The organism is Pseudomonas sp. P8_229, from assembly GCF_034008635.1.
Lineage (GTDB): Bacteria > Pseudomonadota > Gammaproteobacteria > Pseudomonadales > Pseudomonadaceae > Aquipseudomonas.
The window spans coordinates 4,013,186-4,127,007 of sequence record NZ_CP125378.1 but is presented as its reverse complement, the minus strand read 5'-3'; the positions used below and the strand labels follow the sequence as shown (position 1 = coordinate 4,127,007).

The window sequence follows — 113,822 nt, the reverse complement described above, 5'->3', positions numbered from 1 at the left end:
CTACAGGGATAGCGAACTCCTTGATATTGCGTCCACACCGGAGACTTTCATGAGCCAGGCAGATTTCATCATCATCGGCGGCGGGATCGCCGGCGCTTCCACCGGTTTCTGGCTGTCGCCGCACGCCAAAGTGATCGTGCTGGAACGTGAATCCCACCCGGGCTACCACTCCACCGGTCGCTCGGCAGCGCTGTACACCGCCGCTTATGGAACGCCTCAGGTACGGGCGCTGACGCTGGCCAGCCGTGAGTTTTTCGATCACCCGCCAAGCGGCTTCTGCGAGCACCCATTGCTCACGCCGCGCGGCGAAATGACCGTTGATTTCACCGGCGATGCCGCCGAACTGAACAACCAGTACCTCAGCGCCAAAGCCACGGTGCCGCAGATGCAATTGCTCAGTGCTGACGAAGCCTGCGCACGGCTGCCGATTCTGCGTCGGGAAAAGGTTCACGGTGCGATCTACGACCCGACCGCCAGCGACATCGACACCGATGCCCTGCATCAGGGTTACCTGCGCGGCATTCGCCGCAACAACGGCGAAGTGCACACCGATTGCGAGGTGCTGGGCCTGAGTCGCGATGCCGACGGCCAGTGGCAAGTGCAAACCAACGGCCAGAGCTTTACCGCCCCGATCATTATCAACGCCGCCGGCGCCTGGGCCGACAAGGTCGGTGCATTGGCCGGCGCGCAATCGCTGGGCGTGCAACCCAAGCGCCGTGCCGCGTTCATCTTCGCAGGCCCCGAGGGTGTCGACATTCACCACTGGCCGATGTTGGTCAGCCTCGACGAATCGTTCTACATGAAACCCGACGCCGGGATGTTCCTCGGCTCGCCGGCCAATGCCGACCCGGTCGAACCTCACGACGTACAACCGGAAGAGCTGGACATCGCCATGGGCATCTACCAGATCGAAGAAGCCACGACCCTGACCATCCGCCGCCCGACCCGCACCTGGGCCGGTTTGCGCAGCTTTGTCGCGGACGGTGATCTGCTCAGCGGCTTCGATCCACAAGTGCCAGGGCTGTTCTGGGTCGCCGCTCAGGGTGGTTACGGCATTCAGACCTCACCGGCCATGGGCCAGGCCAGCGCGGCATTGCTGCGGGGTCAGCCGCTGCCTGAGCCGCTGCAGCAGTTCGGTCTGAGCAGCGCCATGCTCTCGCCTGCACGGCTTGGCTGAGCACCCTCGCGGATGACGCGCCCAACGGATTGCGGCACACTCGCAGCGCCCCCTGTTCACGGGGGCGTTGACGCCGCCTGGAGCTCCACAATCATGACCGCCCCCGAATTCGATCCGGCACTGGATAACTTCCGTGCCGTCGCCGACGCCATCGCCACGCTGTTCTTTCCGCACGCCGAAGTGGTGCTGCACGACTTGCGCACGCAGAAAGTCGACTACATCGCCAACAACCTGTCCAAACGCGAGATCGGCGACGATTCATCACTTGAAGACATGCTCAGCGAGGATGTCAGCGACCGCAATATCGGCCCGTATGAAAAGCTCAATTGGGACGGCCAGAAGATTCGCAGCCTGAGCACGGTACTGCGCGACGGCGAACAGCGGCCGCTGGCGGTACTGTGCATCAACCTGAATATTTCGCTGTTCGAGAATGCCAAGGCTGCGCTGGACCTGTTCCTGTCACCGAGCAAGCTGATCCCGCAACCGGACTCACTGTTTCGCGATGACTGGCAGGAACGCATCAACACCTTCCTCCACGCCTGGCTGCGCGAGCGCCAACTGAGCCTGAATCTACTGACCCGCGACCACAAGCGTGAGCTGGTACTGGCACTGCACGCCGAAGGCGCATTCAAGGGCAAGAGCGCCTCGAACTATGTGGCCAACGTGCTGAACATGGGGCGGGCGACGGTGTACAAGCATTTGAAGGAATTGAAGGGCTAGGATCCAGCAGGTGTATTACCTGATCTGGCCCCATCGCGAGCAGGCTCGCTCCTACATTTGAAATGCGATCCCATGCAGGAGTGAGCCGGCTCCGGGCGGCGTTCCGACGATAGCGGGCCATCAGTCGCCGTAGATGTCAGACTTGAAATACTTCTCGGAAGTCTCCCACATTGGAATGCGTTCCCCTGTGGGAGGGGGCTTGCTCCCGAAGGCGGGCTATCAGTCGCCGTAGATGTCGGACTTGAAATACTTCTGGGAGATCTTCTGATACTCGCCACTCGCACGGATCCCGTCGATGGCCGTGTTCAACTCGCTGACCAGTTCAGTATTGCCCTTGCGCACCGCAATCCCCGCGCCCTCGCCCACGTACTTTGGATCCTTCAACTCAGGCCCGACAAACGCATAGCCCTTGCCACGCGGCATCGACAGGAAGTCCGTCAGCGGAATGGTGTCGGCGAAAATCGCATCGAGGCGCCCGGCCGCCAGGTCCATGTAGATCTCTTCGTTGTTGCTGTAGCGCTTGACGTTAATGCCCTTCGGCTCAAACACCTCGGTGGCATAACGATCGGTAGTGGTGGCGCGCTGCACGCCGACGTTCTTGCCCTTGAGGCTGGCGTACTGGTCATCCACCGTGGCGCCGTCCTTCATCACCAGTCGCGATGAGGTGAAGTAGTACTTGTGGGTGAAATCCACCGACTTCTTGCGATCCTCGTTGATGGTCATCGACGACAGGGCCATGTCGATTTTCTTCACTTTCAGCGAAGGAATCAGGCCATCGAACTCACCCTCGACCCACACACACTTGGCCTTCATCTGCACGCACAGGGCATTGCCGATGTCGTAGTCGAAACCGACGATTTCACCCTTGTCGGTTTTCGAGGCGAATGGCGGATAGGCGGCCTCGATGCCGATGCGCAGGGTTTTCTCGGCGGCAAACACGCTGGTGCACGCCAACAGGCTCAGGGCCAGACCGGTGATGAGGGGGAGTTTCTTCATGTTCGTTCTCTCGCGGGTTGTTGTTGGTTTGGCAAGACAGAAGAAAAGAGCTGGAACGGCTTTTTTATACTTGTAAATCCATACTGGACTTTTACGTACAAACCGTCAATTGGGCAGAGAGTCAGGATATTGTTGTGTGGCGAATGACGCCATCGCGAGCAGGCTCACTCCTACAGGGGAACGCATTCCAACTGCAGGAGTGAGCCTGATCGCGATGACTGACTTGAGGACGACGCGGGTTTTATTTCTTCCAGCGATCGGCTGCGGCGTGATCACTGTCCCGCCCTTCAACCCAGCGCGGGCCGTCGCTGGTGTTTTCTTTCTTCCAGAACGGCGCGCGGGTTTTCAGGTAGTCCATGACAAAGGCGCAGGCATCGAAAGCGGCCTGACGATGGGCACTGGCTGCACCGACAAACACGATCGGCTCACCCGGCTCCAGCGCGCCGATGCGGTGCAACACTTCCAGCTTCAACAGTGGCCAACGCTGTTCGGCCTCAACGGTGATCTTGCCCAGGGCTTTTTCGGTCATGCCCGGGTAGTGCTCGAGAAACATCCCGGCCACGTCCAGCCCGTCATTGAAGTCGCGCACGTAGCCGACAAAACTCACTACCGCGCCGACGCCGACGTTGGCCGCGTGCATCGCGTTGACTTCAGCACCGGGATCGAACGCCGCGCACTGCACACGAATCGCCATGGCTCAGCCTCCGGTCACGGTGGGAAAAAACGCCACTTCGTCGCCGTCACTCACCGGCTCGTCGAGCTGGCACAGGTCTTCGTTGCGGGCGCACATCAGGTTCTGTTCGCTCAACACCTCGGCACCGCCACGTTGCACGAGCAGTGCGCGCACGTCATCGACGGTGGCGAAATCACCTTCGACCGCCACCGAATCCACGCCCAGCGCTTCACGGTAACGGGCAAAAAACTTCACCGTCAGCTTCATGGCTGCTCCGCCTGGAAATGCCCGCTCTTGCCGCCGACCTTCTCCAGCAGGCGCACGCTTTCGATGGTCATGCCACGATCGACGGCTTTGCACATGTCGTAGAGGGTCAGGGCGGCGACGCTGGCGGCGGTCAGCGCTTCCATTTCGACGCCGGTCTGCCCGGACAGTTTGCAGCGCGCGACGATGCGCACACTGTCATCGCCTTCAGCACTGAGCTCGACTTTGACGCCGGTGAGCATCAGCGGGTGGCACAGGGGAATCAGATCACTGGTTTTCTTCGCTGCCTGAATGCCGGCGATACGCGCCACGGCAAACACATCACCCTTGGGATGGCCGCCACTGACGATCATCTGCAGGGTTTCGGGGAGCATGCGCACCAGCGCCTGGGCCGTCGCTTCACGGAACGTCACGGCTTTTTCGGTGACGTCGACCATGTTGGCGCGACCTTGGGAATCGAGATGAGTCAGCACGGGATTACTCCTGATCAGGAGCGTGGATTGTAAACCTGCGAGTCAAATTTCTGCATCCCTGATTACGAGTTCACCACTATCCCCTGTAGAAGTGAGCCTGCTCGCGATAGCGGTCTGATATTCAACATTGATGTCCACTGATCGACCGCTATCGCGAGCAGGCTCACTCCTGCATTTTGATTTGCGTAGGGCATAAAAAACCGGGCGGCTTTCGGGCCGCCCGGCTTCGGTTGAAGGGTTACAAATGCGATTCGGCGTATTCGGCCAGAATCGAACGTGGCACGCCCTGCAGGGTGATGTGCACCCCGTTCGGGAAATCCTTGAAGCGTTCGGTCAGGTAGGTCAGCCCGGAGCTGGTCGCGGACAGGTAAGGGGTATCGATCTGTGCCAAGTTGCCCAGGCACACCACTTTGGAACCAGCGCCCGCCCGGGTGATGATGGTTTTCATCTGGTGCGGCGTGAGGTTCTGGCATTCGTCGATCAGGATCAGGCTCTGCTGGAAGCTGCGACCGCGAATGTAGTTGAGCGATTTGAACTGCAACGGCACTTTGCTGAGGATGTAATCGACGCTGCCATGGGTGTTTTCGTCATCCATGTGCAAAGCTTCGAGGTTGTCGGTAATGGCGCCCAGCCACGGCTCCATTTTTTCCGCTTCGGTGCCGGGCAGGAAGCCGATTTCCTGGTCCAGGCCCTGCACGCTGCGGGTCGCGATGATTCGGCGATAACGCTTGCTGACCATGGTCTGCTCGATCGCAGCGGCCAGCGCCAGAATGGTTTTACCCGAACCTGCCGCACCCGACAGATTGACCAGATGGATGTCCGGATCCAGCAGCGCGTATAGCGCCAGACTCTGATAAATGTCGCGTGGTTTGAGGCCCCAGGCTTCCTGGTGCAGCAGCGGTTCCTGGTGCAGGTCGAGAATCAGCAGCCGATCTTCCTGAATTTCCTTGATCCAGCCGACAAAGCCCTGTTCATCGATGATGAACTCGTTGATATGCACCGCCGGCAGGTTGTCGATCAGTTGCACCTGATGCCAGGTGCGGCCGTGATCCTGACGGGTATCGACCTTGCTCACGCGGTCCCAGAAAGAGCCAGTCATGTTGTGGTAGCCATTGGGCAGCAGGGACACGTCATCGACCAGTTGGTCGGTGCTGTAATCCTCGGCATCAATGCCGCAGGCGCGCGCCTTGAGGCGCATGTTGATGTCTTTGGTGACCAGCACCACAGGCTTTTTTGGATCGCGGGTGTGCAGGTCGATCAACTGGTTGATGATTTTGTTGTCGTTCAGATGCTCGGGCAGAATCAGGCTCGACTCGGCCTGTTTGCTCATCAGAATTGACAGCAAGCCCTTCGGCCCGCCCTTGCCGCGCTGGATCGGCACGCCCAGTTCGACATCCTCGGGGGAGGCATCGCCCAGGGTCTTGTCAATCAGACGGATAGCCTGACGGCATTCGGCAGCAACGCTGTGATGGCCGCTCTTGAGCTTGTCCAGTTCCTCAAGCACGGTCATCGGGATCGCGACGTGGTGTTCTTCGAAATTCAGCAGGGCATTTGGATCGTGAATCAATACGTTGGTATCGAGTACATAAAGGATTGGCTGGTTGGAAGAAGGGCTACGTCCGTGATCATCCATACTCGGTCACCTTTGTGGGAGCCATTCGACGCAATACCTGAGCGGTGCTGCGCCTCGAAGTGACTGCCGAAACCTCACCTGCGGAGATTCAAGTGACTGCAAACAAACGGGTCTTGGAAGACGCCACCTGTGTTGCAGGTTTCGGCGGTCTGTCTTCGTAATACTCCAAAACCCATGACATAAAAAAGTACTTTGACGGTTTTTTTAAGTTTATTTTGCAGAGTGACGAAAAGCCCTTGGCGGACCGTCCAGACACCGCTAAAGTCGGAAGTCCGCCTGCATCGAATTCTCTATAAAAATCGCCCCAAGCCCAATGTTCCCGGGCTTTTGCCGTTTGTCAGCGAAACCCGTCCTGACAATCCTCCCAGCCGATCCCGCTTTGCGCAGTTTGCGTAATCAGCCACGGCAGCGCGGTCTTCACCGCATCCTGTTTCATGTTGAAATTGATCACCCCATGGCGCCACAACAGCATCTGGGTCAACACCCGCTGCGCACTCGGCGCGCCCTTGAGTTTGCCCGCGCCGTCCTGGGCATCGATGTCCCACAGCGCCACTTGCAGACCCTGATTGCGGAAGAAACTGCCGGCATCACTGCGGCGCTGCCCCTCCGGCGGACGGAACAGCGGTACGTAGTTTTCCGGAAGCTTGCTCTTCACCAGATCGCTGCTGCGGCGCACCGAGTCCTGCCAGTCCTGCCAGTGGCTGTGGGAACGGAACTCCCAGCCCTGCACGCCAACGCACTGTTTGGAGAACTCCGATTGCAGGTTGCTCACCGAGCGATCCGCCAGCCGCGCCTGCACGTCCTTGCCCAGGAGGAAGAAGGTGCCGCTCAGATTGGATTTGCGCAGGTAGTCGGCGATCCAGTCGGTGTTGTCCGGCAGCAGATTGGCGGCGCTGTCGAAACTCAGCAGAAACAGCCGATCGTGCATCTCGTCGCCATTGCGCTCGTAGTCGCCAAAATGATCGACTTCGCTGCTGGTTTGCGGCGACAGCGCGGCCTTGCGCATCAGCTCGTCCAGGTACTGCAAATGAAACAGCCGGCTCGGCTCCGCCCACTTGGTGTAATAACTGTCGTCGCTGACCACGAACTTGGCCGCCTGCTCGCGCAACGACGGCAAATCTTCGACGAGGAAGCAGAAGGAGGCGTCCTGATCGCAGCTCTGCTGGGCGAAGTTGTAGCCGGCCAACAGTCGTTCCCACAACCGCTGACGCAGGCTGTTGATCGCGCCGAGATTGACCGTACGCAGCCCTAGACGCTGGGCCAGCGCGGCCTCGTCCAGCGCTTCGGTGCCGAGCAGGCCACGGGCGAACATGAGGATTTCCGCGCGGGACGCGACGTCGAACAGGGTCGGGTTGCTGAGCTGCTCCGGCCAGGTGCTGCGATCCAGCGTCGCCACGTCACCCGGTGCCGCCATGGCACCGCAGCTCAACAGCCACGCGGTGAATAAAAGAACAATGCGCAAAGGGGTGTCTCCATAACCAAACCCGCGCGGCACTATAGCTGATCTCACACGATTCTTTGCAGCAACACCTAGCCCCTGTGGGAGCGGGCTTGCTCGCGAATGCGGTGGGTCATTCAACACCTATAGCGACTGACACGGCCTCTTCGGGAGCAAGCCCCCTCCCACAAGGGAATTGAGGTGAGCCGTCGATCACCTATGGGCTTGATAGCTGGAGTCAGCACCGCCAACCCCCTAGAATCGCCCCCACGATTAAAGGAGACGACTTCATGCTGATGGTGATTTCCCCCGCCAAGACCCTCGATTATGAAACACCGCCGGCGACCCAGCGCTTCACTCAGCCGCAATACCTCGACCATTCCCAGGAGCTGATCCAGCAACTGCGCGAACTGAGCCCGGCGCAAATCAGCGAACTGATGCACGTGTCCGACAAGATCGGCGGCCTGAATGCCGCGCGTTTCGGCAGCTGGACGCCCGCCTTCACCCCGGCAAACGCCAAGCAGGCCCTGCTCGCGTTCAAGGGTGACGTGTACACCGGTCTCGATGCGCAATCGTTCAGCGAAGACCAGTTCGACTACGCGCAAAAGCACCTGCGGATGCTCTCCGGCCTCTATGGCCTGCTGCGCCCGCTGGATCTGATGCAACCGTATCGTCTGGAAATGGGCACCAAACTGGCCAACGCCCGTGGCAAGGATCTGTACGCATTCTGGGGCACGCGCATCAGCGAATGGCTCAACGAAGCGCTCGCCGAACAAGGCGATGACGTGCTGCTGAACCTGGCCTCCAACGAATACTTCTCGGCGGTCAAGCGCAGCGCGCTGAATGCGCGGATCATCAACACCGAGTTCAAGGACTTCAAAAACGGCCAGTACAAGATCATCAGCTTCTACGCGAAGAAGGCCCGTGGCCTGATGAGCCGTTTCGTGATTCAGGAACGGATCAACGATCCGGCTGCCCTCAAACAGTTCGATGTGCAGGGCTATCGCTTCAGCGCCGAGCAATCGAAACCGGACAACCTGGTGTTTTTGCGCGATCACGCCCCGGAATAAAGCATGCCCATTGCACGACTCTTTCTATAAAGAGTCGTGCAGCTCGCACGACGTCAAAAATCCCTCGCCATATTTCGCCGTTTTATTGGCGCCATAAAATCGTCCTCCCCAATTCTAATTTTAGTTTCACTCGACAGCCGCGATTTTTTTCAGTAGTGGCACCTAAATTTTTTCACGGTAGTGGCACAAAAACATCTAACGCGATTATCCGCCTATTAATAAAGGGCGAAATCGAAAGTGCTATCAAATTGAGACCAGTGCCATCTTTGGCAATATTTCAAAAAATTTCAGATTCGACGATGAACGGGTAGGAACTATGTCCAAATGCATAGCTCATACCACCGGTAACGATTCTCGCCGAGTTTGTACGAGATAACTTACGCAGAGCGGAGAACCATGTAACCAAGTTGTCACAGCAACTTGCCTAGATGGCTCACTCATCTGATCAACTAACGATGGATAGGTGATACGCACCATAAACATCCTCTACAAGGCCAAGGCTGCGCCCCTGTAGACGTGCTCGCCTGAGCACCCAACCGCTTGATTTAAGGGCGTTACGTCCGACATCAGGTGGGCGGAACACATGCACAAGAGTCTTCCAGCAAGAAGATCGGCTGCATAACAGGGCAAGTCATAACAACCAGGCCTAGTTGCGCACATCTTGAGTGCATTTATTTAGACACTCGGAACTTAGTATGCCTGCACACGGCATTGTGGCGCCTGCATGCCGCACTTCCGAGTGCACTATGACCGCTGAACACCATTAACTCCGGCCATCTAATGGCTTGATAAAACACAGAGGTAATTGCGATGCGCATCAGCATATTTGGTTTGGGTTACGTTGGCGCAGTGTGTGCCGGTTGCCTGTCTGCACGGGGCCATGACGTGGTTGGCGTCGATGTTGCCAAAGACAAGATCGACATGATCAACGCCGGCAAGTCGCCGATTGTTGAACCAGGTCTGGGCGAACTTCTGGCTCAGGGTATCGAGACCGGTCGTCTGCGCGGTACAACCAACTTCGCCGAGGCGATTCGTGACACCGACCTGTCGATGATCTGCGTCGGTACACCGAGCAAGAAGAACGGCGATCTGGAACTGAACTACATCGAGGCCGTGTGCCGCGAGATCGGTTTCGTGCTGCGTGAAAAATCCACTCGCCACACCATCGTGGTCCGCAGCACCGTGCTGCCGGGCACCGTCGCCAACGTGGTGATCCCGATTCTCGAGGACTGCTCGGGCAAGAAGGCCGGCGTCGACTTCGGCGTCGCGGTCAACCCGGAATTTCTGCGTGAATCCACCGCCATCGCCGACTACGACCTGCCACCGATGACCGTCATCGGCGAATTCGACAAAGCATCCGGCGACGTTCTGCAATCGCTGTACGAAGAACTCGATGCACCGATCATCCGCAAGGACATCGCCGTTGCCGAGATGATCAAGTACACCTGCAACGTCTGGCACGCGACCAAAGTGACCTTCGCCAACGAGATCGGCAACATCGCCAAAGCGGTTGGCGTCGATGGCCGTGAAGTGATGGAAGTGGTCTGCCAGGACAAGACCCTCAACCTGTCCCAGTACTACATGCGCCCGGGCTTCGCCTTCGGCGGTTCGTGCCTGCCCAAAGACGTGCGCGCCCTGACCTACCGTGCAGGTTCGCTGGACGTCGAAGCGCCGCTGCTCAACTCGCTGATGCGCAGCAACGAATCGCAAGTGCAGAACGCCTTCGACATCGTTGAAAGCCACGACAAACGCAAAGTCGCCCTGCTCGGCCTGAGCTTCAAGGCCGGTACCGATGACCTGCGCGAAAGTCCGCTGGTGGAACTGGCCGAAATGCTGATCGGCAAGGGTTACGACCTGAGCATCTACGACAGCAACGTCGAGTACGCCCGTGTTCACGGCGCGAACAAGGACTACATCGAGTCGAAGATCCCCCACGTGTCGTCCCTGCTCAACGCGGACTTCGATTCGGTGATCGACAACTCCGACGTGATCATCCTCGGCAACCGCGACGAGAAGTTCCGCTCGCTGGCCCAGCAAGCACCGCACGGCAAACAGGTCATCGACCTGGTCGGCTTCATGGCCAAAGCCACTGACGCCGGTACGCGCACCGAAGGCATTTGCTGGTAACTCAGCGCCAAGCGACAAGCTTCGAGCTGCAAGTCAAAGCGATTTGCTTGCAGCTTGACGCTTGCAACTTGAAGCCTCCCTTACCTTCGGATGACGCTGATGAGCAAGCTCAAACATTTTTTTCTGCAATCAGCCGGCTGGTTTTTTTATCTCAGTCTGCTGATGGGCCTGGCCTTGATGCTGCCCACGTCCACGTTCGACTCCGAGTCGAAGGACTTCATTTTCCTGATTGGCGCCGTGGGTATCTGGCGCTACTCGATGGGTGCAACGCACTTTGTGCGCGGCATGATTTTTCTCTACATCGTTTACCCGCACCTGCGTCGCAAAGTACGCAAGCTGGGTAAAGCGGCGGACCCGTCGCATGTGTTTCTGATGGTCACCAGTTTCCGTATCGACGCGCTGACCACGGCGCAGGTCTACAGCTCGGTGATCCGCGAAGCCATCGACTGCGAACTGCCGACCACCGTGGTCTGCTCGATCGTGGAAATGTCCGATGAGTTGCTGGTCAAGGCACTCTGGGCGCGGATGAATCCGCCGGCACGAGTCAAACTCGACTTCGTGCGCATTCCCGGCACCGGCAAGCGCGATGGCCTGGCCTATGGTTTCCGCGCGATCTCCCGTCACCTGCCGGACGACCGCGCCGTGGTCGCCGTGATCGACGGCGACACCGTGCTCGGCGAAGGCTCTGTGCGCAAGACCGTGCCGTGGTTCCAGCTGTTCGGCAACGTCGGCGGCCTGACCACCAACGAGTTCTGCGAAGTGCGCGGCGGCTACATCATGAGCGAATGGCACAAGCTGCGTTTCGCCCAGCGCCACATCAACATGTGCTCGATGGCCCTGTCCAAGCGCGTACTGACCATGACCGGGCGTATGTCGGTATTCCGCGCCACGGTGGTGACCAACCCGGAATTCATCGCCGACGTCGAAAGCGACTCGCTGCAACACTGGCGCCTGGGCCGTTTCAAGTTTCTCACCGGCGACGACAAGTCGAGCTGGTTCAGCCTGATGCGCCTGGGTTACGACACCTTTTATGTGCCGGATGCGGCGATCAACACCGTTGAACACCCGCCGGAAAAGAGCTTCATCAAGGCCAGCCGCAAACTGATGTTCCGCTGGTACGGCAACAACCTGCGCCAGAACTCACGCGCCCTGGGCCTGGGTGTGAAACGCCTCGGCGCGTTCACCTCGGTGGTGCTGTTCGATCAGCGCGTGTCGATGTGGACCTCGCTGCTGGGGCTGACCGTGGCAATCATCGCCAGCTTCAAGTACGGCGGCGCGTTCATCCTCGCCTACCTGCTGTGGATCGGCATCACCCGCCTGATTCTGACCCTGCTGCTGTCGTGCTCCGGTCACCGGATCGGCCCGGCCTACCCGGCGATTCTCTATTACAACCAGATCGTCGGTGCGCTGGTGAAGATCTACGTGTTCTTCCGCCTCGACCAACAATCCTGGACTCGCCAACCCACTTCCCTGACCCGTGATCTCGCCAGCTTTCAACGTTGGTTCAACACCTGGTCGTCTCGGACCATGACCTTCTCCGCCGGCAGCATTTTCGTCGCCGTGCTGCTGATGATGGTCTGACCCGCCCCTATTGAATTAACAAGGAAATCGCCCCTATGAATACCGCCGTCAACGCCAACGTAGTGCATGAATCTGAAGCTCAGCGCCAGCACGCCCGGGTAAAAATCCCGGCCAAACTGCGGTTCTTCGGCCCAGACCGGACGCCAGTCGAAGCGCGGGTCCTCGATCTGTCCGCCGGAGGTCTGGCGTTCAACGCCGGGCAACTGCCGCTCAAGGCCGGCGACGTGTACAAGGCGCGTCTGCAGTTCGTGATCGACAACCTCGGCCTGGCCATGGATGTCGAACTGCAAGTGCGTTCCTACGACCGCCAGACCGGCCGCGCCGGTTGCCAGTTCCAGAACCTGGAGCCACAGGACATCTCGACCCTGCGTCACCTGATCACTTCGCACCTGGCCGGCGATATCGTCAGCATGGGTGAAGTGTTGGCGACCCTGCAGCGCGACAACTTCACCAAGGCGCGCAAGGTCAAGGACGGCGGCCACGGCATGACCCCGTTCGGCCGTCTGAAAGCGGTGACCTTCAGCGCCGGGGTGTTCGCCATCGGTCTGGTCGCGTTCGGTTTCGTCTTCAAGTCGGTGTACGGCATGTACTTCGTCAGCCATGCGCAGGCGGGCCTGGTCAGCGTGCCGGGGATGAACATCACCATGCCGCGCGACGGCACCGTGCAGAGCCTGGTCAAGTCCGACGGTGTTGCGGCCAAAGGCGCACCGCTGGCGACGTTCAGCACCAGCATGCTCGACGTGCTCAAGGGCCATCTGGACGAAGACCAACTGCAACCGGCCAAGGTTGAAGAACTGTTCGGCAAGCAGATGACCGGCACCCTGACCTCCCCTTGCGATTGCACCGTCGCCCAGCAACTGGTGGCTGACGGGCAGTACGCGAGCAAGGGCGACGTGATCTTCACCCTGGTACCGCGCAACACCCAGGCCACCGTCGATGCGCGCTTCTCTTATCGCCAGTTCGGCGACGTGCGTCCGGGCACCCGGGTGAGCTTCCAGATCGCCGGCGAAGACCAGACCCGCACCGGCAAGATCATCAGCAGCACCAGCCTGAAGAGCGCCGACCTGTCCTCCGACATCCGCGTGCAGATCCAGCCGGACGAGCCGCTGGACAGCACCTTCGCCGGTCGCCCGGTGGAAGTGAACAGCGACCGTGGTCCGAACCTGAACTGGCTGATCGACAAAGCCATGGCTGCCGGTCTTTAAGTCGAGGACATGCCTGTGACTACTCCAACTCTCTTGAATACGCCGCAGCCCTTGTGGGAGCGGGCTTGCTCGCGAATGCGGTTCAACATTCAGAATCAGTGTGGGCTGACACACCGCTTTCGCGAGCAAGCCCGCTCCCACATGGGTCCTCTGTGTGCAGTTGCATTAGCAGTCTCTCTGGCCGGTTGCGCCGGCCTGCCTGACCAACGTCTGGCCAACGAAGCACTCAAGCGTGGTGACACCGCCACCGCCGCGCAGAACTACCGTGCGCTGGCGGACCTGGGTTACAGCGAGGCGCAAGTCGGCCTCGCCGATATTCAGGTCGACAGCCGTGATCCCGAGCAGATCAAACAGGCCGAAGCGACCTACCGCGCCGCCGCCGACGTGTCGCCACGGGCCCAGGCCCGTCTCGGTCGCCTGCTGGTGGCCAAACCAGGTTCCACCGAAGCCGAGCACCACGAGGCCGAAAGCCTGCTGAAAAAAGCCGCCGCCCATGGCGAAGGCAACACGTTGATCCCACTGGCGATGCTGTACCTGCAATACCCGCACAGCTTCCCCAACATCAACGCTCAGCAGCAGATCGATCAGTGGCGCAAATCCGGCTATCCGGAAGCGGGTCTGGCCCAGGTGCTGCTGTATCGCACCCAGGGCACTTACGACCAGCATCTGGATGACGTGGAAAAGATCTGCAAAGCCGCACTCAACACCACCGACATCTGCTACGTCGAACTGGCCACGGTCTATCAGAAACGTGCCCAGCCGGAGCAACAGGCCGAGCTGATCAAGCAGCTGCAGGCTGGTTACAGCCGTGGCAGCGTCACCGCGCAGCGGATCGATTCCGTGGCTCGTGTACTGGCTGATTCGACCCTGGGCAAGACCGACGAAAAGACCGCGCAAGCGCTGCTCGAACCGATCGCCCCGGGCTACCCGGCGTCGTGGGTGACCCTCGCGCAACTGCTTTACGATTTCCCGGAACTGGGCGACGTCGACCAGATGATGAAGTACCTCGACAACGGCCGCGCCGCTGACCAGCCGCGCGCCGAACTGTTGCTGGGCAAGCTCTACTACGAAGGCAAAATGGTCCCGGCCGATGCGAAAGTCGCCGAAGCACACTTCCAGAAAGCCGTCGGCCGTGAAGTCGCCGCCGACTACTACCTCGGCCAGATCTATCGCCGTGGATATCTGGGCAAGGTCTATCCGCAGAAGGCTCTCGACCATCTGCTGACCGCTGCGCGCAACGGCCAGAACAGCGCCGATTTCGCCATCGCCCAACTGTTTTCCCAAGGCAAGGGCACCAAGCCCGACCCGCTCAACGCCTACGTGTTCAGCCAGTTGGCCAAGGCACAGAACACACCGCAAGCCGATGAACTGGCGACCACCCTCGCAGCGCAATTGCCGCCCGAGCGTCTGGCCGAAGCCCAGCGCCTGCTGCAACAGGAACAGGCCAGCCGTGGCGCCCTGAACCAGAACACGCTGCAACTGCACGCCCTGCAAGAAGAAGACGGCGAGGAATCCCTATGAAGTTGAATCCCTTTGTGAAGGCCGGTATTGGCCTCACGTTCGCGCTGATCTGGTCTTGCCCGACTCTGGCCGCGATGACCGAAACCAAGAACTTCGGCCTGGAAGTGAAAATCACCGGCCAGTCCGAAGACGACCGCGACCTCGGTACCGCACCCGGTGGCGACGTCAACGGTGTGGGCCTGGACCTGCGTCCGTGGATCTACGGCGAAAGCGGCGCGTGGAGCGCCTACGCCATGGGCCAGGCCGTGACCTCCACCGACATCATCGAGACCGACACCCTGCAGCAATCCGATGGCGCCGCAACCACCGACAGCGGTGACCGCCAGACCAAGAAAAACTACTTGGCGATGCGCGAGTTCTGGGTCGGCTACAGCGGCTTCACGCCGTACCCGGGCGAAATGCTCAAGTTCGGTCGCCAGCGCCTGCGCAATGACGACGGCCAATGGCGCGACACCAACATCGAAGCGCTGAACTGGACGTTCGACACCACCCTGCTGCGCGCCAACGTCGGCGTCGCCGAACGCTTCAGCGAATACCGCACCGACCTGAAAGAACTGGCCCCCAAAGACAAGGATCGCCTGCACGCCTACGCCGATGCCGCCTACCAGTGGGCACCGGGTAACTGGGTCGGCATTCGCGGCCACCACACCCACGATGACGGCAAACTCGATTACGCCGAACCGGGTGTGCCCCGCGACACCCTCGATAAAACCCAGAACGGCGACATCAGCTGGCTCGGCCTGACCGCCGACAGCGACGCCTACAACTGGCGCAACACCAACACCGTCAACTACTGGGGCAGCATCACCGGCATGAGCGGCGACCGCGACACGGTCAACGCGCTGAACGCCGACGGTACGCGCCCGGCACAAGCCAAGCGCAGCGACGACATCAACGGCTGGGCCACCGACCTCGGCGTGCGTCTGCGCCTCGATCCGCAGTGGCAGGTCGGCGCGGCGTATGCCCGTGCCAGCGCCGACTACCAACAGAACGGTCTGGAGAGCAACCGCTCCAACTACACCGGTACGCGCTCACGCGTTCACCGCTTCGGCGAAGCGTTCCGTGGCGAAATGAGCAACATGCAGACCGCCACCCTGTTCGGTTCGTGGATGCTCAACGACCAGTACGACGCCAGCCTGATCTACCACAAGTTCTGGCGCGTGGACGGCAACAAGCCGGTGGGCAGCAACGGCATCAACGCCGTGGAAAACAACACCGACGACGTCACCGGCGCGATCCTCTCCAGCACCTCGCTGCCGCTGCAGGATGGCAACAAGGACCTGGGTCAGGAGATGGACCTGGTGGTCACCAAGTACTTCAAGCAAGGCCTGCTGCCGGCGGCGCTGAGCCAGTCGATCGATGAACCGTCGGCGCTGGTGCGCTTGCGTGGCGGCGTGTTCAAACCGGGCGATGCCTATGGCAAGCAGGTTGATTCGTACATGCACCGCGCGTTCATCGACGTGATCTGGCGCTTCTGATGCAAACCGCCAAGGGAGTGCCCGACATGCACCATGCAAGGAAAGGCTCGCTCAGCCTGTTGGCCGGCGCCATGCTGCTGGCCTCCGCTGGCGCCTTCGCCACGGTGGAACCGGCCAAGCCTGTGACCACCGCCAAAGAGCTGCAACAAGCCAAGACCTACACCGTCAGCAGTGCACCGACCGAGGCGCTGGAACTGGCCAAGCCGAAACTGCCCGACTTGTCCGGCTTCACCGCCGAGGCTGCCGCCGCGAAAATCGTGCGTAGCAAACCGGGCAAGATCAGCGTGCGCCGGATGATGCAGGAAGACGCCTTGAAGGACTTCATCGGCGGCGACAACAAGATGGCTGAATGGGTGGTGCGTCAGCACGGCATCCCGCAGGCGATCTTCGTCGACGACGGCTACCTGAACCTCAAGGACCTGGCGAAGAAACTGCCCAAGCAGTACTTCAGCGAAACCTCGCCGGGCGTGTACCTGGCGAAGTTGCCGATCGTCGTCGGCCGTAAAGGCATTCTCGAAATCGATGGCCAGACCCAGGAATTGCGCCTGTCGCAAGAGGGCGGTTCGTTCCTGGTCAACGACGGTCAGTTGTTCGTGCGTGACACCAAGGTCACCGGCTGGCGCGAGAAGGACAACGGCCCGGCCACCTTCCGTTCGCCGAAGGAGTTCCGTCCGTTCCTGCTGGCCTGGGGCGGTACCGAGACCTACATCGTCAACAGCAAGATGGCCAGCTTCGGCTATGCCAACAGTAAGTCGTACGGGGTGAGTATTTCCCAGTACACGCCGAACATGGCCAAGGTCCTCAAGCGTCCTGAACCGACTGGCTGGATCGTCGGCTCCGAGTTCTCCGACATGTGGTACGGCTTCTACTGCTACGAGACCCGCGACTTCGTGGTCAAGGGCAACACCTACAAAGACAACATCGTTTACGGCATCGACCCGCACGACCGTTCCCACGGCCTGATCATTGCCGAGAACACCGTGCATGGCACCAAGAAGAAACACGGGATCATTATTTCCCGTGAGGTCAACGACAGCTTCATCTTCAACAACAAGAGCTTCGACAACCATCTCTCGGGCCTGGTGATCGACCGTAACAGCGTCAACAACATCATTGCCTACAACGAGATCTACAAGAACCACACCGACGGCATCACCCTCTACGAGTCCGCCGACAACCTGCTGTGGGGCAACAAGGTCATCAGCAACAAGCGCCACGGCATCCGCATTCGTAACAGCGTGAACATCCGCCTCTACGAAAACGTCGCCATGGCCAACGGCCTGACCGGCGTCTACGGCCACATCAAGGACCTGACCGACACCGACCGTGACATCAAGCTCGACCCGTTCGACGCCCAGGTGTCGCTGATCGTGGTTGGCGGTGAACTGGCGGCCAACGGCAGCGGCCCGCTGTCGATCGATTCGCCCTTGAGCGTCGAGCTGTACCGCGTATCGATGCTGGCGCCGACCAAATCCAGCGGCATCAGTTTCAACGGCATCCTCGGCGAGCGCCAGGATGAAATTCTCGACCTGCTGGTGCGCCAGCAGAAAGCCGTGCTGATCGACCCTGTCGAACGCCAGACCGAAATGCGGGACTGAGGATAATTTTATGCACTCACACTTGATCAAATTACTCAGCCTGTCGGCCCTGACCGTGGGCATTCTCGCGGCCAGCAACGGCGCCCGTGCCGATGAAAGCGCCGCTGCCACGCCGCCAAAATTCAGCGCCGAACCGTGCTGCAACCTGTGCCCGGCCGCCCACGACGCGAAGAACTACACCACGCGTTATCAGCAGAACTTCACCACCCTGGTGCAGGCGCAGGGCGACTGGCTGTTCCGCACGCAGGAAGATTTGCGCACCGAGTTCAACACCACCCCGGCCGGCTACAAACGCCTGCAACAGCTGCATGATGCGTTCAAGAGCAAAGGCGTCGAACTGGTGATCGTCTACCAGCCGACCCGTGGTCTGGTGAACCGCAACAAGCTCAACCCGCAGGAAAAAGCCGCATTCGATTACGAAAAAGCGCTGGGCAACTACAAGACCATGCTCGGCCGTTTCGCGCAGATGGGTTACGTGGTGCCGGACCTGTCGCCGCTGACCAACGAATCGCTGCCGGACACTCTGCCCGCTCACGATTTTTACTTCCGCGGCGACCAGCACTGGACGCCATACGGTGCGCAGCGTACGGCGAAAATCGTCGCCGAGAAGGTCAAGCAGATCCCGGCCTTTGCCGACATTCCCAAGCGTGAATTCGAAACCAAGCGCTCCGGGCGCATGGGCAAGACCGGCACCCTGCACAACATGGCCGGGCAACTGTGCGGCACCAGTTACGCGATCCAGTACATGGATCAATTCACCACCGAGCCAAAAGGCGAGGCCGGTGACGGCGACCTGTTCGGTGATTCCGGCAACCCGCAAATCACCCTCGTCGGTACTTCGCACAGTGGCAAGAACTACAACTTCGCCGGCTTCCTCGAAGAGGCCATCGGCGCCGATATTCTCAACGTCGCGTTTCCTGGCGGTGGCCTGGAAGGTTCGATGCTGCAGTACCTGGGCAGCGACGAATTCCAGAAGACTCCGCCGAAGATTCTCATCTGGGAATTCTCGCCGCTGTACCGCCTCGACCAGGAAACCATCTATCGCCAGATGATGTCCCTTCTCGACAACGGCTGCGAAGGCAAAGACGCCCAGATGACCGGCAGCACCACGCTGAAACCGGGCACCAGGCAAGAACTGCTGGTCAACAGCAAAAACCTGAACCTGCAGAACAGCAGCCACCAGGTCGACATCCGCTTCGCCGACACCTCGGTGAAAACCCTGCACGCCACCCTCTGGTACATGAACGGTCGCCACGAGGACATCAAGATCGAGAAACCGGAAACCTCCGACACCGACGGTCGTTTCGCCTTTGAGTTGCGCACCGACGAAGACTGGGCCTCGCAAAACCTGCTGGCGGTCGAAGTCCAGGGTCCGGAAGCGGGCACTGCGCCACAAAAAGTCGAAGCGAAAATCTGCAAACGCAACGTATTCCCGGGCGCTGGGCAACAAACCGCTCAGGTCGGGCAATGAGGTCTGCTATGCGAAATCCGAAATTGAAATCTTTATTGGCCCCCACCCTGCTGAGCCTGGCGATGTTCGCCGGCGCCACACAGGCCGCTGCGCCACTGCGCCCACCGCAGGGCTACTTCGCACCGGTGGATAAATTCAAGACCGGCGACAAAAGCGAAGGCTGCGACGCGATGCCGGCGCCGTACACCGGACCGCTGCAATTTCGCAGCAAATACGAAGGCTCGGACAAGGCCCGCGCGACGCTGAACGTGCAGTCGGAAAAAGCCTTCCGCGACACCACCAAAGACATCACCACGCTGGAACGCGGCACCGCCAAACGGGTGATGCAGTTCATGCGCGACGGTCGCCCGGAGCAGCTCGATTGCACGCTGAACTGGTTGACCGCGTGGGCCAAGGCGGATGCGTTGATGTCCAAGGACTTCAACCACACCGGCAAGTCGATGCGCAAATGGGCGCTGGGCAGCATGGCCTCGTCCTACATTCGCCTGAAGTTCTCCGACTCGCATCCACTGGCCGAGCATCAGCAAGAGGCGCAGTTGATCGAGGCGTGGTTCAGCAAAATGGCCGACCAGGTGGTCAGCGACTGGGACAACCTGCCGCTGGATAAAACCAACAACCACTCGTACTGGGCCGCATGGTCGGTGATGGCGACCTCGGTTGCGACCAACCGCCGCGACCTGTTCGACTGGGCGGTGAAGGAATACAAGGTCGGGGTCAATCAAGTCGACGCCGACGGCTACCTGCCGAACGAACTCAAGCGCCAGCAACGCGCCCTCGCCTATCACAACTACGCCCTGCCGCCGCTGGCGATGATCGCCAGTTTCGCCCAGGTCAACGGTGTCGATCTGCGTCAGGAAAACAACAGCGCGCTGAAGCGTCTGGGTGACCGGGTACTGGCCGGGGTGAAAGACCCGGATGCGTTCGAGAAGAAGAACGGTAAAGAACAGGACATGACTGACCTGAAAGAGGACATGAAATTCGCCTGGCTCGAACCGTTCTGCACGCTCTACACCTGTGCGCCGGATGTGATCGAGAAGAAGCACGGCATGCAGCCGTTCAAGACCTTCCGCCTGGGTGGGGACCTGACCAAGGTCTACGACCCGTCCCATGAAAAGGGCAACAAGGGCAGTTAGTCGCTGATCGTTCCCACGCTCTGCGTGGGAATGCAGCACGGGATGCTCTGCGTCCCAAAGCGTGACGCAGAGCGTCACAAGAGGCATTCCCACGCAGAGCGTGGGAACGATCACATCCCTCCGGTTTTTCACGGGGGGGTTGGGGGGGGCTTTGGCCCTTGACTGTTGGTTCAAACATGGAGAGATCGGGATGGTATTTTCATCCAACGTGTTCCTGTTTCTGTTCTTGCCGATCTTTCTCGGCTTGTACTACTTGAGCGGGCAACGCTATCGCAACCTGCTGCTGCTGATCGCCAGCTACGTGTTTTACGCGTGGTGGCGGGTGGACTTCCTCGCACTGTTCGCCGCCGTCACATTGTGGAACTACTGGATCGGCCTCAAAGTCGGTGCCGCCGGCGTCAGAACCAAACCGGCACAGCGCTGGCTGCTGCTCGGCGTAGCGGTCGACCTGTGCATCCTCGGCTACTTCAAGTACGCCAACTTCGGTGTCGACAGCATCAACGCGATCATGACCTCGTTCGGTCTGGAGCCGTTCATCCTGACCCACGTGCTGTTGCCGATCGGTATTTCGTTCTACATCTTCGAGTCGATCAGCTACATCATCGACGTGTATCGCGGCGACACCCCGGCCACGCGCAACCTGATCGACTTCGCGGCGTTCGTGGCGATCTTCCCGCACCTGATTGCCGGCCCGGTCCTGCGTTTCCGCGACCTCGCCGACCAGTTCAACAACCGCACGCACACCCTCGACAAGTTCTCCGAGGGCTGCACGCGGTTCATGCAGGGCTTCATCAAGAAGGTGTTCATTGCTGACACCCTCGCGGTGGTGGCCGACCATTGCTTCGCCCTGCAAAACCCAACCACCGGTGATGCCTGGCTCGGCGCGCTGGCCTACACCGCGCAGCTGTATTTCGACTTCTCCGGTTACAGCGACATGGCCATCGGTCTGGGCTTGATGATGGGTTTCCGTTTCATGGAAAACTTCAAGCAGCCATACATCAGCCAGTCGATCACCGAGTTCTGGCGCCGCTGGCACATCAGCCTGTCGACCTGGCTGCGTGACTACCTGTACATCACCCTCGGCGGTAACCGCAAAGGCACGCTGATGACCTATCGCAACCTGTTCCTGACCATGCTCCTGGGTGGTCTGTGGCACGGCGCGAACATCACCTACATCGTCTGGGGCGCCTGGCACGGCATGTGGCTGGCGATCGAAAAAATGCTCGGCATCAACACCTCGCCGCGCAGCCTCAACCCGATCCGCTGGGCGCTGACCTTCCTGCTGGTGGTGATGGGCTGGGTGATCTTCCGCGCCGAGAACCTGCACGTCGCCGGACGCATGTACGGCGCAATGTTCAGCTTCGGCGACTGGTCGCTGTCGGAACTCAATCGCGCCAGCCTCACCGGTCTGCAAGTGGCGACCCTTGTCGTTGCGTACATGACGTTGGCGTTCTTCGGTCTGCGAGATCTGTACACCAACCAGCCGCCGGCCAAGAGCAAACCTGAAGTCAATGTCGAGGCCAACGGCCCTGCCACGGCGACCCCGGGGATGATCAAAGCTGCTCCAGGCGAAAACCCGGCAAGCATCCATGAGCCTGGCTACACCGTCGGCGTCGAAGCCCAGGTGCAACCGGCCTACTGGACCCCGGACTGGTCACGCTACGTGATGCGCGGGCTGATCCTGCTGCTGTTCATCGCCTCGATTCTCAAACTCTCGGCGCAAAGCTTCTCGCCGTTCCTTTACTTCCAGTTCTGAGGGATCTGACATGACCCGCTCATTACGCATCTTCTATATCGCGCTGTTTCTGGTGACCTTGCTGGTGCTCGGTCTGTGGTCGGTGCGCAGCTTCTTCGGCTTCAGCACCAACGCCGACGCGACGGTGCTCAACGGCCGCTGGACCAAAGCCGTGGAAACCCACTACGACGATGAATTCCCGATCAAGCGTCTGGGCACCAATCTCTGGGCCGCGCTGGATTTCAAACTGTTCAACGAAGGTCGTCCGGGCGTGGTGCTCGGTCGTGATCAGTGGCTGTACAGCGACGAGGAATTCAACCCGATCGTCAACGAAGAGCTGAACCTGCAAGGCAACTACGCGCTGGTCGAAGGCGTGCGCCAGACCCTCAAGGCCAAAGGCGTGAAACTGGTGATGGCAATCGTTCCGGCCAAGGTGCGCCTGTACCCGGAACACCTGGGTGAAGTGAAACCGGCGAGCATCCACGCCAATCTCTATCAGGACTTCCATGCTCGTGTCGCGGCGGACAAGATCCTCGCCCCGGACCTGCTCGGCCCGCTGCAACAGGCCAAGCAGAACGGTCAGCAAGTGTTCCTGCGCACCGACACGCACTGGACGCCTGAAGGCGCCGAGATCGCAGCCAACACCCTGGCGAAAACCATCGCCGACAAATTCCCGCTCAGTGGCGAGCCGCAGCGCTTCGTCACCACGCCGGCGGAGAAGGTCACGCACAAGGGCGACCTGCGTCTGTTCCTGCCGCTCGATCCGCTGTTCGAAAACCTGATGCCGGCGCAAGAGCCGCTGCAAAAGCGCAACACCGTGGCCGCCGCCGAGCAGCCTGCCGGTGACGACGCACTGTTCGCCAACAGCGAAGTACCGGTCGCATTGATCGGCACCAGCTACAGCGCCAACCCCAACTGGAACTTCGTCGGTGCGCTGAAACAAGCGCTGCACAGCGACGTCGTGAACTACGCCGAAGACGGCCACGGCCCGATCCTGCCGATGCTCAGCTACCTGAAAAGCGATGACTTCAAGAACAGCCCGCCACAGGTGCTGATCTGGGAGTTTCCTGAACGTTATCTGCCTGTGAACAACGAAATCGGCGACGCCGACCCGCAGTGGGTCGCAGAGCTTAAACAAGCCGGCGCGCGCCAACAAAACGTAGCAATCAACACTAAATCCGAGACGCCCGATCGGGCGCAAAACTGAAAGAGAGGTACACCATGACTTTCACGACTACTCCTCGTCGTCTCGCTAAAAGCTTCGCACTGGTTGCTGGCCTCAGCGTGCTGTCGGTCCAGGCTTTCGCCGGTGGCGATGCTGCGCTCTACGGCCCGACCGCACCGAAAGGTTCGACCTTCGTGCGGGTCTACAACGCCAGCAACGCCGAAGTCAGCGCCACCGTCGGCAGCACTAATCTGAGCGACGTTGCGCCACTGGCCAGCAGCGACTTCAGCTTCATGCCGGGCGGTGATTACAGCGCCAGGATCGGCAGCCAGACCTTGCCGGTGAAACTCGCCGGTGACCACTACTACACCCTGGTCAACAACGCTTCCGGCGCGCCGCAACTGATCGAAGAGCCGCCGTTCAAGAACAAGCAGAAATCCCTGGTGCGGGTACAGAACCTCAGCGACAAGCCGCTGACCCTGAAGACCGCCGACGGCAAGACCGACGTGGTGCCGAACGTGGCCGCCAAGGGCCGTGGCGAACGTGAAATCAACCCGGTGAAAGTCAGCCTCGCGCTGTACGAAGGCGACAAGAAAGTCGGCGACGTGAAACCGGTCGCCCTGGAGCGCGGTGAGGCCGCAGTGCTGTACGTCACCGGTTCCGGCAGCAGCCTGTCGCCAGTCTGGGTGAAACGCCCGGTGTCGACTCGCTAATCATTTTTCCTGACTGACGCGGCTCCCCCTGTAGGAGTGAGCCTGCTCGCGATTGCGGTCTGACATTCAACACTGATGTCGACTGACTCTCACTCATCGCGAGCAGGCTCACTCCTACAAGGGATCGCGGCGCCATCGGGATACGAGACAAAAACAAGAGTGAAACGACACAGCGTTCGTGCCTCTAACCAATCGATTTTATGGAGTAAACAATATGATTCCGGTGATCTTGTCAGGTGGTAGCGGTTCACGTCTTTGGCCGCTTTCGCGTAAGCAATTCCCTAAACAATTCCTCGCCCTGACCGGTGAACACACACTGTTCCAGCAGACCCTGGAGCGCCTGGTGTTCGAAGGCATGGACACGCCGATCGTGGTCTGCAACAAGGATCACCGCTTCATCGTCAACGAGCAGTTGGCCAACCGTAACCTTGAATGCCAGCGCATCCTGATGGAGCCGTTCGGCCGCAACACCGCGCCGGCGGTGGCGCTGACTGCGATGATGCTGGTCAACGAAGGTCGTGACGAACTGATGCTGGTGCTGCCGGCCGACCACGTGCTGGAAGACCAGAAAGCCCTGCAACGCGCCCTCGCCCTGGCCACCGTGGCCGCCGAAAACGGCGAAATGGTGCTGTTCGGCGTACCGGCGACCAAACCGGAAACCGGTTACGGCTACATCAAGTCCACCGCTGATTCGCTGCTGCCGGAAGGCGTCAGCCGCGTTTCGCACTTCGTCGAAAAACCCGACGTCAAACGTGCTACCGAGTACGTCGAATCCGGCGGCTACTACTGGAACAGCGGCATGTTCCTGTTCCGCGCCAGCCGCTTCCTCGAAGAGCTGAAAAAGCATGATCCGGACATCTACGACACCTGTCTGCTGACTCTGGAGCGCAGCCAGCAGGACGCCGACACCGTCACACTGGACGAAGCCACCTTCGCCTGCTGCCCGGACAACTCCATCGACTACTCGGTGATGGAAAAAACCCAGCGTGCCTGCGTGGTGCCGCTGAGCGCCGGCTGGAGCGATGTCGGTTGCTGGTCATCGCTGTGGGAAGTCAACGAGAAAGACGCCAACGGCAACGTCAGCAAAGGCGACGTGGTGATTCAGGACAGCAAGAACTGCATGATCCACGGCAACGGCAAACTGGTGTCGGTGATCGGCCTGGAAAACATCGTCGTGGTCGAAACCAAGGACGCGATGATGATCGCCCACAAGGACAAGGTTCAGGGCGTCAAACAGATGGTCAACACGCTCAACGAACAGGGTCGCAGCGAAACCCAGAACCACTGCGAGGTCTACCGTCCGTGGGGCTCCTATGACTCGGTGGACATGGGCGGGCGTTTCCAGGTCAAGCACATCTCGGTCAAACCGGGCGCGTGCCTGTCGCTGCAGATGCACCATCACCGCGCCGAACACTGGATCGTGGTCAGCGGCACTGCCGAAGTGACCTGCGATGAAAACGTGTTCCTGCTCTGCGAAAACCAGTCGACCTACATCCCGATCGCCTCGGTGCACCGCTTGCGCAACCCGGGCAAGATCCCGCTGGAAATCATCGAAGTGCAATCGGGCAGCTACCTGGGCGAAGACGATATCGAGCGTTTCGAAGATATCTACGGCCGCTCCACCCCGATCGAACGCGGCGTGTCGGTGAAAACCATCGCGCAGTAACGATCTGCAGAGCAAGAAGCCCCCGTCCAGCCCGCTGCGTCCCCTATCCGCAGTGGGTTGGGCGGGGGTTTTTTTATCCGGGATCTGCGGTGTCGGTACTGGCCTCTTCGCGAGCAAGCCCGCTCCCACAGTGGACCGAGGCATGGCTCGATTTTGTGATCAGCCCCCATCCCTGTGGGAGCGGGCTTGCTCGCGAAGGCGTCTTCACCTTCACCACAGAAATCCTGCCCATCGCCAACCTCACCTACGCTTAGGTAGGATGCCCCTCTATCCCTGCGAGGTTGTGCGACATGTTCATCGGCGTTTTGCTGGTCATCACCTGGCTGATCCTGTTGCTGCGCTATCCGGCCAAGGCTGTACCGGTGTCCGTCGCGGCCGCCGTTGGTCTGGGATTGGTCGCGGTCTGGGTGGTGTGGCTGGACAACCGCGAGCTCAAGCAACTGGCGCGTCTGGAGATGCGCATTGTCTATGCGCCTGAACAGTGCCCGGCGGACCGGCCGCTGCAACTGAAAATGAAAAACGGCAACGACGTGCCGCTGACCGAACTGCGCTGGCGCATCGCAGCCTACGCACCGGGTGATACGGTCAATCTGGCCGACAACCAATACACCGCCCCACGCTATCGTGGCCCGGGTGAGTTGCAGGCTGGCGGCGACTGGGAAGACTGCCTGCCGATGCCACCGCTGCGTGCCGGTTATCGTCCGCAAACCCTGGAATTTCGCGCCGAGCGTTTGCAAGGCAGTTTCTCCGACTGATCCCCCCATCCCCACTTTTTGCACAAGGAATGCGCCATGCCCGTAGCGTTGATTACCGGTTGCTCCAGCGGTATTGGCCGCGCCCTCGCGGATGCGTTCAAAGCCGCCGGTTACGAGGTCTGGGCCAGTGCGCGCAAGCCTGATGATGTCGCGGCCCTCGCCGCTGCAGGGTTCACCGCGATCGCGCTGGACGTCAATGACAGCGTGGCGCTGGAACAACTCGCTGAGCGCATCAACCAGCAACACGGCGGCCTCGACGTGCTGATCAATAACGCCGGTTACGGCGCCATGGGCCCGCTGCTCGACGGCGGCGTGCCTGCGATGCAGCGTCAGTTCGAAACCAACGTGTTCTCGATTGTCGGCGTCACCCGCGCGCTATTTCCAGTGCTGCGCCGGACCAAGGGGCTGGTGGTGAACATCGGCAGTGTTTCGGGCGTGCTGGTGACTCCGTTCGCTGGCGCCTATTGCGCCTCGAAAGCCGCGGTGCATGCCTTGAGCGACGCGTTGCGCATGGAGCTGGCGCCGTTCGGCATTCGCGTGATGGAAGTGCAACCGGGGGCAATTCAATCGAGTTTCGCCAAGAATGCCGGGCACGAAGCCGAGCAACTGATCAACGAGCAGTCACCGTGGTTTCCGTTGCGTGAGGGGATCAGGGCGCGGGCCAAGGCTTCGCAGGACAAGCCGACGCCGGCCAGTGAGTTTGCTGCTGAATTGCTCAAAGCGGTGCAGCAGAGCACGCCGCCGCGCTTGGTTCGCATTGGTAATGGCAGCCGGGCGTTGCCGTTGCTGGCGACGTTGTTGCCCAAGGGGTTGCTGGAGTCGACGTTGATGAAGCGGTTCGGGTTGCGTGGCCAGCTTTGAGACCGAGTTGACGCTTTCGCGAGCAGGCTCGCTCCCACAGGGGAATGCATTCCAGATGTGGGCCGAGCCTGCTCCAACAGGGGAATGCATTCCAAATGTGGGAGCGGGCTTGCTCGCGAAGAGGCCCGGCCAGCCAACACTCATCCCCAGCCTTTCATGAAATCAATGAACGCCCGCACCTTCAGCGGCAAATGCCGCGTATCCGGATACAACGCATACACCCCCTGCTGAGCAAAGCGGTAACCGGCCAGCAACCGCACCAACCGCCCCGCCTCCAGATCGTCCTGAATCAGCCATTGCGGCAAAATCGCCACGCCCTGGCCGGTCAACGCAAACGCCCTGAGCGTTGCCGAGTTGTCGGCGACGATGGCGGTGGTCCCCGGTTTTGGCTGGTAGACATGCTCGGTGCCGACCGGGTCGGTCACGGTCATTTCCGGGACGCGGCCATGGCCGAGCGTCGGCATCGACTCCAGCGTCGCCAGCGTGGCAACCGGCGCAAAACGCTCGATCAACGCAGGCGCGGCCACGGCAAACACCTCGAACGTCGACAACTGCACCGCACGCAGATTGGAATCGTGCATGCGCCCCAGGCGGATCGCCAGGTCAAAACGTTCGGAGATCAGATCGGCATGGGTCGAGGACGTCGACAGGTGAATGTTCAATTGCGGCTGTTGCTGACGAAACACCTCCAGCGCCGGCACCACCTGAGCCAGGGCGAACTCCACGGTGGTGGTGATGCGCAACGTGCCCTTGAGTTGCGAATGCTCGGAGCGGGCGTCCTCGATCGCCAGTCGCGCTTCGTCAAGGGTGCGCAGACAGCGTCGATAAAAACGCTCGCCGGCATCGGTCAGGGCCAGTTGCCGGGTATTGCGCGTGAGCAAGGTAACGCCCAGTTCTTCTTCCAATCGCTTGAGATTGAAGCTCACCACCGCCCGGGTCTGGCCCAGAGTATCGGCGGCCGCGGTCAACGAGCCGGCCTCGACCACGGCTTTGAAGGTGTCAAAACGGTCCAGGCTGACCATGTCCCAAGCGCTCCTTGTCAAAATAATTTTGACAAACTAGCAGGCAAACCAGCGTTTTCCTAACGCCTGAAGCCCCCTACCCTGCACGTCTCATCACAGGGAAGCTGCCATGGTCTATCGCTCGAAAGTCGCGCTGGTGTATCTGTTCGGGTTTGCCCTCGACCTGCTGAACATGTTCGCCGCGAGCATTGCCTACCCGGACATCGCCCGGGAATTACAGGCATCAGTGACGCAACTGGCGTGGATCACCAACGCCTACATGCTCGGGCTGACACTGATTATTCCGCTGAGCGTGTGGCTGGCCGCACGGCTGGGCGAGCGCCGGCTGATCCTCGGTTCGCTGCTGCTGTTCGGGATCGCCTCGGCGCTGGTGGCCCAGGCCGGCTCGATCGAAAGCCTGATCGGCTGGCGCCTGCTGCAAGGGCTCGGTGGCGGTTTGTTGCTGCCGATCGGTCAGGCCCTGGCGTATCGGCAATTCCCGGTGGCGCAACGTGCGCACCTTACTGGCGTGGTGTTGATGGTCGCGCTGATGGTGCCGGCCCTGTCGCCGGCGGCGGGCGGCTTGATCGTCGAGGCCTTGTCGTGGCGCTGGATTTTCTACCTGAACCTGCCATTGGCGCTGTTGGCGTTCGCCTTGGGCCTGCTCTGGCTGAAAGCGGATCAGCCCACCACGCAACGCCCGACTCTGGACGTACGCGGCCTGCTGCTGGCGGTCTCAGCCCTGAGTCTGCTGTTGATTGCCGTGAGCCTCGCCAGCGCCTCCGCGACCCGTCACCTCGCCGGCGGAGTCCTGCTGCTCGGCGCCTTGACCTTATGGCTGTACCTGCGCGATGGCTGGCGAAAACCCGACGCAGTCCTCGACCTGCAACTGCTCAAGAGCCCGTCGTTGCGTCTGGCGATGCTGATCTACCTGTTCGTGCCCGGGGTCTTTACCGGCACCAACATGATTGCCGTGCTGTACCTGCACGAGCTCGGGGTCGGCGCGGCGCAGACCGGTGCGCTGATGCTGGCCTGGGCCGCCGCATCGGGTGTGGCGATCATGCTCGGCAAACGCAGTTTCAACCGCATCGGGCCCAAGCCGTTGCTGATCGTCGGCATGCTTGTGCAATGCCTGGGCATTGTCCTGCTGATGCGCATCGAACACCCCGCCGCCGCGCCGCTGATCATCGCCTACGCCCTGATGGGGCTGGGCGGCAGCCTGTGCAGCGTCACCGCGCAGACCCTGGCGTTTGTCGGTATGACGCCGGAAAAAATGGGCCACTCCAGTGCGCTGTGGAACATCAATCGCCAGCTCGGTTTCTGCCTCGGCGCGGCGTTGCTCAGTTCGCTGTTGGGCGCACTGGGCGGTAACGGATTTAAATGCTGCTTTCTCGCGGCTGCCTTGCTCACATTGCTGCCAATGGTCGCCGTGCTGCGTTTCGATACCTCCAAAGTGCTCGCCCTGCTGAGCACACCTCCCCTTCAGGAAAAATCCACATGACTGACTACAACGAATATTTTGATGAAGCGATCCAGGCCCACCTGGTCATCGAACGCTGGTTTGCCGTGGAGCAGGATTCGGCCGAACTGGAGCGACTGCTAAGCCGGTTCTCGGCGGACTTTTCCATGGTCACGCCGCTGGGCCGGGCGCTGGATGTCGAAGCCTTACGTGCGCTGTTTCACGCGGCGGGCGGGAAAAAAAAAGGCTTCAGGATCGAGCTCAGTGAGCTGCGCGGGATTGCGCTGCATGCGCACGGCGCGACGCTGAGTTATCGCGAACAGCAGACGGATGCGAGCGGGTTGCATACGGATCGGCGCTCGACGGTGGTGTTTGAAAAAGACCCGTCCGGGCGGGTGCTATGGCGGCATTTGCAGGAGACGTTTTGCGCTGAGTGATTACTCGATATTCGCCTGAAATACCGAGTCGTCCTTATCGCGAGCAGGCTCACTCCTACAGGGGATCTTCGGTGTGGCAGAGATCTCCTGTAGGAGTGAGCCTGCTCGCGAATGGCAGCGACGCGGTCGGTCAGTTATCCACAACGTCCTGCTTCACCACCACGGTGCAGGTAATTCCCGCCGCCAACAACACACCCTGCGGCACTTCATCGATGTGAATGCGCACCGGCACCCGCTGCGCCAGGCGAACCCAGTTGAACGTCGGGTTCACGTCGGCGATCAGCTCGCGGCTTTCCGGGTTGTCGCGGTCGTAGATGCCGCGCGAAATGCTCTCCACGTGGCCCTTCAACACTTCGCCGCTCATCAACTGCATGTCGGCCTTGTCGCCCACGCGCACGTGCGGCAGCTTGGTCTCTTCGAAGAAGCCATAAACCCAGAACGAATTCATGTCGACCACGGCCATTTTCGCTTCACCGATGCGCGCGTAGTCGCCGCGATGCACGTTGAGGTTGGTCACGTAGCCATCGACCGCCGCGCGCACTTCGGTGCGTTTGAGGTTGAGTTCGGCGGCTTCCAGTTGCGCTTGCGCGTGTTGGTAATCGGCCAGCGCGGCATCGGCGATGTTGCTGGCGTCGTCGCGGTTTTCCTTGGAGATCACCAGGTTGTCCAGATCGGCGCGGCGGTGCGCGTTGACCTTGCGCATCTCCCAGGTCGACTTGCGCGAAGCGACCAGCGACTGCGCCTGTTTGACGGCGATGCGGTAGTGCTCCGGGTCGATCAGCATCAGCAGATCGCCCTTCTTCACCAACTGGTTGTCGCGCACCGGCACGTCGATGACTTCGCCGGTGACGTCGGCGGCGACGTTGATGATATCGGCGCGCACGCGGCCATCGCGAGTCCATGGGGTGTTCATGTAGTGCTCCCACAACGTGCGGCCGATCCACAGCGCCAGGGCCAGCACCAGCAGGGTCGCGAGCAGGCTGAAAAACTTTTTCATCAGGGCCTTCTTCAGAGATAGAGAGTCAACGGTAAACAGTCAGCGCCATCGCGCCGAACAGACAGGTAAACAGGCTCAGGCGCAGCAGCGCCGGGTGCCAGAAGAAGCGGTACAGATCAAACCCGGACAAGAACCGATCCACCGCCCAGGCCAGTGCCGCGGCGACGAAAAACATCAGGGTCATGGTCGGCATGTACACGCCGTGGAAAGCGATTTCACGAGGCATGGGCAAGTCCTTCGGGCTTGGCGATTGCGTAGGCAGCGAGCGGTGATTGCGGGTCAAGCAGTGAGGTGCGGATGAAGTGCAGGTAGCTCTTCACCCGGCGCAGGGCCGAGGTATCGAAGTGCGGCGCGAACGGCTCGTCGGTGGCCGCGACACGACTGATTGCGTGATCGACGGCGACCAGTGCGCGCTCGAGATTGCTGGTGTTCGGTTGCAGGAACAGCCGCACCAGCGCCCGGCCCATCACGCGGATCGCCTGACGCCACGGCTGTGATTCGGCATACGCCGGGTGCACCGGGAGAATCGCCTGTTCCTTGCGCAACTCGATGATTGCGTGGCCGACTTCGAGCACCACGAACATCCAGCGCAACAGGTTCTTTTGCACGGTCGGCTGACCGGCGGCGAGGCCATAAGCCTGATGCAGCAGGTCGCGGGTGCGGCTCTCGAAACTCGAGGCCAGGCCTTTCAGTTTGCCGCTGATCGCGTACACCACCTGGCCGCGCAGATCCTGCTCCAGACGCTTCCACAACCAGCGGCTGTTCGGCGGCAGAATGATTGCCCCCGCCGCCGCGCAGACCAGCATGCCCATGACCATGGCGATGTAGTCGTTGATGAAGGTGTAGGGGTTGTAGATGGTCAGGTTATCCGGCACGGAACCTGTGCTGAAGAAAATCAGCAGCCCCAGGCCGACCCCGGCGTATTGCGGCCGCGAAGCGAGGAACGAGCCGAGCACGATCACCGGCGCGAGCATCACGCACAGCAGCGGGAAACCGTCGATCCACGGGAAGATGAAAAACATTTCGACGAAGCCGATCAGTGCGCCGAGGAAGGTACCGCAGGCCATCTGGAACGCCATGCGTTTCGGGTTCGGCGTGGCCGCCGAAAGGCCCACGGTGGCGGCGGCAATCAAGGTCATCGTCGCGCCACTTGGCCATGCGGTGGCAACCCAGTAACTACCGAGCACAATCAGGATGAACGAGGCGCGAATGCCCGAAGCCGCAGCGGCCCACCAGTTGGTTTGCGGGGTGAACGGCTCGTCCCAGCGCTCGCGTTCGTGACTGTGATCGGCCAGCGACGCGTGAGTCTGGGCATAACTGTGCAGGTCATCGACGAAGCGATAGAGCAGTTCATACGCGGTGTGAAAATCCAGTTGCTCGGCTTCACTCGGACCGGTCTCCTGGAAGGTCGCGCGCAAGGTGCGCACCCGCGCCGGCAAGCCTTCCTTGTAAGCGGCCAACGCCGTGGCCAGACGCGCCGCATCCGGGCTGGTCAGGGCGCGACCGCTGAAGCCGTCGAGCACTTCGGCCAGGTCCTGCAGCCCCGGCCGGATCGCAGCGACCACGTGTTCTTCGCCGTTGCCGCGCAAGCGTTCAAGCAACTGATGCAAAGCGTTGAACCGGGTGGTGATGCCCATGAATTCGCTGTTCAAGCGACTGAGACGACCGTTGCGCCGACGCATGTGCGGGTCTTCGAACACGGTCACGCTGCGCAGCCCTTCCAGGCCCACCGCTTCGGCGATGAAGCGTACGTTGTTGGTCTCGAAGGCGTCGGTCTTGCTGCGTCCGCGCAGGCCATCGGTGACAAACAGGGCAAATACACCGAAGCGCTGATACAGGGCGTTGCGCATCGCCGCACTGGCGGTTTGCGGCAGGATCGCGGCGCTGACCACGGTCGAACAAAGAATCCCCAGCGAGATCTCCAGCACCCGCCACACGGCGGCCATGAACGCACCGTCAGGATGCGCCAGCGCCGGCAGCCCGACCATCGCCGCGGTGTAGCCGGCGAGGACAAAACCGTAGGCGCGAAAGTTACGGCAACGCGCCGCACCGGCCGAGCAGATGCCGACCCAGATCGCCAGCGAGCCAAGGAACAGTTCGGTGTTCTGCGCGAACAATGCGATCAGCGTGACCATCATTGCCGACCCGGCCAGGGTGCCGAGGAAGCGATAGAAACTCTTGGCGAATACATGACCGCTCTGCGGCTGCATGACGATGAACACGGTGATCATCGCCGTGCGCGGCTGCGGCAGTTCCAGGCGCATCGCCAGCCACAGCGTGAGGAACGCGGCGAGCAATACCTTGAAGATATAAACCCAGGTCACGCCATCGCTGCGCGCCCAGTCAAAGAAGCCCCGGCGCCATTCCAGGGAGTAGAGCCAGCGCAGAGGTGCGGGCAAGGGAGTCATTTGGTCTTGCTCAATGATTGAGGACTTAATAATTTCTGTGGCGAACACAAACTCTGTGGTGAGGCGATTTATCCCCGACCGGCGGCGCAGCCGCCGTAAAACAGGTGAATGCGGTAAGCCTGAAAAAATGCGGTTGATGGTTTTGGGGCAGCTTCGCAGCCCATCGGGGATAAATCCCCTCGCCACCGGTATTCAATTGCCAGGGGTTGTGTGTTCAACGCAGGAGAGCCGGGGTTTTCGGGGCTTGGGTTTGCTCGACAGTGGGCACGTCATTGCCGGCACCGAGGCCGCCACCCAACGCGGTCACCAATTCGGCATGCGCACTCAGGCGCGCGGCCTGAACCTGCTGTTGCACCTGCTGCTGCTTGAACAGCAAGGTCTGCGCATTGAGCACGTTGAGGTAATCGGTGAGGCCACGCTGATAAGCGATCATCGCGATGTCGTAGGTCTTCTGCGCGGTGGCCACCGACTCGGCGGCGAAGGCTTGCTGCTTGTCCATCGACTCGCGGCGAATCAACTGGTCGGAGATGTTCTTCAGCGCATTGATCAGCGTCTGGTTGTAATGCGCCACAGCGATGTCATACCCGGCGGACGCTTCACCCAACTCGCTGCGCAAACGCCCACCGTCGAAGATCGGCAAGGAGATCGCCGGGCCAACGTTGTAGTTGAGCTTCTTGCCAGTCAAAAACTCCAGCGCTCCGCCGCCGGTGGCCATGTAGCCGAGGCTGCCAACCAGATCGACGTTGGGATAAAACCCGGCGTGCGCGACATCGATGCCGCGCGCCTGCGCCGCCACCTGCCAGCGACTGGCAACCACGTCCGGCCGCTGACCGAGCAACTCGGCGGGCAATGCCGACGGCAGTTTCAACGCAGCCCCCAGCGCCAGGGTCGGCCGCTGCAACTGCGCACCCGCGCCCGGGCCTTTGCCCGCCAGGGCAGCGATCTGGTTACGGCTCAGGGCGATTTCTTCGTCCAGCGCATCCAGTTGCCGATGGGTTTCCGGCAACGGCGTTTCTGCCTGGCTGACTTCGAAATGCGTACCGATGCCGCCGTCCAGACGCTTCTGCGCCAGATCGAGAATCTGCTGTTGCTGCTTGAGCGTCGCTGCAACGATGTCGCGCTGGGCGTAATGCAGCGACAGCTCGATGTAGGCACGCACAATGTTGTTCTGCAATTGCAGCTGCGCCAGCCGCGCCTCGGCGGCGCTCATGTGCGCCAGATCCACCGCCCGCTCGCTGGCATTGCTTTCGCGGCCCCAGAGGTCGAGGGCATAGCTGAAACCCAGCGCGGCGTTGTTGTCCCAGGTGGTGGTGTTGGCCAACTCACCGGGGCCGTAGAACTGGTCGGTCGGCCAGTTGTGGCGTTTGAGCGTCGACTCGCCATTGATCTGCAACGACTCGGCGGCTTCGGCAGCACCGGCCATGGCTTTGGCCTGACGCACCCGCGCAGCGGCCATGGCCATGCTCGGGTTGCCTTTTACGGCGAGGTCGATCCAGCGATTGAGTTGCGGGTCACCGTAGGCTTGCCACCATTGCGCGGTGGGCCAATTGGCGTCTTTGGCGGCGTGGGCAATGGCGTCGTCGGTAGCCAGGGTATTGGCCTCCAATGCCTTGCCCTGCGGGGCAATGCCTCCGGTACCGATGCAGCCGCTGAGACCCAGGGTGAAAGCCAGAACACTGAGCGGCAAAAGCGCTCTGTTGATGAGACGCGGCACAGCTGCGAATTCCTGAAAAAGGGGAAGAACCGAGGCCCTGTGGGAGCGGGCTTGCTCGCGAAAGCGCTCTGTCAGAAGACGCCGCGTTGAAGATGAAATCGCTTTCGCGAGCAAGCCCGCTCCCACAACGGCGCAATTCTATGGGGCGCCCTGAACGGCGATAAGCTGGGATTCCTGTGAATCTTTGTTACCGTTAACGAGATAATCCCTTGGTCGGGGGTCTCAGCCCCTGAAACTTCGTGTCACAATTTGCCATCTCCCTTGAGAGCACCCCATGGACACATTGCAAAACATGCGCGCCTTCAGTTGTGTGGCCGAAGCCGGCAGCTTCACCGCCGCCGCCGTGCAACTCGACACCACCACGGCCAACGTCTCGCGCGCGGTCTCCAACCTGGAAGCCCACCTGCAAACCCGCCTGCTCAATCGCACGACCCGGCGCATCGCCCTGACCGAGGCCGGCAAGCGCTACCTGCTGCGCTGCGAACAGATCCTGGCCTATGTCGAAGAAGCCGAAGCCGAGGCCAGCGAAGCCCACGCCCGCCCCGCCGGCCAGCTGAAAGTGCACACCATGACCGGCATCGGCCAGCACTTCGTGATCGACGCCATCGCCCGCTACCGCAAGACCCACCCGGACGTGACCTTCGACCTGACCATGGCCAACCGCGTGCCGGACCTGCTCGACGAGGGCTACGACGTGTCCATCGTGCTGGCCAGCGAACTGCCGGACTCGGGCTTCGTCTCGCAACGCCTGGGCATCACCTACAGCATCGTCTGCGCCTCACCGGCCTACGTGAAAGCCAACGGCTGCGCGCAAAAGCCCAGCGACCTGCTGAACCACGCCTGCCTGCGCCTCGTCAGCCCGGTGATCCCCCTGGAGAAATGGGCCTTCAACGGCCCGGACGGCCAGGAAATGGTCACCATCAACAGCTCGCCGTTCCTGGTGAACTCCGCCGACGCGATGAAAGCCGCGATCATCAGCGGCATGGGCGTCGGCGTACTGCCGGTCTACGCCGCCATCGAAGGCCTGCGCAACGGCACGCTGGTGCGGATGATGCCGAACTACCGCTCGCAGGAACTCAACCTGTACGCGATCTACCCGTCGCGGCAATACCTGGATGCAAAAATCAAAACCTGGGTTGAGTACTTGCGTGGCTCGCTGCCGGAGATATTGGCGGCGCATCAGGCGGAACTGGCGGCGTATGAGTTGAGTGGGAGTCTGGCTGGGGTGCGAGTCGCCAACTGACCTTAAACACTGACCGCGCCCCTGCAAGGGCTGTGGAGTGCGGCGAGGCTGTGGTCTTTTGCTCAGGCTGTTTAAAAATCAAAAATCGCAGCCTACGGCAGCTCCTACAGAAGCGGGATTTGACGGGAGTTTTCCGACAGGTTTTGACGGTTGTGGGTCGGAAGTGGGGTGGATAGGCTGGTTCGGTCGCTGACACATCAGCGACCGGGTCTGGAAAACCCGAAGGATCAATGCACATGACATAATGCCGCGCTTTTTCAGCGTCGGTGTTTCAGTTATGGCGGCTGTACGTGGGAGACCCTCGGGTCTGCCGGGTTTGATCCTTTGCCGGTTTTTCCAGCCCGCGTACAGCTGCCACCCCCTTCGCCTGGAAAACGAAAAGTGGCAGTTCCATTTCGTCAAAAGGATCTTTGCCATGATTAAGCCTTCACCCAATCCGCCCGAAGCGGACTGCATCTCCCCCTACGAATCCCTCGACTCGAAAAAACTCCACGACGCCGCCGAGCGCGCGCTGGATCACTACCTCAAACCGTCCGCCACCACCCTCAAATTCCACAAACCCAGCACGATGTTTCAGGTTGTCCCTGAAATGGATAACGAGAGCCTGCTGGTTCATGCCTGCGAATCACTGGCCTCGGCGAGCATCATGGCCAGCGATATTGCGGCCTATGTCGATCCGCCACAGCGGCACACAATCCTGGCAATCCAGCAGATCATCATGCTGGCGGAGCTGGCAGTGAATCGGGTGCTGGATAATGTGGAAATCAGCCAATCCCCAACACACAGTTGAACCCTGTGGGAGCGGTGGATCAGCAAATACCTGTGTTGAATGACACACCGCCTTCGCGAGCAAGCCCGCTCCCACAGTTGGATTGGGTGTGTTCAGGCGGGGATTGGTCGGCTCGTAGGCCGCCATCGCGAGCAGGCTCACTCCTACAATTGGAATGGGTGTGGTCAGTTGGGGATTGGTCGGCTGTCAGGCCGCCTTCGCTGGCAAACCAGCTCCCACAATTGAGTTGGGTGCATTCAGTTGGAGATTGGTCGGCTCGTAGGCCGCCATCGCGAGCAGGCTCACTCCTACAATTGGAATGGGTGTGGTCAGTTGGGGATTGGTCGGCTCCTAGGCCGCCATCGCGAGCAGGCTCACTCCTACAATGGGATAGCATGCAGCCTGCAAGAGATTGGTCGGCTGTCAGGCCGCCTTCGCTGGCAAGCCAGCTCCCACAATTGAGTTGGGTGTGTTCAGTTGGGGATTGGTCGGCTCCTAGGCCGCCATCGCGAGCAGGCTCACTCCTACAATGGGATAGCATGCAGCCTGCAAGAGATTGGTCGGCTGTCAGGCCGCCTTCGCTGGCAAGCCAGCTCCCACAATTGAGTTGGGTGCATTCAGTTGGAAATTGGTCGGCTCGTAGGCCGCCATCGCGAGCAGGCGAAGGCCTACAGTTCTGATTTGTGTGTACCGCATGCGGCAAAGCCGCCCCACTCAACAGGATGAGCGCAAGCTCGGCTGCAGCTCTTGATCGGCAGGCCCCATCGGCAGGCTGAGTGGAGGGATTCATCCGGGGGTGGGAGCGCAGCGACCGTTTGGCGAAGCCAAATGCATCGAGAGGAGGTGCAGCGAAGCAAACCGTAGGCGATGCCCCCGGATGAATCCCGGAGCGAAGGAACCCGAGCCTAAGCGAGGGCCGTACGCCGGGGCCCAGCGTTTTGGTTACTTTTGGGCGTCTGCAAAAGTGACTCGCTGTAAAAGCGAAACCGCCAGCCGCAACCCCCGAAGCAACGGATACACACCCAAAACCCCAAGAACATGGTCGGCCCAGAGGCCGCCAAGACAAGCCAAACCCCACAAAGAAATGTTAGCTTGCTTGGCAATAAAGCCCCGAAGCCCGAGCCCCAGCCCAATGAAAAAAACAGTCCTGGCCTTCAGCCGCATCACCCCCCCAATGATCGAACGCCTGCAACAGGAATTCGACGTCATCGTCCCCAACCCAAAGAACGGCGACATCAACGCCCAATTCAACGAAGCCCTCCCCCACGCCCACGGCCTGATCGGCGTCGGTCGCAAACTCGGCAAAGCCCAACTCGAAACCGCCACCCAACTCGAAGTGGTCTCAAGTGTGTCGGTCGGCTACGACAACTACGACCTCGACTACTTCAACCAACGCGGGATCATGCTCACCAACACCCCCGACGTCCTCACCGAAAGCACCGCCGACCTCGCCTTCGCCCTGATCATGAGCAGTGCTCGCCGCGTCGCCGAACTCGATGCCTGGACCAAGTCCGGCCAGTGGCAAGCCAGCGTCGGCGCGCCGCTGTTCGGCTGTGACGTCCACGGCAAGACTCTGGGCATCGTCGGCATGGGCAACATCGGTGCCGCCATCGCCCGCCGTGGCCACTTCGGTTTCAACATGCCGATCATCTACAGCGGCAACAGCCGCAAGAGCGAACTGGAACAACAACTCAGCGCCCAGTTCCGCAGCCTCGACCAATTGCTCGCCGAAGCCGACTTCGTCTGCCTGGTGGTGCCGCTCAGCGACAAGACCCGCCACCTGATCAGCCACCGCGAACTGGCCCTGATGAAGCCAAGCGCGATCCTGGTCAACATCTCGCGTGGCCCGGTGGTCGATGAACCGGCGCTGGTCGAAGCGCTGCAAAACAATCGCATCCGCGGCGCCGGGCTGGACGTCTACGAAAAAGAACCGCTGGCCGAGTCACCACTGTTCCAACTGAAAAACGCAGTGACATTACCGCACATCGGCTCGGCCACTAACGAAACCCGCGAAGCCATGGCCAACCGTGCCCTCGCCAACCTGCGCAGCGCCTTACTGGGCGAACGCCCACAAGACCTCGTGAACCCACAAACCTGGCGCGGATAAAAAAGTACGGGCAAGTGCAAAATCGCACTTACCCGTCAGTTATCGCCATACACAACTTGAAATTGAACAACAACCCGAATCAGACAGCAGCATTATAAGCTCGCCTAGCCATCGAATTATCGATAAGCGCTATGGAGAGCTAAAACATTGAACATCCTGACAACTGATAAAATCATCCGTTACAGCAAAGCCATATTAATGGCTTACATCAGCTTTTTCGGAATACTGGTGATGATCCAGAACTTTACTGACTACAACTCAAATTACACTTACGTGGCTCATATCCTGAGCATGGACACGACCATTGGCAATGAAAACATAAGGTACCGCGCCATTGAATCAGCGATGATTCACCACCGGATCTACTGGTTCATCATCACGATGGAAGTCACGTATACGGTGCTTTGTCTGATAGGCGCCTATCAACTGTTCCGCAATATCAACGCACCTGCCGAGATGTTCCACGAGGCCAAAAAATTCTCGATCATGGGCATACTGGCGGCAATATTCATTTATTACGTCTGCCTGCAAACCATGGGTGTGGAGTGGTTTGACATGGACACCTCACAATCCTGGAATGCCAAGGACTGGGCGAGACATATCGTTGACTTCATATTCCCCGTGATGATTTACATCACATTAAAAGTCGAGCGCTGAACGTCAGCGCCCATTGACTTCAAGCCAACTTTCCCAGCACCGGGGATACCACCGCTTTCGGTTTACGAAACACCAGCACATTACCCAGCATCACCAACACCAGTCCGACCAGTGCTGGCGCCGTCCATTGGTAACCTTCGGCAAACGCCGAAACGTTCAGCGCCACCACCGGGAACAGCACCGTGCAATAGGCTGCGCGTTCCGGCCCCATACGGCCGACCAGCGTCAGGTACGCGGTAAACCCGATCACCGACCCCGGTATCACCAGATACAGCAGTGCGCCGACATAACGCGGTGACCAGTCCATGTCGAACGGAATGCCTTTGACCAGGCACCACACCGACAACATCGCCGCGCCGTAGGCCATACCCCAGGCATTGGTGGTCAGCGGCTTGAGGCCGGCCTTCTGCTGCAGGCTTGAGAGCATGTTGCCCGCCGAGAAACACAGCGTGCCGCACAGCGCCAGACCAAGGCCGAGCAAGGTTTGCGGACTGGCGTGGTGCCCCGCCAGTTCCGGCCAGAACAACATGCCCAGACCGAACAGACCGAGCGCGCCGCCCATCAGCACATTGCGCGCAATGCGCTGACCGAAGAACACCCGCGCATTGAGCGCGTTCCACAACGTCGCCGTGGAAAACACCACCGCCACCAGACCGCTGGGAATCCACTGACTGGCGGTCAGGAAGCACATGAAGTTGACGCAGAACAGGCACAAACCCTGCGCCACACAAATCAGATGGCCGCGACGATTCATCGGCTGCAACCGGCGGCTGAGCAGCAACAGCGCGAACAGCACCAGCGCGGCGAGGCCGAAGCGATAGACGATCGACACCGGAATCGCCACCACGCCCAATTGCCATTTCAGGGCAATCCAGGTGGTGCCCCAGATCAGCACGGTCAGCAGATACAGCGAAAGGTTCATGGCGGACACTCCTCAGTTGGCTTTCAGTGTCCGCCGCCTCCGGTAGAGCTCGCTTGCAAAATCTTGCGCTTTTGTCACCCGGCAGGCTGGCAGCGCGAAGGCTACGGAGTAGGATGCAAGGCGTTGGAGAGAACCGAACATGGCCGCAATCGATACCCTGCAAGTCTTTCAAGCCCTCAACCGCTCGCCGAATGCACGCCTTGTGCACAGCGCCGAGCTCGGTGACGGCTTGTCTGCGGCCCTGTGGACCAATCACCACGATGCCCAGGAATACGAAGCGCCAAGTCACCACACCCTCTCCTGCTACATCGCCGGCGGCACGGGCACCTTTCGCCGTGACCAGCCCGGCCACAAGGGCGGGCCGGACAAGTTGTGCATCCTGCCGGCCGATCATCAATCCGGCTGGGTGATCAACGGTGACATTCGCCTCGCTCATCTGTATTTCAGTGCCGAGCAATTTGCCTTGGGGTGCGTCACCTTGCTCGATCGCGAGCCGCGAGAAATGCAGTTGCGCGAGCAGACTTTTCTCGAAGACCAGGCGCAGGCTCGGCGCTTTCGGCAGTTACTGACGTTGAATTGGGACGAGCCGGCCGAGCGCTTGCTGACCAGCAGTCTCGCGCATGAACTGATCAGCCATACCCTGCTCAGCCAGGTCGGCGCGCGTCAGGGCTTGCGTTTGAAGGGCGGGCTGGCGCCGCATCAGCGCCGGCAACTGGTTGAGTTCATCGACTGTCAGTTAGCCGAGCCGATCAGCCTCGGGCAACTGGCCGGGTTGTGCGCGCTGTCGGAATACCACTTTGCGCGGATGTTCCGCACCAGCTTCGGTTTGCCGCCGCATCAGTATGTGCTGGCGCGCCGTTTGAGCCGGGCGCGGGAATTGCTTCGCGGCACGGCGTTGCCGCTGGGGGAGATTGCGCTGGCATGCGGGTTTGCCAGCGCGAGTCATTTCACCAACCGGTTTCGGCAGGTGCTGGGTGGGACGCCGGGGGAGTATCGGCAGGCGTTTTTGCGCTAGAGCTGAGACGTTTATCGCCTGTTATGGCCTCTTCGCGAGCAAGCCCGCTCCCCCATTGAACGGTGTTGTTCACACAATGTGAATTCACTCTGAACCCTGTGGGAGCGGGCTTGCTCGCGAAGAACGATGACGCGGTCCTGGATCAGAACTCCAGCGTACTGGAGAGCGAAATCTGCCGCGAGTCACCCATCGATACAAAGAAGCGGCTCGCCGCCGAGGTGTAATACGTGCGGTCGAACAGGTTCTTCACGTTGAGCTGAAACTTGACCTTCTGCCCTTCGAGCTTGGTGTCGTAAGTGGCAAACGCGTCGGCCACGGTGTAGCTCGGCAGGTCGAAATCATTCACCGCGTTGCCCGCTCGCTCACCGACGTACCGCGCCCCGGCGCCGACCCGCAGTTGATCGCCACCGATCACGCTGCCGAAGTCATACACCGCTGACAGCGAACCGCTGTTCTTCGCCACGTTCTGCAGGCGATTGCCTTTGTAGTCCGGGTCTTCGGTGACCTCGGCATCGGTGTAGGCATAGGCGCCGATCATGCTCCAACGGTCGGTCAGTTGACCGGTCAGGTCCAATTCCAGCCCCCGGGAACGCACCTCGCCCGCCGCGCTGTAGATCGTGGTCGGACCTTCTGAGTTGGCCACCAGCACGTTGCGTTTCTTGATGTCGAACAGCGCGATATTGCCGGTGAGGCGCCCCGGCATATCCAGCCGCGCGCCCAGCTCCCACGACTTGGCTTCTTCCGGCGCAATGCTGCCGTCGAGCACGGTGCTGCTGCCGCTGAGCGGGGCGATGGTCGAGTTGGGTTTGAACGATTCGGTGTAGCTGCCGTAGAACGACAACTCGTCGGTGTAGCGATACACCAGACCGGCGCGCGGCACGAACTTCTGCCCGTTGCTGTCGGTGTTGGCCTTGAACGGCACGCCTTTGCCGGCGTACTGGTCGTACTCCTGGAAGCGCCCGCCGGCGACCAGAATCCACTGGTCGTTGAGGTGGATCGAGTCCTGCATGAACACCGAATCGCTGCGCAGCAGATCGGTCTGCGCGCTGTCGGCCGGGCTGACCGTGGTGCCTTCGACTTCGCGGCCATACACCGGATTGACGTAGCTGAAGGTGCTCAGGCTTTTCTGGCGGATCAGGTCGGCGCGGTAGATCTTGCGGTACTCGTCGTCGACGCCGAACACCAGGTCATGCTGCATGCCCAGCACGTTGACCTTGCCTTCGAGGCTGGCGGTGGTGAAGCGGTCAGTGCTGATCGCCCCTTGCGTGCCGTCCATGCTGCGGGTCAGCGTGCCTTTTTTGGTGTCGATGGCGGTCACGCGCACCTGGCTGGCGTCGTAGGTTTCGCGATTCCAGCTGTAGCCGAAGTGGGCTTTCCAATCGTCGTTGAGTTCGTGATCGGCCTCGAAGTGGTACAGGTCGGAACGGCCTTCCATGTCGTTGAACGGCTCGTCCAGACGCTCGTTGCGCGAGATGTCCAGCGGGTGGTTGGTGCGTGGATCGATCACCGTGCCACGGTCGAACGGCGTGAGGAACTCGCGATGCTCGTAGCCGAACGACAGCTTGGTGCGCTCGCCGAACCAGGCCAGCGACGGCGCGATCAGTGTCTCGCGGTGGGTGCCGTAGTTGCGCCAGTAATCTTCGTCTTCGTGATCGAGCACCAGCCGATAGGCTAATCCGGAGTCACCCAGCGCACCGGTGCTGTCGAAGGTGCCGCCGCTGCCATTCTTGCCGTCGCCGTAGCTCGAACCGCGCAGGGTCAGGGCGTTGTATTGAGTCAGTTCCGGTTTCTTGCTGACCAGGTTGACCACGCCGCCCGGGTCCTGGATTCCGTAGAGCAATGACGCCGGGCCCTTGAGCACTTCGACGCGATCGACCGTGGCGTTCATGCCGCGGCCCTGCACGATCGGCATGCCATCACGCATGATCGAGCCGTTGCGGTTGTCGCCGAAACCGCGGGTCATTACCGAATCCTGAGTGCTGCCCAAGGTGTTGCCCTGGGTGATGCCGCTGACGTTGGCCAACGCATCGTCGAGATTGCGCGGGGTTTGGTCACGGATGACCTGGGCCGGGATCACGTTAACGGTCTGCGGGATTTCCTGCAGCGAGGCCGAGGAGCGCATCACCGAACTGGTTTCCGGCGGCTGGTAGCTCATCGACTCGTCGCGCATCGAGGTGATGGTGGTGGCGCCGAGATTGAGCGCACCTTCGGTGGGTTGCGGTTCCAGCGCCAGGGTGTGGCTGTCGGTGCGGCGCCAGGTCATGCCGGAGCCGCTGAGCAGTCGCTGCAACGCTTGTTCGGCGCTCATCTGGCCGCTGACGGCCGGGGCGTTGAGGCCGTACGGTGCTTCGTCGGTGTAGACCACGCTTTGCCCGGTGATGCGGCTGAAGTCGTTCAGGGCTTGTGGCAGCGGTTTGGCACTCAGGGAAAAACTGAACTGCTTTTGCGCCGGGTTGCTCACGGTTTCAGCGGCGAGCGCCACGCTCATTGGCAACAGCGCCAATGCCGAAAAACTCAATGCCGAAACGCCCAACCACTGTTTGACCGAACCCGATTTTGCCCTGGACTTCATTGCTCAATGACCTGTGTAGAACCGCAACGGATGCGAATGACTCGCAGTTTCAGTCACTACACGGATGGGGCTGTGGTTTACCTCACCCCCATTTTGAAAATATTTTTCGAAATTTGTGTTGTCGGGGCTGGTGCCTTCGCGAGCAGGCTCGCTCCCACAGGGGAATGCATTCCAACAGGTGGGAGCAAGCCTGCTCGTGAAGCGGCCAGCAACATCAGCGCAGGATGATCAGATGCCCCAGAACCTGATGCTGCTCAAACCCCAACACCCCTTGCAAAGAACTCAACACAGCCTGCGGATCCTTGCTCGGAAAACTCCCACTGACCTTGCGCGCGCCCAACTCATCGTTGAACAACACAATCCGCCCCGGGTAGTAGCGCCGCAAATCCTCCACCACCTCAGCCAGCGACGACTTGTAATAAGTCAGCCAGCCCTGACGCCAGGCCAGTTGCGCCTCACTGTCCACGGTATGCAGTTTTTCCGCAGCGCCCTGCCCGTAAGCGACTTGCTGGCCGGCGGTCAGAATCTGCTGTTGCGCATTGCGATCCGCCGTCACCCCCACCCGCCCGGACAACACCGTGACCTGCGCGCCCAACGGTTGCAGACGCACTTCAAACTGCGTGCCGAGGACCCGCGCCTGACCTTTTTCAGCCTCGACCACAAACGGCTCGCCGGTGTGCGTCACACTGAAAAACCCGGCGCCGCGACGCAACTGCACCCGCCGCTCGCCATGGCTGAAATCCACGGCAATGGCGCTGTCGGCGTCAAGCGTCACTTGCGATTGATCGGCCAGCGTCACCGTGCGGATCTCCCCCGGTGCCGAGACGTAATCGGCGCCCAGATCATCGATCCAGCGCTGCGGCTGCCACCCTGTGCCGAGGCTGATCATCAGCAACAGACACGCGGCCAGCGCCAGCGCCCCCGACCAGCGCACCCGCGCTGAACGACGCGGACGATCCATCGCATTGAGGTAACCCTGCAACGCAAACGCCTCTTCATCGGCCAGGGTGCGCGCCGGGCTTTCGCTCAATTCCCACACGACCTGTGCCTGCGCGTAGGCCTCGGCGTGGGCCGGATCGGCGCGCAACCAGTGGCTGAACGTCAGTTGATCACCGGTGCTCGGGCGGTCGTGCAACAAGCTCAGCCAGGCGAGCGCGGCCTGCTCCTGAGCGGGCGTCGGGGCGACGCGGTCGGTGGGCTTCACGGTGCTTTCCCTGGCAGACGTGGCGCGGGTTCGCGCAGGCTGGCCTTGCAGGCCTCGAGGGCGCGCATCATATGTTTTTCCACGGCGCTTTGGGACAGACCCATGGCCTTGGCGATGTCCGCGTACTTGCGGCCGTGGATGCGATTGAGCAAAAAGATCTGCCGAGTGCGCTCGGGCAAGGCGCGTAACGCCGCTTCGACATGGCGCAAATCATTGCCCGCTTCAAGCGCGGCTTGCGGCTCGCTGCCGTGGCTGTCCGGCGCGTCCGGTTGCCAGCCCTCGTTGACTCGTACCCGCGTGCCTTCGCTGCGCAAATGATCGATGGCAATGTTGCCGGCGCAACGCAAAAGGTAAGTGCTGAGTTCTTCGACCTGCACCAGTGGTCGACGCCAGAAACGCAGGAACAGGTCCTGCACCAGATCCGCCGCCGTGGCCCGGCAACCGACGCGCCGGTTCACCAGCGCTTCCATCTGCGACCGCTGCGAGAGGAACACCTGCAGGAAATGCGCACGCGCCCCGTGTGGCTCGTCGTCACGGGATTCCGGGGGATGACCGATCAGCATCTCAGCCCTGCGCCCATGCGGCGATCGGCGTGGCCAGCAGACTGAGCGCCGCCAGCACCAAAGCCAGTTTCGGTCGATACGGCATCAGCAGCACCAGCGCCAATGCACTGCACATCAACACCGCGAACCAGTCGATCAGGCCAAAGCCCCAGCCATTGGCAGCCACCGCAGCCCACAGTGAACCGCCGAGCAATAGCCAGCCGAAAAACTTCAAATGACGTGCACGCCGCGCCGAAGGTTTGTGGCCCAGCAGTTCATCGTGGTGTCGTGGCATCGACAGACACAACGCGGTGAACCCGGCATAGCACAGCAGCAGCGCCAGCAGCATCAGTGCGTCCCCTGCTCAAAGGTGATTGGCCGGGCCGTTGTGCGAGGTACTTTTGTCACCCGCACACTGTGGCTGGCGCGCTGCATTTTCCACGCAGCCCACGCCAGAAACAGACCCGCGACGAAGCAGCTCAGATCGAATCCGGCCAGTGCCCAGTCACCTTGCATCAGCGAGACGCCGAGGTGATGCGCGGTGCTCAACGCATTGAGCAACGGCAGCGCAATGAACAACGCTGCCGCCAATGTCAGTTGCTCGACCCAGGCCTTGCGTCCCGGGCGCAGCAAAGCGTGCAGCACGCTCAAACCCCAGGCGATGAAGAACCCGTTCACTTCCCAATCTGCCCGCCCGTTCAAGCTCAGCGGCAACAGACGATTGCTCCAGAAGAACACCGCCACCGCCACAACCAGCCCGGCCATGCTGGCGATGTTCAGCACTTCCACCAGCCGCAGTTCAAACGGCATCACCCCGCTCCTGGCGTGCTTGAGCTGACGCTTGCCGAGCCAGATCACCAACCCGGTGCCAATCATCGCGGTGCCGGCCAGGCCACAAATGAAGTACAACCAACGCAGGGTCGGCCCGGCGAAATGGCCGATGTGCAAGCCGTAAAAACCACTGGCAACCGTCATCGGCAGCGGCTTGTCGAGCGTGGCGCCAAGCATCTGCCCGGTGAAGGGGTTGAAGGTCACGTCGCTGCCGTATTCATAGGCGATCTTGTCGGAACTGGCACGCGACAGCTGCACCGAGGCATTGGCGTCACCGGGGTTGATGACGCTGACCCGTGCCGTGTGCCCGCCCGCCCACTGCTCGCTCGCCCGTGCCAATAACGGTGCCAGCGGTGGCAGAAGGCTCGCTTGGCCGGCGCGTTGGGGGGTCGGCGTCTCGGGAAACATCTCCTGGTAAAACGCATCGCGATCAGTGCCGTAGGACGCCAGAATGCTCGCCGGCATGACCATCGCCATGAAAATCACCAGGCTGCTATAGGTGATCATCAGGTGAAACGGCAGCACCAGCACACCGACCGCGTTATGCCCGTCGAGCCATGAACGCTGGCCTTTGCGCGGACGAAAGGTGAAGAAGTCCTTGAAGATTTTCTTGTGGGTGATGATCCCGGTGATCAGCGCGACGAACATCACCATCGCGGCGATCGTCGCCAGCCAGCGGCCCCACGGATAGGGCATTTGCAACTGGAAGTGGAAGCGGTAGAAAAACTCGCCGCCCCGGCTTTCTCGCGGTTGTATTTCGGCAGCGGTCTGCGCGTCGAGAGTCTTTTGTGTGAAGCGGCCACGTTTGCCGGCCTCGGCCGGCGTGTCTTGCCAACGCACGGACAACGCGGGATCACGAGCACTCGGCAGATCGATCAGCCAACGCGAGGCATCAGGGGCGTGCTGCTGCAGATAACCTTGCGCCAGGCTCAGGCTGGCCGCTGAATCGATGGCGTGCGCGGGGATTTCCGGCTGCATCCAGTGGCTGATCTCATCCTTGAAATAGGCCAGCGTACCGGTCAGGAAGATCGCGAACAGCAGCCAGCCGAACACCAGGCCGGTCCAGGTGTGCAGCCAGGCCATGGCCTGACGAAAACCCTCTTTCATGCGTAGCCCAAGCCGCGCGCAGCACCGGAAACTGTCGCCAGGATCACGCTCGGCACCAGCAAACCGACCCACGCCGACCACGCCGTGCGACAGGCGAAACACCAGAGCACTGCGACCAGATAGACCAGGAAGGAAATGGTCATGCCGGTCACCACCGCTTCGGCGCGGCTCAACGGCAGCCACATCGTCAGGGTGACACTGGCCAGCGCCGCGACCAGATAGCCGCCAAACACCGCTGCCAGCACCCGTGAGGTGACGGCCAGACGATAAGACATGGGAAGTGAGGCGAGTTTGCCTTTCATGTTTCGACCCTGAAACGGAAAAACGTCCGGCCGACAAGCCGAACCAACAGGCGAACAATATTAATGATAAATATTCTCATACGCAAAAGCATCTGATTGCCGGACGACCTCGCACACCCATACAATGCGAACAGTTCTTGTTCTCTAACGCATGCCACATGCGCCCGGAGTAATACCGTTGCCGTCCGCCCATCCCGTCGAATCGCTCTATCACGACCACCACCGCTGGCTCACCGGCTGGTTGCGGCGCAGACTCGGCTGCCCGGACAGCGCGGCGGATCTGGCCCAGGACACCTTTATCCGCGTGCTGACCACGCGCGAACCAGCGGTGATCATCGAACCACGCGCCTTCCTCACCACCCTCGCCAAACGCGTACTGTTCAATCATTACCGCCGCCAGGACCTGGAACGCGCTTACCTTGAAACCTTGGCGCAGATGCCGGAAATGACCGCTCCGTCGGAAGAAGACAAGGCGATCATCCTGCAAACCCTGATCGAGCTGGACCAGTTGCTCGACGGCTTACCACGTCTGGTCAAGCGCGCCTTTTTGCTGGCGCAGGTCGATGGCCTGACCTACCCGCAAATCGCCGCTGAATTGAGCATCTCGGTGGCCACGGTCAAACGTCATCTGAACAAGGCAGCAATGCGCTGCTACTTCGCGCTATGAACCGCGCCGCGGATTTTTCTGCGCAAGTGGCCGAGCAGGCCGTGCACTGGCTGATGGAAATGCAGCAGGGCACGCTCTCCCCCCGCCAGCAACAGGCCTGGCAGCAATGGCTGGACGCGCACAGTGAACACCGTCGGGCGTGGGAACACATTCAGGGGGTCAACCAGCGCTTGCGTGGTGTGTCTTCGCCGCTGGCTCACGCGGCGTTGAACGGGCCGAAGTCCGCCAGCCGTCGTCAGGCGTTGAAACTGCTGCTGCTTCTCGGTGCCGGTTCAGCGCTCACCTGGTGCATGCGCGAGCACAATCCGCTGCCATCGCTGCTCGCCGATTACCGCAGCCCGGTGGGTGAGCGGCGTAAGGTTGCGCTGGGCGCGGCCAGCCAGTTGCAGCTCAACACCGCGAGTGCGGCAGACGTGGACAGCACGCAACGGCTGATCCGTCTGCTGGAAGGCGAGATTCTCCTGACGGCCGCACAAGCGTTCGAAGTACGCACCGCACAAGGTGTGTTGAAAACCCAGGCAGCCCGACTCAACGTGCGGCAATTTGCCGATCGCACGCAGGTGGCGCTGTTCGAAGGGCAGGTCGAACTGACTGCCCATGGGCGCGCGCCGATGCTGCTGCCCATCGCCCGTCAGCTGAGTTTCAGCTCGACGTCGATCAGCGAAGCCAAGCCATTGGACGCCAACAGCGGCGCCTGGGCCGAGGGCATGCTGGTCGCCGCGCACATGCGCCTGAGCGACTTCCTCGAAGAGCTCGGCCGTTACCGTCGCGGCCAGCTGCATTGCGATGCAAAAGTGGCCGACCTGCTGATCTCCGGGACTTATCCACTGGACGACAGCGAACGCATTCTTGACCTGCTGCAAATCAGTTTGCCGGTAAAAGTGCGGCGCTTTACTCGCTATTGGGTCAGCGTCGAAGCGCGGGTCTGAAACAAGATCGTTTGCTTTTGAAAAATAAATGAGCCGTTTTTCAGATCTGGCGTGACAGAGAAGGAAAGCCCCCTTGATTCAACCTTCTCAGGATCATCGTTCATGCACCCGACCCGCCTCACGCCACTGGCCCGCAGCCTGCGTCATCTCGTTCTCGGCGCCAGCCTGAGCTTCAGCGCCCTGCCCGCCCTGGCCGCTGAAACCAAGGCTTACCACATCGCTCCGGCGTCGCTGGAAAATGCCCTCAACCAGTTTGGTCGTGAAGCCGGCGTGCTGATTTCTTTCGGCTCGCAGATCACCAGCGGCGTGCAAAGCCGTGGCCTGGAAGGCAGCTACACCGCCGCGCAAGGTCTCGATGCATTGCTCGAAGGCACCGGCCTGCAAGCCCGCGCCGAGGGCAACAATGCCTTCAGCCTGCAAACGGTGGCCGACGGTGCTCTGGAGCTGGACACGTCGAAAGTCGTTGGCGACTGGCTCGGTGACGCGGCGCAGGTCAACGTCTTCGAGCATCCGGGCGCCCGCGACGTCATCCGCCGCGAAGACTTCGAACGCCAGGGCGCGACTCAGGCGCGAGACGTGCTCAACCGCATTCCCGGGGTTAACGCCCCGGAAAACAACGGCACCGGCAGCCACGACATGGCGCTGAACTTCGGCATTCGTGGCCTCAACCCACGGCTGGCGGCGCGCTCCACAGTGCTGATGGACGGCATTCCCGTGCCCTTCGCACCTTACGGCCAGCCACAGTTGTCGTTCGCGCCGATCAGCATGGGCAACATGGATGCGGTGGACGTGGTGCGTGGCGGCGGCGCGGTGCGTTACGGCCCGCAAAACGTCGGCGGCGTGGTCAACTTCGTGACCCGCGCCATTCCCGACGAGCCGACGGTCAAGGGCGGTTTCCAGACCGAAACCAGTCCGTCGTCCAGTCATGACGGCTTCAAGAGCAGCGCCAACCTGCTGGCCGGCGGCACCAACGAAAATGGTCTGGGCGGCGCTCTGCTGTACTCCGGCACCCGTGGCGGCGACTGGCGTGAACACTGCGACACCGAGATCGACGATCTGATTCTCAAGGGCAAATACCAGCTCGACGAGGCCAACAGCTTCAATGCCATGGCCCAGTATTACGAAGGCAAGGCCGACATGCCCGGCGGCCTCAACGTCGCCGATTACGACGCTGATCCGTACCAGTCGACGCGCCCGAAAGACCAGTTCTGGGGCCGGCGGACAATGTTCAACTTCGGCTATCGCTATCAGGAAGATCGCCGCGAATTCGCCGCCAACACCTTCTTCACCAAGACCCTGCGCAGCGGCTATCTGGATCAGGGCAGCTTCCTCTCGCTATCGCCGCGCGAGTATTGGGTGCGCGGTTTCGAAACGCGGTTCGCCCAGGGCTTCGATCTCGGCCCGACCAGCCATGAAGTCGGTGTCGGCTACCGCTACATCAACGAGGCCGGCCACGAGTTGCGCTATCGCACGCCGATCAGCAGCAACCAATACCCGACCACCAACAGCCGCAACGACCGCGATACCCGGGGTGGTACCGAAGCCAATGCGTTCTTCGTCGACGACCGTATCGACATCGGCAAATGGACCATCACCCCGGGCGTGCGCTACGAGATGATCGAGTCGCAGCAGACCAACAACCTGACCAACGTCAAATACAAGGGCGATTACAACACCGCGCTGCCAGCGCTGAACCTGCTGTATCACCTGAGCGACAGCTGGAATCTGTACGCCAACACCGAAGGCTCGTTCGGCAGCGTGCAATACAGCCAGATGCCCAACCGCGTGAGCAGCGGCGAAGTGAAACCGGAAAAGGCCCGCACCTGGGAACTCGGCACCCGTTACGACAACGGCGCACTGCGCGCGGAAATCGGCGCGTTCCTGATCAACTTCGACAACCAGTACGAAAGCAACCAGACCAACGATTCGGTGATTGCCCGTGGCGAGACTCGCCATCAGGGCATCGAGACCAGCGTCAATTACGCGCTGGACGACTTGAGCCCGGCGCTGGCCGGTTTCGATGTGTACGCCACTTACGCCTATGTTGACGCGACCATCCGTGAAGATGGGCCTAACAAAGGCAATCGCGTGCCGTTCTCGTCGAAACACAAAGGCACGATTGGCGTCGGTTACACCGAGGGGCCATGGAAACTCAATGTCGACAGCAGCTTGCAGAGCGACCAGTTCGCCGACAACGCCAACACCACGAAAGAAAGCGCCGACGGCAGCACCGGCAAGATTCCGGGCTACATGCTGTTCAGCAGCCGCGCCGGTTACGACTTCGGTCCGCAATTATCGGACCTGAATGTGGCGGTGGGCGTGAAGAACATCTTCAACACGCAGTACTTCACCCGCTCGTTCGATGACAACAACAAGGGCAAATATGTGGGTGAGCCGCGGACGGTTTATGTGCAGACTTCTGTGGCGTTCTGAGGATTGAAAAGCCCCTCATCGGAACGCCGCCCGCCTAGCCCTCTCCCTGAGGGAGAGGGGACTGATTGGGGGATGCTTGCGAGGTACGCCGAACTGAACGTGCTGTGCCGAATCCATAATCGACTCGACCTGAAACCGCTTTGCCGAATCCATAATCGACTCGGTCTTTCAGGTCGATGTACAACGCCAGACACCTCGGTCGGCCCCCTCTCCCTCCGGGAGGGCTGGGGTGAGGGTCAGCGGGTCAGCGGGTCAGCGGGTCAGCGGGTCAGCGGGTCATGGTCTACAGTAAAACTTCAAACCAACTTCACAAGGATCGTGAAGCATGCAAACCCGCCCCACCCTCGCCCAATTCGCCCGCCAGTTACGCGTCAACCAAACCGACTGCGAACACCTGCTCTGGCAAAAGCTTCGCTCCCGCCAGATCGCCAATCTGAAATTTCGTCGGCAGTTTCCCTGTCCGCCTTACGTGCTGGATTTTTACTGTGCTGAGCTGAAGTTGGCGATTGAACTGGATGGCGGTCAGCACTTTGAAACGCAGGAACTGATTCATGACCAACGCCGGACGCACTATCTGAATCAAAAGGGCATTGAAGTCGCGCGTTTCAGTAATCTCGAGGTGATCCAGCAGATGGACGATGTGCTGGAGCAGATCATAGGAATTGCGGCGAATCGAAAAATGCCCTCACCCTAACCCTCTCCCAGAGGGAGAGGAGACTGACCGGGGGATGCTTGCGAGCTACGCCGACCTGATTCTGCTTTACCGAATCCATAATCGACTCGGTTTTTCAGGTCGACGTACCTCTTCAGACACCTCGGTCGGACCTCTCCCAGAGAGAGGGGGGACTGATTGCGGGATGCTTCAGAAATACATCGACCTGAAACCGTTTTGCCGAATCCATAATCACTCGGTCTTTCAGGTCGACGTACCTCTTCAGACACCTCGGTCGGCCCCCTCTCCCGGAGGGAGAGGGCTGGGGTGAGGGGCCGCTTTCTTATGCCCTGCGCAAAAACCGCCACAAACAAAAACGGGCCTGCATTCGCAGGCCCGTTCTCATTGGGTGGCTTATGAAATCAGCGTATCAACTGTTGATCGCTGCCTGTTCATTCTCGTCAAACTCTTCCGCCAACAGCTTGTCGTTGGCCTTACCGGTGAATGGAACCACAGCGGCACGTGGTTTTCCTCGCAGTTTGCCAAACAGGTGCTCAAGCGCGTGTTCCAGTTTTTCGGCTGCACCATCGATCGCCTGTTCCAGCGAATCGGCTTTATGGGTGACGGAAATCGGTTGATGGCCTTTTGGCCGCGCTTCCAGTTGGCAGCGCAAGTCATGGGGACCTGGTTTGTCACCGTTCTCGTCGCTCAGGTGGACTTCGACACGGGTCAGGTCTTCTTCATAACGGTCGAGCGTGCTCTCAATGGTTGTACGTACCCACTCCTCCAGTCGTTTACTGCTTTGAATATGGTTATCGCTATTGACTTGGATTTGCATAGTTCATCCCTTATTTCAGCTAGCTCGCAAGAGGCCTTGAACAGGATTTCGTGACCCCTTGATTACAACAATCGGCCCGACTGACGAACATTTCAACCCCTGAAAAAAGATAAATATTCATACGCAAAAAAAGCCGGACAACCGAGCAAGTCGCTGGTAAGGTCGGGAGTTGGGTCGCCTCGCAACCCTGCAAAAATTGCTCACAATTGCCCGTCGTTCAACGGGTGCAAGCTGCGGAAAATCCCCGCCTCCTCCACCAGCCAGTCATGCACTGCGCGCACGCCCGGATGGCTCAACGCCCCCGGCGCATACAGCAACACGTAACGTTTATGGTTGGGCACCGACAGCCCGAACGGCACAATCAAGGTGCCGCGTTCCAGCTCATCGTTGAGCAACGTACGCCGGGCAATCGCCACGCCCATGCCGGCGATCGCCGCTTCGATGGTCAGGTGATTGCGATTGAAGGTGTGGCCGCGCCGAACGTCGGCGCCTTCGAAGCCGATCGCGTTCAGATAAAACTCCCATTCCGCGTATTCATAGCTGCCGCGCCAGGCGGTGATGTCGTGCAGCAGCGGGAAATGCACCAGATCCGCCGGCCCATGCAGCGGCGGGCGTCCACGCAGCAGACTCGGTGCACACACCGGGAAAATCTGCTCATCGAGCAAGGCTGTGGATAACAGCCCCGGGTAGCTTCCGTCGTTCAGGTCAATCGCCAGATCAAAGTCGCCCTCGTGCAACGGTACGCTGCTGTCCTCGGCGACCAGGCGCAACTGGATGTCCGGAAAACGTTGTTGCAGGCGCGGCAGACGCGGGGTCAGCCACTTGCTGAGGAACGACGGAATCGAGCGCACGCGCAGAATCCCGCTGATCATCCCGGCATCCAGTCGGCGCAATTCGGCATCGATGCTGCCGTAGGCTTCATTGACCGTAATCGCCAGCCGCTGTCCTTCGGCGCTCAACTCCACGCCCCGCGCACGACGGTGAAACAGGCGAAACCCAAGGCGCTCTTCCAGTTGACGGATCTGCTGGCTGACCGCTCCAGGGGTGATGTGCAGCTCTTCGGCGCAGCGGGTGAACGACAGGTGCCGCGCGGCACAGGAAAACACCTGCAGCCAGACGTAGGTCTGGGCATGCAATTGACGACTCATCGTTTAGTCCTGCTAAAGGCTTTCTTAGGAAGTTTCGTTGGTCACGTAAGACCGAGGTAGGCAGTATCGCCGACATTGCGCTTGTCCTACAAAAAATGGCGGCGATTCCTACTCCATTGCTTGTAAGGCTTTAGCATGGCTATCAGTGTTTTCGATTTATTCAAGGTCGGCATCGGTCCGTCCAGTTCCCACACCGTCGGCCCGATGCGCGCCGCCGCGACCTTCGCCCAGGCGCTGATCGACCAACGGTTGCTGAACGACGTGCGTCGGGTGGAAATCCGTTTGTACGGCTCGCTGTCGGCCACCGGTGTCGGCCACGCCACCGACCGTGCCACGGTCATGGGCCTGATGGGCGAGTGGCCGGACAGCATCGATCCGGCGACCATCGACCCACGCATCCAGCAACTGTGCGAAAGCGGTCTTCTGCCCCTCGCCGGTCAGAGAGAAATTGCCTTCAACTGGCAACACGATCTCCTGCTGCTGGATGAAAGCCTGCCCTACCACCCCAACGCCATGTCGCTGACAGCCTTTGGCGAAAGCGCCGAGCTATTCACACAAACGTACTACTCGATCGGCGGCGGTTTCATCATCGAAGCAGCGGAAGCCGAGTCCGGTGTGGCGCCGGCCGGTGACGTGGTGCTGCCGTACGACTTTTCCAGTGCCGCCGAACTGCTGAGCCTGTGCAAGCAGCACGGCCTGCGGGTCTCGGAACTGATGATGGCCAACGAACGGGCCTGGCGCAGCGAGGATGAAATCCGCAAGGGCCTGCTGCACATCTGGTCGGTGATGCGCGAGTGCGTCGAACAGGGCCTGCGCCACGAAGGCATCCTGCCCGGCGGTCTGAATGTGCCGCGCCGGGCGGCGAAACTGCACCGCAGCCTGTTGGAAATCGGCAAACCGAATGTGATCAGTTCAACGCTGTCGGCAATGGAATGGGTCAACCTGTTCGCCCTCGCCGTCAACGAAGAGAACGCCGCTGGCGGGCGCATGGTGACGGCACCGACCAACGGTGCGGCCGGGATCATTCCGGCGGTGCTGCACTACTACATGAAATTCAATCCGGACGCGTCCGACGATGACGTGGTCGCGTTCTTCATGGGCGCCGCCGCCGTCGGCATTTTGTGTAAGAAAAATGCCTCGATCTCCGGCGCCGAAGTCGGCTGCCAGGGCGAAGTCGGTTCAGCCTGCGCCATGGCGGCTGCGGGCCTGGCCGAAGTGCTCGGCGCGACCCCGGAGCAACTGGAAAACGCCGCCGAAATCGGTCTGGAACATAACCTCGGCCTGACCTGCGACCCGGTCGGCGGCCTCGTGCAAGTGCCGTGCATCGAGCGCAATGCCATCGCCGCGGTGAAAGCGATCAACGCCACGCAAATGGCCCTGCGTGGCGACGGCAAACATTTCATTTCCCTCGACCGGGTGATCCGCACCATGCGCGATACCGGCGCCGACATGCACGACAAATACAAAGAGACTTCACGGGGTGGCCTGGCCGTGAGCTGGGTGGAGTGCTGACGCGCATTCCCTGACCGCCCCGGCAGGCCGCAACTTGCGGCCTGCCAACCGTGAGCCCGAGCAAAAATAATAACGAGGCAAAAACGATGACCGATGTACGTACACCTGCTGCCGAAAATCCCGCTGTAGATCTCACTCGCAACACAGAAACGGCCCACAAGGGCTGGAGCAAATCTGACACTACCTGGATGCTCGGCCTTTACGGAACTGCGATTGGCGCCGGTACCTTGTTCCTGCCGATCAATGCCGGTGTCGGCGGTTTCTGGCCGTTGCTGATGCTGGCGCTGCTGGCGTTCCCGATGACCTTCTTCGCTCACCGGGGCCTGACCCGCTTCGTGCTGTCCGGGCATTCGGGCGACATCACCGAAGTCGTCGAAGAACACTTCGGCATCGGTGCCGGCAAGCTGATCACCCTCCTGTATTTCTTCGCGATCTTCCCGATCCTGCTGGTGTACAGCGTCGCGCTGACCAACACCCTGAGCAGTTTCCTCGAACACCAGTTGCACATCGCCCCGCCACCCCGGGCGATTCTGTCGCTGGCGCTGATCCTCGGCCTGATGGTCATCGTGCGTTGCGGCCAGAACGTGATCGTCAAAGCCATGAGCGTGCTGGTCTATCCGTTCGTCGTCGCCCTTTTGCTGCTCGGCCTGAGCCTGATCCCCAACTGGAACGGCGCGTTCTTCGCCAGCGCTCAGGAGGCGATGCCGCTGTCGGTGTTCCTCAAGACCTTGTGGCTGGCTATCCCGGTGATGGTGTTCTCGTTCAACCATTCGCCGATCATCTCCGCGTTCGCGGTTGACCAGAAGCAGCGCTATGGCGCCCAGGCCGAGCGCAAGAGCAGCGGCATCCTCGCCATCGCCCACGGCATGATGGTAGTGACGGTGATGTTCTTCTGCTTCAGTTGCGTGCTGGCGCTGTCGCCGGCGGATCTGGCAGCAGCGAAGGCGCAGAACATTTCGATCCTGTCGTACCTGGCGAACCATTTCCAGACGCCGGTCATCGCTTACGCCGCACCGCTGATTGCGCTGGTGGCGATCACCAAATCCTTCCTCGGCCACTACATCGGCGCGAGCGAAGGTTTTCAAGGCATGATCGTCAAGAGCCTGCGCGGCCGTGGCAAGGTGATGTCGGCGAGCTGGCTGAACCGTGCGACCGCACTGTTCATGATCCTCAGTTGCTGGGCCGTAGCGACCTTCAACCCGAGCATCCTGGGCATGATCGAAAACCTCGGCGGACCGGTGATTGCCTGCCTGTTGTTCCTGATGCCGATGTACGCCATCCGCCGCGTGCCGGCCTTGCGCCAGTACTCGGGTCAGGTGTCCAACGTATTCGTGGTGCTGATCGGCCTGATTGCACTGTCGGCGATCATCTACTCGGTTCTGCCCTGAAACGGGCCACAAATGATAAAGGCGAGCCAGGTGCTCGCCTTTTTTCTGCCGTATCCATTGTGCGAAAACGTTCCCGGCATAGCCCTTGCTACATCCCTGCAAGCACTGCCGCAGGCCGCGATTTCTGGCTCTTGATGACCCGCGTCAACGCACCGAAGAGCAAAAGACCGCAGCCTGCTACAGCACTTATCAGAAGCACTTGGCGAAATGGCCACGGAATGGCCGATGGTCCGGTATGGCGAACCAACCTGATCACGGCCGGTCAACAACTGCACGTTCAATCAGGCGGTGACGCATCATGGACAACCCTTTTCAGATCATTACCGATGCCTTCGCGCCGGACTATCAGATCAACCTGAGCATTCAGGGGCTGGACGGCAGCATCATGCTGACCCTGTCCAACAACGGCCGGGTCGTGGCCAAACGCATGATCAGCGCCGAACAGCGCAATGACCCCAAGCGCCTCAGACGCCTGGTGCAAAGCATTCAATTCGGCATTGCCATCGAACAAGGGCACAGCGCGATGGCGATCCTCGAAGCAATGACCAACGGCGACGGGCTGACCCCGCCGCCGCCACGGATCAACGGCCCGTCCCGTCAGGCTGCCGGGATTTAAAGCTCGCCCTTCTCGATCTCGGGGTGTTCACCGGAACCGGCGCCGAGCTTGCGTTGCGGTTTCTCGATCTTCACCGAGGGAAATTGCGACGAGGCGTAACGCACCACCAGGATCGAGAACGCCAGCAGCAGAATCCCGCCGCACAGGTAGATGATGCCCATGTCGGGCGGGTTGTGGTGCGAGACGTTGGAGATCAGCAATCGCGTCAGCGCGGTAATCGCCACGTAGATCAGGAAGCGCACCGGCATGTGGTTGGTCTTGAAGTAAATCCCGACCATCGCCCCCAGTTCGAGATAGATGAACAACAACAGAATGTCATCAATCTTGATGTGGCCTTCCTCGAGCATGCCGAGGAACTCCATCACCGCGGCCCACGCGGTCACCGCACCAATGGCGAACAGCGCCAGATAGTGAAAGGTCTCGACGAACAGGTTGCCCAGTGACTCGGCCAGTTGATGCACGTTTTGCCGCAGTTTCTCGGCCCAGTTTATTTTCACGATGATGTTCCTTAGCCCGATGCGAGCGGATGATGCCGGTTGGACGTGACGGTTTTCTGTATGCGCTTTGTGCCATGCAGAAACAAGGCCACGCATCATGGCGAGCCGGCATAAAACCTGCGCCGTGGCGTTTGGTCGCACCGCAGATCAACTACCGTCAGCAGAATTGATTGTGACGGTATAACTGAAATTTCTTGATGAATTAATTACGTTCGAAAAGGTATTGGCTTATAAGCGAAATATGACTGACCGGCTAAATATGTGAACTTGCTCACATTCACCCCGGTTATTGACCAGGCAGCCAGTCATTCAATAAATTATTGTTGTAATTATTTCCAGAGCAGCCCCATCAAAGAAGCTTTAACCGCAGCAGCAATCTTGTTTTGGCAACCAAGCTTCTTCAGGCAATGATTTATATGGAAGTTCACCGTCCTTTTGCTGATGCCGAGGATCACCGAAACATCGTCCGATGACTTTCCGTCAGCCGTCCATTGGAGGATTTCCTTTTCTCGCTGCGACAACTCGATCGGCACTGGCAGAACAGAATCCGCCCCGCGCATTTGTAATCGGGTGAGGCCCAAATGGGTAATCTGGGCCAGCCAGGACAACTCCGCCTGTTTGGTCTCGAGTTCCAGCGCGGTGATCGTCTCGCCGCCCCGGGCAAATGTCACCAGCCCTTGAGTTTCGCTGTTGAGCAGCGTTTGCCCCCAGCCCTCCGAGAGTCCGTGAGACTGCGCCTCCTGCCAGAACTCAGGCGCCTGAGTCTTGAGTTCGGCGTCCCACAGCACCGGTTTCACACTGCGCATTGCGCGCATGACGTAAGGGTCGATTTCCAGGTAACGATTGGCGGAATAGGCAGCTTGCCAGGCGGGAGAGTAGTTATTGGCGAGAAACAGGCAAGGTTTGGTGATAGGAAAAAGCCTGCGTGAACCATAGGCCACATAATCAAACTCCAACTGCCTGGCAACGGTCTTGATATTGTCGAACAATAATTCGACATCCGTTGCAGACATGGCGTTTTCCAACAGTTCAGCCTGCCAGTACGACATAGAGATTCCTTTCTCACCGTTATTGCTGTCGGCCTCTTGCCAACATGCCTAGCATATTTCCAAATGTTTCCGCTAGCTGTCAAGGGTGACAGGTAGTATGCGATCGCAGTGTGCACTTTAATCGCCGCCTAACCAATCACTAAACGGAATCTGTGATGGATTACTTGTCAGGACGTTATGACCAGTTGACGACAGTAAAGCGTCAACGCTTGGCTCAATATCGCTATCAGGTCTTTGTCGAACGCCTCGGCTGGCAATTATCAACACCGGACGATTTCGAGTTCGACCAGTTCGACCACAGTGGCACCCATTACATCGTCGCTGAAGAGGACGACGGCAACATCAAAGGTTGCGCGCGCCTGCTGCCGACCACCCAACCGTACCTGCTGAGTGAGGTGTTCACCTCGCTGCTCGGCGACACGCCTGCCCCGTGCGGCGACGACATCTGGGAGCTGTCGCGCTTCACCTCTCTGGACCTCGATGCCGAGGGCGGAAAAAACGAACAGGTGATGTCCGACGAAAACACCGTCGGACTGTTCATGGCCACCCTGGAATACGCCAGGACCTGCGGCGTCTCGCACCTGGTGTCGGTTTCACCGGTGGCGATCGGACGCCTGTTGAAGCGCGGTGGCATCGACTACAAATGGCTGGCTCCGCCGCAGGTGCTGGACAACCGCACCCTGGGCGCGTGCTACATCACGGTGCAGTAACCCTTCCCGGCATTCGATAACACATGCGCACATCCAGTGAAGCTGCTGACAGCCGTCGAGCAGCTCACATCGGTGTGGGTCGATTTCACGACATGGATAGCAACCGCAGCACAACCAACGTTCAACACAGAGGGATGATCATGATCGACATGCAAAGGAAAGTTGCCAAAGATATCGTCCACAAGGGCCATGATGACGATGTACTGATTTACGACGCCCACCACTTGCTGCCAGCCTGGCTGCCTGCCGCCATTGTGCAGCGGGCCAACCTTGATCCGACGGATCTGGAAATCATCAATCAGGCCTATCGACTGGACAGCGATCGCCTGGTGCTGCGTTCGCTGCCAACGATCATCGACCTCGACGAGCTCGAACAGGCAGGCCTGTCGGATTGTCTGCCGGAGCTGCTGACCAACTACGAAAAAGCCACCGACCACCTGATTCTCAGTGGTGTCTGGGTGCTGGAAAGCACCGAGGCCAAACTGGCCCAACTGCCTGGCCAGCCCCCTTTGCTCGATCTCGGCCAGCGCCGATGCGTACACGAAATCCTGAAGCAGATCGACGGTTGCCCGCAACAGGGCCTGCTCTACTTCACCCTGTTCAACGACACCGCCAACTACTTCTTCTACCGCAAACACCATGAGCACGTTCCCGGCCTGATGCTGATCGAAGCGGCACGCCAGGCAATGTACGCGCAGTTCTACGAGCACAGCGGCTACGCCCGAGGTGAAGTGTCGATTTCCATCGTTGACCTGTTATCGAGCTTCCCGCGTTACACCGAGTCGTCGTTTCAGGTCGACGTACTCGTCGGTGATTACGAAGGCATGGCGCCACCACGGGGGCGCAAGGTCGACAAGCGTGCGCGCTTCTTCCAGCGCGGCGAGTTGGTGGCCGACATCCGCCTGCACGGCGAAGTGATCAAGATGCCGGTGTTCAAGCGCATGCGTAACATCAGCATCGACCCGGCCTGCTGGTTCCGTCCGCTCAAGGGCATCCGCCATGAAGTGCTGGTGCGCCTGGATTCCGGTCGCCATCTGTCGGCGCGCCTGGAGTTGCTGTCGATGGCCGGCTTGCAAGTGCAATGCGACAGCCCGCTCGACGCATCCGAGCGCGGCCACGTCTATCTGTATCTGGAAAGCGAAGGAATGCTCAGCCTGCCACTGCAGTCACTGCACGTCAGCGATGCGGGCAAGGCCGGCACGCTCAGGCTGCAATTGGCCGAACTGGATTCATCGCTGCGCTTCAAATGGCGCGAAGTGCTCAAACAGTTCGCCTACTTCTCTCACGAAGAAATCACTCCGGCGCCAGTGGTCGCCCTCGAGCAGACACTGTGGATGACGTTCGACCAGGCCTCGGCAATGCCCGAGCAAAGGAAGGAGGCATGATGTCGCGCTATCCCCACGTGCTTGAACCTCTGCGCCTTGCCGGCGGACTGGAATTGCGCAATCGGCTGTTCTTCGCCTCGATGGGCGTGGATCTGGCCGATCACAGCGGGTGTGTGACGCCCGCCATGATCGAGTTCTATCAGGGCATCATGGAGGGCGGCTGTTCCATGGCGTTTCTGTGCAACGCCACGGTCTCGCCGCAGTCACGCCTGCAAAGTACCGGCCTGGGTCTGTTCGAGGCGTATCAGGGCGAATCACTCAAGGCCATGTTCGCCATGGCCAGTCGCGTCAACACCCCGGTGGGTGTGCAGTTGCAGCATTACGGCGGTCAGGGCACCACCACGCACACCGGCGTTGCCGTGCTGACACCCAGTGGCGTGCCCTGCCCGCGCGTGTCGAAACTCGACCCGGACTATCGGGTGCGGATCATGGACGAAACCGATATCGCCCTGGTGATCGAGCAGTTCGCCCATTCCGCCTGGCTGGCCTGGACCAACGGCGCGCAACTGGTGCAATTGCAAGCGTCCAATGGCTACTTGCTGAGCAGTTTTCTCTCGCCGCACACCAACCATCGCACGGACCGTTACGGCGGTAGCGAAGAGAATCGCGCGCGTCTGTTGCTTGAAGTGGTCAAGGCCATTCGCGAGCGCACCGAGGGCCAGTTGATCGTCACTATCCGGCTCGGCATCGATGATCGCCTGGGTGATGCAGGACTGCAGTATCCCGACATCAAGGAAACCGTTCAGGCCCTCTGCCAGGCAGGTGTCGCCGCGCTGGAATGTTCGATGTGCATGGGCGCGACATTCGGCCAGTTGATCATGCACTCCGAGACCATGGACGAGTACCTGCAAGCCGGCGTCCGGGCGATCAAGGCCGTGTCGACGGTGCCGGTGGGCTATGCCGGCTTCATCGATGGCCTGGACAAGGCCGAACAGTTACTGGCCGATGGCGTGTGCGACTGGGTGGGAATGTCGCGGGCGCTGTTTGCCGACAACGACCTGATCAACAAAACCCTGCAGGGCCGTTCCGCCGACATCCATAAATGCCGATGGGACAGCCAGTGCTTCAGCGACAAAAGCAACCCACGTCTGGACCGAGTGTATTGCTGCGTGAACCCGAAATATTTACGCCCCGCGTTGGCATAAGGAGATGCGACACATGTACGATTTTCTGGGAAAAGTGTGCCTGGTCACCGGCGGCACCGCTGGCATTGGCGAGACCGTCAGCGAGCGTTTGATCAGGGCTGGAGCCGAGGTGATCGTATTCGGCAGAGACGAGGAAAAGGGCGCGGCCCTGGCCGATCGGCTGGGCGAACACTGCCGGTTCATCGCCTGCGATGTCGGTGATCCGGCGCAGGTCGAGCAGGCCTTCGCGACCATTCGCTCGGTCTACGGCAAACTCGATTGCGCGTTCAATAATGCCGGCGTCACCGCACGTTACGGCGCGCTGGCGGACTCGTGCCCGGAAGACTGGATGAAGGTGATGAACATCAACGTCAATGGCACCTACCACTGCATGCGCCATGAGCTGCAACTCATGCTCACTCGCGGCATTGGCGCCATCGTTAACACCTCGTCCTGCGCCGGCGTCGTGCCGATTGGCGGCCAGGTGGCGTACGTCGCCAGCAAACAGGCAATCAACGGCATGACCCAGGTCGCATCGATTGAAAACGCCCGGCTCGAAGAGGGCGGCTGCATTCGCGTCAACGCGGTCGCGCCGGGTCCGATACTCGGCGGGATGAACAGCGAGGCGCGTCTCAAGGCAGCGCCGGAAAACACCCAGCGCAAAATCAACGTGACCTCGATGAAACGCTTCGGTACGGCGGATGAAGTGGCCAACGCTGTACTCTGGCTGCTCAGCGAACAGGCGGCGTACGTCACCGGGGTGATCATGCCCATCGATGGTGGCTACGCCAGCGGCAAGTTCTGACAACAAATAAAACCCGAACGACCCGCCATGCGCGGGTCGTTTTGTTCGGCGCCGGAATCAGAAAAAACGCCAAATCCGGTCTACATTGAAAAGCCACTACCCAAAGCGCAGGGATTCGCTTATCCTTTCGCTGTATATAAATACAGTAGTCGCTAAGACAACTAAATGTGAAGGCATGTGAGGTGGTGAATGGCCGTCGAAGTGGTATACCGCAGCAGCCGAGATCTGGAGCGCTTGTTCATGGATAAAGCCGAAGCTGACCGTCATGACAAAATGCTCGAACTGGCCGAAATGCTGTCCGAAGTGTTGCAAAAAGCCGTTCCGTCGCTGAACGAGCAACAGGTTGAAGAAGTCGGGATCTACATGGCGAAGAACCGCGATGTGTTCGCCAAGGCCTTCAAGAGCCAGCCTGATGCCCTGTCGGAGCTGATCAACGCACCGGCCGAGCCGGTGGCAGAAGAAGTGGCTGAACCGGCAGAGTCTGCCGAAGCACCGGTCAAACCGGCAAAAGCGGCGAAAGCTGCCAAATAAGCGTTACCTGAATTGAACAGGCCCCGAGTCATATGGCTCGGGGCCTTTTTCATGCTCGCTGAACAGCTCAGCGGTACAACACTTTCTCCGCCAACTCATCTGCCACCCGTGCCGGCGAGCGCTTCTCGGCCTGCGCATGGGCGAACACTTCGGTCAGGCGCGAGCAGATTTTCGACAGGTGCGCGGTAATCGTCCCCAGCTCTTCGCCGCGATGCTTGAGCGAGACGTAGATCAGGCCACCAGCATTGATCACGTAGTCCGGCGCATAGAGGATGCCGCGCCGCTCCAGCTGATCGGCCACGTCCAGATGCGTCAGCTGATTGTTGGCCGAGCCCGCCACCGCCGAGCAACGCAATTGCGTCACCGTGTGGCTGTTGAGCACGCCACCGAGGCCACACGGCGCGAGGATGTCGCAAGGCGTACTGAGCAACGCGTCGTTGGCGATCGGGTGGGCATTGAGCTGCTCCATGGCCAGTTGCACCTTGCCGTGATCGATGTCGCTGACCAGCAATTCAGCCCCCGCCGCGTGCAGCTGCTCGGCCAGTGCGTAACCGACGTTGCCCAAGCCCTGAATCGCCACGCGCAGGCCCTCGAGATTGTCACTGCCCAGCCGCGCCATCGCCGTAGCGCGAATCCCGGTGAACACGCCCATCGCCGCATGCGGTGCCGGATCGCCAGCCGAGGTGGTGCTGGTGACATGCTGGGTCTGCTGGGCGATGCAATCCATGTCCGCCACCGAAGTGCCGCTGTCGATGGCGGTGATGTAGCGACCGTCGAGCTGATTGATGCAGCGACCAAACGCTTCGAACAATGCTGCGCGGTTTTCCACATGCGCCGGGCGCACGATCACCGCAACGCCGCCGCCCTGGGCAAGACCGGCCAAAGCCGCCTTGTAGCTCATGCCTTGTGCCAGGCGAATGGCATCCTCGACTGCGGACTCGTCGTTGGGATAGGCAAGATAACGACAACCGCCCAGGGCGGGCCCGAGGCGACTGTTATGAATGGCAATGACCGCCTTCAACCCGGTGACCGGGTCAACGCTGAGGTGCAGCGATTCCAGGCGAGTGCTTTGCATGAGAGCGAACATCGGCAGGCTCCCGAATCACTTCTGGTAGACGCCAGTATAGGCTTGCGCCCAAAAATTGCTGAAGCGCACCGGAATAAGCACCCGCCTCGACGGTAACTTTGCGGCATAACCTGGTCGGTACTGGACGAATGGCACGGACGGGGCTAAAACGAGGCATTCCCCGGAGATTCCGATGAGCCCGCGCCAACGTTTTTTCGAGAGTCTGCACCGTTCACCGCCCGCGCTGTTCGAAGCTGCGCTGTGGATGGCCGCCGAGCACGAAAAAGGCCTCGATGTCGAAGCATTGCAGCAAGACTTCAAGGAGTTGCAACAGCGCGTCAGCTACGGTTTGCCGATGTTGCCGGTCAGCGAGCTGGCACAGCCGTTGTTGCGGCGGATGAATGATCTGGGGTTTGCCCAGGACGACTTTCTGCCGCTGCGCCCGCAGGCGGCCTTGCTGCATAAAGTGTTGCAGACCCGACGTGGCCAGCCGTTGGCCCTGGCACTGATTGCACTGGAGTTGGCGCGCGGTCTGGAGATCCCCTTGGTCGGGGTGAACTTCCCCGGGCATTTTCTGCTGCGGGTACCCGGTGCCGACCATTTGCTCGACCCCTGCGGCGGGCGGCGTCTGTACCCCAACGATTGCCGCGATTTGCTGCAGCGCCAGTACGGCGCGCACCTCAAGCTCAACGCCGACCATCTCGCCACCGCTACCCCGTTGCAGATGCTCCAGCGCCTGTCACGCAACCTGCGACAGTTGCATCTGGCGCATGAGGACTACATCGCCGCGTTGATCGATGCCGAACGCGTGCTGGAACTGGGCAGTGCCAGCGCAGCCGATTACCTGGCCCGCGCCAGCCTGTACCAACGCCTCGACTGCCCGAACGCCGAGCGCTTCGATCTGGAACATGCGCTGCTGCTCAGTGACGACCCGATCCAGCGCCTGCGCCTGACGGAACGCCTCGGCCACCTGCCCCCGAACTCCGTCGTCCACTAAACGCCTTTTTGTAGGCGTGAGCCTGCTCGCGAAGCAGGCGCCGCCGTTTTCCCTGTCAGACCGCGTTATCGTTCTTCGCCAGCAGGCTGGCTCCCACAAGGTTTGGCGTGATCCCTTTCATCTGCATCACATAGATCACTGCAGGCGTGAGCCTGCTCGCGATGCAGGCGTCGCCGATTTTCCTGTCAGACCGCGTTATCGTTCTTCGCCAGCAGGCTGGCTCCCACAAGGTTTGGCGTGATCCCTTTCATCTGCATCACATAGATCACTGCAGGAGTGAGCCTGCTCGCGATGCAGGCGTCGCCGATTTTCCTGTCAGACCGCGTTATCGTTCTTCGCCAGCAGGCTGGCTCCCACATTGGGCGGGGTGGACTCGGAGGGCGAGCGCACCTGGATGATCAACAGCGCTGCGATGACCGCCGGAATCGCGCAGAAGAAGAAAATCTGCGCCACCGGAATGTGCATCGCCAGCAGCATGCTGCCGAACAGCGGCCCGAGGATGGAACCAAACCGCCCTACTCCCAACGCCCAGCCAGTGCCTGTGGCCCGCACATGGGCCGGGTAGAAGTTACTGGCGAAGGCGTTCAGCGTCAGTTGTCCACCGATGATGCAGAAGCCGGCCGCAAACACGCAGGCCACCAGATAACGCGGGTTGTCGTGGTTCAAACCCAACAGAATGGTGCACACAGCCGCCCCGGCCAATACCGCGCAAAGCAGGCGCACCTTGCGTTTCAAGCGGTCGGCAAACCACGCCATGCACACGGCGCCCAAGGTGCCGGCGAACAGGAACATCGATGTCACCAGATTGGCTTCATTGAGTTTCAGACCGCTTTCGAGCAATAGCGTCGGCAGCCAGCTGATCATGAAATACAGCAGAATCAGGCTGACAAAAAACGTCGCCCAGATCAGCAGGGTCGGCCGTGCGTAGCCGTTTCGGAACAACTCGACCACCGTCAGTTTGCTGCCCTGTTCGCGCTCGTTCTGTTCGGCCGAGGCGACCGGTGGTTGCCAGTCTGGCAGCATCCGCGCGGTGACTTTGCGCAGGCGCGCATAGGGCGGTGCATCGCGTAGCAAACGCGGCAGGGATTCCGGCAGCATCCACCACAAAAACGGAAACAGCAGCAGCGGCGTGACGCCGCCGGCGAGGAACACTGCTTGCCAGCCAAAGCGATCAATGAAACCCGCCGCGACAAACCCGCCCGCCGCACCACCAAAGGAAAACCCACAGGCCGCCAATGTCACCATCAACGTGCGCAGACGCGGCGGTGAGTATTCCGACATCAAGGCCATGGCACTGGGCATCGCCCCGCCCATGCCGATGCCGCAGATGAAGCGCGCGATCATCAAGGTATTCAGCGAATCGGCGAACACCATCAGCACCGTAAGGCTGGCGTAAATCAACACGCACGCGAGCAGGATTCGCCGCACACCGAAGCGGTCGGCCAGTGGTGTCACGGCGAGCGAACCGAGCGTGAGGCCCAGCAGGTTGGCGCTGAAAACAGGCCCGAACGCGGCTTTTTCCAGTCCCCAGTCCTGGGCCAGGGCCGGCACCACGTAACCCAGCACCTGGGCGTCGTAACCGTCGGTGACCAGCAACAAGGCGAGCAGGATCAAGAGCAACCACTGATAGCGGGACACAGGATGGGCGTCGAGTGCCGCCCGGAAGCTGGCAATCTGGTTGTGCATCGCAAGGTACCTGTTTTGTTTTTATGATTTTTTGTGCGGTGCTGATCCCTTGTAGGAGTGAGCCTGCTCGCGATAGCGGTGTGTCCGTCAACATCCCCGTATCTGACACTCCGCTATCGCGAGCAGGCTCACTCCTACATTGGGCAGTGTGGAACTTTATGGGGTATCCGGCTGGTTGGCCGGATGCGCCTTGATGAACGCCGGATGCTCAGCCGCCAGTGCCGCCACCCGACGAATCCGTGGATAAGCCTCCAGCGATACATTGAAACGCTCGGCCGCGTACAACTGCGGGATCAGATAGACATCCGCCACACACGGCCACTCACCGAAACAGAAACCGCTGTCACCGATCAACTGCTCGACGGTCGCCAGCCCTTGACCGATCCAGTGCGCAATCCACTCCACCACCTGCGGCTCCTCGTGCCCCAACTGACGCAGGCGATTGAGCACGCTGACGTTGTGCAGCGGATGCACGTCGCAACCAATTACCGCCGCCACACCGCGCACATGGGCGCGGGCGGCGAGGTCTTCCGGCAAAAGGGGCTTCTGTGGATAACGTTCCTCCAGATACTCGATGATCGCTGGCGACTGAATCAGCAACTCACCGTCATCGGTGCGCAAGGCCGGCACCCGGCCCTGTGGATTGATCGCCAGATACGCCGCCTGCCGATGCTCGCCCCCGGATGGCGCGATCAGGTTGACTGGCAGCGCGGTGTAGTCGAGCCCCTTCAGCGCCAGGGCAATGCGCACCCGGTATGACGAGGTCGAACGGTAGTAGGTGTAGATATCCATGGTCCGCTCCTGTCAGCGCGCCGCCAGCACTTTGCCGCGGCACTCGCCGAAACCGATGGAGGCAAAACCGTCACGGGCACAACGTGCGCGCAGGATGATTTCATCACCGTCCTCGAGGAATTTACGCACCTCGCCAGAGGCCAGTTCGATCGGCTTTTTGCCGCCCTCGGTGATTTCCAGCAGACTGCCGAACTGACCGCTTTGCGGGCCAGACAAGGTGCCCGAACCGAACAGGTCACCGGCCTGCAACTGGCAACCGTTGACGCTGTGGTGCGCGACCATTTGCGCGACGGTCCAGTACATGTAGCGAGTGTTGCTCAGAGTCAGACGATGGGCCGGCAGATTCTGCTCGCGCATGGCTTCGGTGAGCAGCAGCACTTCGAGTTCGATGTCGAAAGCACCAGCCTCCTGATCGCGTTTGTCGAACAGGTATGGCAGCGGCTGCGGATCACCTTCAGGACGCGCCGGTTGCGCGGTACGGAACGGCTCCAGCGCTTCAGCCGTCACCACCCAGGGCGAAACACTGGTGATAAAACTCTTGGACAGGAATGGTCCCAGTGGCTGGTATTCCCAGGCCTGAATATCGCGGGCCGACCAGTCGTTGAGCAGGCAGAAACCGGCGATGTGCTCGGCGGCGTCACCGATGGCAATTGAATCGCCCATTTCGTTGCCCTGACCGATCCAGATGCCCAGCTCCAGCTCGTAGTCCAGACGTGCGCAAGGGCCGAAGGTCGGCTCGCTCGCACCGGCCGGCAACGTCTGGCCTTTCGGACGGCGCACGTCGGTACCGGAGGCGCGCACCGTGGAGGCCCGACCGTGATAACCGATCGGCACGTGCTTGTAGTTCGGCAGCAGTGGATTGTCCGGACGGAACAGTTTGCCGACGTTCTGTGCATGCTCGATGCCCACATAGAAGTCGGTGTAGTCGCTGATGCGCGCCGGCAGGTGCATATGGCAATCGGCCGCCAGTGGCAGCAGTTTTGCGCCTTGGGCTTCAATGGCGCCGCGATGGCTGCTGCCCTCGCTGAACAATTCCAGCAAGTGGCTGCGCAACGCTGCGCGGGCCTCGCGACCGAGGTCGAAGAAGGCGTTCAACAGGCCACCGTGCATGGCTTCGACTGCGCTGCGGGCCGCGCCGTCGAACAACCCGGCTTCGAGCGCCACCTGCAGATCGAAAATGTGCTCGCCAATCGCCACGCCTGCGCGCGGCGCCGAACCGTTGAGGCTGAACACCCCCAGCGGCAGGTTCTGCAGAGGGAAATCCGCGTGGCCGTTGGCCGAAGCGACCCAGCTGCGGGTGATGGAAGTCTGCGTCATGGGTTATCTCCGGGTCGGGTCGAACGTGGCGGGCAGCGTGGCCCAGCAGGCGTCGTAATTGGATTGCAGTTGCGGGCAGTCGAGGGCGAAACGGCTTGGGCGCAGCACCTGACTGGTCTCGAACATGAAGGCCATGGTGTTATCGATTTTCGCCGGTTTGAGCTCGGCGTTGATCGCTTTGGTGCAGGTTTCGCCGTCCGGGCCGTGGGCGCTCATGCAGCTGTGCAGGGACGCACCGCCGGGCACGAAACCTTCAGCCTTGGCGTCGTACTCGCCCTGGATAAGGCCCATGAATTCGTTCATCAGATTGCGGTGGAACCACGGCGGACGGAAGGTGTTCTCAGCGACCATCCAGCGTGGCGGGAAGATCACGAAGTCGAGGTTGGCCAGGCCATGCACGCTGGTCGGCGAAGTCAGCACGGTGAAGATCGACGGATCCGGATGATCGAAACTCACGGTGCCGATGGTGTTGAAACGACGCAGGTCGTATTTGTACGGCACGTTGTTGCCGTGCCAGGCGACCACGTTCAGCGGCGAGTGATTCAGTTCGGTAACCCACAACTGGCCGAGAAACTTCTGCACCAGCGTCGTTGGCTGCTGGAGGTTTTCGTAGGCCGCGACCGGGGTCAGGAAGTCGCGCGGATTGGCCAGGCCATTGCTGCCGATCGGCCCCAGATCCGGCAGGCGCAGCGGCGCGCCATGGTTCTCGGCAATGTAACCGCGGGCCTGCGCATCGAGCAGTTCGACGCGGAACTTCAAGCCGCGCGGCAACACGGCGATTTCCAGTGGTGCCAGTTCCAGCACACCCAATTCGGTGGCAATACGCAGACGCCCGAGTTGCGGCACCAGCAGCAGCTCGCCGTCGGCGTTGAAGAACACCCGTTCCATCGAACGGTTGGCGACGTAGTTGTAGATGCTGATGCCGGATGGCTTCTCGGCGCTGGCGTTGGCGGCCATGCTCAGCAGTCCGTCGATGAAGTCGGTCGGCTCGGCCGGGATCTCCAGCGGATTCCAGCGCAGACGATTGGGGGTCACTTCACCCAACGGGCCGCCGGCCAGTTGCCGCTCCAGTTTGACGAAGGCCGGGTGATTGGCCGACGGCTGAATCCGATACATCCAGGTACGCCGTGCTTCACTGCGAGTCATGGTGAACGCGGTACCGGAAAACAATTCGGTGTAGAGACCGTACGGCGCTTTTTGCGGCGAGTTCTGGCCAACGGGCAAGGCACCGGGCAACGCTTCACTGCTGAATTCGTTGCCGAAACCGGACTGGTACGCCAGCTCCGACGCGGTTGAATCGAGGTTCATGGAGCCTCCTGAACAGGGAGTCGGCAGTGGCCCATCGCTCTGGCTCAGAGGTTTGCGCACGCCGGGGTTGTTATTATCGTAATTCGATTACGCATAACGTAATTTGCTCGCTATCCAGCGTCAAGATATAAAGACGCCCATTCGTTTTCGGATCCCGGCCGCACCATGGAAAAAACCAGCGACAGCAACGGCAAACAGAAAGTCCGCTCCGCCGAGGTCGGCACCGACATCCTCAAGGCCTTGGCCGAGTTGTCGCCCTCCACGTCTCTGTCGCGTCTGGCCGAACACGTGCAGATGCCGGCGAGCAAGGTGCACCGTTATCTTCAGGCACTGATTGCCAGCGGTTTTGCCGAACAGAACGCCGCCACCAACCATTACGGTCTTGGCCGTGAAGCGCTGCGTGTAGGCCTGGCCGCCCTCAACAGTATGGACGTGCTCAAAGTCGCCGCCCTGCCCCTGGCCGAGTTGCGCGACGAGTTGAACGAAACCTGCTTTTTGGCGGTGTGGGGTAATCAGGGCGCGACCGTGGTGCACATCGAACCCGCAGTGCGCGCGGTGACGGTGGTCACGCAACTGGGTTCGGTATTACCGTTGCTCAGCTCGTCCACTGGACTGGTGTTCAGCGCCTATCTGCCGCACCGGGAAACCGATGAACTGCGCGAGCAGGAAATCGCCGTTGCCGGCCATCCACTGGCTGATGAAAACACCTACAGCGGTTTGTGCGAACAGATCCGCGAGCGCGGTCTGCATCATGTTCACGGCTTGTTGCTGCCAGGTGTGGATGCGCTGTCGGCCCCAGTGTTCAACGCGGTCGGACAGATCGCCGCCGTGCTGACCATCGTCGGGCCGACTTCGCTGTTCCATGCTGACGAGAACGGCCCGGCGGCGCAGCGGTTACTGGCGGCGTCGCGGGCCGTGAGCTGGCGAATGGGTTACGCAGCGGCGACCTGAATGAATCAGGAGACGGTGGTTTTACTACTGTCGACAGCCTCGGTATCCAGCACTTGTTCAATCAGTTCGCGCAAACGTTCGTGACCGAGCTTTTGGCCGAGAGCCGTTGCCAGTAATCCCACCACGGTGTCGGCATCTCCCGCCAATTCGATCAACGTGCGCTGCAATCGGGTGACACTCTCGGCGCCGAGGCCTGCCTGGCCCAGCGTCGCCAGGCCAAGCAGTGCATCCCTGAAATGGGCAAACGCTTCGCCATTCTCACCGTAGTAATGGGCATTCGCGCTGTCGTAAATGCTCTTGGCTACTTCCACGGCCGTCAGCGCCAGCCCTACTGGCGCAATGACCAGAGCGATAACCGATGCCGCCAGTTTCACATTGTCGTAGATCAGCCCACCAATGATCTCGGCAAGGCTGGTGGTGCGCTTGTCTATGTCTTCGATCACGCGGCTGACATGAGCGTCGTAGGCGGTGCGCAAATCCCGGATCCGCGTATTGGTATAAGGCACGGGTGCGGGTACGTCCTTGACTGTCGCCTGTAGTTCATCGAAATAATCGTTGACCACTTTCTGATCGACGAGCGCGACACGATCGATGTAGTAGTTACGCAACGAACGCGCACGCAAGCGAATCGACCCGACAAAATCGGCAGCCTTGCGAAACGCGATGCGGTCCGGCGCATCCGGCGTGTAGAGAAAATCCGCTACGCCCTGGCTGGTCATCGTCCTGAACACATAAACACCGTCGACTCTGCGGGTGTTTTTGATCTTGAACTCATAGACGCTTTCGCTTGCGACCACCGGGTCGGAAACCTTGATTGGCTGAGGCGTTTGCAACTCAGTGAGCAGGCGCTGCAAACTATTGAACTGTTCGTTGTTCAGTTGTGCATCGGCGTACTGGGAAACCAGCGCCAACGACATTTCGGCATGCAAGCGGCGCAAATGCACTTCTCGCTTGAATGCGTACAGTGGAGCTTTCGACTGGAACTTCGTCTTGAGCATCTCGATATACTTTTCCCCTGGCCGTAGCGTCTTCGACCAACTGGCAATGTCCTTGATAGTCAGGGCATCCAGTGAGGGTTGGGCAGTGCTCCAGTGAAAACGCGGGTAATCACTCGGGTCCCACTGAGGGCTGCTGGGCGGCTCGAAGGCCCGCTCTTGCACAATCAACTCAGTGAGTACCCAGTTTTCAGTTGCCGAGATCTGTACGAACACCAGGTCCGGATTGACCTCGACATAACGGCCTCGCGAACGAAGTACCTCTTCGATCCTTGTCTTGATCAGATCGCGGGCGAAGTTTTCATACGAGGGAAAACCGGTTTCACGCAACTCGACGGAGTACAAGGCCTTGAGTTCGGTCGTGAGGCGAACATGACGCTGACGCACCTCTTGCGGCACCGCTCGAAAGTTGAGTGGCGCAATACTGGCTGCGGCGCCTGCCGTCCATCCAAAATGCACTGCCACAACACCGGCCAACGGACTATCGGGCCTGCGCTTGAACTCTACCGAAGCCGCACGGATCCTGTTCAAATCAAACGCCAGACCTTCGGCATGTTGCAAATCATTGCCGATGGTTGGCAGATCTTTGGCATGCAGCATTGACGTTGCGTAAGTTGAATCGTTACTCAGCCATTCTTTGAGTTTGCTGGAAAACTCTTCAAAACGATTGAATCGCAAGAACCCGTTCCCCCCCTCGACCAAGCGCATGTAGACCAACTGTGGCCCGAGATCACGTCGCCCGCCCTGAAAAATCAAAATGTCTTTCAATGGTTGTGTCGCGCCAGCGAAATGCACGCCAGCCATCAATACGGACGGATCCCCCCCGAGCGCCTGATTGACCAGATCGAATTCGTTTTTTTCAAGACGCCGGCTGTGGAAGGCAACCAGTAGATCAAACTGGATTTCGCTGATCAGCTTGTTGCTCAATGCATCGTGATAATCAGCCGACGGCGTGTCCGAGCGCGTTTCAACGAACTCTTTGCGCAGGTCCGTCTGTTGCAGCCATCGATTGAGTTTGTCCACTGTCAGTCCGGTATTTTCAGCCCCCACCAGAGTCAGCTTCGGTGCAAAACCAACATCGTGAGCGCCGAACGCAACCAGTTCCGTCAGGCTGCGACTTTCCTCATGGCGAATGGTTTTTCCTCCGAGTTTCATTTCATAAGTGGTGTGAACCCGAACGGTATTACCGTCCACAGAAACTCCCAGCGTACTTTTTGTCCACTCCGCCAACGTCGTTCGGGCGTAGTCCTTTAACGAAAAAGTGGGTGCGTGAGTACGCTGGAAATCCTCGTGGTACTTGCGCATCGACGTCTCGAGTTGCAGATAGTTGTTCTGCACGGATTCACCGGCTGCCTGCAGCCATGCCGGCCATTCGCCGCGACTGACCGCGGCTCGCAGCAGAGCAAAGTGCGACAGCCAGTGTTGCCGTAATGTGGAGAAACGTTGATTTTGTTCCAACGCAACCAGGCCTCCGGCCTCATCACGTTCCCGCGAGTTCGCCAGGCGTGCCACTTCATCAGCCTGCTGCTTGAGATGCGACTCGACGCAGAACTCGAAGACGCTTTCCTTCAGCCTCGGATAAGTAAGGCCATAACCGGCTACGGACAGGCGGCTGCACAGCGTTGCATGCAGATCATTACTGTTGACGAAAAACTCGTACCCTCGGACGGGCGTGTAAAGGAAGCATGAGTAATGATCGTCATTGAGTGAAAGTTGCGGGGCACCCAGATTCGCCATGTCCACGATAAATACGGATGCCAATGACGTGGATGGCGCCCCAGCATCATTGATCAGGACTTTGTACAGCGAATAACCTGTCTCTGAAACCAAGGCTTTGGCAAGGTTTTCAGCTTGCCCAGACTCCAGGCGATTCCCCATGACACTCAGGGAAAGTTGCGCCATCAACGCTCTGGAAATGGCCTGCTGCAGAGCGGTCTTATTGCTGAACGCGCCGCGCACTGCGGGTGCCTGCCAGTACTTTTCAAGGCTGGTGCGATGCTCGCGGCTCAGCGCCTGCAGGGCGTTGTCGATCAGCCGCTCAACTTGAATCAGGTCCAGCCCAGACACTTTGAAACGAACGTCGGTGGTGTCAGGGCGATCATATAGACCATCAGCGTCGATGATGTAAGTCGGTGACAGAAAACGTGACAAACACTCTACGTAGACATCAAGTAACGAACCTTGGGGACGGCTACCCAGATTATGATCAACATCAGCCCTGTTGATAAATACCTTGTCCAACTGAACACCCGGATGGTACTCCCGCAGCTTTTCGACCAAGCGTTCACGGGCCATTTGCCTGAATGAAGGGATACCCTCAAGAGTGGCCAACAATTGCTGTCCAACCGAAATGGACTTGGTGATTTCCTCTGAACTCTCAACACGCTTATAAAGGGTATCGAGCATCAGACTGGTATACAGCCTCTTCATTAATAACTTCCTTATCTTCAAGTATTCGGGAAAACATTTAAGAACCCGAGAAAATCGAACTCGAATATAGAAGAAGCAAAACTATATAAACACCAGACATTTATTGCGGAAAATTTAGCATATCAATATAACTCAACAAAACTACGAAGAAACTCCCGTTATCAACCCGCCACCCTGCAACAACGATACTTCAGTTATTCTTCAATACAAAACCTTCTTGATCAATCATTTATGGAAACGTCTTTTTTACTGTGCAATAAGGCGCTTGATACCCGATGAAGCACCCACTACTGTTGCGCGCACCGTAACAGTGCATATCCAGAATCGGTATTTTTCCGCCGGCTCCAACCGCCTATTCTGATCGGGCTTTCACGGCATATGCCGCAAAGCACGAAGCCCTGGCTGCTGAGCAATTCGCGCCATGGCCGACCGATTTCAGATGAGTCGAATCTTCGATTTATCGCCCCGGTGTTCACTGACGTTGATTTGTAGCTCCTTGATCCAACGTCTTACCTTGGCCGCTGCGTTTGCAGCGGCCTTTTTTATGGGCGAAGGCTTTCCATGGGTCTTGATTCGCGGGAGATGACCGGACTCAGAGCGCGTACTTCTGCAAATTCGCCATCATTTCCTTCAACGCCTCGATATTGTCCTTCGGATGCGCAGCGCCTTCAAAGTCGCAGATCTGCTGCCAGTGCGCCGCCACATCTTCCGGGGAGAACCCCGCACGAGGATCGAACCCGGCGCCGAGGCTGCGTTCCCAACGCACCTTGCCCATCCAGCCGCCACCGACTTCGAACAAGCCGGACGTTTCCTGGCATTGCTCGCTGGCCAGGTACACCACCAGCGGGCTGACCAGTTCCGGTTTGAGCTGTTCGAACACTTGCGGCGGGATCAGGCCTTCGGTCATGCGCGTGCCGCCAGTGGGCGCAATGGCATTAACCAGGATGTTGTTCTTGCGACCTTCGATGGCCAGGGTACGGGTCAGCCCGTAGAGGCCAAGTTTGGCCATGCCATAGTTGGACTGGCCGAAGTTGCCATAGATGCCCGAAGTCGAAGCCGTGAAGATCACCCGACCGTAGCTTTGCTCGCGCAGGTGCGGCCATGCGGCGCGAGTCACTTTGTAGGCGCCTTCGACGTGAACGCGATAGACCAGATCCCAGTCGGCGTCGTCCATTTTGTGGAAGGTCTTGTCGCGCAGGATCCCGGCGTTGTTCACCACCACGTCGACCCGGCCAAAGACATCGAGGGCGTTCTGCACCAGTTTGTCGCCGTCGGTGACCGAGTCGTGGTTGGCCTCGGCGATGCCGCCGGCTTCGCGAATCTGCGCCACTACGCGATCAGCGGCAGAGGCGTTGGCCCCTTCACCCTGAGTCGAGCCGCCGAGGTCGTTGACCAGCACTTTGGCGCCGTGCCGGGCGAACAGTAAAGCGTGCGCCCGACCCAGGCCACCGCCGGCTCCGGTGACGATCACGACTTTATCTTCGAAACGTACGGACTCATTCATCGCAGGAACTCCAGCAGGCCTGAGGGACAATAATCCCGAGTGTCAGGCACGGCGCGATGGGTCACAACAAACACGGCTGGGGCTGAATGGTGGGCGATAAGGCTGGGGGATGATAGCTGCGTGGCGGGAGGAGCCCCCCGCTCCATCAGGAGCAGGCGACTTTGCGTGGCGGCAACTCCAGGCGCTCACGAAACGCCAGATAATGCTTGAGCACCTGCACCGGCGCTTCGATCTGTGGGTAGTGACCGATGCCCGGTAACAAGACGGTGTCGGCATCGTCAATCAACTCGCGATAACGCTTGACCATGTGCGCTCCAGAGATCGGATCGACTTCGCCATCGATCACCCGCAGCGGGATTTCATCGCGCTGCATGGCCGCGACCCAGCGGTCGCGCTGCACCCGACGTTCGGGGATGTAGCCAATCAGTTTGTGCATGATGCGCGGACCGCGATGGGTTTCGATCAAGCTCCAGAAATCATCCAGCTCGCTTTCTGTAGGGCCGGTCTGCGGGCCGAAGATCTGCCGGAAACTTTTCACCAGGCCATCACGGGTGAAGGCCCGCCCAATCATCCAGCCCAACGGGCTGAGCAGCAGCTTTTGCATCAGCACCGGGCGATGGGTTTCCGGGAACAGTCCGCCGTTGAGGAACACGCAACTGCCGACTTCGATCCGGTTTTCGTAATGCCGGGCGAGCAGTTCCTGAGCGACGCTGTCGCCGTAATCGTGGGCCAGAATATGCAGCGGTTGCTCGACCTGCAGATGAGCCAACAGTGCCTGTTGCAGGTCGGCCTGCTCCAGCAGGCTGTAGCTGTGATTCAACGGTTTGGCCGAATCACCGAAACCGAGCATGTCGCAGGCAATTACCCGATAACGCTGGGCCAGTGGCTGCCACAGGTAATGCCAGTCCCAACTGGCCGTCGGGAAACCGTGGATCAGCAGCAGTGGCTCGCCCTGCCCTGCCGTCCAGTAACGGATCGACTGGCCGCGAAAGACAAACGTCCGGCTGCGCTTGCGCCAGACACACAGAGGAATCTCGGCAAGAGGCATCAGAGTTTATATCCGGGGTCTTGTTTATCGAGTTTGCGCAGCAACGCCGGCCAGGCCAGCGTGCCGCCCATGCCTTGAGCGCTTTTGGTCACGCCGGCGATCATCGCTTTGGCGCCCGCCAGAATCTGCGGTTCGATGGCGATCAGTTCTGCACCGCCAGTCTGCGCCATGACCTGAATGTCGCAGGCGCGCTGGAAGGTGAACATCATCAGAAACGTGTCGGCGATGGTGCCGCCACAGGTCAGCAGCCCGTGGTTGTGCAGCATCAGGAAATTGTTCTCGCCCAGATCGGCCTGCAAGCGGGCCTTTTCCTCGTGATTCAGCGCCACGCCTTCATAGGCGTGACAGGCCAGGCTCGACAGCACGAACAGCGACTGCTGACTGATCGGCAGCACCCCCTGTTTTTGCGCCGACACCGCGACACCGGAGGCGGTGTGGGTGTGCAGCACACACACCACATCGTGCCGCACTTCGTGCACGGCGCTGTGGATGGTGTAACCGGCGGGATTGATTTCGTAGGGACTGTCCATGAGTTTGTTGCCGGCCTGATCGACTTTGACCAGGCTCGACGCGGTGATCTCATGGAACATCAACCCGAACGGATTGATCAGAAAATCTTCGGTGCCCGGGACCTTGGCGGAAATGTGGGTGAAGATGAGGTCGTCCCAGCCATGCAACGCGACCAGACGATAACAGGCGGCGAGATCGATCCGGGTCTGCCACTCCGCAGCACTGACCTGGTCTTTGACATTAAGGGACGATTGGACGGGGGCTACGCTCACTGTATGCACCTCTGCGTTCTTGTTGTCTGGCACGTGTCAGCAGTCTAGTCAGCTCCCGGGACTCACGTAGTTGCATTGCCAGCCAGCTTGATGACTGAACGAGTCAGCAATGCACACAGCTTGGATCCATGTCAAAGCAGCGACGCCAATAAAGGTGCGGCGAACAGATTGAGCAGACCGGTCAGGACCATCACCAGCCCCGCCACCGAGCCTTCCTCACCGCCCACTTCATGGGCGCGACTGACGCCGGCACCGTGCGCGCCGACACCGAACAATGCTCCCCGCGCCAGGGCACTGCGCAACGGCAACCACTTGAGCAGCACGCCGCCGAGCATCGCACCAAAGACCCCGGTGAACATCACGAACACCGCGGTCAGTTCCGGCACGCCGCCCAGATCCTGCGCCAGCGGCATGGCGAACGGCGTGGTGATCGAACGCGGCACCAGCGACATCGTCACCGAACTGTCCAGCGCCAGCGCCCTGGCCAGGCCGAACGAGGTGGCGATCGACGCAGCGCTGCCAGCGAGCATGCCAAGCAGCAACGCGGACCAATGCTGCATCAGCAAACGCCGTTGCTGCCAGATCGGTACAGCGAAGGCGACCGTGACCGGGCCAAGCACCAGCATCAACCAATGAGTGTTGCTGGCGTATTCGGCATACGCGGTGTGCAGCGGCACGGCGAGAGCCAGCAGCAGCGCCGGTACCAGAATCAGCGGCGACAGCAGATAACGTCCGGTGCGCCGATAGATCCAGCGACTGAACAGGTACGCCAGCAAGGTGAAGGCGAGCCAGAACATGGGCATCAGTTCAAGCTTCATGGGAATGCCTCATCCGCACGGCCAACTCCACCGTGAACGCGGTCACCAGCATCACCATCAGGGTGCTGGCGGCGATCACCAGCAGGATCCGCCAGCCGTCATTGCGCAGCAGCGCGCCGTAATCGAGCAGGCTCATCAACGCCGGAATGAAGAACAGCAGCATCTCGGCCATCAACAGTCCCGCGCCCAATTGCAGTGCCGCCGGTTTGACCCAGCCGAAGGCGAATGCCAGCAGCAACAGGGCCATGCCGATCACCCCACCGGGAATCGGCCAGGCCAGCCACGCGGCTAGTTGGCAGCCGAGCAGGTAGAGGCCGAGCAACACGGCCAGTTCGGCCAGCAGACGGGAGAGATGCTTGAGGGGGGCGGGTTTCATGGTTTTTGCTCCTGACAGGGGCTTATTTTACGAAGCCGACTGCCATCCCCGAAGCGAATTGTTAGACTCTAAGGCATTCCAAAATGGAATCAGGTGATGGAATTCAAACAGCTGCGCAGTTTTGTCGAAGTCATGCATCAGGGCGGCTTTACCCAGGCGGCAAAAACCCTGCACATCAGCCAGTCGGCGGTCAGCAAGCAAGTCGCGCAACTCGAACAGAGCCTGGGCACACCGCTGCTTGAACGGCTGGGTTCGCAATTGCGCCTGACCGCCGCCGGCAGCGTGGTACTGCAACGGGCCGAAGGCATGTTGCGTTTGCGCAATGAGTTGCTCAGGGAGCTGGATGACCTGAGTCATCTGGCACGCGGGGAGTTGCGTCTCGGCTTGCCGTTGCTGGGCAGCGACGCGCTGTTCGCCGGGTTGTTTGCCGAGTATCGGCGGCGCTATCCGAACATCAGCATTCAGTTGCTTGAAGGCGGCAGTCGCAACGTTGAGCAGGCGGTGCTGAGTGGCGAACTGGAATTGGGCGGCAGCCTGTTGCCGAAAGACCCGCAGTTCGACTTTCAGCCGTTCTGCGATGAGAAACTCGATGCCTTGCTGCCGGTGGATCATCCGCTGGCGGCACGTGGCGAAATCGGCCTGGAAGAATTGGCCGAGACGCCGTTCCTGCTGTATCAGCGCAGCTTCGTGCTCAACGATCGGTTGCTCCAGGCCTGCCAGCAAATGGGCTTTACGCCAAAAGAAGGTGGGCGCAGCGGGCAGGCGGATTTTCTTGTGGCACTGGTGGCCGCCGGGCAAGGCGTGGTGCTGCTGCCCAGCGTGGTCGCCCGCGCACTGGAACGCCCGGGCGTGGTGCGCCTGACCTTGCGCGCGCCGGATTACTTGCGTTGGGACATCGCGTTCATCTGGCGTCAGGGCGCCTATCTGTCGAAAGCCGCTCAGGCGTGGCTGGCATTGTTGCGCGAACGCGCGATCAGCCCTTGAGGGTGGCGATCAGTTGCGCCAGCCATGGCTCGGCGTCGGTTTCCGGCGTCACGCTTTCGCTGGCGTCCAGTCGCAGCATCTCCTGCACCTCACGCACGCCCAGCTCAGCGAACAATTCGCGCAGCATCTCGCCGCCGCCACAGAAGGTATCGCCGTAACTGGCATCACCCAAACCGATCACCGCACCCGGCAGGCCGCGCCAGGCCATTGGCAACTGATCGCGAATGGCCGAGTACAACGGCTGCAGGTTGTCCGGCAGTTCGCCCATGCCGGTGGTCGACGTCACCGCGAGAAACGCTTCAGGGCCGAACGCCTGAATGTCCGCCAGGCTGGCGCGTGGGTTGTAGAGGGTTTCAAAACCGGCGTCTTTCAGCAGGTTCTGCGCGTGACGGGCGACTTCTTCGGCCGTGCCGTAAACCGAGCCGGAGAGGATGGCGACTTTCATCAATCTGATCCTGAAGCTGAAAAAAATGAGCCGGGATAGTAGCAGCCCGACGCAAAAGCCGCGATCCGCGCTCAATTAGCGGTGATGGCCAGTAGACAGCGCCGTTGGAACTTCTAGAATGCCAGCCACCATCAACACTGAAAGGATTCACTGATGATCAACGCCAGTCTGCTGCAAATGGTGATCAACGCGTCGAACGACGGGATCGTGGTCGCAGAAAAGGAAGGGGAACAGGACAACATCCTGATTTACGTAAACCCGGCCTTTGAGCGCCTGACCGGTTACACCAGCGAAGAGATTCTCTATCAGGACTGCCGCTTTCTGCAGTCCGGAGACCGCGATCAGGCCAACCTGACGCTGATTCGCGACACCCTGCACAACGGTGGGTCTTGCCGGGAAATCCTGCGCAACTATCGCAAGGACGGCACGCCGTTCTGGAATGAACTGTCGCTTTCGACGGTGAAAAATGCCGACGACGGCCAGACTTATTTCGTCGGTGTGCAGAAAGACGTCACGGTCCAGGTCAAGGCCCAGCAACGCGTCGCGCAACTGGAAGCCCAGGTCGCCGCATTGCAAGCCGAACTCGCCGCTCTGAAAGCGACGAACGGCGCAAACAAAACTGCGAACTAAGTGTCAGTAACTACAATCACCAATGACTTTGTAACTATTTCTTTCGAGCCTGGCCATGCAACGTGACGCCCTCCTGACCCAGGATGAGCTGGATTTCATCCAGACCATGCAGCACAACCCGCAGCTCAATGTGCGGGATGCGACGTCGAGCCTGCTGGTCAATGGTGGTTCGCAGATCCGTGACCTGCTCACGCGCCTGGCCGCTCACGAACAGGTGACCATCCAGGCCAACTTCGAAAATCAGCAAATGACCTTCCCGCTGCATCTGGTGGAAGACGAATTCCACGCCTTGCACCTGCGCCTGGGCGTGCCGAGCATTTTTGAAGACGGGCCGATGATTCGCCCCTGGCGACTGACCCTTGAAGAGCCGGTGGCGCTGGAAAACGCCAAGGGCCAACCGGGCATGATGTGGGTGCATGAGGTATCGCACAAAGGCGTGCTGCTGGAGATGCGCAACAAGACCAAGGCACCCAAGCATTTCGCCTTGTGGTTCAGCCCATCAGGTTATGAGCGGATTTCGCTGCGCGGCAATTTCGAGCGGGAGACCGAGCACGGTTTTTATGCCTACGAACTGAGCCAGACCGATGCCGATGAAACCGAGCGCCTGCGCCAGTTCATCCTGCAACAACACCGTTTGACCCACCCAGCCCTGCACACCTGAGTTTCAGGTATCGAGCTTGCCCGCGAGAAACTGCGTCATGCGCTGCAGCATCGTCGCCCCTTCGTTGCCCAGGCAACCGATCGACGAGCCGGCCAGAGCGTCTTGCGCCAGATCTGCCGCATCCCCGGCCAGCAGCAACTGACAATCGAGACTCAGCGCTAGCCGATTCAGGCGTCGCGGCAGCTCCGCCGTCGGTGCATGGTTGGAAAACAGCACCAGCGCCTGGGGTTTGATCTTTTCGCAGACCAGGGTCAATTCGTCGAATGGCTGCCCCGTCGTCAGCACACGCACACCGGTTTCTCCGCCACTGAGAAACAGCGCAGCCACCAACAACTCGAGTTCACGGCACTCCCCGGACAGCGCACTGACAATGATCCTGCGCGGCTGCGACTTGCGTAACACCATGATCCGCCCCAGCACCCGGGTACGCAGGAAGCCATCGAGAAACAGCCATTCACTGGTTTGCCCGAACGCTTCACGATGCTGGAGCAGGCGTCGCCACAGCGGCATCAGGATGTCCTGGAACACCACCGGCAACGGGTACGAAGCAAAGATCTGCGAGTAGACCCGATCCAGTTCCAGATCATCGAAAGCACTGACCACTCGCTGCAGCTGGTCCTGCCACTGTTGATAGTCCGCCGTCACCTGGTCATCGGAAATGATGTGCGATAGCGCTTTCAGTGGCTCGGTCTTGGCCAGAATCTTACTGACTTTGCTGACCGCCACCCCACGGTCAATCCACTCGACAACGCTGCGCACACGCTCAATATCGGTCATGGAATACAGTCGATGCCCGCTTTCGGTGCGTACCGGCTCAATCAAACCGTAGCGGCGCTCCCATGCTCGCAGCGTGACCGGATTCACTCCGGTCAGCCGTGACACTTCACGAATGGGGAACAGCTCTTCACGCTCGAGCGCGACAGTTGCCTGCGAGGAAGGGTTAACGTCCGTGATAACAGCCATTGTGCAGGTGAGTCCACTCGGTGAGTTTGGATCCCATTCTACATCCTATGCCCTTTATCGGATCAACCCATGAACTGAGACGAAAGTCTCTGATACTGTCATCAAAATCGGGAATAATCCTTGCTTGTTGAAAAGCGCAGGCACCTACCCCCCGCCTGCGCATTGCGAAACTCCTACCCGGAGCGACGCACTCGGAAATACGGAGATACACAATGTCTACTTCCCCCGTCACGCTGATGGTTGCGCGTCGCGTCGCCGACGGCCGCTATCAGGACCTGATTGCCTGGCTGCGCGAAGGCGAACAACTGGCCACTGACTTTCCCGGTTACCTGGGTTCCGGCGTGCTCGCTCCGCCGCCCGGTGACAACGAATTCCAGATCATTTTCCGCTTCGTCAACGAGCAGACCCTGCACGCTTGGGAGCACTCGGCCTCACGTACCGCCTGGCTGTCGCGGGGCAGCGATCTGTTCGCACATCCCAAAGAGCATCGGGTCAGTGGCATCGAAGGCTGGTTCGGCGCGGCAGGCCAGCGACCACCGCGCTGGAAACAAGCCGTGGCGATCTGGCTGGCGTTCTTCCCGGTGTCGCTGCTGTTCAACTTTGTCCTCGGGCCCTTGCTCGCCGAGATGAGCCTGTTGCCAAGGATATTGGTCAGCACGGCGTGTCTGACGCCGCTGATGGTCTACTTCTTTATTCCACTGTCGACGCGGTTGCTGGCCAATTGGCTGAACAGCACGCCGGCACGACCATTACCTGCGACGCCTTCTGCACAGAATCGGTGATCTCTGTGTGGGAGCGAGCCTGCTCGCGAATACGGACTGACATTCAACATTGATGTCGACTGAGACACCGCTTTCGCGAGCAGGCTCACTCCCACAGGTATTGGTAACGCCGACGATAGGTGCATGGCTCATGTCGCTGTTATAGTTTTTGCTCCAACCGCGACGCGAGCCGTTCATGACCACTTCCTCCGCCCCGATCCTCATTACCGGTGCCGGCCAGCGTGTCGGTCTGCACTGTGCGCGGCGTCTGCTCGAAGACGGCCATCACGTGATCTTCACTTACCGCAGCGAACGTACGGGCGTGCAAGCCCTGCGTGATCTGGGCGCTGTCGGCGTGCTCGCGGACTTTTCCAGCGAAGCCGCCATTCTTGCCTTCATCGATGAACTGAAAACCCATACCGACAGCCTGCGCGCCATTGTCCACAACGCCTCCGAATGGCTGGCGGAAACTCCGGACAACGAAGCCGACGCCTTTGTGCGCATGGTCAACGTGCACATGCTCGCGCCGTACCTGATCAATCTGCACTGCGCCGACCTGCTCAAACGCTCGACGCTTGCGGACATCGTCCACATCAGCGACGACGTCACCCGCAAGGGCAGCAGCAAGCACATCGGGTATTGCGCCAGCAAGGCCGGGCTCGACAGCCTGACCCTGTCGTTCGCCGCGCGTTATGCACCGGCGATCAAGGTCAACGGCATTGCGCCGGCCCTGCTATTGTTCAATCCCGACGACGACGCGGCGTACCGTGCCAGGGCCCTGGCCAAATCCGCGCTGGGCATCGAGCCCGGCAGCGAAGTGATCTACCAGAGCCTGCGCTATCTGCTCGACAACCCCTATGTCACCGGCACGACCCTGACCGTCAACGGCGGACGGCACGTCAAATAAGCTGCTGCGCGAGGATCTTCCATGAGCCGTTCCCTGCCCGAGAATTACCGCGAGATCCTCATCGGCCTCGGTGAAGACCCCGACCGCGAAGGTCTGCTCGATACGCCGGTGCGCGCGGCCAAAGCCATGCAATACCTGTGTCATGGCTACGAACAGAGTGTGGATGAGATCGTCAACGGCGCGCTGTTCGCCTCCGACAGCGACGAGATGATCATCGTCGCCGACATCGAGTTGTACTCGTTGTGCGAACATCACCTGCTGCCCTTCATCGGCAAGGCCCATGTGGCTTATATTCCAACGGGCAAGGTGCTGGGGTTGTCGAAGATCGCCCGGCTGGTCGACATGTTCGCCCGGCGCCTGCAGATTCAGGAAAACCTCACCCGGCAGATCGCCGATGCGGTGCAGCAAGTCACCGATGCCGCCGGCGTCGCGGTGGTCATCGAGGCCCGGCACATGTGCATGATGATGCGCGGTGTCGAGAAACAGAATTCGACCATGAACACCTCGGTCATGCTCGGCGCTTTCCGCGACTCGAGCAACACCCGCCAGGAGTTCCTGCAATTGATTGGACGGAGCAAGTAAATGTCACAACTTCAACCGGGAATGGCGCGCATCCGGGTCAAGGATCTGCGCTTGCGCACCTTTATCGGGATCAACGAGGACGAAATCCTCAACAAGCAGGACGTGCTGATCAACCTGACCATCCTGTACGCCGCGCAGGAAGCGGTGCGCGACAACGACATCGATCACGCGCTGAACTATCGCACCATCACCAAGGCGATCATCGCCCACGTCGAGGGCAATCGCTTTGCGCTGCTCGAACGTCTGACCCAGGAATTGCTGGATCTGGTGATGAGCAATACCGCCGTGCTGTACGCCGAAGTCGAAGTCGACAAGCCGCATGCACTGCGGTTTGCCGAGTCGGTGTCGATCACCCTGGCGGCAAGCCGCTGAGCTTCAAGCCTGGAGCTGCAAGCGGTAAGCTACAGGCACCCCACCCTCGAAATCTTGCAGCTCGCAGCTCGCCGCTCGAAGCTGTCTCGCAGAGACTTTTATGACTGAGCAACAACGCCTCGAACTCGAAGCCGCCGCCTTCCGCCGGCTGGTCGCCCATCTGGACAGCCGCAAGGACGTGCAGAACATCGACCTGATGAACCTTGCCGGGTTCTGCCGCAACTGCCTGTCAAAGTGGTACAAGGCCGCCGCTGATGACCGTCAGATCGAGGTCAGCCTCGACGACGCCCGTGAAGTGGTTTACGGCATGCCGTACGCCGAGTGGAAAGCCCAATACCAGCAAGAAGCCAGCACCGAACAACAGGCGGCGTTCGCCAAAGGAAAAGCCAATGAGTGATTTGAACACCCTGCGCGCCAGCCTCAAGAGTGGTGAACACCTTTTCGCCGACACACTGGCCTTCATCGCTGCCGGTTACGACTACCAGCCTCAGGCCTTCAACAACGGCAGCGTGGAAAACGCCGCTGGGCAGAACGAAGGCTCGTGCAAGACTTTGGGTCTGGCGCTGCTGGAAGGCCTGAGCAATGAAGAAGCGCTTCTGGCATTCGGCGAGCATTACCGTTCGGTGGTGGCGACGCCTGAGGGCAGCGATCACGGCAATATCCGTGCGTTGATCAAACACGGTCTGACCGGCGTGAAATTCACCGCCCAGCCCCTGACCCGCCGCTAACGCCAGTTGCAAACCCAATCCCTGTGGGAGCGAGCCTGCTCGCGAATACGGACTGACATTCAACATTGATGTCGACTGAAACACCGCTTTCGCGAGCAGGCTCGCTCCCACATTGGATGTGTGGTGGCTGTGAATAACGGGCACAAAAAAACCGGCCACTGGCCGGTTTTTTTATGCCTGCGATCTTAGAACGAAGCGTTCTGCAGACCGTCCAGGTAACGCTCGGTGTCCAGTGCCGCCATGCAGCCGGCGCCGGCCGAGGTGATCGCCTGGCGGTAAACGTGGTCAGCCACGTCACCGGCGGCGAAGATGCCTTCGACGCTGGTGGCTGTGGCGTTGCCGTCACGGCCGCCCTGCACCACCAGGTAACCGTCTTTCAGGGTCAACTGGCCTTCGAACAGCGAGGTGTTCGGAGTGTGGCCGATGGCGATGAACACGCCGTCGACCTTGATTTCGTCGAAGCTGCCGTCGTTGTTCTTCAGGCGTGCACCGGTCACACCCATGTTGTCGCCCAAAACTTCGTCAAGGTTGGCGTTCAACTTGAGGATGATCTTGCCTTCGGCCACACGGGCGTTGAGCTTATCGATCAGGATCTTCTCGGCGCGGAAGGTTTCGCGGCGGTGGATCAGGGTCACGGTGCTGGCGATGTTGGCCAGGTACAGCGCTTCCTCAACAGCGGTGTTGCCGCCGCCCACCACAGCCACTGGCTTGTTGCGATAGAAGAAACCGTCGCAGGTCGCGCAAGCGGAAACGCCTTTGCCCATGAACGCTTCTTCCGACGGCAGCCCCAGGTAGCGAGCGCTGGCACCGGTGGCGATGATCAGCGCGTCGCAGGTGTAGGTCGCGCTGTCGCCGGTCAGGGTGTATGGCTTGGCAGCGAAATCCACAGCGTTGATGTGATCGAAAACGATCTCGGTTTCAAAACGCTCGGCGTGCTCGCGCATCCGCTCCATCAGTGCCGGGCCGGTCAGGCCGTGCACGTCGCCTGGCCAGTTGTCGACTTCGGTGGTGGTGGTCAGTTGACCGCCAGCCTGCATGCCGGTGATCAGCAGTGGCTTGAGGTTGGCACGGGCGGCGTAGACCGCAGCGCTGTAACCGGCAGGGCCGGAACCGAGAATAATCACTCGCGAATGACGGACTTCAGACATGACCTGCTCCTGTTGACCGGGCCGAAAGACTGGCGCGGAACGCCGGACTGCCGGCGGGAATAAAAAAGGACTGTGGATAACCTTGGGGAAGGCATGAGCTCGACAGTCCTGTAAAAAGTTGGGTGCAGCGTATCGAGGGGGGCAAGATTAAGGAAATACGGTTTAACAATCCAGCTCATAGGTGGTCTCTATGCGCAGACACTGACGAGATGGACGTCTTTGTTACAGTGAATGTCGATCGCTCTGCCGCGCTTTCGCACGTGGTGCAAAGTCGGTAAGGTCGGCGCGTTTTCCCTTGCTCGGAGCACCTTATGCCCGCCCCTGTCCTGTCCGGCCCGCAATACCTGCGCGAAGGCCTCAAACTGGTCCTCAGCCCCGGCCTGCGCCTGTTCGTGTTGCTGCCTCTGGCGATCAACCTGGTGCTGTTCGTCGGATTGATCTATCTGGCCGGCCATCAGTTCAGCCTGTGGGTCGACAGCCTGATGCCGTCGCTGCCCGACTGGCTGAGCTTCCTCAGCTACATCCTCTGGCCCCTGTTCGTGGTGCTGGTGGCGCTGATGGTGTTTTTCACCTTCACCATGCTGGCCAACGTGATCGCCGCGCCGTTCAACGGCTTTCTCGCGGAAAAGGTCGAAGTGGTGGTGCGCGGCACCGACGATTTCCCGGCGTTCAGCTGGGGCGAGCTGATCGCGATGATCCCGCGCACCCTCGCCCGGGAGATGCGCAAGCTCGGCTACTTCCTGCCCCGGGCCACCGGCCTGTTCATCCTCTCGTTCATCCCGGTGGTGAACATCGTCGCCGCGCCGCTGTGGCTGCTGTTCGGCGTGTGGATGATGGCGATCCAGTACATCGACTACCCCGCGGATAACCACAAACTGGGCTGGAACGAGATGCTCGCCTGGCTGCGCCAGAAACGCTGGCAGAGCATGAGCTTTGGCGGCATCGTCTATCTGGTGCTGCTGATCCCGGTGGTCAACATCCTGATGATGCCAGCCGCTGTAGCGGGGGCGACGCTGTTCTGGGTGCGTGAACGCGGTGCGGAGAACCTTGTCACCCAGCGCTGAACCGGTCACGGACAGCCCGGTCACAAATCCATCATCCGAACGTCACAGGCACGACATGGCCTCAGCCGACACTGAGGTCATGACGACAGCTCTACATATCACCCTGATCAGCGAAACCTTCCCACCGGAAATCAACGGGGTGGCCAATACCCTTGGCCGCTTATGCGATGGATTGCGCGCGCGCGGGCATCAGGTGGAACTGGTACGGCCGCGTCAGGCCGGCGATCCGCAGCGCACCGAGGATGATGCGCTGTTGCTGTGCCGGGGCTGGCCGCTCCCCGGGTATCCGGGGCTGCAATGGGGCCAGTCGTCGATGCACAAGCTGTTGCGACGCTGGAAGCGTCATCGTCCGGACGTGCTGTACATCGCCACCGAAGGCCCACTCGGCTTGTCGGCCTTGCGTGCGGCACGGCGCCTGGGGATCTCGGTGGTCAGCGGCTTTCACACCAACTTCCAGCAGTACACCAACCAGTACGGGCTGGGCCTGCTGACGCGCTTGCTCACGCACTATCTGCGCTGGTTCCACAACCGCTCGGCGATGACCCTGGTACCGAGTGTCAGTCAACGTCTGGAACTGGAGCGCCGGCATTTCGACCGCCTCGCCTTGCTCTCCCGAGGCGTGGACAGCCAGTTATTTCACCCGGCCAAGCGGCTGAACGGATTGCGTGAGCAATGGGGCCTGAGCGAGCAGGACATTGCGGTGATTCACGTAGGACGTCTGGCCCCGGAGAAGAACCTGGGCCTGCTCAAGCGCTGCTTCGAAAAACTCCGCAGCACTTATCCACAGCGCAACCTGAAGCTGATTGTGGTCGGCGACGGACCGCAACGGCTTGCGCTGGAAAAGGACCTGCCGCAAGCGATTTTCTGCGGTTCACAGCGCGGCGAAGCGTTGGCGGCGCACTATGCCTCGGGGGATATTTTTCTGTTTCCGAGCATGACCGAAACCTTCGGCAATGTGGTGCTTGAGGCATTGGCTTCAGGTCTGGGTGTAGTGGCTTACGATCAGGCCGCAGCAGCGCAGCACATTCGCCATGGCTACAACGGCGTGTTGGCGATGCCCGGTGATGAAGAGGCGTTCTGCGATGCGGCGGCGTGGCTGCTGGAAGAGGATGAAACGTTGCGTTGCGTGCGCTTGAATGCGCGCCAGCATGCCAGTCGCCAGGGCTGGGCGGCGATCATCGAGCAGTTTGAAAAGCATTTGCGCGGGGCATGTGTCGGGGAGCAGGTTGTGCCGAATGCGCAGACATTGCCCTGAATCTTGCTGACTTTGAAACAGCTATCGCGAGCAGGCTCACTCCTACAACTGGAATGCATTCCCCTGCAGGAGTGAACCTGCTCGCGATAGCGTCAGTCAGTGCAACGCTTAAACCAGCGTCATCAACGCCTCACGGCTGAACGGCAGGATGTCCTGCTCACGCCCGTCACGCACTTTCAGCGCCCAGTCCGGGTCCACCAGCAGCGCACGGCCTACTGCCACCAGATCGAACTCGTCGTTGTTCAGTCGCTCCAGCAGTTTCTCCAGACTGGCCGGTTGTGCGACCTTGTCGGTGTTGACCATGAATTGCAGAAACTCGCCGTCCAGGCCGACGCTGCCGACGGTGATGGTCGGCTTGCCGGTCAGCTTGCGCGTCCAGCCGGCCAGGTTCAGCTCGGAACCGTCGAACTCAGGCTCCCAGAAGCGCCGCGTCGAACAGTGGAAAATATCCACACCGGCCTCGGCCAGTGGCTTGAGGAATTCACCCAACGCCTCCGGGGTTTGCACCAGACGCGCGGTGTAATCCTGCTGCTTCCACTGCGAGAAACGGAAGATGATCGGGAAGCCTTCACCGACCGCCGCGCGCACCGCTTGAATCAATTCGATGGCAAAACGCGAACGGTTGGCCAGGCTGCCGCCGTACTCGTCGGTGCGCTGGTTGCTGCCTTCCCAGAAGAACTGGTCGATCAGATAACCGTGGGCGCCATGGATTTCCACGCCATCCATGCCGATGCTTTGCGCATCCTTGGCCGCCTGGGCGAATGCAGCGATGACGTCCTGGATGTCCTGCCTGGTCATGCCGTGCACCACGACCTGACCGTCCTTGAGCTTTTCCGACGGACCGTAACCCGGCACGCTGGCGTCCGGCTCGGTGCCGATGCGGCGCACGCTGCCGACATGCCACAGTTGTGGAACAATCTTGCCGCCTTCGGCATGCACCGCGTCGACGACTTTTTTCCAGCCGGCTAACGGCGCTTCGCCAAAGAACTGCGGCACGTTCGGATAGCCGTTGGAGGCGACGTGGCCGACGGTGGTGCCTTCGGTGATGATCAGGCCGACGCCGGCGGCTGCGCGACGACGGTAGTACTCGATGACTTTTGAGTTCGGTACGCCACCCGGGGAAAACGAGCGGGTCATCGGCGCCATGACCACACGGGTCGGCAGTTCGAGGGCACCGAGATGGAACGGTTTGAACAAGGCTTGAACGGACATCGGGAAGCTCCACGAAAACGTTATCGACAGGCATGAACCTATATGACGGCGATAATATGCAGGACTGCACCCGGGCGATAGCACTATTGATCAGAATGATTAAGGCTCAAAAGGCAGGCGAAAAAAATCGCAGCCCGAGGGCTGCGATTCTGGTGTTTCAGCTCAGCGCTTTTTCAATCGCATGAACGATGGTCGGATCATCCGGTGCCGTGCGCGGCGAGAACCGCGCCAACACCCGGCCGTCCTTGCCGAGCAGGAACTTCTCGAAATTCCAGGTGATGTCACCGGGAAACTCCGCGCCCTCGCCCGCCAGCAGACGATAGAGCTGATGGCGCTCGTGACCGTTGACTTCGAGCTTGCTCGACAACGGAAATGTCACACCGTAGTTGAGGCTGCAGAACGCTTGAATTTCCTGTTCGGAGCCTGGTTCCTGACCGGCAAACTGGTTGCACGGCAGGCCCAACACACTGAAACCTTTGCCTTTGAACTGCTGATAGAGGTTTTCCAGCGCCGCGTACTGTGGGGTCAAGCCGCATTTGGAGGCGACGTTGACCACCAGCACGACTTGGCCCTTGAAAGGCGCCAGCGGTAGCTCCTGACCATCCAGGGCTGTCAACTTAAGGTCGTGAAAAGCACTCATGACGTACTCCAGGATTCCCGTGTTCTACTCGAAACAGCCACTTGGCGAGACCACCAAGGACAGCCGCGGACTAAAAAGGCGCCCGCAGGCGCCTCTCCAGTACTCGAAGCTTAGCGCAGAAAATCAGTGGTGATGGCCACCTTCGCCATGGACGTGACCATGAGCGATTTCTTCCTGGCTGGCATCACGGATATCAACGACCTTCACTTTGAAGTTCAGGCGCTGACCGGCCAGTGGGTGGTTGCCGTCGACGGTAACGTCGTCGCCGTCCAGATCACGAATGGTCACGATCTGCATCTGGCCGTCCGGCGCCGAAGCGTGGAACTGCATGCCGACTTCCAGCTCGTCAACGCCTTCGAACATGCTGCGGCTCAGGGTGCTGACCAGTTCGGCAGCGTATTCGCCGTAAGCGTCTTCCGGTTCAACGGAGACTTCCAGTTCATCACCAACAGCTTTGCCTTCCAGGGCTTTTTCCAGGCCCGGGATGATGTTGCCTGCGCCTTGCAGGTAGACCAGCGGAGCGCCGCCGGCGGAGCTGTCGATGACCTCACCAGCGTCGTTGGTCAGGGTATAGTCGATGGAGACAGCCTTATTGGCGGCGATCAGCATGGGGCGAGACCTTTTGCATAAGAATATAGAAAGGCCAAGTTTAGCGAAGCAATCGCGCGAAAGCGAACACAACCCGGACAAACGGGATTCGACGATCGAAGGCTTCCATCAGGACGAGGACGGACACTGGGTGGCCGAGCTTTCCTGTGGCCACACCCAGCACCTGCGCCACCAGCCGCCATGGCAATCGCGCGCCTGGGTCCTTGACCCGGCGCAACGTATTGAAAAAATAGGCCAACCCTTTGCCTGCGGTTGGTGCGCACAAGGCTCGGTTAGCGATAACCTTGGCGACTGAATTTCGGTAGATGGCCAGCCATAGGGCCCTCACCATTGCCATGCACCCTTAGAGAATCCGCATGCAAACTTTTTTTATCGCACCCACCGATTTTGGCGTGGGTCTGACCTCCATCAGCCTCGGGCTGGTGCGTACCCTGGAGCGAGCCGGACTGAAAGTCGGCTTCTTCAAACCGATTGCCCAGCCACATCCGGGCGACACCGGCCCTGAACGCTCCACCGAACTGGTGGCACGCACTCACGGCCTGAAACCGCCACAGCCGCTGGGCCTGGCGCATGTCGAGCGGATGCTCGGCGACGGCCAGCTCGATGAATTGCTCGAAGAAATCATCGCTCTTTATCAGGAAGCCGCCATCGGCAAAGACGTGCTGGTGGTCGAAGGCATGGTGCCGACCCGCAGCGCCAGTTATGCCGCGCGGGTCAATCTGCACTTGGCCAAGAGCCTGGATGCCGAGGTGATTCTGGTCTCGGCGCCGGAAAACGAAGTGCTCGCCGAGCTTTCTGGCCGCGTGGAATTGCAGGCGCAATTGTTCGGTGGCCCGAAAGATCCGAAAGTCCTCGGCGTGATCCTCAACAAGGTCAAGACCGACGAGAGCATGGACGCCTTCGCCGCGCGCCTGAAAGAACATTCACCATTGTTGCGCAGCGGTGATTTCCGCCTGCTCGGCTGCATTCCGTTCCAGCCGGAACTCAACGCACCGCGCACCCGTGACGTCGCCGACCTGATGGGCGCGCAGGTGCTCAACGCCGGTGACTATGAAACCCGGCGCATGACCAAAATCATTATCTGCGCGCGGACCATGCGCAACACCGTGGAGCTGCTCAAGCCCGGCGTGCTGGTGGTGACCCCGGGCGACCGCGACGACATCATCCTCGCGGTCAGCCTTGCGGCGCTCAACGGCGTACCGCTCGCCGGTCTGTTGCTGACCAGCGACACCCTGCCCGATCCGCGCATCATGGACTTGTGCCGTGGCGCGTTGCAGGCCGGTTTGCCAGTGTTGTCGGTGAGCACCGGCTCCTACGACACCGCCAACCTGCTTAACGGCCTGAACAAGGAAATACCCATCGATGACCGCGAGCGCGCGGAGATCATTACCGATTTTGTCGCCAGCCATCTCGACGCCAAGTGGCTGCACCAGCGCTGCGGCACACCGCGAGAAATGCGCCTGTCGCCCGCCGTCTTCCGCTATCAACTGATCCAACGCGCGCAGTCGGCGAACAAGCGTATCGTCCTGCCCGAAGGCAGCGAGCCGCTTACCGTACAAGCGGCAGCGATCTGCCAGGAACGCGGGATCGCCCGTTGCGTGTTGCTGGCCAAACCCGAGGACGTCGAGGCCGTGGCCCGCGCTCAGGGCATCGAATTGCCGCCGGGGCTGGAGATTCTCGATCCGGACCTGATCCGCGAACGCTATATCGAACCGATGGTGGCCCTGCGCAAGAGCAAAAGCCTCAACGCGCCGATGGCCGAGCAGCAACTGGAAGACACCGTGGTGATCGGCACCATGATGCTCGCCCTCGACGAGGTCGACGGGCTGGTCTCCGGTGTGATCAACACCACTGCCAACACCATCCGCCCGGCCTTGCAACTGATCAAGACCGCGCCGGGCTGCACGCTGGTGTCGTCGGTGTTCTTCATGCTGTTCCCCGAAGAAGTGCTGGTCTACGGTGACTGCGTGATGAACCCACACCCAAGTGCCACGGAACTGGCCGAGATCGCCCTGCAAAGCGCCGACTCGGCAGCGGCCTTCGGCATCACCCCGCGCGTGGCGATGATCAGCTATTCCAGTGGCGAATCCGCCACTGGCGAAGAAGTCGAGAAAGTCCGCGAAGCCACCCTGCTCGCCCACGAGCAACAGCATTCGCTGCTGATCGACGGCCCGCTGCAATACGATGCCGCTGCCAACTCAGAAGTCGCCCGGCAACTGGCGCCGAACAGCCAGGTAGCCGGTCGTGCCACGGTATTCGTGTTCCCCGACCTGAACACCGGCAACACCACCCACAAAGCCGTGCAACGCAGCGCCGACTGCGTCAGCCTCGGTCCGATGCTGCAAGGCCTGCGCAAACCGGTGAACGATTTGCCGCGCGGCGCGCAGGTCGACGACATCGTCTACACCATCGCCCTGACGGCGATTCAAGCCGCCAACCGACCTATGGATGTGTAAATGCTGGACTTTCTCCCTGCACCCGTGCGCGGCGTGATCGCCTCGCTGTTGTTGGCGCTCAATACGATTCTGCTGTGCTCGTTCCTGTTCTGTGTGGCGCTGATCAAAGTGCTGCCGTTCGACCTCGCCCGACGCGCCTCACTGTGGCTGATGCGCCACACTCACGAGGCATGGATCAGCAACAACAAGGGCTGGATGAACCTGGTGCGCCGCACGCGCTGGCACATCAGCGGCCTGCAAGGCCTGGACTACCAACACTCGTACCTGATCACCAGCAATCACCAGAGCTGGGTCGACATTCTGGTGCTGCAATACGTGCTCAACCGACGGATTCAGCCGCTGAAATTCTTCCTCAAGCAGGAGCTGATCTGGGTTCCGGTGATCGGTCTGGCATGGTGGGCGCTGGGTTTTCCGTTCATGAAGCGCTACTCCAAGGCCTATCTGGAAAAGCACCCGGAGAAGAAAGGCAAAGACCTGGAAACCACCCGCAAGACCTGCGCGAAGTTTCGCGACAACCCGGTGGGGATTTTCAACTTCGTCGAGGGCACGCGCTTTACTGAAGGCAAGCATGCACAGCAGCAATCGCCATTCAAATACCTGCTCAAGCCCAAGGCCGGTGGGATTGCCTTTGTACTGGACGCGATGGGCGAACAACTGGAGTCGATCGTCAACGTGACCATCCACTATCCAGGCGGGCGTCCGGGCTTCTGGGACCTGTTGTGCGGCAATGTGCGCGACGTGGTGGTGCACTTTGAAGAACTGAACATTCCGCAGCAATTCATCGGCAAGAACTACGATCAGGACGGCGAATACCGCCTGCAGTTTCAGGGCTGGATCAATCAGCTGTGGCAGGACAAGGATGCGCACCTGGAACAGATGCACCGCGAATACCCGGAGCGCCGCTGACTCGGGATGATCTGTGCTGAACACCATTGTGTATTCAATAGAGCCCCCATGTGGGAGCGGGCTTGCTCGCGAAAACGGTGGATCAGCCGGCAACGATGCTGAATGACACACCGCCTTCGCGGGCAAGCCCGCTCCCACAGTTTTGACCGAGTTGGCCCGAAACAAAAAGCCCGCCGATGATTGCTCATCGGCGGGCTTTTTGTTTTCAGCTAACGCTTAGATCGCGCCACGCTTGCGCAGCAGATCCAGCACTTGCTTGACGCTTTCTTCCAGCGACAGCGACTGGGTGTCGATCACCAGATCGGCGTTCAGCGGCACGTCATACGGGAAGGATTCGCCCGGAATGTTATCGCCACCGGCAGCATACAGCCCTTGCGGATCACGCTCGGCACACACGGCCGGCGAGGCCTGTACATAGACGGTCAGCAGACGCTCCTTGCCGATCAGGTCCTTGGCCTGTTCACGACCTTCAGCGCTTGGCGCGACGAACGCCGCCAGGGTCAGCAGACCGGCTTCGTTGAACTGACGCGCCACGTGCGCGGCACGACGCCAATTCTCGGTGCGACCGGCACGATCCTGTGGCAGACCTTTGTTGAGGTCGTGACGCAGGTTCTGCCCATCGAGCACGAACACCGCACGGCCCATGTCGAACAGCTTGCGCTCGACGGCGTAGGCCAGCGTGCTCTTGCCCGCGCCCGACAGGCCGCTGAACAGCACGGTCGCCGGTTGCTGGCCAAAGCGCTGGGCACGTTCTTCAGTGGCAACGTGCGCCAGTTTGCCGTGATGCGTGGCGGTGCCATGCGTCACTGGCTGCGCGACGATCATGCCGGCGCCGACAGTGCCGTTGGTCAAACGGTCGATGATGATGAACGCGCCAGTGGTGCGGTTGCTCTCGTAACCGTCGAGGGCAATCGGCGCGTCGAGCGCGATCTTCACCTTGCCGATTTCGTTGAGCTGCAGTGCGCTCGCCGGGCCTTCTTCAAGGGTGTTCACGTCGACCTTGTTGACGATGCTGACGATCGAGCCCGGCACGTAACTGGTGGCGCGTTTGATGTCGTATTTCTTGCCCGGCAGCATCGGCTCTTCAGCCATCCACACCAGCATCGCTTCGAAGCTGTCGGTGACCGGCGGCACGTTGTCGGCATGCACCAGCAGGTCGCCACGGGAGATGTCGATTTCGTCTTCCATGGTCAGCGTCACCGCTTGACCAGGACCTGCATGCTCCAGCTCACCTTCAAAAGTGACGATGGATTTTACCCGGCTGCTCTTGCCCGACGGCAGAACGACCACTTCATCGCCCTTCTTGACGATGCCGCTGGCGAGGGTGCCGGCGAAACCACGGAAGTTCAGGTTCGGACGGTTGACGTACTGCACCGGGAAACGCAGATCGGTGAAGTTGCGATCCCCCGCCACTTCTACGGTCTCGAGGATTTCCATCAGCGACTGGCCTTTGTACCAAGGCGAGCGCTCGGACTTGTTCACCACGTTGTCGCCCTTGAGGGCGGACATCGGCACGAAGTGCATGCTGGTCGGCTTCATCTTCAAGCCTTCGGCGAACTTCAGGTAGTCGGCCTTGATCGACTCGAACACGCCTTCGTCGAAGTCCTTCAAGTCCATCTTGTTGATGGCGACGACGATGTGCTTGATCCCCAACAAGGACGCGATGAAGCTGTGGCGGCGGGTCTGGGTCTGCACGCCGTAACGGGCGTCGACCAGGATGATCGCCAGGTCACAGGTGGACGCACCGGTGGCCATGTTGCGGGTGTACTGCTCATGGCCCGGGGTGTCGGCGATGATGAATTTGCGCTTGGCGGTGGAGAAATAGCGGTAGGCGACATCGATGGTGATGCCCTGCTCACGCTCGGCCTGCAGGCCGTCGACCAACAACGCCAGGTCGATGTCGTCACCGGTGGTGCCGACTTTCTTCGAATCACGGGTGATGGCTTCCAGATGGTCTTCGTAGATCATCTTCGAGTCGTGCAGCAGGCGCCCGATCAGGGTGCTCTTGCCGTCATCGACGTTACCGCAGGTCAAAAAGCGCAGCAGCTCTTTACGTTCGTGCTGGCCCAGATAGGCGAGGATGTCCTCGCTGATCAAATCAGATTGGTGCGACATGACAACCCCTTAGAAATAACCCTGACGTTTCTTGTCTTCCATCGAGCCTGCGCCATCGTGGTCGATGACCCGGCCCTGGCGCTCGGAAGTTCGCGTCAGGAGCATTTCCTGAATGATGTCCGTCAGCGTCTCGGCTTCGGACTCCACCGCGCCCGTCAACGGGTAGCAGCCAAGGGTACGGAAACGCACTTTCTTTTTGACGATGCGCGCTTTGTCTTCGTCAGACAGATGCTCGAGGATGCGCTCGTCGTCAATCATGATCAGCGTGCCGTTTTTCTCGATCACTTCACGCTCGGCGGCGAAGTACAGCGGCACAATCGGGATGCCTTCGAGGTAGATGTACTGCCAGATATCCAGTTCGGTCCAGTTCGACAACGGGAACACACGAATGGATTCGCCCTTGTTGACCTTGCCGTTGTAGACGTTCCACAGCTCCGGACGCTGGTTCTTCGGGTCCCAGCGGTGCTTGCTGTCGCGGAACGAGTACACGCGTTCTTTCGCGCGGGATTTCTCTTCATCGCGACGGGCGCCGCCGAAAGCTGCGTCGAAACCATGCTTGTCGAGTGCCTGTTTCAGGCCTTCGGTTTTCATGATGTCGGTGTGCTTGGCGCTGCCGTGGGTGAACGGGTTGATGTTCTGTGCCACGCCATCGGGGTTGATGTGGGTGATCAGGTCCAGGCCCAGTTCCTCGACCATCTTGTCGCGGAACTTGTACATCTCCTGGAATTTCCAGCGGGTGTCGACGTGCATCACCGGAAACGGCAGTTTGCCCGGGAAGAACGCCTTGCGTGCCAGGTGCAGCATCACGGCGGAGTCTTTACCGATGGAGTACAGCATCACCGGGTTGTCGAACTCGGCGGCCACCTCGCGGATGATGTGGATGCTTTCCGCCTCCAGCTGTTTCAGATGCGTCAGTTTGTCGACCATGGCTACTCACGAAAGCTTTCTTATGAACGGCCAGCGGGCCGTGTTCGAGCGGGGAATCCTAGCACAGCGCCCTGCTTCTAATCAGGGCGCCAGCTAGAACGAAAGGGCATATGAATATGCCCACCAGTTCGGCCGTGAAGCGCCTTTCCTTTGGGAGCGGGATTGCTCGCGAAAGCGCAGGATCAGTCGAAATCATTGTTGAATGACACACCGCTTTCGGGAGCAAGCCCCCTCCCACATTAGTCAGATCGGATTCGGGCAATCGATGAAGATGTGTTCGAGGGCGAAACGCTTTGCCAGATAGTCGCCCAGCGCCTGCACACCATAGCGCTCGGTGGCGTGGTGGCCGGCGGCGATGAAGCTGATATCGTTTTCCCGGGCGCTGTGGAAAGTCTGCTCGGAGGCCTCACCGCTGAGGAACAGATCGACACCCGCCGCCACACCCTGATCGATATAACCTTGACCGCCACCGGTGCACCAGCCGACCCGACGAATCATCGCGCTGCCTTCGACCAGCAGCGGCTCGCGGCCCATGACGTCTTTCACCTTGCGGGCGAAATCACCCGCGGTCATTGGCTCACTCAACGAACCAACCAGCCCGACAATCTTGAGGTTGTCCGGATCCAGCGGCCCTTCGACGGTAATGTCCAACTGACGCGCCAACTGCACGTTGTTGCCGACCTCCGGATGCAGGTCCAGCGGCAAGTGATAGGCGAGCAGACTGATGTCGTGCTTGAGCAACGTCTTCAAGCGGCGCTGCTTCATGCCGGTGATGCACGGGTTCTCGCCCTTCCAGAAATAGCCGTGATGCACCAGCACCAGATCGGCTTCGGCTTCCACCGCAGCATCGAGCAAGGCCTGACTGGCGGTGACGCCACTGACGATGCGCATCACTTGCGGACGGCCTTCGACCTGCAGCCCATTGGGGCAGTAATCGGCGATTCTGGCACTGCCAAGGTAACGGTCGGCTTCTTCGACGAGGGTGCTGAGGGCGACGGCCATGAAAGACTCCTAAATATCCCGTTCAGAGGCGCGCGCGGCCTCGTATAATGCGCGACATTATGGGCGGTCTGACCCCGCCTGCAACTTTTCCAGGACGTGCTTAATGCTCAAGGCGCTGCGTTTTTTCGGCTGGCCGCTGTTGGCCGGTGTGCTTATCGCTCTGTTGATTATTCAGCGTTACCCGCAGTGGGTCGGGCTTCCAAGCCTCGACGTCAATCTGCAACAGGCTCCGCAAACCACCAGCGTGCAACAGGGGCCAGTGTCCTATGCCGATGCGGTCACCATCGCCGCGCCATCGGTGGTCAACCTCTACACCACCAAGGTCATCAATAAACCGGCGCACCCGCTGTTTGAAGACCCGCAGTTCCGCCGCTTCTTCGGTGACAACTCGCCGAAGCAGAAACGCATGGAATCGAGCCTCGGTTCCGGCGTGATCATGAGCCCGGAAGGCTACATCCTGACCAACAACCACGTGACGACCGGCGCCGATCAGATCGTTGTCGCCCTCAAGGACGGTCGCGAAACCCTCGCCCGGGTGATCGGCAGTGACCCGGAAACTGACCTCGCGGTCCTGAAGATCGACCTCAAAAGCCTCCCTGCGATCACCGTCGGCCGCTCCGACAACATTCGCATCGGCGACGTCGCACTGGCCATCGGCAACCCGTTCGGCGTCGGCCAGACCGTGACCATGGGCATCATCAGCGCCACCGGGCGTAACCAGTTAGGCCTGAACAACTACGAAGATTTCATCCAGACCGACGCGGCGATCAACCCGGGCAACTCCGGCGGCGCGCTGGTCGATGCCAACGGCAACCTCACCGGCATCAACACCGCGATTTTCTCCAAGTCCGGCGGCTCGCAGGGCATCGGTTTCGCGATCCCGGTGAAACTGGCGATGGAAGTGATGAAGTCGATCATCGAGCACGGTCAGGTGATTCGTGGCTGGCTCGGCATTGAAGTACAACCGCTGACCCAGGAACTGGCCGAATCGTTTGGCTTGTCCGGGCGTCCGGGGATTGTCGTGGCGGGGATCTTCCGCGATGGTCCGGCGCAGAAGGCCGGGCTGCAGTTGGGTGACGTGATTCTGAGTATCGACGGTGAACCGGCGGGCGATGGTCGGCGTTCGATGAACCAGGTGGCGCGGATCAAACCGACCGACAAGGTGACCATTCAGGTGATGCGCAACGGTAAAGAACTGAAGCTGACCGCTGAAATTGGTCTGCGTCCGCCTCCGGCGCCGGTGAAAGAAGAAGAGTAAGCCGCCAGTAAAAACCAATGTGGGAGCGAGCCTGCTCGCGAAGGGGGCTAAACATTCAGCATTGATGTTGAATGAAAAACCGCTTTCGCGAGCAGGCTCGCTCCCACAGGTTCAGTGCTGCTTAGAGGTCGCCGAGGCCGTCGATCAGCGCCTGATTCTGCTCCGGCGTACCAATCGAAATCCGCAGGAACTGCGCAATCCGCTCTTGCTTGAAGTGCCGCACAATCACGCCTTGCTCGCGCAGCTTGGCCGCCAGGCCCGCTGCGTCATGTTGCGGATGCCGGGCGAAAATGAAGTTCGCCGCCGACGGTAGCACTTCAAAGCCTTTCGCCTGCAACTGCGCGATCACCCATTCACGACTCTCGATGACCAGACGGCAGGTCTTGTCGAAGTACTCACGATCTTCGAACGCCGCTGCAGCCCCGACAATCGCCAGACGATCCAGCGGATAAGAGTTGAAGCTGTTCTTGATTCGCTCCAGCGCCTCGATCAAGTCCGGATGCCCTACCGCCAGACCAACGCGCAAACCAGCCAGCGAACGCGACTTGGACAGGGTCTGCGTTACCAGCAGGTTCGGGTAACGGTCCACCAGGCTGATCGCCGTTTCGCCGCCAAAGTCGATGTACGCCTCATCCACCACAACCACTGAATCAGGGCTGGCCTTGAGGATTTGTTCAACCGCGTCCAGCGCCAGCAGGCAACCGGTCGGGGCGTTCGGGTTAGGGAAAATGATCCCGCCGTTCGGCTTGGCATAGTCGGTCGGGTCGATCTGGAACTGTGCGTCCAGCGGCACCGCGTCGAACTTGATGCCGTACAGACCGCAGTAAACCGGATAGAAGCTGTAGCTGATGTCCGGGAACAGCAGCGGCTGATCGTGTTGCAGCAAACCGTGGAAAATGTGCGCGAGCACTTCATCCGAACCGTTACCGAGGAACACCTGATTGCTCTGCACGCCGTAATACTCGGCGACCGCAGTTTTCAGCAGATCGCTGTTCGGGTCCGGGTACAGGCGCAGGTTGTCATTCAGTTCGACCTGCATCGCCGCTAGAGCTTTTGGCGATGGGCCGTATGGGTTTTCGTTAGTGTTGAGCTTGACCAGTCTGGTCAGTTTCGGCTGTTCGCCCGGCACGTACGGCACCAGATCCTTGACGAACGGGCTCCAGAATTTACTCATGTTCACTCCCCCTGCCCTTGAAGAAAGTCTTCGTCTTTGATGCGGTATTCGGCGCTGCGTGCGTGCGCGCTCAGGGATTCGCCACGGGCCAGCACCGAAGCGGTCTTGCCCAGCTCGGAAGCACCGGCTTCGGAGCAGAAGATGATCGACGAACGTTTCTGGAAGTCGTACACACCCAACGGCGAGGAGAAGCGCGCGGTGCCGGAAGTCGGCAACACGTGGTTCGGGCCCGCGCAGTAATCGCCCAGCGCTTCCGAGGTGTGACGGCCCATGAAGATCGCGCCGGCGTGACGGATCTGCGGCAACCAGGCCTGTGGGTCAGCGACCGACAACTCCAAGTGTTCCGGGGCGATGCGGTTGGCGACTTCGATGGCTTGCGCCATGTCCTTAACGTGAATCAGTGCACCACGGCCATTGATCGAGGTTTCGATGATGGTCGCGCGGTCCATGGTCGGCAGCAGTTTGTCGATGCTCGCGGCCACCTTGTCGAGAAACTCGGCGTCAGGGCTGACCAGAATCGCCTGGGCATCTTCGTCGTGTTCAGCCTGGGAGAACAGGTCCATGGCGATCCAGTCCGGATCGGTCTGGCCGTCGCACACCACGAGGATTTCCGAAGGGCCGGCGATCATGTCGATGCCGACCTGACCGAACACGTGACGCTTGGCAGTGGCGACATAGATGTTGCCCGGGCCAACCACCTTATCGACTTTCGGCACACTTTCGGTGCCGTAGGCCAACGCAGCGACGGCTTGTGCACCACCGATGGTGAACACGCGGTCAACGCCGGCGATACATGCAGCCGCCAGCACCAGTTCGTTGATCTCACCGCGCGGGGTCGGCACAACCATGACCACTTCGGTCACACCGGCGACCTTGGCCGGAATCGCATTCATCAACACCGACGACGGGTACGACGCTTTGCCGCCCGGCACGTACAGACCGGCACGATCCAGTGGCGTGACCTTCTGGCCGAGCACCGTGCCGTCAGCCTCGGTGTAGCTCCAGGAGTCCTGTTTCTGTTTTTCGTGGTAGCTGCGCACACGAGCGGCGGCTTTTTCCAACGCCTCGCGCTGCGGCACGGTGATCCGAGTCAGGGCCAGTTCCAGGCGCTCGCGCGGCAGGATCAGGTCAGCCATCGAGGCAACTTCGAGGCCGTCGAACTTCTGGGTGAACTCGACCAGCGCCGCGTCACCGCGCTCGCGCACAGCCTTGATGATGTCCAGCACCCGCTGATTGACCGAGTCGTCAGACACACTTTCCCAGCTCAGCAGATGATCCAGATGATGCGCGAAATCCGGGTCAGCAGCGTTGAGTCGGCGAATTGCAGTCGGTGCGGTCATAGCGAGAGCCTCATAGGAATGGCGAAAAACTCAGGCGCCCGAAACTATCATTCGATCCGCTTGGGCACCTGAGAATTCTGGCTATGAGGCGGATAGACGGCGCGACCTGGGGTCGCGCAGGTAAATCAGCCGCGGTGTCGCGATTCCACTGCGTTGCGCAGGGTATCGATCAACGCCTGGATTCGGGCGTGTTGCATCTTCATCGAAGCCTTGTTGACCACCAGGCGCGAGCTGATCGTGGCGATCAGTTCCTGAGGTTCCAGACCGTTGGCGCGCAGGGTGTTGCCGGTGTCGACCACGTCGATGATCTTGTCTGCCAGACCGATCAGCGGCGCCAGTTCCATCGAGCCGTAGAGCTTGATGATGTCGACCTGACGACCCTGCTCGGCGTAGTAACGCTTGGCCACGTTGACGAATTTGGTCGCCACACGCAGACGGCCCTTGGGCTCCGGCGCACCGATCTTGCCGGCGGTCATCAGCTTGCACTGGGCAATCTGCAGATCCAGTGGCTCATACAGGCCCTGACCGGTGTATTCCATCAACACGTCTTTACCGGCGACACCGAGGTCAGCCGCGCCATGCTCGACATAGGTCGGCACGTCGGTGGCACGCACGATCAACAGACGTACGTCATCCTGAGTGGTGGGGATGATCAGCTTGCGGCTCTTGTCCGGATTCTCGGTCGGCACGATGCCCGCTTCGGCGAGAAGCGGCAGGGTGTCGTCAAGGATGCGGCCCTTGGACAGTGCGATGGTCAACATGGGAAACGTCAGTCCTTATCAAGGTACTCATGTCCGGTCGCAATCGACGCCGGACACACATCGAGCCGGGACCGGCTCGACTCGAAACGAATTCAGTGGACACTTCCCTGTGTCCGCATGCAGCGATTAACCCGGAACGCGACGGATCTTGGCGCCCAGCATCTGCAGTTTTTCTTCGATGCACTCGTAACCACGGTCGATGTGGTAGATGCGGTCGATCAGCGTGTCACCTTCAGCAACCAGTGCCGAGATCACCAGACTGGCCGAAGCACGCAGGTCGGTCGCCATCACTGGCGCGCCCTTGAGGACTTCAGTACCGGTGACGATGGCAGTGTTGCCTTCGACCTGGATCTTGGCGCCCATGCGGTGCAGCTCGTACACGTGCATGAAACGGTTTTCGAAGATCGTCTCGATCACCGCACCGGTGCCTTCGGCAATGGCGTTGAGCGAGATGAACTGGGCCTGCATGTCGGTCGGGAACGCCGGGTACGGCGCAGTGCGCACGTTGACCGCTTTCGGGCGTTTGCCGTGCATGTTCAGCTCGATCCAGTCTTCACCGCTGGTGACTTCAGCGCCAGCTTCGCGGAGTTTTTCCAGAACGGCTTCGAGGATGGTCGGATCAGTGTCCTTGACCTTCACCCGGCCACCGGTGACTGCAGCGGCCACCAGGTAGGTGCCGGTTTCGATACGGTCAGGCATGACCTTATAGAAGCACGAACCCAGGCGCTCGACGCCATCAATGGTGATGGTATCGGTGCCGGCGCCGGAAACCTTGGCGCCCATGGCGTTGAGAAAGTTCGCCAGGTCAACCACTTCAGGCTCGCGCGCAGCGTTCTGCAGCACGCTGCGGCCTTTGGCCAGAGCAGCAGCCATCATGATGTTCTCGGTACCGGTCACACTGACGGTATCGAAGAAGAAACTCGCGCCGCGCAGGCCGCCTTCAGGCGCCTTGGCCTTGATGTAGCCGCCCTCGACGTCGATGACCGCGCCCATGGCTTCGAGGCCACGGATGTGCAGGTCGACCGGACGCGAACCGATGGCGCAACCGCCAGGCAGTGCGACTTCGGCTTCACCGAAACGGGCAACCATCGGGCCCAGTACCAGGATCGAGGCACGCATGGTTTTCACCAGTTCGTACGGTGCGATCAGGGTCTTGATAGTGCGTGGGTCGATTTCGACGCTGAGCTTCTCGTCGATCACAGGCTCGATGCCCATGCGACCGAACAGCTCGATCATGGTGGTGATGTCGTGCAGGTGCGGCAGGTTGCCAACGGTCACCGGGCCATCGCACAGCAGAGTGGCGGCCAGAATCGGCAGGGCGGAGTTCTTCGCCCCGGAGATACGGATTTCGCCATCAAGACGAACGCCACCGGTAATAATCAATTTATCCATAAGAATCTCGACGCCCTAGGGCTCAGGTGCGCTCGGCCCAGGCCGCGCGGCTGAAAAATTTCATAGTGACCGCGTGGATGCTGCCATCAGCAATCCAAGGGTTCAAATGGGCATAGATGCTCTGCTGACGCTTGACCGGGCTTAACGCCGCCAGTTCATCGCTAATCACGTTCAGTTGGAAATTGCAGCCTTCGCCTTCAACTTCTACCTGAATTCCTGGCAGCTTCCCTTCAAGGAAGCTCTTCACTTCTACGGCCTGCATGCTCAACCTCAATCGGCGCCCTGTGCGCACGGGTCGGACATCATACAAAAAAGCCCCGCGCCTGCGAACCCCGCATTGGCAGGACTCTGACGGGGGGCTTCTTTATCGATGCGGGTTCAGGGGTGCGCCAGCAACTCGGTCAGCTCACTGACCTGAGCGATTTCGCGCATGTCTTCCGGCATCGCGCGAATGCTCACGGCCTTGCCGGCCGCCTGGGCATCGCGCATGAAGCACAGCAGCAACGACAAGCCAACGCTGCTGGACTTCTTCACAGCCGAACAATCGATCACAAGCGTAGCAGCCTTGCTGGACTTGATCAGCGCCTGGCCTTCCTTGCGCAGGTCGGGACCTGTGCGGTAGTCCAGCACTCCGCTGAGCAATAGCTCGTCGACATCACTCATACGAACTGCCGCCTCATTCATTGCGCTGGCTTCGCGGCAGCTTTGTCGGTTTCTTCCTTGGCCTTGGCGACTTCACCAGCCCAACCGTTGATGGTCTTGTCCAGATCGTTGCCATTGCGCTGCATCGCATCCGCGAACTGATCACGGAACAGCTTGCCGATGTTGATGCCGTTGATGATCACGTTGCGCAGCTTCCACTCGCCGTTGATCTTCTCCAGCGTGTACTGCACAGGGTAGATCGCGCCGTTGCTGCCCTTGACGGTCATGCCGACGCTGGTGCGATCGCCCGACTCATCCTTGGCAGGATCAACCGTGATGCCCTGGTTGTTGTACTCGAGCAAGGCGTTGCCATAGAACTGGAACAGGCCTTTCTTGAAGTTTTCCTGGAAGGTCTGCATCTGCGCAGGGGTGGCCTTGCGCGAATACTTGACCGTCATGATGCTTTTGGAAATGCCTTCGGCATCGACCACCGGACCGACAATAGTGTTCAGCGCGGCATAGAAGTCAGCCGGATCCTGCTTGTACTTCGCTTTATTGGCCGACAGATCGGCCAGCATCCGGTTCGTGGTGTCCTGAACCAGTTCGTGCGCCGACTGCCCAGGCGCAGCGTTGGCCAGCAGTGGCAGTGTCGCGAGCAACACCAACAGGCCACGTCGCAAGGTAGAGATCATTCAAAAGCTCCTCATTTGGCGTCTTTGCTAACGGTATTGAGCAGGAATTTACCGATCAGGTCTTCCAGTACCAGAGACGACTGCGTGTCGTGGATGGTTCCACCATCCTTCAGGCGGGTATCTTCCCCGCCCACGCTGATACCGATGTACTTCTCGCCCAACAGGCCAGCGGTCAGGATAGACGCTGTGGAGTCGGTCGGCAGGTTGTCGACCTTTTTATCCACTTGCAGGGTTACCCGACCGGTGAAGCTGTCGCGATCCAGATCGATTGCCGTGACCTTGCCGATCGTCACACCGGCCATGGTCACTTTGGCTCTGACCGTCAAACCGGCGATATTGTCGAAGTAGGCGTAAAGTTTATACGTGTCAGTGGTCGAAGTCGGAGACAGGCCACTGACCCGCAGAGCAAGCAGCAACAAGGCCAGGATCCCTGCCAGCAGGAACAGGCCGACACCGATTTCCAGGGTGCGGTTTTGCATCAGAAATCTCCAAACATCAAAGCGGTCAGAATAAAGTCCAGGCCCAGTACTGCCAGCGAGGCGAATACCACGGTCTTGGTGGTGGCGCGACTGATGCCCTCGGAAGTGGGCTCACAGTCATAGCCTTGGAATACGGCGATCCAGGTCACGACGAAGGCGAAAACGATACTTTTGATGACGCCGTTGAGCACATCGCTAGTGAAGTTCACGCTGTTTTGCATGTTCGCCCAGTAGGAGCCTTCATACACTCCGAGCCAGTCGACAGCCACCCACGAACCGCCCCAGATACCCACCACGCTGAAAATCATCGCCAGCACCGGCAGGGAAATGAAACCGGCCCACAGACGCGGGGCAATAATGTACTTGAGCGGATCGACACCGATCATTTCCAGGCTGGAAAGCTGTTCGGTGGACTTCATGTTGCCGATTTCAGCCGTCAGCGCCGAACCTGCACGCCCGGCAAACAGCAATGCCGTCACCACCGGACCCAGTTCACGCAGCAACGTCAGGGCCACCATCTGCCCCACCGCCTGCTCCGAACCGTAGCTCGACAGAATACTGAAGCCCTGCAGCGCCAGCACCATGCCGATGAATATCCCGGACACGACGATGATCACCAGCGACATGACACCGACCGAATGCAGCTGTTTGACCAGCAGGCCGAAACCGCCGCTGATGCCGCCGCGACCAAGCAGGGCATGAAACAGGAACAAAGTCGCGCGGCCAAACACCGCGACGGCGTCGATCGCCGTCTCGCCAAACCGGCGCACGCGTTCTATCAATGAAATTCTGCGCATCAGCGCTTCCCCAGAAGATCTGCGCGGTAATCCGTCGCTGGAAAATGGTACGGCACCGGGCCATCGGGGTTGCCGGTCATGAACTGGCGGATACGCGGCTCATCCGAATTCATCAACTCGTCCGGCGTGCCCTGCCCCAGTACCTGACCATCACCCACTACATAGATGTAGTCAGCGATGCTCGCGGTTTCGGCCAGATCGTGGGAGACCACGATACTGGTGATACCCAGCGCATCATTGAGCAGACGGATCAGGCGGACCAGCACGCCCATGGCGATTGGATCCTGACCGACGAACGGCTCGTCGTACATGAGAATCTGCGGATCGAGTGCAATCGCACGGGCCAAAGCGACCCGACGCTTCATGCCCCCCGAGAGCTCGTCGGGCATCAGCTCGATCGCACCGCGCAGCCCGACCGCCTGCAATTTGAGCAGGACGATGTCGCGGATCATCTCATCCGGCAATTGGGTATGAACACGCAGGGGGAAAGCGACGTTCTCGAAAACATCGAGATCGGTGAACAGCGCGCCACTCTGAAACAGCACGCCCATGTGCTTTCGCGCATCGAACAGATCACTGCGCGACAGCGTCGGCAGGTTCTGACCGTTGACCCAGACTTCCCCGCTGGAAGGACGCAATTGCGCGCCCATCAAACGCAGCAGCGTGGTCTTGCCGCACCCGGAAGGTCCCATGATGCCGGTGACCTTGCCGCGCGGGATGCGAATATCGACGTTATTGAAAATGCTGCGCGCACCGCGCTTGAAGGAGACTCCCTTCAGCTCGACCGCGTAGGCGTTATCGGCACTCATCTAAACTCCTTGCGATGCAGCCTCTCACTCGGACGCCTGGCTTTCCTTGGAAAGCACATACCTCCCCCGGGCAGGCCGAACTGGCGGCGAACTATATCACTGCAAACGCCAAGCGCCCAAGGCCCATGCCCGTCCACGTTCAGCGATATGACAGGCCTGATGGCACTTTTTCAGGGTTTTGGTTACGAGGAATGACAAAGCACGACGAACTTGCGTGAGGCTTTTCAACATAACCGCTATAATCGCCGCCTTTTCATCGGGCTATACGATTTCTGACATGAGCCAATCCAGCGACCTGATTCAATCGGCACAACGCACCATCCGCCTCGAAGTGGAAGCCGTACAAGGCTTGTTGCCCCATATCGACGCCGATTTCGTACGCGCTTGCGAGATGATTCTGGCCAGTAAGGGCCGTGTGGTCGTGGTGGGCATGGGCAAGTCCGGGCACATTGGCAACAAGATTGCCGCGACTCTGGCCAGCACCGGCACCCCGGCGTTTTTCGTCCACCCGGCTGAAGCCAGCCATGGTGACATGGGCATGATCACCCGCGACGACGTGATCCTGGCCCTGTCCAACTCCGGCTCGACCAACGAAATCGTCACCCTGCTGCCACTGATCAAACGCCTGGGCATCCAGCTGATCAGCCTGACTGGCAACCCGCAGTCGCCGCTGGCCAAGGCCGCCGAAGTCAACCTCAACGTGCATGTCGAGCACGAAGCCTGCCCACTGAATCTGGCGCCGACTTCCTCGACAACCGCTGCGCTGGTCATGGGCGACGCCCTGGCCGTGGCGCTGCTGGAAGCCCGTGGCTTCACCGCTGAAGATTTCGCATTTTCCCACCCGGGCGGCGCACTGGGCCGACGCCTGCTGCTGAAAGTGGAAAACGTCATGCACGCCGGCCAGGAGTTGCCGCAAGTACAGCGCGGCACCCTGCTCAAGGACGCACTCATGGAAATGACCCGCAAGGGCCTGGGCATGACCGCGATCCTTGAAGCCGACGGCAAACTGGCCGGGATCTTCACCGACGGAGATTTGCGTCGCACGCTGGATCGCAGCATCGACATCCGTAGCGCCACCATCGACCAGGTCATGACCGCACACGGCAAGACTGCACGGCCGGAGATGCTCGCTGCCGAAGCGCTGAAAATCATGGAAGACCACCGAATCAACGCACTGGTTGTCGTGGACGAAGAAGATCGCCCGATCGGCGCCTTCAACCTCTCCGATCTGCTGCGTGCAGGAGTGATGTAATGACGACCGATCTGCTGCAGCGCGGCAAAGCGATCAAACTGGCAGTGTTCGACGTTGACGGTGTGCTCACCGACGGGCGCCTGTACTTCCTTGAAGACGGCAGCGAATTCAAGACGTTCAACACCCTCGACGGCCAAGGCATCAAAATGCTGATGAACGCCGGCGTCGAAACCGCCATCATCAGCGGCCGCAAGACTCCAGTGGTCGAGCGCCGGGCGAAGAACCTCGGCATCCCGCACCTGTTTCAGGGCCGCGAAGACAAATTGGTGGTTCTGGACGGTCTTCTGCAGCAACTGGGCCTAAGCTATGAACAGGTCGCCTACCTCGGTGACGACCTGCCTGACCTGCCGGTGATCCGCCGCGTAGGTCTGGGCATGGCCGTCGCCAATGCCGCCGACTTCGTGCGCGAGCACGCCCATGGCGTCACTCGGGCCCGAGGTGGCGAAGGTGCCGCCCGCGAATTCTGCGAATTGATCCTGCGCGCCCAGGGCCGCCTCGATGCGGCCAACGCCGCGTACCTGTGAGCCAAGCCATGTTTAGCAAAAAATTTCGCAACTTCCTGCTGTTCGGCTGCATCGCTGCAATGTTTGCAGCGGTCGGCTACTGGAACATCAGCCCGGAACGCTTCCTCGACAAACCCCCGGTCAAGGTTGAAGACACGGCCATCGACTGGTACGCGACCAATACGCATACCCTGCAATATCTGCCGGACGGCAAGCTGCAGTACGAGATGACGTCCGACAAGGCCGAGCACCTGAAAGCGACGGACGTGACCCTGGTCACCAAACCTGATCTGAACATGTTCCGCGGCACCGAGTTTCCGTGGCACGTGACCAGCGAGCGCGGCGAAGTGAACCCTGACGGAACTCAGGTAGAACTGATCGACTCGGTACGTATCAAGCGCACCGATGAAAAAAACCGCGACACCCTGATCACCAGCACACGCATGACGGTGTTCCCTCAGCAGCAATATGCGCAGACCGAGCAACCCGTTAGAATCGACGGCGCTGGCGGTGTATCGACTGGCGTGGGAATGAAGGCGTATTTGAAGGAAAGCAGGATACACCTGCAATCGAACGTAAGAGGACAGTATGAGGCTCGTTAAAACCCTCCCTATTTTGCTCAGTCTGGGCGCAGCACTGGGAAGCGTGAGCGCCTGGGCTCTGCCGAACGATCAGCAGCAACCTATCCGCATCCAGGCCGACGACGCCCAACTGGACGACAAGAACGGCATCGCCACCTATAAAGGTGATGTGATCATCACCCAGGGTTCGATGATCGTTAAAGGCAACACGGTCACCATCACCCGCACCCCGACCGGCGACATCGACGTGGTGACCTCGGTGGGCAACCTTGCCTACTTCGAGCAACTGCAGACCCAGGGTGACACCAAGCCTGTACAGGGCTGGGGCGTGACGATCCAGTACCACGCCGCGCAAAACCGTGTCGTGCTGATCGACAAGGCCAAGGTTGTCGACAAGGACAACAACACCACCCTGGGCGAGAAAATTGTCTACGACACAGTGAGAAAACTGGCCAGCGCCGGCCGCGCTACCGGCAATAAAGTCACCGAGACGCGCCCGCGCATCGACATGGTGATCCAGCCGAAGAAGAAAACCGACGAGAAGGCCCAGTAATGGCAACTCTGAAAGCCCAGCACCTGGCCAAGGCCTATAAAAGCCGCCAGGTTGTGCGTGACGTCAGCCTGTCGATCGACAGCGGCCAGATCGTCGGCCTGCTCGGCCCGAACGGTGCCGGCAAGACC

Annotated in this window: 109 protein-coding genes and 1 pseudogene (1 of these 110 cut by a window edge); 58 read left to right on the top strand and 52 right to left on the bottom strand. The window is 60.2% G+C overall.

Annotated elements, in window-relative coordinates:
• The first annotated feature begins 49 nt into the window (after window positions 1-49).
• Complete coding sequence (locus QMK55_RS18510) at window positions 50-1,177, top strand: NAD(P)/FAD-dependent oxidoreductase (RefSeq protein ID WP_102356417.1); 1,128 nt, start codon at window positions 50-52, stop codon at window positions 1,175-1,177.
• Between the two features lie 93 nt (window positions 1,178-1,270).
• Window positions 1,271-1,897: a transcriptional regulator gene (locus QMK55_RS18505; RefSeq protein WP_102356416.1), complete on the top strand. Its 627-nt coding sequence runs from the start codon at window positions 1,271-1,273 to the stop codon at window positions 1,895-1,897.
• Window positions 1,898-2,116: 219 nt separating this feature from the next.
• Here QMK55_RS18505 and QMK55_RS18500 read toward each other — a convergent pair whose 3' ends face one another.
• The 6 genes from QMK55_RS18500 to QMK55_RS18475 all read right to left on the bottom strand — a co-directional run bounded on the left by QMK55_RS18500 (window position 2,117) and on the right by QMK55_RS18475 (window position 7,350).
• Window positions 2,117-2,893, bottom strand: coding sequence for an ABC transporter substrate-binding protein (locus tag QMK55_RS18500; protein ID WP_102356415.1), 777 nt, complete (start codon window positions 2,891-2,893; stop codon window positions 2,117-2,119).
• A gap of 241 nt (window positions 2,894-3,134) precedes the next feature.
• Entirely contained in the window at window positions 3,135-3,587 is a 453-nt protein-coding gene (moaE, locus tag QMK55_RS18495) for a molybdopterin synthase catalytic subunit MoaE (protein WP_102356414.1), read from the bottom strand.
• Between the two features lie 3 nt (window positions 3,588-3,590).
• Window positions 3,591-3,833, bottom strand: a complete 243-nt coding sequence (locus tag QMK55_RS18490; protein ID WP_320329713.1) for a MoaD/ThiS family protein — start codon at window positions 3,831-3,833, stop codon at window positions 3,591-3,593.
• On the bottom strand, window positions 3,830-4,303 hold the full coding sequence (gene moaC, locus QMK55_RS18485; RefSeq protein ID WP_102356412.1) for a cyclic pyranopterin monophosphate synthase MoaC: 474 nt from the start codon (window positions 4,301-4,303) through the stop codon (window positions 3,830-3,832). The genes QMK55_RS18490 and moaC overlap by 4 nt, the downstream gene beginning before the upstream one ends.
• Before the next feature lie 238 nt (window positions 4,304-4,541).
• A complete protein-coding gene (locus QMK55_RS18480) occupies window positions 4,542-5,936 on the bottom strand; it encodes a PhoH family protein (protein WP_320329712.1) in 1,395 nt (464 codons plus the stop codon).
• Window positions 5,937-6,273: 337 nt separating this feature from the next.
• Window positions 6,274-7,350 (bottom strand): polysaccharide deacetylase family protein, encoded by a 1,077-nt coding sequence (locus QMK55_RS18475; protein WP_413787285.1) that lies wholly within the window; start codon window positions 7,348-7,350, stop codon window positions 6,274-6,276.
• 314 nt (window positions 7,351-7,664) lie between these two features.
• Here QMK55_RS18475 and yaaA point away from each other — a divergent pair, with 314 nt between their 5' ends.
• The 15 genes from yaaA (at window position 7,665) to QMK55_RS18400 (ending at window position 27,453) form a co-directional block, all read left to right on the top strand.
• Window positions 7,665-8,444, top strand: a complete 780-nt coding sequence (gene yaaA / locus QMK55_RS18470) for a peroxide stress protein YaaA (protein ID WP_102356409.1) — start codon at window positions 7,665-7,667, stop codon at window positions 8,442-8,444.
• 810 nt (window positions 8,445-9,254) lie between these two features.
• Window positions 9,255-10,571 carry a nucleotide sugar dehydrogenase gene (locus QMK55_RS18465; protein ID WP_102356408.1) on the top strand — a complete coding sequence of 439 codons (1,317 nt, stop codon included), beginning with the start codon at window positions 9,255-9,257 and terminating at the stop codon, window positions 10,569-10,571.
• Between the two features lie 99 nt (window positions 10,572-10,670).
• Window positions 10,671-12,152: a mannuronan synthase gene (gene alg8, locus QMK55_RS18460; protein WP_178082131.1), complete on the top strand. Its 1,482-nt coding sequence runs from the start codon at window positions 10,671-10,673 to the stop codon at window positions 12,150-12,152.
• Between the two features lie 35 nt (window positions 12,153-12,187).
• The gene (locus tag QMK55_RS18455; protein WP_102356406.1) at window positions 12,188-13,357 is read left to right on the top strand and encodes an alginate biosynthesis protein Alg44; all 1,170 of its coding nucleotides are present in this window, start codon (window positions 12,188-12,190) and stop codon (window positions 13,355-13,357) included.
• Between the two features lie 15 nt (window positions 13,358-13,372).
• On the top strand, window positions 13,373-14,878 hold the full coding sequence (gene algK, locus QMK55_RS18450) for an alginate biosynthesis TPR repeat lipoprotein AlgK (RefSeq protein WP_320329710.1): 1,506 nt from the start codon (window positions 13,373-13,375) through the stop codon (window positions 14,876-14,878).
• Entirely contained in the window at window positions 14,875-16,356 is a 1,482-nt protein-coding gene (locus tag QMK55_RS18445) for an alginate export family protein (RefSeq protein WP_320329709.1), read from the top strand. Before algK ends, QMK55_RS18445 begins: the two co-directional genes overlap by 4 nt.
• 26 nt (window positions 16,357-16,382) lie before the next feature.
• Entirely contained in the window at window positions 16,383-17,954 is a 1,572-nt protein-coding gene (algG, locus tag QMK55_RS18440; RefSeq protein ID WP_102356446.1) for a mannuronan 5-epimerase AlgG, read from the top strand.
• A gap of 10 nt (window positions 17,955-17,964) precedes the next feature.
• On the top strand, window positions 17,965-19,425 hold the full coding sequence (locus QMK55_RS18435) for an alginate O-acetyltransferase (RefSeq protein ID WP_320329708.1): 1,461 nt from the start codon (window positions 17,965-17,967) through the stop codon (window positions 19,423-19,425).
• An 8-nt stretch (window positions 19,426-19,433) separates the two neighbouring features.
• Window positions 19,434-20,558 (top strand): mannuronate-specific alginate lyase, encoded by a 1,125-nt coding sequence (locus QMK55_RS18430; protein WP_320329707.1) that lies wholly within the window; start codon window positions 19,434-19,436, stop codon window positions 20,556-20,558.
• Window positions 20,559-20,748: 190 nt separating this feature from the next.
• Window positions 20,749-22,314 (top strand): MBOAT family protein, encoded by a 1,566-nt coding sequence (locus QMK55_RS18425; protein ID WP_320329706.1) that lies wholly within the window; start codon window positions 20,749-20,751, stop codon window positions 22,312-22,314.
• Between the two features lie 10 nt (window positions 22,315-22,324).
• A complete protein-coding gene (locus QMK55_RS18420; RefSeq protein WP_320329705.1) occupies window positions 22,325-23,500 on the top strand; it encodes an alginate O-acetyltransferase in 1,176 nt (391 codons plus the stop codon).
• A 14-nt stretch (window positions 23,501-23,514) separates the two neighbouring features.
• Window positions 23,515-24,171, top strand: coding sequence for an alginate O-acetyltransferase AlgF (locus QMK55_RS18415; RefSeq protein ID WP_320329704.1), 657 nt, complete (start codon window positions 23,515-23,517; stop codon window positions 24,169-24,171).
• 214 nt (window positions 24,172-24,385) lie between these two features.
• On the top strand, window positions 24,386-25,837 hold the full coding sequence (locus tag QMK55_RS18410) for a mannose-1-phosphate guanylyltransferase/mannose-6-phosphate isomerase (RefSeq protein ID WP_102356397.1): 1,452 nt from the start codon (window positions 24,386-24,388) through the stop codon (window positions 25,835-25,837).
• A 290-nt stretch (window positions 25,838-26,127) separates the two neighbouring features.
• Entirely contained in the window at window positions 26,128-26,592 is a 465-nt protein-coding gene (locus QMK55_RS18405; protein ID WP_102356395.1) for a multidrug transporter, read from the top strand.
• A gap of 36 nt (window positions 26,593-26,628) precedes the next feature.
• Window positions 26,629-27,453 carry an SDR family oxidoreductase gene (locus tag QMK55_RS18400; RefSeq protein ID WP_102356394.1) on the top strand — a complete coding sequence of 275 codons (825 nt, stop codon included), beginning with the start codon at window positions 26,629-26,631 and terminating at the stop codon, window positions 27,451-27,453.
• A gap of 140 nt (window positions 27,454-27,593) precedes the next feature.
• Here QMK55_RS18400 and QMK55_RS18395 read toward each other — a convergent pair whose 3' ends face one another.
• On the bottom strand, window positions 27,594-28,475 hold the full coding sequence (locus QMK55_RS18395; protein ID WP_102356393.1) for a LysR family transcriptional regulator: 882 nt from the start codon (window positions 28,473-28,475) through the stop codon (window positions 27,594-27,596).
• A gap of 109 nt (window positions 28,476-28,584) precedes the next feature.
• Here QMK55_RS18395 and QMK55_RS18390 point away from each other — a divergent pair, with 109 nt between their 5' ends.
• Together QMK55_RS18390 and QMK55_RS18385 are read left to right on the top strand one after the other, a co-directional pair.
• Window positions 28,585-29,955: an MFS transporter gene (locus QMK55_RS18390; RefSeq protein WP_320329703.1), complete on the top strand. Its 1,371-nt coding sequence runs from the start codon at window positions 28,585-28,587 to the stop codon at window positions 29,953-29,955.
• Window positions 29,952-30,350, top strand: coding sequence for a DUF4440 domain-containing protein (locus tag QMK55_RS18385; protein WP_102356391.1), 399 nt, complete (start codon window positions 29,952-29,954; stop codon window positions 30,348-30,350). The genes QMK55_RS18390 and QMK55_RS18385 overlap by 4 nt, the downstream gene beginning before the upstream one ends.
• A gap of 130 nt (window positions 30,351-30,480) precedes the next feature.
• Here the strand turns inward: QMK55_RS18385 and QMK55_RS18380 are convergent, their stop codons facing one another.
• From QMK55_RS18380 to QMK55_RS18365, 4 genes are all read right to left on the bottom strand, one after another.
• Entirely contained in the window at window positions 30,481-31,347 is an 867-nt protein-coding gene (locus QMK55_RS18380) for an HlyD family secretion protein (protein ID WP_320329702.1), read from the bottom strand.
• Window positions 31,348-31,372: 25 nt separating this feature from the next.
• Window positions 31,373-31,573, bottom strand: coding sequence for a DUF1656 domain-containing protein (locus QMK55_RS18375; protein ID WP_102356389.1), 201 nt, complete (start codon window positions 31,571-31,573; stop codon window positions 31,373-31,375).
• Window positions 31,563-33,755, bottom strand: a complete 2,193-nt coding sequence (locus QMK55_RS18370; protein ID WP_320329701.1) for an FUSC family protein — start codon at window positions 33,753-33,755, stop codon at window positions 31,563-31,565. Before QMK55_RS18370 ends, QMK55_RS18375 begins: the two co-directional genes overlap by 11 nt.
• Before the next feature lie 214 nt (window positions 33,756-33,969).
• The gene (locus tag QMK55_RS18365; protein WP_320329700.1) at window positions 33,970-35,469 is read right to left on the bottom strand and encodes an efflux transporter outer membrane subunit; all 1,500 of its coding nucleotides are present in this window, start codon (window positions 35,467-35,469) and stop codon (window positions 33,970-33,972) included.
• A 274-nt stretch (window positions 35,470-35,743) separates the two neighbouring features.
• Between QMK55_RS18365 and QMK55_RS18360 the strand changes: the two genes are divergently transcribed.
• From QMK55_RS18360 to QMK55_RS18345, 4 genes are all read left to right on the top strand, one after another.
• Entirely contained in the window at window positions 35,744-36,712 is a 969-nt protein-coding gene (locus QMK55_RS18360; RefSeq protein WP_102356386.1) for a LysR family transcriptional regulator, read from the top strand.
• 415 nt (window positions 36,713-37,127) lie between these two features.
• Window positions 37,128-37,502, top strand: coding sequence for a DUF6124 family protein (locus QMK55_RS18355; RefSeq protein WP_320330265.1), 375 nt, complete (start codon window positions 37,128-37,130; stop codon window positions 37,500-37,502).
• A 1,111-nt stretch (window positions 37,503-38,613) separates the two neighbouring features.
• A complete protein-coding gene (locus tag QMK55_RS18350) occupies window positions 38,614-39,588 on the top strand; it encodes a D-glycerate dehydrogenase (protein ID WP_320329699.1) in 975 nt (324 codons plus the stop codon).
• Between the two features lie 147 nt (window positions 39,589-39,735).
• Window positions 39,736-40,245, top strand: a complete 510-nt coding sequence (locus tag QMK55_RS18345; protein WP_320329698.1) for a DUF2165 domain-containing protein — start codon at window positions 39,736-39,738, stop codon at window positions 40,243-40,245.
• 19 nt (window positions 40,246-40,264) lie between these two features.
• Here QMK55_RS18345 and QMK55_RS18340 read toward each other — a convergent pair whose 3' ends face one another.
• Window positions 40,265-41,167 carry a DMT family transporter gene (locus QMK55_RS18340; protein WP_102359016.1) on the bottom strand — a complete coding sequence of 301 codons (903 nt, stop codon included), beginning with the start codon at window positions 41,165-41,167 and terminating at the stop codon, window positions 40,265-40,267.
• A 139-nt stretch (window positions 41,168-41,306) separates the two neighbouring features.
• Here QMK55_RS18340 and QMK55_RS18335 point away from each other — a divergent pair, with 139 nt between their 5' ends.
• Window positions 41,307-42,182: an AraC family transcriptional regulator gene (locus QMK55_RS18335; protein ID WP_102359015.1), complete on the top strand. Its 876-nt coding sequence runs from the start codon at window positions 41,307-41,309 to the stop codon at window positions 42,180-42,182.
• 142 nt (window positions 42,183-42,324) lie between these two features.
• Here the strand turns inward: QMK55_RS18335 and QMK55_RS18330 are convergent, their stop codons facing one another.
• The 6 genes from QMK55_RS18330 to QMK55_RS18305 form a co-directional block, all read right to left on the bottom strand.
• Window positions 42,325-44,754 carry a TonB-dependent receptor gene (locus QMK55_RS18330; RefSeq protein ID WP_320329697.1) on the bottom strand — a complete coding sequence of 810 codons (2,430 nt, stop codon included), beginning with the start codon at window positions 44,752-44,754 and terminating at the stop codon, window positions 42,325-42,327.
• Window positions 44,755-44,968: 214 nt separating this feature from the next.
• Window positions 44,969-45,958, bottom strand: coding sequence for a FecR family protein (locus tag QMK55_RS18325; RefSeq protein WP_320329696.1), 990 nt, complete (start codon window positions 45,956-45,958; stop codon window positions 44,969-44,971).
• Window positions 45,955-46,521, bottom strand: a complete 567-nt coding sequence (locus tag QMK55_RS18320) for an RNA polymerase sigma factor (protein ID WP_003221797.1) — start codon at window positions 46,519-46,521, stop codon at window positions 45,955-45,957. Before QMK55_RS18320 ends, QMK55_RS18325 begins: the two co-directional genes overlap by 4 nt.
• 1 nt (window position 46,522) lies before the next feature.
• Entirely contained in the window at window positions 46,523-46,849 is a 327-nt protein-coding gene (locus tag QMK55_RS18315) for a DUF3325 domain-containing protein (protein ID WP_320329695.1), read from the bottom strand.
• On the bottom strand, window positions 46,849-48,438 hold the full coding sequence (locus QMK55_RS18310; RefSeq protein ID WP_320329694.1) for a PepSY-associated TM helix domain-containing protein: 1,590 nt from the start codon (window positions 48,436-48,438) through the stop codon (window positions 46,849-46,851). The genes QMK55_RS18315 and QMK55_RS18310 overlap by 1 nt, the downstream gene beginning before the upstream one ends.
• Window positions 48,435-48,740 (bottom strand): DUF3649 domain-containing protein, encoded by a 306-nt coding sequence (locus QMK55_RS18305; RefSeq protein WP_320329693.1) that lies wholly within the window; start codon window positions 48,738-48,740, stop codon window positions 48,435-48,437. The genes QMK55_RS18310 and QMK55_RS18305 overlap by 4 nt, the downstream gene beginning before the upstream one ends.
• A 178-nt stretch (window positions 48,741-48,918) precedes the next feature.
• On the opposite strand from QMK55_RS18305, the gene QMK55_RS18300 reads away from it, so the two are divergent.
• The 4 genes from QMK55_RS18300 (at window position 48,919) to QMK55_RS18285 (ending at window position 53,463) form a co-directional block, all read left to right on the top strand.
• Entirely contained in the window at window positions 48,919-49,407 is a 489-nt protein-coding gene (locus QMK55_RS18300; RefSeq protein WP_320329692.1) for a sigma-70 family RNA polymerase sigma factor, read from the top strand.
• On the top strand, window positions 49,404-50,336 hold the full coding sequence (locus tag QMK55_RS18295; RefSeq protein WP_320329691.1) for a FecR family protein: 933 nt from the start codon (window positions 49,404-49,406) through the stop codon (window positions 50,334-50,336). The genes QMK55_RS18300 and QMK55_RS18295 overlap by 4 nt, the downstream gene beginning before the upstream one ends.
• 102 nt (window positions 50,337-50,438) lie before the next feature.
• Window positions 50,439-52,769, top strand: coding sequence for a TonB-dependent Fe(3+) dicitrate receptor FecA (fecA, locus tag QMK55_RS18290; RefSeq protein WP_320329690.1), 2,331 nt, complete (start codon window positions 50,439-50,441; stop codon window positions 52,767-52,769).
• 325 nt (window positions 52,770-53,094) lie between these two features.
• Complete coding sequence (locus QMK55_RS18285) at window positions 53,095-53,463, top strand: endonuclease domain-containing protein (RefSeq protein ID WP_102356127.1); 369 nt, start codon at window positions 53,095-53,097, stop codon at window positions 53,461-53,463.
• Window positions 53,464-53,851: 388 nt separating this feature from the next.
• On the opposite strand, the gene QMK55_RS18280 is transcribed toward QMK55_RS18285, so the two are convergent.
• Both QMK55_RS18280 and QMK55_RS18275 read right to left on the bottom strand, forming a co-directional pair.
• Window positions 53,852-54,259: an HPF/RaiA family ribosome-associated protein gene (locus QMK55_RS18280; protein ID WP_025109399.1), complete on the bottom strand. Its 408-nt coding sequence runs from the start codon at window positions 54,257-54,259 to the stop codon at window positions 53,852-53,854.
• Between the two features lie 200 nt (window positions 54,260-54,459).
• A complete protein-coding gene (locus tag QMK55_RS18275; protein WP_025109400.1) occupies window positions 54,460-55,407 on the bottom strand; it encodes a LysR substrate-binding domain-containing protein in 948 nt (315 codons plus the stop codon).
• Between the two features lie 135 nt (window positions 55,408-55,542).
• Between QMK55_RS18275 and QMK55_RS18270 the strand changes: the two genes are divergently transcribed.
• The 3 genes from QMK55_RS18270 to QMK55_RS18260 all read left to right on the top strand — a co-directional run bounded on the left by QMK55_RS18270 (window position 55,543) and on the right by QMK55_RS18260 (window position 58,923).
• Window positions 55,543-56,919, top strand: a complete 1,377-nt coding sequence (locus QMK55_RS18270; protein WP_102356126.1) for an L-serine ammonia-lyase — start codon at window positions 55,543-55,545, stop codon at window positions 56,917-56,919.
• An 86-nt stretch (window positions 56,920-57,005) separates the two neighbouring features.
• The gene (locus tag QMK55_RS18265; RefSeq protein ID WP_320329689.1) at window positions 57,006-58,307 is read left to right on the top strand and encodes a serine/threonine transporter; all 1,302 of its coding nucleotides are present in this window, start codon (window positions 57,006-57,008) and stop codon (window positions 58,305-58,307) included.
• A 298-nt stretch (window positions 58,308-58,605) separates the two neighbouring features.
• On the top strand, window positions 58,606-58,923 hold the full coding sequence (locus QMK55_RS18260; protein WP_102356124.1) for a DUF3509 domain-containing protein: 318 nt from the start codon (window positions 58,606-58,608) through the stop codon (window positions 58,921-58,923).
• Here the strand turns inward: QMK55_RS18260 and QMK55_RS18255 are convergent.
• Entirely contained in the window at window positions 58,920-59,420 is a 501-nt protein-coding gene (locus QMK55_RS18255; protein ID WP_003221775.1) for a phosphate-starvation-inducible protein PsiE, read from the bottom strand. The two genes, QMK55_RS18260 and QMK55_RS18255, sit on opposite strands and share 4 nt — an antisense overlap.
• Window positions 59,421-59,749: 329 nt before the next feature.
• Window positions 59,750-60,469 (bottom strand): autoinducer binding domain-containing protein, encoded by a 720-nt coding sequence (locus QMK55_RS18250; protein ID WP_102356123.1) that lies wholly within the window; start codon window positions 60,467-60,469, stop codon window positions 59,750-59,752.
• 155 nt (window positions 60,470-60,624) lie between these two features.
• Here QMK55_RS18250 and QMK55_RS18245 point away from each other — a divergent pair, with 155 nt between their 5' ends.
• The 5 genes and pseudogenes from QMK55_RS18245 to QMK55_RS18225 all read left to right on the top strand — a co-directional run.
• The gene (locus tag QMK55_RS18245) at window positions 60,625-61,179 is read left to right on the top strand and encodes an acyl-homoserine-lactone synthase (RefSeq protein ID WP_102356122.1); all 555 of its coding nucleotides are present in this window, start codon (window positions 60,625-60,627) and stop codon (window positions 61,177-61,179) included.
• A 140-nt stretch (window positions 61,180-61,319) separates the two neighbouring features.
• Entirely contained in the window at window positions 61,320-62,564 is a 1,245-nt protein-coding gene (locus tag QMK55_RS18240) for an AfsA-related hotdog domain-containing protein (protein WP_320329688.1), read from the top strand.
• A complete protein-coding gene (locus QMK55_RS18235) occupies window positions 62,564-63,709 on the top strand; it encodes an NADH:flavin oxidoreductase (RefSeq protein WP_320329687.1) in 1,146 nt (381 codons plus the stop codon). Before QMK55_RS18240 ends, QMK55_RS18235 begins: the two co-directional genes overlap by 1 nt.
• A gap of 13 nt (window positions 63,710-63,722) precedes the next feature.
• Window positions 63,723-64,493: an SDR family NAD(P)-dependent oxidoreductase gene (locus tag QMK55_RS18230; RefSeq protein WP_102356119.1), complete on the top strand. Its 771-nt coding sequence runs from the start codon at window positions 63,723-63,725 to the stop codon at window positions 64,491-64,493.
• A 189-nt stretch (window positions 64,494-64,682) separates the two neighbouring features.
• A pseudogene (locus tag QMK55_RS18225) lies at window positions 64,683-64,937 on the top strand (YebG family protein); the annotation flags it as partial.
• A gap of 154 nt (window positions 64,938-65,091) precedes the next feature.
• Here the strand turns inward: QMK55_RS18225 and QMK55_RS18220 are convergent.
• Window positions 65,092-66,111 carry a Glu/Leu/Phe/Val dehydrogenase family protein gene (locus QMK55_RS18220; protein ID WP_025109410.1) on the bottom strand — a complete coding sequence of 340 codons (1,020 nt, stop codon included), beginning with the start codon at window positions 66,109-66,111 and terminating at the stop codon, window positions 65,092-65,094.
• 172 nt (window positions 66,112-66,283) lie between these two features.
• Between QMK55_RS18220 and QMK55_RS18215 the strand changes: the two genes are divergently transcribed.
• A complete protein-coding gene (locus tag QMK55_RS18215) occupies window positions 66,284-67,087 on the top strand; it encodes a SirB1 family protein (protein ID WP_102356117.1) in 804 nt (267 codons plus the stop codon).
• Window positions 67,088-67,402: 315 nt separating this feature from the next.
• Here the strand turns inward: QMK55_RS18215 and QMK55_RS18210 are convergent, their stop codons facing one another.
• The 4 genes from QMK55_RS18210 to hmgA form a co-directional block, all read right to left on the bottom strand.
• The gene (locus tag QMK55_RS18210; protein WP_320329686.1) at window positions 67,403-68,773 is read right to left on the bottom strand and encodes an aromatic acid/H+ symport family MFS transporter; all 1,371 of its coding nucleotides are present in this window, start codon (window positions 68,771-68,773) and stop codon (window positions 67,403-67,405) included.
• 156 nt (window positions 68,774-68,929) lie between these two features.
• Window positions 68,930-69,565 carry a maleylacetoacetate isomerase gene (gene maiA / locus QMK55_RS18205; RefSeq protein ID WP_320329685.1) on the bottom strand — a complete coding sequence of 212 codons (636 nt, stop codon included), beginning with the start codon at window positions 69,563-69,565 and terminating at the stop codon, window positions 68,930-68,932.
• A gap of 12 nt (window positions 69,566-69,577) precedes the next feature.
• Window positions 69,578-70,882 carry a fumarylacetoacetase gene (gene fahA / locus QMK55_RS18200; protein WP_320329684.1) on the bottom strand — a complete coding sequence of 435 codons (1,305 nt, stop codon included), beginning with the start codon at window positions 70,880-70,882 and terminating at the stop codon, window positions 69,578-69,580.
• A gap of 3 nt (window positions 70,883-70,885) precedes the next feature.
• Window positions 70,886-72,190 carry a homogentisate 1,2-dioxygenase gene (hmgA, locus tag QMK55_RS18195; RefSeq protein ID WP_320329683.1) on the bottom strand — a complete coding sequence of 435 codons (1,305 nt, stop codon included), beginning with the start codon at window positions 72,188-72,190 and terminating at the stop codon, window positions 70,886-70,888.
• 165 nt (window positions 72,191-72,355) lie between these two features.
• Between hmgA and QMK55_RS18190 the strand changes: the two genes are divergently transcribed.
• Window positions 72,356-73,141 carry an IclR family transcriptional regulator gene (locus QMK55_RS18190; RefSeq protein WP_102356112.1) on the top strand — a complete coding sequence of 262 codons (786 nt, stop codon included), beginning with the start codon at window positions 72,356-72,358 and terminating at the stop codon, window positions 73,139-73,141.
• 5 nt (window positions 73,142-73,146) lie between these two features.
• Here the strand turns inward: QMK55_RS18190 and QMK55_RS18185 are convergent, their stop codons facing one another.
• The 6 genes from QMK55_RS18185 to QMK55_RS18160 form a co-directional block, all read right to left on the bottom strand.
• The gene (locus tag QMK55_RS18185; RefSeq protein ID WP_320329682.1) at window positions 73,147-76,566 is read right to left on the bottom strand and encodes a DUF6543 domain-containing protein; all 3,420 of its coding nucleotides are present in this window, start codon (window positions 76,564-76,566) and stop codon (window positions 73,147-73,149) included.
• A gap of 592 nt (window positions 76,567-77,158) precedes the next feature.
• Window positions 77,159-78,070: an SDR family oxidoreductase gene (locus tag QMK55_RS18180; RefSeq protein WP_102356110.1), complete on the bottom strand. Its 912-nt coding sequence runs from the start codon at window positions 78,068-78,070 to the stop codon at window positions 77,159-77,161.
• A gap of 145 nt (window positions 78,071-78,215) precedes the next feature.
• On the bottom strand, window positions 78,216-79,118 hold the full coding sequence (locus QMK55_RS18175; protein WP_102356109.1) for an alpha/beta fold hydrolase: 903 nt from the start codon (window positions 79,116-79,118) through the stop codon (window positions 78,216-78,218).
• Window positions 79,118-79,900 carry a class II aldolase/adducin family protein gene (locus QMK55_RS18170; RefSeq protein ID WP_102356108.1) on the bottom strand — a complete coding sequence of 261 codons (783 nt, stop codon included), beginning with the start codon at window positions 79,898-79,900 and terminating at the stop codon, window positions 79,118-79,120. Before QMK55_RS18170 ends, QMK55_RS18175 begins: the two co-directional genes overlap by 1 nt.
• A 131-nt stretch (window positions 79,901-80,031) precedes the next feature.
• Window positions 80,032-80,718, bottom strand: coding sequence for an LrgB family protein (locus QMK55_RS18165; RefSeq protein ID WP_025109422.1), 687 nt, complete (start codon window positions 80,716-80,718; stop codon window positions 80,032-80,034).
• Window positions 80,708-81,094, bottom strand: coding sequence for a CidA/LrgA family protein (locus QMK55_RS18160; RefSeq protein ID WP_102356106.1), 387 nt, complete (start codon window positions 81,092-81,094; stop codon window positions 80,708-80,710). Before QMK55_RS18160 ends, QMK55_RS18165 begins: the two co-directional genes overlap by 11 nt.
• 96 nt (window positions 81,095-81,190) lie before the next feature.
• Here QMK55_RS18160 and QMK55_RS18155 point away from each other — a divergent pair, with 96 nt between their 5' ends.
• A complete protein-coding gene (locus QMK55_RS18155) occupies window positions 81,191-82,078 on the top strand; it encodes a LysR family transcriptional regulator (protein WP_025109424.1) in 888 nt (295 codons plus the stop codon).
• On the opposite strand, the gene QMK55_RS18150 is transcribed toward QMK55_RS18155, so the two are convergent.
• Entirely contained in the window at window positions 82,068-82,523 is a 456-nt protein-coding gene (locus QMK55_RS18150; RefSeq protein WP_102356104.1) for a flavodoxin, read from the bottom strand. The genes QMK55_RS18155 and QMK55_RS18150 overlap by 11 nt on opposite strands.
• 153 nt (window positions 82,524-82,676) lie before the next feature.
• On the opposite strand from QMK55_RS18150, the gene QMK55_RS18145 reads away from it, so the two are divergent.
• Window positions 82,677-83,153 (top strand): PAS domain-containing protein, encoded by a 477-nt coding sequence (locus QMK55_RS18145; protein WP_102356103.1) that lies wholly within the window; start codon window positions 82,677-82,679, stop codon window positions 83,151-83,153.
• 55 nt (window positions 83,154-83,208) lie between these two features.
• Entirely contained in the window at window positions 83,209-83,814 is a 606-nt protein-coding gene (locus QMK55_RS18140; RefSeq protein WP_102356102.1) for a hypothetical protein, read from the top strand.
• Window positions 83,815-83,817: 3 nt separating this feature from the next.
• Here the strand turns inward: QMK55_RS18140 and QMK55_RS18135 are convergent, their stop codons facing one another.
• The gene (locus tag QMK55_RS18135) at window positions 83,818-84,777 is read right to left on the bottom strand and encodes a MerR family transcriptional regulator (RefSeq protein WP_102356101.1); all 960 of its coding nucleotides are present in this window, start codon (window positions 84,775-84,777) and stop codon (window positions 83,818-83,820) included.
• Between the two features lie 212 nt (window positions 84,778-84,989).
• Between QMK55_RS18135 and QMK55_RS18130 the strand changes: the two genes are divergently transcribed.
• The 6 genes from QMK55_RS18130 (at window position 84,990) to QMK55_RS18105 (ending at window position 88,127) form a co-directional block, all read left to right on the top strand.
• Window positions 84,990-85,559, top strand: a complete 570-nt coding sequence (locus QMK55_RS18130; protein ID WP_320329681.1) for an antibiotic biosynthesis monooxygenase — start codon at window positions 84,990-84,992, stop codon at window positions 85,557-85,559.
• A 175-nt stretch (window positions 85,560-85,734) separates the two neighbouring features.
• A complete protein-coding gene (folM, locus tag QMK55_RS18125; protein ID WP_320329680.1) occupies window positions 85,735-86,445 on the top strand; it encodes a dihydromonapterin reductase in 711 nt (236 codons plus the stop codon).
• A 21-nt stretch (window positions 86,446-86,466) separates the two neighbouring features.
• Window positions 86,467-87,027: a GTP cyclohydrolase I FolE gene (gene folE / locus QMK55_RS18120; RefSeq protein WP_102356098.1), complete on the top strand. Its 561-nt coding sequence runs from the start codon at window positions 86,467-86,469 to the stop codon at window positions 87,025-87,027.
• Window positions 87,028-87,399 carry a dihydroneopterin triphosphate 2'-epimerase gene (folX, locus tag QMK55_RS18115; RefSeq protein ID WP_047597813.1) on the top strand — a complete coding sequence of 124 codons (372 nt, stop codon included), beginning with the start codon at window positions 87,028-87,030 and terminating at the stop codon, window positions 87,397-87,399.
• A gap of 100 nt (window positions 87,400-87,499) precedes the next feature.
• Entirely contained in the window at window positions 87,500-87,796 is a 297-nt protein-coding gene (locus tag QMK55_RS18110; protein WP_320329679.1) for a DUF1244 domain-containing protein, read from the top strand.
• On the top strand, window positions 87,789-88,127 hold the full coding sequence (locus tag QMK55_RS18105; protein WP_102356096.1) for a HopJ type III effector protein: 339 nt from the start codon (window positions 87,789-87,791) through the stop codon (window positions 88,125-88,127). The genes QMK55_RS18110 and QMK55_RS18105 overlap by 8 nt, the downstream gene beginning before the upstream one ends.
• A 185-nt stretch (window positions 88,128-88,312) precedes the next feature.
• Here the strand turns inward: QMK55_RS18105 and trxB are convergent, their stop codons facing one another.
• The gene (trxB, locus tag QMK55_RS18100) at window positions 88,313-89,275 is read right to left on the bottom strand and encodes a thioredoxin-disulfide reductase (RefSeq protein WP_003221727.1); all 963 of its coding nucleotides are present in this window, start codon (window positions 89,273-89,275) and stop codon (window positions 88,313-88,315) included.
• Window positions 89,276-89,586: 311 nt separating this feature from the next.
• On the opposite strand from trxB, the gene cysZ reads away from it, so the two are divergent.
• Window positions 89,587-90,339, top strand: coding sequence for a sulfate transporter CysZ (cysZ, locus tag QMK55_RS18095; RefSeq protein ID WP_102356095.1), 753 nt, complete (start codon window positions 89,587-89,589; stop codon window positions 90,337-90,339).
• 55 nt (window positions 90,340-90,394) lie between these two features.
• A complete protein-coding gene (locus tag QMK55_RS18090; protein ID WP_102356094.1) occupies window positions 90,395-91,594 on the top strand; it encodes a glycosyltransferase family 4 protein in 1,200 nt (399 codons plus the stop codon).
• Window positions 91,595-91,702: 108 nt separating this feature from the next.
• On the opposite strand, the gene QMK55_RS18085 is transcribed toward QMK55_RS18090, so the two are convergent.
• The 3 genes from QMK55_RS18085 to QMK55_RS18075 form a co-directional block, all read right to left on the bottom strand.
• A complete protein-coding gene (locus QMK55_RS18085) occupies window positions 91,703-92,806 on the bottom strand; it encodes an NADH:flavin oxidoreductase (protein ID WP_102356093.1) in 1,104 nt (367 codons plus the stop codon).
• 157 nt (window positions 92,807-92,963) lie between these two features.
• On the bottom strand, window positions 92,964-93,446 hold the full coding sequence (locus tag QMK55_RS18080) for a glutathione peroxidase (protein ID WP_102356092.1): 483 nt from the start codon (window positions 93,444-93,446) through the stop codon (window positions 92,964-92,966).
• 123 nt (window positions 93,447-93,569) lie between these two features.
• Window positions 93,570-94,055 carry an FKBP-type peptidyl-prolyl cis-trans isomerase gene (locus tag QMK55_RS18075; protein WP_025109439.1) on the bottom strand — a complete coding sequence of 162 codons (486 nt, stop codon included), beginning with the start codon at window positions 94,053-94,055 and terminating at the stop codon, window positions 93,570-93,572.
• Between QMK55_RS18075 and QMK55_RS18070 the strand changes: the two genes are divergently transcribed.
• From QMK55_RS18070 to QMK55_RS18060, 3 genes are all read left to right on the top strand, one after another.
• The gene (locus QMK55_RS18070) at window positions 94,024-94,350 is read left to right on the top strand and encodes a DUF3565 domain-containing protein (RefSeq protein WP_102356130.1); all 327 of its coding nucleotides are present in this window, start codon (window positions 94,024-94,026) and stop codon (window positions 94,348-94,350) included. The genes QMK55_RS18075 and QMK55_RS18070 overlap by 32 nt on opposite strands.
• A gap of 61 nt (window positions 94,351-94,411) precedes the next feature.
• Window positions 94,412-96,511, top strand: a complete 2,100-nt coding sequence (gene pta, locus QMK55_RS18065) for a phosphate acetyltransferase (protein WP_102356091.1) — start codon at window positions 94,412-94,414, stop codon at window positions 96,509-96,511.
• Window positions 96,512-97,417: an acyltransferase gene (locus QMK55_RS18060; RefSeq protein ID WP_102356090.1), complete on the top strand. Its 906-nt coding sequence runs from the start codon at window positions 96,512-96,514 to the stop codon at window positions 97,415-97,417.
• 216 nt (window positions 97,418-97,633) lie between these two features.
• Here QMK55_RS18060 and cysN read toward each other — a convergent pair whose 3' ends face one another.
• The 3 genes from cysN to QMK55_RS18045 form a co-directional block, all read right to left on the bottom strand.
• A complete protein-coding gene (cysN, locus tag QMK55_RS18055) occupies window positions 97,634-99,532 on the bottom strand; it encodes a sulfate adenylyltransferase subunit CysN (RefSeq protein ID WP_320329678.1) in 1,899 nt (632 codons plus the stop codon).
• A 9-nt stretch (window positions 99,533-99,541) separates the two neighbouring features.
• On the bottom strand, window positions 99,542-100,459 hold the full coding sequence (gene cysD, locus QMK55_RS18050; protein ID WP_008085033.1) for a sulfate adenylyltransferase subunit CysD: 918 nt from the start codon (window positions 100,457-100,459) through the stop codon (window positions 99,542-99,544).
• Between the two features lie 243 nt (window positions 100,460-100,702).
• Window positions 100,703-101,461, bottom strand: a complete 759-nt coding sequence (locus QMK55_RS18045) for a Nif3-like dinuclear metal center hexameric protein (protein WP_102356087.1) — start codon at window positions 101,459-101,461, stop codon at window positions 100,703-100,705.
• A 103-nt stretch (window positions 101,462-101,564) separates the two neighbouring features.
• Here QMK55_RS18045 and algW point away from each other — a divergent pair, with 103 nt between their 5' ends.
• Window positions 101,565-102,719, top strand: a complete 1,155-nt coding sequence (gene algW, locus QMK55_RS18040; RefSeq protein ID WP_102356086.1) for a Do family serine endopeptidase AlgW — start codon at window positions 101,565-101,567, stop codon at window positions 102,717-102,719.
• A 121-nt stretch (window positions 102,720-102,840) separates the two neighbouring features.
• On the opposite strand, the gene hisC is transcribed toward algW, so the two are convergent.
• From hisC to QMK55_RS17990, 10 genes are all read right to left on the bottom strand, one after another.
• Window positions 102,841-103,893, bottom strand: a complete 1,053-nt coding sequence (gene hisC / locus QMK55_RS18035) for a histidinol-phosphate transaminase (protein ID WP_102356085.1) — start codon at window positions 103,891-103,893, stop codon at window positions 102,841-102,843.
• A gap of 2 nt (window positions 103,894-103,895) precedes the next feature.
• Window positions 103,896-105,233, bottom strand: a complete 1,338-nt coding sequence (hisD, locus tag QMK55_RS18030) for a histidinol dehydrogenase (RefSeq protein WP_102356084.1) — start codon at window positions 105,231-105,233, stop codon at window positions 103,896-103,898.
• Window positions 105,234-105,358: 125 nt separating this feature from the next.
• Window positions 105,359-105,994, bottom strand: coding sequence for an ATP phosphoribosyltransferase (gene hisG, locus QMK55_RS18025; protein WP_007912384.1), 636 nt, complete (start codon window positions 105,992-105,994; stop codon window positions 105,359-105,361).
• 126 nt (window positions 105,995-106,120) lie between these two features.
• Window positions 106,121-107,386, bottom strand: a complete 1,266-nt coding sequence (gene murA, locus QMK55_RS18020) for a UDP-N-acetylglucosamine 1-carboxyvinyltransferase (RefSeq protein WP_045122295.1) — start codon at window positions 107,384-107,386, stop codon at window positions 106,121-106,123.
• A 22-nt stretch (window positions 107,387-107,408) separates the two neighbouring features.
• Entirely contained in the window at window positions 107,409-107,648 is a 240-nt protein-coding gene (locus QMK55_RS18015; RefSeq protein WP_102356083.1) for a BolA family protein, read from the bottom strand.
• A 116-nt stretch (window positions 107,649-107,764) separates the two neighbouring features.
• Window positions 107,765-108,070, bottom strand: a complete 306-nt coding sequence (locus QMK55_RS18010) for a lipid asymmetry maintenance protein MlaB (RefSeq protein ID WP_102356082.1) — start codon at window positions 108,068-108,070, stop codon at window positions 107,765-107,767.
• Window positions 108,067-108,720: a phospholipid-binding protein MlaC gene (locus QMK55_RS18005; protein WP_102356081.1), complete on the bottom strand. Its 654-nt coding sequence runs from the start codon at window positions 108,718-108,720 to the stop codon at window positions 108,067-108,069. Before QMK55_RS18005 ends, QMK55_RS18010 begins: the two co-directional genes overlap by 4 nt.
• An 11-nt stretch (window positions 108,721-108,731) precedes the next feature.
• A complete protein-coding gene (gene mlaD, locus QMK55_RS18000) occupies window positions 108,732-109,199 on the bottom strand; it encodes an outer membrane lipid asymmetry maintenance protein MlaD (protein WP_007967220.1) in 468 nt (155 codons plus the stop codon).
• Window positions 109,199-109,996 carry a lipid asymmetry maintenance ABC transporter permease subunit MlaE gene (gene mlaE, locus QMK55_RS17995; RefSeq protein WP_025109452.1) on the bottom strand — a complete coding sequence of 266 codons (798 nt, stop codon included), beginning with the start codon at window positions 109,994-109,996 and terminating at the stop codon, window positions 109,199-109,201. Before mlaE ends, mlaD begins: the two co-directional genes overlap by 1 nt.
• The gene (locus QMK55_RS17990) at window positions 109,996-110,805 is read right to left on the bottom strand and encodes an ATP-binding cassette domain-containing protein (RefSeq protein ID WP_003221703.1); all 810 of its coding nucleotides are present in this window, start codon (window positions 110,803-110,805) and stop codon (window positions 109,996-109,998) included. Before QMK55_RS17990 ends, mlaE begins: the two co-directional genes overlap by 1 nt.
• Window positions 110,806-111,082: 277 nt before the next feature.
• Here QMK55_RS17990 and QMK55_RS17985 point away from each other — a divergent pair, with 277 nt between their 5' ends.
• The 5 genes in view from QMK55_RS17985 to lptB are tightly spaced (at most 8 nt apart) and all read left to right on the top strand, a layout consistent with a single transcriptional unit that may run on beyond the window.
• Complete coding sequence (locus QMK55_RS17985) at window positions 111,083-112,057, top strand: KpsF/GutQ family sugar-phosphate isomerase (RefSeq protein ID WP_320329677.1); 975 nt, start codon at window positions 111,083-111,085, stop codon at window positions 112,055-112,057.
• A complete protein-coding gene (locus QMK55_RS17980; RefSeq protein ID WP_025109454.1) occupies window positions 112,057-112,581 on the top strand; it encodes a KdsC family phosphatase in 525 nt (174 codons plus the stop codon). Before QMK55_RS17985 ends, QMK55_RS17980 begins: the two co-directional genes overlap by 1 nt.
• 8 nt (window positions 112,582-112,589) lie before the next feature.
• Complete coding sequence (lptC, locus tag QMK55_RS17975; protein ID WP_102356078.1) at window positions 112,590-113,162, top strand: LPS export ABC transporter periplasmic protein LptC; 573 nt, start codon at window positions 112,590-112,592, stop codon at window positions 113,160-113,162.
• Complete coding sequence (gene lptA / locus QMK55_RS17970; RefSeq protein WP_102356077.1) at window positions 113,149-113,694, top strand: lipopolysaccharide transport periplasmic protein LptA; 546 nt, start codon at window positions 113,149-113,151, stop codon at window positions 113,692-113,694. The genes lptC and lptA overlap by 14 nt, the downstream gene beginning before the upstream one ends.
• Window positions 113,694-113,822 carry the 5' end (the start) of an LPS export ABC transporter ATP-binding protein gene (gene lptB, locus QMK55_RS17965; protein WP_007953572.1) on the top strand. 597 nt of this gene lie beyond the right edge of the window, so only the first 129 of its 726 coding nucleotides appear in the window; it begins with the start codon at window positions 113,694-113,696; its stop codon lies off the right edge, out of view. The genes lptA and lptB overlap by 1 nt, the downstream gene beginning before the upstream one ends.

Bases quoted from the DNA above. Each gene is read 5' to 3' on its own strand.
- QMK55_RS18510 (WP_102356417.1), top strand. From the start codon at position 50: ATGAGCCAGGCAGATTTCATCATCATCGGCGGCGGGATCGCCGGCGCT.
- QMK55_RS18505 (WP_102356416.1), top strand. From the start codon at position 1,271: ATGACCGCCCCCGAATTCGATCCGGCACTGGATAACTTCCGTGCCGTC.
- QMK55_RS18500 (WP_102356415.1), bottom strand. From the start codon at position 2,893: ATGAAGAAACTCCCCCTCATCACCGGTCTGGCCCTGAGCCTGTTGGCG.
- moaE (WP_102356414.1), bottom strand. From the start codon at position 3,587: ATGGCGATTCGTGTGCAGTGCGCGGCGTTCGATCCCGGTGCTGAAGTC.
- QMK55_RS18490 (WP_320329713.1), bottom strand. From the start codon at position 3,833: ATGAAGCTGACGGTGAAGTTTTTTGCCCGTTACCGTGAAGCGCTGGGC.
- QMK55_RS18480 (WP_320329712.1), bottom strand. From the start codon at position 5,936: ATGGATGATCACGGACGTAGCCCTTCTTCCAACCAGCCAATCCTTTAT.
- QMK55_RS18475 (WP_413787285.1), bottom strand. From the start codon at position 7,350: ATGGCGGCACCGGGTGACGTGGCGACGCTGGATCGCAGCACCTGGCCG.
- yaaA (WP_102356409.1), top strand. From the start codon at position 7,665: ATGCTGATGGTGATTTCCCCCGCCAAGACCCTCGATTATGAAACACCG.
- QMK55_RS18465 (WP_102356408.1), top strand. From the start codon at position 9,255: ATGCGCATCAGCATATTTGGTTTGGGTTACGTTGGCGCAGTGTGTGCC.
- alg8 (WP_178082131.1), top strand. From the start codon at position 10,671: ATGAGCAAGCTCAAACATTTTTTTCTGCAATCAGCCGGCTGGTTTTTT.
- QMK55_RS18455 (WP_102356406.1), top strand. From the start codon at position 12,188: ATGAATACCGCCGTCAACGCCAACGTAGTGCATGAATCTGAAGCTCAG.
- QMK55_RS18445 (WP_320329709.1), top strand. From the start codon at position 14,875: ATGAAGTTGAATCCCTTTGTGAAGGCCGGTATTGGCCTCACGTTCGCG.
- algG (WP_102356446.1), top strand. From the start codon at position 16,383: ATGCACCATGCAAGGAAAGGCTCGCTCAGCCTGTTGGCCGGCGCCATG.
- QMK55_RS18435 (WP_320329708.1), top strand. From the start codon at position 17,965: ATGCACTCACACTTGATCAAATTACTCAGCCTGTCGGCCCTGACCGTG.
- QMK55_RS18430 (WP_320329707.1), top strand. From the start codon at position 19,434: ATGCGAAATCCGAAATTGAAATCTTTATTGGCCCCCACCCTGCTGAGC.
- QMK55_RS18425 (WP_320329706.1), top strand. From the start codon at position 20,749: ATGGTATTTTCATCCAACGTGTTCCTGTTTCTGTTCTTGCCGATCTTT.
- QMK55_RS18420 (WP_320329705.1), top strand. From the start codon at position 22,325: ATGACCCGCTCATTACGCATCTTCTATATCGCGCTGTTTCTGGTGACC.
- QMK55_RS18415 (WP_320329704.1), top strand. From the start codon at position 23,515: ATGACTTTCACGACTACTCCTCGTCGTCTCGCTAAAAGCTTCGCACTG.
- QMK55_RS18410 (WP_102356397.1), top strand. From the start codon at position 24,386: ATGATTCCGGTGATCTTGTCAGGTGGTAGCGGTTCACGTCTTTGGCCG.
- QMK55_RS18405 (WP_102356395.1), top strand. From the start codon at position 26,128: ATGTTCATCGGCGTTTTGCTGGTCATCACCTGGCTGATCCTGTTGCTG.
- QMK55_RS18400 (WP_102356394.1), top strand. From the start codon at position 26,629: ATGCCCGTAGCGTTGATTACCGGTTGCTCCAGCGGTATTGGCCGCGCC.
- QMK55_RS18395 (WP_102356393.1), bottom strand. From the start codon at position 28,475: ATGGTCAGCCTGGACCGTTTTGACACCTTCAAAGCCGTGGTCGAGGCC.
- QMK55_RS18390 (WP_320329703.1), top strand. From the start codon at position 28,585: ATGGTCTATCGCTCGAAAGTCGCGCTGGTGTATCTGTTCGGGTTTGCC.
- QMK55_RS18385 (WP_102356391.1), top strand. From the start codon at position 29,952: ATGACTGACTACAACGAATATTTTGATGAAGCGATCCAGGCCCACCTG.
- QMK55_RS18380 (WP_320329702.1), bottom strand. From the start codon at position 31,347: ATGAAAAAGTTTTTCAGCCTGCTCGCGACCCTGCTGGTGCTGGCCCTG.
- QMK55_RS18375 (WP_102356389.1), bottom strand. From the start codon at position 31,573: ATGCCTCGTGAAATCGCTTTCCACGGCGTGTACATGCCGACCATGACC.
- QMK55_RS18370 (WP_320329701.1), bottom strand. From the start codon at position 33,755: ATGACTCCCTTGCCCGCACCTCTGCGCTGGCTCTACTCCCTGGAATGG.
- QMK55_RS18360 (WP_102356386.1), top strand. From the start codon at position 35,744: ATGGACACATTGCAAAACATGCGCGCCTTCAGTTGTGTGGCCGAAGCC.
- QMK55_RS18355 (WP_320330265.1), top strand. From the start codon at position 37,128: ATGATTAAGCCTTCACCCAATCCGCCCGAAGCGGACTGCATCTCCCCC.
- QMK55_RS18350 (WP_320329699.1), top strand. From the start codon at position 38,614: ATGAAAAAAACAGTCCTGGCCTTCAGCCGCATCACCCCCCCAATGATC.
- QMK55_RS18340 (WP_102359016.1), bottom strand. From the start codon at position 41,167: ATGAACCTTTCGCTGTATCTGCTGACCGTGCTGATCTGGGGCACCACC.
- QMK55_RS18335 (WP_102359015.1), top strand. From the start codon at position 41,307: ATGGCCGCAATCGATACCCTGCAAGTCTTTCAAGCCCTCAACCGCTCG.
- QMK55_RS18330 (WP_320329697.1), bottom strand. From the start codon at position 44,754: ATGAAGTCCAGGGCAAAATCGGGTTCGGTCAAACAGTGGTTGGGCGTT.
- QMK55_RS18320 (WP_003221797.1), bottom strand. From the start codon at position 46,521: ATGCTGATCGGTCATCCCCCGGAATCCCGTGACGACGAGCCACACGGG.
- QMK55_RS18315 (WP_320329695.1), bottom strand. From the start codon at position 46,849: ATGCTGCTGGCGCTGCTGCTGTGCTATGCCGGGTTCACCGCGTTGTGT.
- QMK55_RS18310 (WP_320329694.1), bottom strand. From the start codon at position 48,438: ATGAAAGAGGGTTTTCGTCAGGCCATGGCCTGGCTGCACACCTGGACC.
- QMK55_RS18305 (WP_320329693.1), bottom strand. From the start codon at position 48,740: ATGAAAGGCAAACTCGCCTCACTTCCCATGTCTTATCGTCTGGCCGTC.
- QMK55_RS18295 (WP_320329691.1), top strand. From the start codon at position 49,404: ATGAACCGCGCCGCGGATTTTTCTGCGCAAGTGGCCGAGCAGGCCGTG.
- fecA (WP_320329690.1), top strand. From the start codon at position 50,439: ATGCACCCGACCCGCCTCACGCCACTGGCCCGCAGCCTGCGTCATCTC.
- QMK55_RS18285 (WP_102356127.1), top strand. From the start codon at position 53,095: ATGCAAACCCGCCCCACCCTCGCCCAATTCGCCCGCCAGTTACGCGTC.
- QMK55_RS18280 (WP_025109399.1), bottom strand. From the start codon at position 54,259: ATGCAAATCCAAGTCAATAGCGATAACCATATTCAAAGCAGTAAACGA.
- QMK55_RS18275 (WP_025109400.1), bottom strand. From the start codon at position 55,407: ATGAGTCGTCAATTGCATGCCCAGACCTACGTCTGGCTGCAGGTGTTT.
- QMK55_RS18270 (WP_102356126.1), top strand. From the start codon at position 55,543: ATGGCTATCAGTGTTTTCGATTTATTCAAGGTCGGCATCGGTCCGTCC.
- QMK55_RS18265 (WP_320329689.1), top strand. From the start codon at position 57,006: ATGACCGATGTACGTACACCTGCTGCCGAAAATCCCGCTGTAGATCTC.
- QMK55_RS18260 (WP_102356124.1), top strand. From the start codon at position 58,606: ATGGACAACCCTTTTCAGATCATTACCGATGCCTTCGCGCCGGACTAT.
- QMK55_RS18250 (WP_102356123.1), bottom strand. From the start codon at position 60,469: ATGTCGTACTGGCAGGCTGAACTGTTGGAAAACGCCATGTCTGCAACG.
- QMK55_RS18245 (WP_102356122.1), top strand. From the start codon at position 60,625: ATGGATTACTTGTCAGGACGTTATGACCAGTTGACGACAGTAAAGCGT.
- QMK55_RS18240 (WP_320329688.1), top strand. From the start codon at position 61,320: ATGATCGACATGCAAAGGAAAGTTGCCAAAGATATCGTCCACAAGGGC.
- QMK55_RS18235 (WP_320329687.1), top strand. From the start codon at position 62,564: ATGTCGCGCTATCCCCACGTGCTTGAACCTCTGCGCCTTGCCGGCGGA.
- QMK55_RS18230 (WP_102356119.1), top strand. From the start codon at position 63,723: ATGTACGATTTTCTGGGAAAAGTGTGCCTGGTCACCGGCGGCACCGCT.
- QMK55_RS18220 (WP_025109410.1), bottom strand. From the start codon at position 66,111: ATGTTCGCTCTCATGCAAAGCACTCGCCTGGAATCGCTGCACCTCAGC.
- QMK55_RS18215 (WP_102356117.1), top strand. From the start codon at position 66,284: ATGAGCCCGCGCCAACGTTTTTTCGAGAGTCTGCACCGTTCACCGCCC.
- QMK55_RS18210 (WP_320329686.1), bottom strand. From the start codon at position 68,773: ATGCACAACCAGATTGCCAGCTTCCGGGCGGCACTCGACGCCCATCCT.
- maiA (WP_320329685.1), bottom strand. From the start codon at position 69,565: ATGGATATCTACACCTACTACCGTTCGACCTCGTCATACCGGGTGCGC.
- fahA (WP_320329684.1), bottom strand. From the start codon at position 70,882: ATGACGCAGACTTCCATCACCCGCAGCTGGGTCGCTTCGGCCAACGGC.
- hmgA (WP_320329683.1), bottom strand. From the start codon at position 72,190: ATGAACCTCGATTCAACCGCGTCGGAGCTGGCGTACCAGTCCGGTTTC.
- QMK55_RS18190 (WP_102356112.1), top strand. From the start codon at position 72,356: ATGGAAAAAACCAGCGACAGCAACGGCAAACAGAAAGTCCGCTCCGCC.
- QMK55_RS18185 (WP_320329682.1), bottom strand. From the start codon at position 76,566: ATGAAGAGGCTGTATACCAGTCTGATGCTCGATACCCTTTATAAGCGT.
- QMK55_RS18180 (WP_102356110.1), bottom strand. From the start codon at position 78,070: ATGAATGAGTCCGTACGTTTCGAAGATAAAGTCGTGATCGTCACCGGA.
- QMK55_RS18175 (WP_102356109.1), bottom strand. From the start codon at position 79,118: ATGCCTCTTGCCGAGATTCCTCTGTGTGTCTGGCGCAAGCGCAGCCGG.
- QMK55_RS18165 (WP_025109422.1), bottom strand. From the start codon at position 80,718: ATGAAGCTTGAACTGATGCCCATGTTCTGGCTCGCCTTCACCTTGCTG.
- QMK55_RS18160 (WP_102356106.1), bottom strand. From the start codon at position 81,094: ATGAAACCCGCCCCCCTCAAGCATCTCTCCCGTCTGCTGGCCGAACTG.
- QMK55_RS18155 (WP_025109424.1), top strand. From the start codon at position 81,191: ATGGAATTCAAACAGCTGCGCAGTTTTGTCGAAGTCATGCATCAGGGC.
- QMK55_RS18150 (WP_102356104.1), bottom strand. From the start codon at position 82,523: ATGAAAGTCGCCATCCTCTCCGGCTCGGTTTACGGCACGGCCGAAGAA.
- QMK55_RS18145 (WP_102356103.1), top strand. From the start codon at position 82,677: ATGATCAACGCCAGTCTGCTGCAAATGGTGATCAACGCGTCGAACGAC.
- QMK55_RS18140 (WP_102356102.1), top strand. From the start codon at position 83,209: ATGCAACGTGACGCCCTCCTGACCCAGGATGAGCTGGATTTCATCCAG.
- QMK55_RS18135 (WP_102356101.1), bottom strand. From the start codon at position 84,777: ATGGCTGTTATCACGGACGTTAACCCTTCCTCGCAGGCAACTGTCGCG.
- QMK55_RS18130 (WP_320329681.1), top strand. From the start codon at position 84,990: ATGTCTACTTCCCCCGTCACGCTGATGGTTGCGCGTCGCGTCGCCGAC.
- folM (WP_320329680.1), top strand. From the start codon at position 85,735: ATGACCACTTCCTCCGCCCCGATCCTCATTACCGGTGCCGGCCAGCGT.
- folE (WP_102356098.1), top strand. From the start codon at position 86,467: ATGAGCCGTTCCCTGCCCGAGAATTACCGCGAGATCCTCATCGGCCTC.
- folX (WP_047597813.1), top strand. From the start codon at position 87,028: ATGTCACAACTTCAACCGGGAATGGCGCGCATCCGGGTCAAGGATCTG.
- QMK55_RS18110 (WP_320329679.1), top strand. From the start codon at position 87,500: ATGACTGAGCAACAACGCCTCGAACTCGAAGCCGCCGCCTTCCGCCGG.
- QMK55_RS18105 (WP_102356096.1), top strand. From the start codon at position 87,789: ATGAGTGATTTGAACACCCTGCGCGCCAGCCTCAAGAGTGGTGAACAC.
- trxB (WP_003221727.1), bottom strand. From the start codon at position 89,275: ATGTCTGAAGTCCGTCATTCGCGAGTGATTATTCTCGGTTCCGGCCCT.
- cysZ (WP_102356095.1), top strand. From the start codon at position 89,587: ATGCCCGCCCCTGTCCTGTCCGGCCCGCAATACCTGCGCGAAGGCCTC.
- QMK55_RS18090 (WP_102356094.1), top strand. From the start codon at position 90,395: ATGGCCTCAGCCGACACTGAGGTCATGACGACAGCTCTACATATCACC.
- QMK55_RS18085 (WP_102356093.1), bottom strand. From the start codon at position 92,806: ATGTCCGTTCAAGCCTTGTTCAAACCGTTCCATCTCGGTGCCCTCGAA.
- QMK55_RS18080 (WP_102356092.1), bottom strand. From the start codon at position 93,446: ATGAGTGCTTTTCACGACCTTAAGTTGACAGCCCTGGATGGTCAGGAG.
- QMK55_RS18070 (WP_102356130.1), top strand. From the start codon at position 94,024: ATGGAGACAGCCTTATTGGCGGCGATCAGCATGGGGCGAGACCTTTTG.
- QMK55_RS18075 (WP_025109439.1), bottom strand. From the start codon at position 94,055: ATGCTGATCGCCGCCAATAAGGCTGTCTCCATCGACTATACCCTGACC.
- pta (WP_102356091.1), top strand. From the start codon at position 94,412: ATGCAAACTTTTTTTATCGCACCCACCGATTTTGGCGTGGGTCTGACC.
- QMK55_RS18060 (WP_102356090.1), top strand. From the start codon at position 96,512: ATGCTGGACTTTCTCCCTGCACCCGTGCGCGGCGTGATCGCCTCGCTG.
- cysN (WP_320329678.1), bottom strand. From the start codon at position 99,532: ATGTCGCACCAATCTGATTTGATCAGCGAGGACATCCTCGCCTATCTG.
- cysD (WP_008085033.1), bottom strand. From the start codon at position 100,459: ATGGTCGACAAACTGACGCATCTGAAACAGCTGGAGGCGGAAAGCATC.
- QMK55_RS18045 (WP_102356087.1), bottom strand. From the start codon at position 101,461: ATGGCCGTCGCCCTCAGCACCCTCGTCGAAGAAGCCGACCGTTACCTT.
- algW (WP_102356086.1), top strand. From the start codon at position 101,565: ATGCTCAAGGCGCTGCGTTTTTTCGGCTGGCCGCTGTTGGCCGGTGTG.
- hisC (WP_102356085.1), bottom strand. From the start codon at position 103,893: ATGAGTAAATTCTGGAGCCCGTTCGTCAAGGATCTGGTGCCGTACGTG.
- hisD (WP_102356084.1), bottom strand. From the start codon at position 105,233: ATGACCGCACCGACTGCAATTCGCCGACTCAACGCTGCTGACCCGGAT.
- hisG (WP_007912384.1), bottom strand. From the start codon at position 105,994: ATGTTGACCATCGCACTGTCCAAGGGCCGCATCCTTGACGACACCCTG.
- murA (WP_045122295.1), bottom strand. From the start codon at position 107,386: ATGGATAAATTGATTATTACCGGTGGCGTTCGTCTTGATGGCGAAATC.
- QMK55_RS18015 (WP_102356083.1), bottom strand. From the start codon at position 107,648: ATGCAGGCCGTAGAAGTGAAGAGCTTCCTTGAAGGGAAGCTGCCAGGA.
- QMK55_RS18010 (WP_102356082.1), bottom strand. From the start codon at position 108,070: ATGAATGAGGCGGCAGTTCGTATGAGTGATGTCGACGAGCTATTGCTC.
- QMK55_RS18005 (WP_102356081.1), bottom strand. From the start codon at position 108,720: ATGATCTCTACCTTGCGACGTGGCCTGTTGGTGTTGCTCGCGACACTG.
- mlaD (WP_007967220.1), bottom strand. From the start codon at position 109,199: ATGCAAAACCGCACCCTGGAAATCGGTGTCGGCCTGTTCCTGCTGGCA.
- mlaE (WP_025109452.1), bottom strand. From the start codon at position 109,996: ATGCGCAGAATTTCATTGATAGAACGCGTGCGCCGGTTTGGCGAGACG.
- QMK55_RS17990 (WP_003221703.1), bottom strand. From the start codon at position 110,805: ATGAGTGCCGATAACGCCTACGCGGTCGAGCTGAAGGGAGTCTCCTTC.
- QMK55_RS17985 (WP_320329677.1), top strand. From the start codon at position 111,083: ATGAGCCAATCCAGCGACCTGATTCAATCGGCACAACGCACCATCCGC.
- QMK55_RS17980 (WP_025109454.1), top strand. From the start codon at position 112,057: ATGACGACCGATCTGCTGCAGCGCGGCAAAGCGATCAAACTGGCAGTG.
- lptC (WP_102356078.1), top strand. From the start codon at position 112,590: ATGTTTAGCAAAAAATTTCGCAACTTCCTGCTGTTCGGCTGCATCGCT.
- lptA (WP_102356077.1), top strand. From the start codon at position 113,149: ATGAGGCTCGTTAAAACCCTCCCTATTTTGCTCAGTCTGGGCGCAGCA.